Annotated in this window: 128 protein-coding genes and 4 tRNA genes (1 of these 132 only partly in view); 55 read left to right on the top strand and 77 right to left on the bottom strand. The window is 67.2% G+C overall.

The features are described from left to right. Positions 1–200 precede the first annotated feature (200 nt). From RTY13_RS10810 to RTY13_RS10820, 3 genes are all read right to left on the bottom strand, one after another. Positions 201–275 (bottom strand) — tRNA-Glu (locus RTY13_RS10810). Between the two features lie 108 nt (positions 276–383). Further along, positions 384–2,186: a single-stranded-DNA-specific exonuclease RecJ gene (recJ, locus tag RTY13_RS10815; RefSeq protein ID WP_312783360.1), complete on the bottom strand. Its 1,803-nt coding sequence runs from the start codon at positions 2,184–2,186 to the stop codon at positions 384–386. A 63-nt stretch (positions 2,187–2,249) separates the two neighbouring features. After that, positions 2,250–2,699, bottom strand: a complete 450-nt coding sequence (locus RTY13_RS10820) for a hypothetical protein (protein WP_312783362.1) — start codon at positions 2,697–2,699, stop codon at positions 2,250–2,252. 80 nt (positions 2,700–2,779) lie between these two features. Between RTY13_RS10820 and phaC the strand changes: the two genes are divergently transcribed. The 3 genes from phaC to RTY13_RS10835 are packed head-to-tail and all read left to right on the top strand — an operon-like array spanning position 2,780 to position 5,927. After that, complete coding sequence (gene phaC, locus RTY13_RS10825; RefSeq protein WP_312783364.1) at positions 2,780–4,747, top strand: class I poly(R)-hydroxyalkanoic acid synthase; 1,968 nt, start codon at positions 2,780–2,782, stop codon at positions 4,745–4,747. Then, positions 4,744–5,121 carry a hypothetical protein gene (locus tag RTY13_RS10830; RefSeq protein ID WP_312783366.1) on the top strand — a complete coding sequence of 126 codons (378 nt, stop codon included), beginning with the start codon at positions 4,744–4,746 and terminating at the stop codon, positions 5,119–5,121. The genes phaC and RTY13_RS10830 overlap by 4 nt, the downstream gene beginning before the upstream one ends. Further along, entirely contained in the window at positions 5,118–5,927 is an 810-nt protein-coding gene (locus tag RTY13_RS10835) for a rhamnogalacturonan acetylesterase (RefSeq protein WP_312783368.1), read from the top strand. Before RTY13_RS10830 ends, RTY13_RS10835 begins: the two co-directional genes overlap by 4 nt. 6 nt (positions 5,928–5,933) lie before the next feature. Here RTY13_RS10835 and msrB read toward each other — a convergent pair whose 3' ends face one another. From msrB to rplM, 5 genes are all read right to left on the bottom strand, one after another. Continuing rightward, on the bottom strand, positions 5,934–6,431 hold the full coding sequence (gene msrB, locus RTY13_RS10840; protein WP_312783370.1) for a peptide-methionine (R)-S-oxide reductase MsrB: 498 nt from the start codon (positions 6,429–6,431) through the stop codon (positions 5,934–5,936). Positions 6,432–6,462: 31 nt separating this feature from the next. Further along, positions 6,463–7,398, bottom strand: a complete 936-nt coding sequence (argC, locus tag RTY13_RS10845; RefSeq protein WP_312783372.1) for an N-acetyl-gamma-glutamyl-phosphate reductase — start codon at positions 7,396–7,398, stop codon at positions 6,463–6,465. Next, positions 7,395–7,640, bottom strand: a complete 246-nt coding sequence (locus RTY13_RS10850) for a hypothetical protein (RefSeq protein WP_312783374.1) — start codon at positions 7,638–7,640, stop codon at positions 7,395–7,397. Before RTY13_RS10850 ends, argC begins: the two co-directional genes overlap by 4 nt. Before the next feature lie 291 nt (positions 7,641–7,931). Continuing rightward, the gene (gene rpsI / locus RTY13_RS10855; protein WP_312783376.1) at positions 7,932–8,420 is read right to left on the bottom strand and encodes a 30S ribosomal protein S9; all 489 of its coding nucleotides are present in this window, start codon (positions 8,418–8,420) and stop codon (positions 7,932–7,934) included. A gap of 2 nt (positions 8,421–8,422) precedes the next feature. Next, positions 8,423–8,899 (bottom strand): 50S ribosomal protein L13, encoded by a 477-nt coding sequence (gene rplM / locus RTY13_RS10860; protein WP_312783378.1) that lies wholly within the window; start codon positions 8,897–8,899, stop codon positions 8,423–8,425. A gap of 311 nt (positions 8,900–9,210) precedes the next feature. Between rplM and RTY13_RS10865 the strand changes: the two genes are divergently transcribed. Both RTY13_RS10865 and RTY13_RS10870 read left to right on the top strand, forming a co-directional pair. Continuing rightward, positions 9,211–9,591, top strand: a complete 381-nt coding sequence (locus RTY13_RS10865) for a hypothetical protein (RefSeq protein ID WP_312783379.1) — start codon at positions 9,211–9,213, stop codon at positions 9,589–9,591. Positions 9,592–9,645: 54 nt separating this feature from the next. Beyond that, a complete protein-coding gene (locus RTY13_RS10870; protein ID WP_312783380.1) occupies positions 9,646–10,722 on the top strand; it encodes a PA0069 family radical SAM protein in 1,077 nt (358 codons plus the stop codon). On the opposite strand, the gene RTY13_RS10875 is transcribed toward RTY13_RS10870, so the two are convergent. Next, positions 10,719–11,963, bottom strand: coding sequence for a TRAM domain-containing protein (locus RTY13_RS10875; protein WP_312783381.1), 1,245 nt, complete (start codon positions 11,961–11,963; stop codon positions 10,719–10,721). The genes RTY13_RS10870 and RTY13_RS10875 overlap by 4 nt on opposite strands. Before the next feature lie 155 nt (positions 11,964–12,118). Between RTY13_RS10875 and RTY13_RS10880 the strand changes: the two genes are divergently transcribed. Next, positions 12,119–12,760 (top strand): glycine zipper 2TM domain-containing protein, encoded by a 642-nt coding sequence (locus RTY13_RS10880; RefSeq protein ID WP_312783383.1) that lies wholly within the window; start codon positions 12,119–12,121, stop codon positions 12,758–12,760. A gap of 73 nt (positions 12,761–12,833) precedes the next feature. Here RTY13_RS10880 and RTY13_RS10885 read toward each other — a convergent pair whose 3' ends face one another. From RTY13_RS10885 to RTY13_RS10905, 5 genes are all read right to left on the bottom strand, one after another. After that, positions 12,834–13,568, bottom strand: coding sequence for a TlyA family RNA methyltransferase (locus tag RTY13_RS10885; RefSeq protein WP_312783385.1), 735 nt, complete (start codon positions 13,566–13,568; stop codon positions 12,834–12,836). Continuing rightward, entirely contained in the window at positions 13,565–16,315 is a 2,751-nt protein-coding gene (locus RTY13_RS10890) for a valine--tRNA ligase (RefSeq protein ID WP_312783387.1), read from the bottom strand. Before RTY13_RS10890 ends, RTY13_RS10885 begins: the two co-directional genes overlap by 4 nt. A 130-nt stretch (positions 16,316–16,445) precedes the next feature. After that, positions 16,446–17,012, bottom strand: a complete 567-nt coding sequence (locus RTY13_RS10895) for a DUF2497 domain-containing protein (RefSeq protein WP_312783388.1) — start codon at positions 17,010–17,012, stop codon at positions 16,446–16,448. A 161-nt stretch (positions 17,013–17,173) separates the two neighbouring features. After that, on the bottom strand, positions 17,174–18,655 hold the full coding sequence (locus RTY13_RS10900; RefSeq protein WP_312783389.1) for a TolC family outer membrane protein: 1,482 nt from the start codon (positions 18,653–18,655) through the stop codon (positions 17,174–17,176). A gap of 137 nt (positions 18,656–18,792) precedes the next feature. Next, the gene (locus RTY13_RS10905) at positions 18,793–19,422 is read right to left on the bottom strand and encodes a protein-L-isoaspartate O-methyltransferase (protein WP_312783391.1); all 630 of its coding nucleotides are present in this window, start codon (positions 19,420–19,422) and stop codon (positions 18,793–18,795) included. 135 nt (positions 19,423–19,557) lie between these two features. On the opposite strand from RTY13_RS10905, the gene RTY13_RS10910 reads away from it, so the two are divergent. From RTY13_RS10910 to RTY13_RS10945, 8 genes are all read left to right on the top strand, one after another. After that, positions 19,558–19,631, top strand: a tRNA-Cys gene (locus RTY13_RS10910). Positions 19,632–20,001: 370 nt separating this feature from the next. Further along, entirely contained in the window at positions 20,002–20,958 is a 957-nt protein-coding gene (locus tag RTY13_RS10915) for a hypothetical protein (RefSeq protein ID WP_312783393.1), read from the top strand. A gap of 9 nt (positions 20,959–20,967) precedes the next feature. Continuing rightward, positions 20,968–21,789 carry a hypothetical protein gene (locus RTY13_RS10920; protein WP_312783394.1) on the top strand — a complete coding sequence of 274 codons (822 nt, stop codon included), beginning with the start codon at positions 20,968–20,970 and terminating at the stop codon, positions 21,787–21,789. A gap of 58 nt (positions 21,790–21,847) precedes the next feature. After that, complete coding sequence (locus RTY13_RS10925; protein WP_312783395.1) at positions 21,848–22,177, top strand: hypothetical protein; 330 nt, start codon at positions 21,848–21,850, stop codon at positions 22,175–22,177. Positions 22,178–22,239: 62 nt separating this feature from the next. Next, positions 22,240–22,647, top strand: a complete 408-nt coding sequence (locus tag RTY13_RS10930; protein ID WP_312783396.1) for a hypothetical protein — start codon at positions 22,240–22,242, stop codon at positions 22,645–22,647. Beyond that, positions 22,644–23,000: a DUF1353 domain-containing protein gene (locus RTY13_RS10935; RefSeq protein ID WP_312783397.1), complete on the top strand. Its 357-nt coding sequence runs from the start codon at positions 22,644–22,646 to the stop codon at positions 22,998–23,000. Before RTY13_RS10930 ends, RTY13_RS10935 begins: the two co-directional genes overlap by 4 nt. A gap of 57 nt (positions 23,001–23,057) precedes the next feature. Continuing rightward, positions 23,058–23,435: a hypothetical protein gene (locus tag RTY13_RS10940; RefSeq protein WP_312783399.1), complete on the top strand. Its 378-nt coding sequence runs from the start codon at positions 23,058–23,060 to the stop codon at positions 23,433–23,435. Continuing rightward, complete coding sequence (locus RTY13_RS10945) at positions 23,432–23,722, top strand: hypothetical protein (protein ID WP_312783401.1); 291 nt, start codon at positions 23,432–23,434, stop codon at positions 23,720–23,722. The genes RTY13_RS10940 and RTY13_RS10945 overlap by 4 nt, the downstream gene beginning before the upstream one ends. 179 nt (positions 23,723–23,901) lie before the next feature. On the opposite strand, the gene RTY13_RS10950 is transcribed toward RTY13_RS10945, so the two are convergent. From RTY13_RS10950 to RTY13_RS10960, 3 genes are read right to left on the bottom strand one after another with little or no spacing between them, the layout of a single operon-like run. Continuing rightward, positions 23,902–24,096 (bottom strand): hypothetical protein, encoded by a 195-nt coding sequence (locus tag RTY13_RS10950; protein ID WP_312783403.1) that lies wholly within the window; start codon positions 24,094–24,096, stop codon positions 23,902–23,904. Continuing rightward, positions 24,093–24,290, bottom strand: coding sequence for a hypothetical protein (locus RTY13_RS10955; RefSeq protein ID WP_312783405.1), 198 nt, complete (start codon positions 24,288–24,290; stop codon positions 24,093–24,095). The genes RTY13_RS10950 and RTY13_RS10955 overlap by 4 nt, the downstream gene beginning before the upstream one ends. A 34-nt stretch (positions 24,291–24,324) precedes the next feature. Continuing rightward, entirely contained in the window at positions 24,325–24,564 is a 240-nt protein-coding gene (locus RTY13_RS10960) for a hypothetical protein (protein ID WP_312783407.1), read from the bottom strand. A gap of 105 nt (positions 24,565–24,669) precedes the next feature. Between RTY13_RS10960 and RTY13_RS10965 the strand changes: the two genes are divergently transcribed. From RTY13_RS10965 to RTY13_RS10975, 3 genes are all read left to right on the top strand, one after another. Beyond that, positions 24,670–25,275 (top strand): hypothetical protein, encoded by a 606-nt coding sequence (locus tag RTY13_RS10965; RefSeq protein ID WP_312783408.1) that lies wholly within the window; start codon positions 24,670–24,672, stop codon positions 25,273–25,275. A gap of 243 nt (positions 25,276–25,518) precedes the next feature. Beyond that, a complete protein-coding gene (locus RTY13_RS10970; protein WP_312783410.1) occupies positions 25,519–25,821 on the top strand; it encodes a hypothetical protein in 303 nt (100 codons plus the stop codon). Between the two features lie 304 nt (positions 25,822–26,125). Then, complete coding sequence (locus tag RTY13_RS10975) at positions 26,126–26,416, top strand: hypothetical protein (RefSeq protein ID WP_312783412.1); 291 nt, start codon at positions 26,126–26,128, stop codon at positions 26,414–26,416. Positions 26,417–26,606: 190 nt separating this feature from the next. Here the strand turns inward: RTY13_RS10975 and RTY13_RS10980 are convergent, their stop codons facing one another. The 6 genes from RTY13_RS10980 to RTY13_RS11005 all read right to left on the bottom strand — a co-directional run bounded on the left by RTY13_RS10980 (position 26,607) and on the right by RTY13_RS11005 (position 28,882). Then, a complete protein-coding gene (locus RTY13_RS10980) occupies positions 26,607–26,879 on the bottom strand; it encodes a hypothetical protein (protein ID WP_312783414.1) in 273 nt (90 codons plus the stop codon). Beyond that, positions 26,876–27,097: a hypothetical protein gene (locus RTY13_RS10985; RefSeq protein WP_312783415.1), complete on the bottom strand. Its 222-nt coding sequence runs from the start codon at positions 27,095–27,097 to the stop codon at positions 26,876–26,878. The genes RTY13_RS10980 and RTY13_RS10985 overlap by 4 nt, the downstream gene beginning before the upstream one ends. 125 nt (positions 27,098–27,222) lie before the next feature. Beyond that, positions 27,223–27,408, bottom strand: coding sequence for a hypothetical protein (locus tag RTY13_RS10990; RefSeq protein ID WP_312783416.1), 186 nt, complete (start codon positions 27,406–27,408; stop codon positions 27,223–27,225). Beyond that, a complete protein-coding gene (locus RTY13_RS10995) occupies positions 27,405–27,569 on the bottom strand; it encodes a hypothetical protein (protein WP_312783418.1) in 165 nt (54 codons plus the stop codon). Before RTY13_RS10995 ends, RTY13_RS10990 begins: the two co-directional genes overlap by 4 nt. A gap of 253 nt (positions 27,570–27,822) precedes the next feature. After that, a complete protein-coding gene (locus RTY13_RS11000; RefSeq protein ID WP_312783421.1) occupies positions 27,823–28,008 on the bottom strand; it encodes a hypothetical protein in 186 nt (61 codons plus the stop codon). A gap of 64 nt (positions 28,009–28,072) precedes the next feature. Further along, complete coding sequence (locus RTY13_RS11005) at positions 28,073–28,882, bottom strand: RNA methyltransferase (RefSeq protein ID WP_312783423.1); 810 nt, start codon at positions 28,880–28,882, stop codon at positions 28,073–28,075. A gap of 111 nt (positions 28,883–28,993) precedes the next feature. Between RTY13_RS11005 and RTY13_RS11010 the strand changes: the two genes are divergently transcribed. From RTY13_RS11010 to RTY13_RS11035, 6 genes are all read left to right on the top strand, one after another. Then, positions 28,994–29,068: transfer RNA gene (locus RTY13_RS11010), tRNA-Asn, on the top strand. A 398-nt stretch (positions 29,069–29,466) separates the two neighbouring features. Further along, entirely contained in the window at positions 29,467–30,336 is an 870-nt protein-coding gene (locus tag RTY13_RS11015) for a pirin family protein (RefSeq protein ID WP_312783425.1), read from the top strand. A gap of 162 nt (positions 30,337–30,498) precedes the next feature. Next, positions 30,499–30,660: a hypothetical protein gene (locus RTY13_RS11020; RefSeq protein ID WP_312783427.1), complete on the top strand. Its 162-nt coding sequence runs from the start codon at positions 30,499–30,501 to the stop codon at positions 30,658–30,660. Positions 30,661–30,668: 8 nt separating this feature from the next. Then, on the top strand, positions 30,669–31,118 hold the full coding sequence (locus RTY13_RS11025; protein ID WP_312783808.1) for an isochorismatase family protein: 450 nt from the start codon (positions 30,669–30,671) through the stop codon (positions 31,116–31,118). Positions 31,119–31,208: 90 nt separating this feature from the next. Beyond that, positions 31,209–31,622 (top strand): isochorismatase family protein, encoded by a 414-nt coding sequence (locus RTY13_RS11030; protein ID WP_312783429.1) that lies wholly within the window; start codon positions 31,209–31,211, stop codon positions 31,620–31,622. A gap of 12 nt (positions 31,623–31,634) precedes the next feature. Further along, complete coding sequence (locus tag RTY13_RS11035; protein ID WP_312783431.1) at positions 31,635–31,847, top strand: hypothetical protein; 213 nt, start codon at positions 31,635–31,637, stop codon at positions 31,845–31,847. 196 nt (positions 31,848–32,043) lie between these two features. On the opposite strand, the gene RTY13_RS11040 is transcribed toward RTY13_RS11035, so the two are convergent. Then, entirely contained in the window at positions 32,044–32,781 is a 738-nt protein-coding gene (locus tag RTY13_RS11040) for a hypothetical protein (RefSeq protein ID WP_312783433.1), read from the bottom strand. 82 nt (positions 32,782–32,863) lie between these two features. Between RTY13_RS11040 and RTY13_RS11045 the strand changes: the two genes are divergently transcribed. Together RTY13_RS11045 and RTY13_RS11050 are read left to right on the top strand one after the other, a co-directional pair. After that, a complete protein-coding gene (locus RTY13_RS11045; protein WP_312783435.1) occupies positions 32,864–33,469 on the top strand; it encodes a TIGR00730 family Rossman fold protein in 606 nt (201 codons plus the stop codon). 119 nt (positions 33,470–33,588) lie between these two features. Then, positions 33,589–33,882: a CC_3452 family protein gene (locus tag RTY13_RS11050; RefSeq protein WP_312783436.1), complete on the top strand. Its 294-nt coding sequence runs from the start codon at positions 33,589–33,591 to the stop codon at positions 33,880–33,882. 77 nt (positions 33,883–33,959) lie between these two features. On the opposite strand, the gene gltX is transcribed toward RTY13_RS11050, so the two are convergent. The 3 genes from gltX to RTY13_RS11065 form a co-directional block, all read right to left on the bottom strand. Further along, positions 33,960–35,294 (bottom strand): glutamate--tRNA ligase, encoded by a 1,335-nt coding sequence (gene gltX, locus RTY13_RS11055; protein WP_312783437.1) that lies wholly within the window; start codon positions 35,292–35,294, stop codon positions 33,960–33,962. A gap of 94 nt (positions 35,295–35,388) precedes the next feature. Then, positions 35,389–35,784: an RNA polymerase-binding protein DksA gene (gene dksA, locus RTY13_RS11060; protein WP_207826901.1), complete on the bottom strand. Its 396-nt coding sequence runs from the start codon at positions 35,782–35,784 to the stop codon at positions 35,389–35,391. 224 nt (positions 35,785–36,008) lie between these two features. Then, positions 36,009–36,434, bottom strand: coding sequence for a flagellar assembly protein FliX (locus RTY13_RS11065; protein ID WP_312783438.1), 426 nt, complete (start codon positions 36,432–36,434; stop codon positions 36,009–36,011). Positions 36,435–36,615: 181 nt separating this feature from the next. Here RTY13_RS11065 and RTY13_RS11070 point away from each other — a divergent pair, with 181 nt between their 5' ends. From RTY13_RS11070 to RTY13_RS11085, 4 genes are all read left to right on the top strand, one after another. Next, a complete protein-coding gene (locus RTY13_RS11070; RefSeq protein ID WP_312783439.1) occupies positions 36,616–37,734 on the top strand; it encodes a flagellar basal body P-ring protein FlgI in 1,119 nt (372 codons plus the stop codon). Next, positions 37,734–38,036, top strand: a complete 303-nt coding sequence (locus tag RTY13_RS11075) for a rod-binding protein (RefSeq protein WP_312783441.1) — start codon at positions 37,734–37,736, stop codon at positions 38,034–38,036. Before RTY13_RS11070 ends, RTY13_RS11075 begins: the two co-directional genes overlap by 1 nt. Next, the gene (locus RTY13_RS11080; protein WP_312783443.1) at positions 38,033–38,473 is read left to right on the top strand and encodes a flagellar basal-body protein FlbY; all 441 of its coding nucleotides are present in this window, start codon (positions 38,033–38,035) and stop codon (positions 38,471–38,473) included. Before RTY13_RS11075 ends, RTY13_RS11080 begins: the two co-directional genes overlap by 4 nt. A gap of 62 nt (positions 38,474–38,535) precedes the next feature. Next, a complete protein-coding gene (locus RTY13_RS11085) occupies positions 38,536–40,122 on the top strand; it encodes an EAL domain-containing protein (RefSeq protein ID WP_312783445.1) in 1,587 nt (528 codons plus the stop codon). Between the two features lie 224 nt (positions 40,123–40,346). Here RTY13_RS11085 and RTY13_RS11090 read toward each other — a convergent pair whose 3' ends face one another. Continuing rightward, positions 40,347–41,927 carry an ABC-F family ATP-binding cassette domain-containing protein gene (locus RTY13_RS11090; protein ID WP_312783446.1) on the bottom strand — a complete coding sequence of 527 codons (1,581 nt, stop codon included), beginning with the start codon at positions 41,925–41,927 and terminating at the stop codon, positions 40,347–40,349. Then, positions 41,893–42,030: a hypothetical protein gene (locus RTY13_RS11095; RefSeq protein ID WP_312783447.1), complete on the bottom strand. Its 138-nt coding sequence runs from the start codon at positions 42,028–42,030 to the stop codon at positions 41,893–41,895. The genes RTY13_RS11090 and RTY13_RS11095 overlap by 35 nt, the downstream gene beginning before the upstream one ends. Positions 42,031–42,155: 125 nt before the next feature. Between RTY13_RS11095 and RTY13_RS11100 the strand changes: the two genes are divergently transcribed. Then, the gene (locus RTY13_RS11100; RefSeq protein WP_312783449.1) at positions 42,156–42,680 is read left to right on the top strand and encodes a group III truncated hemoglobin; all 525 of its coding nucleotides are present in this window, start codon (positions 42,156–42,158) and stop codon (positions 42,678–42,680) included. On the opposite strand, the gene RTY13_RS11105 is transcribed toward RTY13_RS11100, so the two are convergent. After that, on the bottom strand, positions 42,677–43,114 hold the full coding sequence (locus RTY13_RS11105) for a hypothetical protein (RefSeq protein WP_312783451.1): 438 nt from the start codon (positions 43,112–43,114) through the stop codon (positions 42,677–42,679). The two genes, RTY13_RS11100 and RTY13_RS11105, sit on opposite strands and share 4 nt — an antisense overlap. A 172-nt stretch (positions 43,115–43,286) precedes the next feature. Here RTY13_RS11105 and uvrA point away from each other — a divergent pair, with 172 nt between their 5' ends. Continuing rightward, complete coding sequence (gene uvrA, locus RTY13_RS11110) at positions 43,287–46,226, top strand: excinuclease ABC subunit UvrA (protein WP_312783453.1); 2,940 nt, start codon at positions 43,287–43,289, stop codon at positions 46,224–46,226. 30 nt (positions 46,227–46,256) lie between these two features. On the opposite strand, the gene RTY13_RS11115 is transcribed toward uvrA, so the two are convergent. Both RTY13_RS11115 and RTY13_RS11120 read right to left on the bottom strand, forming a co-directional pair. Continuing rightward, positions 46,257–47,144, bottom strand: coding sequence for a hypothetical protein (locus RTY13_RS11115; protein ID WP_312783454.1), 888 nt, complete (start codon positions 47,142–47,144; stop codon positions 46,257–46,259). A 21-nt stretch (positions 47,145–47,165) separates the two neighbouring features. Continuing rightward, positions 47,166–48,092, bottom strand: a complete 927-nt coding sequence (locus RTY13_RS11120) for a hypothetical protein (RefSeq protein ID WP_312783456.1) — start codon at positions 48,090–48,092, stop codon at positions 47,166–47,168. Positions 48,093–48,196: 104 nt separating this feature from the next. Between RTY13_RS11120 and trmFO the strand changes: the two genes are divergently transcribed. After that, positions 48,197–49,591 (top strand): methylenetetrahydrofolate--tRNA-(uracil(54)-C(5))-methyltransferase (FADH(2)-oxidizing) TrmFO, encoded by a 1,395-nt coding sequence (trmFO, locus tag RTY13_RS11125; protein ID WP_312783458.1) that lies wholly within the window; start codon positions 48,197–48,199, stop codon positions 49,589–49,591. A gap of 19 nt (positions 49,592–49,610) precedes the next feature. Here trmFO and RTY13_RS11130 read toward each other — a convergent pair whose 3' ends face one another. Then, positions 49,611–50,816 (bottom strand): MFS transporter, encoded by a 1,206-nt coding sequence (locus RTY13_RS11130; protein WP_312783459.1) that lies wholly within the window; start codon positions 50,814–50,816, stop codon positions 49,611–49,613. Positions 50,817–50,884: 68 nt separating this feature from the next. Between RTY13_RS11130 and RTY13_RS11135 the strand changes: the two genes are divergently transcribed. Beyond that, positions 50,885–51,376: a MarR family transcriptional regulator gene (locus RTY13_RS11135; protein WP_312783460.1), complete on the top strand. Its 492-nt coding sequence runs from the start codon at positions 50,885–50,887 to the stop codon at positions 51,374–51,376. Here RTY13_RS11135 and RTY13_RS11140 read toward each other — a convergent pair. Both RTY13_RS11140 and RTY13_RS11145 read right to left on the bottom strand, forming a co-directional pair. Beyond that, complete coding sequence (locus RTY13_RS11140) at positions 51,373–51,906, bottom strand: rhodanese family protein (protein WP_312783461.1); 534 nt, start codon at positions 51,904–51,906, stop codon at positions 51,373–51,375. The genes RTY13_RS11135 and RTY13_RS11140 overlap by 4 nt on opposite strands. A 29-nt stretch (positions 51,907–51,935) precedes the next feature. Then, complete coding sequence (locus RTY13_RS11145; protein ID WP_312783463.1) at positions 51,936–52,259, bottom strand: metalloregulator ArsR/SmtB family transcription factor; 324 nt, start codon at positions 52,257–52,259, stop codon at positions 51,936–51,938. A 41-nt stretch (positions 52,260–52,300) separates the two neighbouring features. Between RTY13_RS11145 and RTY13_RS11150 the strand changes: the two genes are divergently transcribed. Further along, positions 52,301–53,209 carry an MBL fold metallo-hydrolase gene (locus RTY13_RS11150; protein WP_312783465.1) on the top strand — a complete coding sequence of 303 codons (909 nt, stop codon included), beginning with the start codon at positions 52,301–52,303 and terminating at the stop codon, positions 53,207–53,209. On the opposite strand, the gene RTY13_RS11155 is transcribed toward RTY13_RS11150, so the two are convergent. The 12 genes from RTY13_RS11155 to RTY13_RS11210 form a co-directional block, all read right to left on the bottom strand. Further along, complete coding sequence (locus tag RTY13_RS11155) at positions 53,206–53,832, bottom strand: squalene/phytoene synthase family protein (protein WP_312783466.1); 627 nt, start codon at positions 53,830–53,832, stop codon at positions 53,206–53,208. The two genes, RTY13_RS11150 and RTY13_RS11155, sit on opposite strands and share 4 nt — an antisense overlap. A gap of 40 nt (positions 53,833–53,872) precedes the next feature. After that, positions 53,873–54,493: a hypothetical protein gene (locus RTY13_RS11160; protein WP_312783467.1), complete on the bottom strand. Its 621-nt coding sequence runs from the start codon at positions 54,491–54,493 to the stop codon at positions 53,873–53,875. A 93-nt stretch (positions 54,494–54,586) separates the two neighbouring features. After that, the gene (secF, locus tag RTY13_RS11165; RefSeq protein ID WP_312783468.1) at positions 54,587–55,558 is read right to left on the bottom strand and encodes a protein translocase subunit SecF; all 972 of its coding nucleotides are present in this window, start codon (positions 55,556–55,558) and stop codon (positions 54,587–54,589) included. Continuing rightward, on the bottom strand, positions 55,558–57,156 hold the full coding sequence (secD, locus tag RTY13_RS11170; protein ID WP_312783469.1) for a protein translocase subunit SecD: 1,599 nt from the start codon (positions 57,154–57,156) through the stop codon (positions 55,558–55,560). Before secD ends, secF begins: the two co-directional genes overlap by 1 nt. Before the next feature lie 43 nt (positions 57,157–57,199). Then, entirely contained in the window at positions 57,200–57,514 is a 315-nt protein-coding gene (gene yajC, locus RTY13_RS11175; protein WP_292082982.1) for a preprotein translocase subunit YajC, read from the bottom strand. Between the two features lie 148 nt (positions 57,515–57,662). Then, positions 57,663–58,757 (bottom strand): peptidoglycan DD-metalloendopeptidase family protein, encoded by a 1,095-nt coding sequence (locus tag RTY13_RS11180; protein ID WP_312783470.1) that lies wholly within the window; start codon positions 58,755–58,757, stop codon positions 57,663–57,665. A 152-nt stretch (positions 58,758–58,909) separates the two neighbouring features. After that, positions 58,910–59,239, bottom strand: a complete 330-nt coding sequence (locus RTY13_RS11185) for a GIY-YIG nuclease family protein (protein WP_312783472.1) — start codon at positions 59,237–59,239, stop codon at positions 58,910–58,912. A gap of 82 nt (positions 59,240–59,321) precedes the next feature. Further along, entirely contained in the window at positions 59,322–59,966 is a 645-nt protein-coding gene (locus tag RTY13_RS11190; protein WP_312783474.1) for a protein-L-isoaspartate(D-aspartate) O-methyltransferase, read from the bottom strand. After that, complete coding sequence (gene surE, locus RTY13_RS11195) at positions 59,963–60,754, bottom strand: 5'/3'-nucleotidase SurE (protein ID WP_312783476.1); 792 nt, start codon at positions 60,752–60,754, stop codon at positions 59,963–59,965. The genes RTY13_RS11190 and surE overlap by 4 nt, the downstream gene beginning before the upstream one ends. Continuing rightward, on the bottom strand, positions 60,754–62,049 hold the full coding sequence (gene serS / locus RTY13_RS11200) for a serine--tRNA ligase (RefSeq protein WP_312783477.1): 1,296 nt from the start codon (positions 62,047–62,049) through the stop codon (positions 60,754–60,756). The genes surE and serS overlap by 1 nt, the downstream gene beginning before the upstream one ends. 230 nt (positions 62,050–62,279) lie before the next feature. Continuing rightward, on the bottom strand, positions 62,280–63,575 hold the full coding sequence (locus RTY13_RS11205; RefSeq protein ID WP_312783478.1) for a YceI family protein: 1,296 nt from the start codon (positions 63,573–63,575) through the stop codon (positions 62,280–62,282). Positions 63,576–63,646: 71 nt separating this feature from the next. Further along, complete coding sequence (locus tag RTY13_RS11210; RefSeq protein ID WP_312783479.1) at positions 63,647–64,354, bottom strand: YceI family protein; 708 nt, start codon at positions 64,352–64,354, stop codon at positions 63,647–63,649. A gap of 180 nt (positions 64,355–64,534) precedes the next feature. Here RTY13_RS11210 and mutL point away from each other — a divergent pair, with 180 nt between their 5' ends. The 4 genes from mutL to RTY13_RS11230 all read left to right on the top strand — a co-directional run bounded on the left by mutL (position 64,535) and on the right by RTY13_RS11230 (position 67,896). After that, positions 64,535–66,448, top strand: a complete 1,914-nt coding sequence (gene mutL / locus RTY13_RS11215; protein ID WP_312783480.1) for a DNA mismatch repair endonuclease MutL — start codon at positions 64,535–64,537, stop codon at positions 66,446–66,448. Positions 66,449–66,451: 3 nt separating this feature from the next. Next, on the top strand, positions 66,452–66,889 hold the full coding sequence (locus RTY13_RS11220) for an Rrf2 family transcriptional regulator (protein ID WP_312783481.1): 438 nt from the start codon (positions 66,452–66,454) through the stop codon (positions 66,887–66,889). Between the two features lie 86 nt (positions 66,890–66,975). Beyond that, positions 66,976–67,362, top strand: coding sequence for a DUF1360 domain-containing protein (locus RTY13_RS11225; RefSeq protein WP_312783482.1), 387 nt, complete (start codon positions 66,976–66,978; stop codon positions 67,360–67,362). Positions 67,363–67,425: 63 nt separating this feature from the next. Further along, complete coding sequence (locus RTY13_RS11230) at positions 67,426–67,896, top strand: low molecular weight protein-tyrosine-phosphatase (RefSeq protein WP_312783483.1); 471 nt, start codon at positions 67,426–67,428, stop codon at positions 67,894–67,896. Here RTY13_RS11230 and RTY13_RS11235 read toward each other — a convergent pair. Beyond that, positions 67,886–68,803, bottom strand: a complete 918-nt coding sequence (locus RTY13_RS11235) for a kelch repeat-containing protein (protein WP_312783484.1) — start codon at positions 68,801–68,803, stop codon at positions 67,886–67,888. The two genes, RTY13_RS11230 and RTY13_RS11235, sit on opposite strands and share 11 nt — an antisense overlap. A gap of 282 nt (positions 68,804–69,085) precedes the next feature. Between RTY13_RS11235 and RTY13_RS11240 the strand changes: the two genes are divergently transcribed. Next, a complete protein-coding gene (locus RTY13_RS11240) occupies positions 69,086–69,361 on the top strand; it encodes a YjhX family toxin (RefSeq protein ID WP_312783485.1) in 276 nt (91 codons plus the stop codon). Here the strand turns inward: RTY13_RS11240 and rsmD are convergent. The 3 genes from rsmD to RTY13_RS11255 are packed head-to-tail and all read right to left on the bottom strand — an operon-like array spanning position 69,344 to position 71,889. Then, on the bottom strand, positions 69,344–69,919 hold the full coding sequence (rsmD, locus tag RTY13_RS11245; RefSeq protein WP_312783486.1) for a 16S rRNA (guanine(966)-N(2))-methyltransferase RsmD: 576 nt from the start codon (positions 69,917–69,919) through the stop codon (positions 69,344–69,346). The genes RTY13_RS11240 and rsmD overlap by 18 nt on opposite strands. 2 nt (positions 69,920–69,921) lie before the next feature. Further along, complete coding sequence (locus tag RTY13_RS11250) at positions 69,922–70,350, bottom strand: GFA family protein (RefSeq protein ID WP_312783487.1); 429 nt, start codon at positions 70,348–70,350, stop codon at positions 69,922–69,924. A 21-nt stretch (positions 70,351–70,371) separates the two neighbouring features. Further along, entirely contained in the window at positions 70,372–71,889 is a 1,518-nt protein-coding gene (locus RTY13_RS11255; RefSeq protein WP_312783488.1) for a pseudouridine synthase, read from the bottom strand. Here RTY13_RS11255 and tadA point away from each other — a divergent pair. Together tadA and RTY13_RS11265 are read left to right on the top strand one after the other, a co-directional pair. Next, positions 71,878–72,360 (top strand): tRNA adenosine(34) deaminase TadA, encoded by a 483-nt coding sequence (gene tadA / locus RTY13_RS11260; RefSeq protein WP_312783489.1) that lies wholly within the window; start codon positions 71,878–71,880, stop codon positions 72,358–72,360. The genes RTY13_RS11255 and tadA overlap by 12 nt on opposite strands. 30 nt (positions 72,361–72,390) lie before the next feature. Continuing rightward, the gene (locus tag RTY13_RS11265; RefSeq protein WP_312783490.1) at positions 72,391–72,807 is read left to right on the top strand and encodes an MliC family protein; all 417 of its coding nucleotides are present in this window, start codon (positions 72,391–72,393) and stop codon (positions 72,805–72,807) included. On the opposite strand, the gene RTY13_RS11270 is transcribed toward RTY13_RS11265, so the two are convergent. The 3 genes from RTY13_RS11270 to RTY13_RS11280 are packed head-to-tail and all read right to left on the bottom strand — an operon-like array spanning position 72,804 to position 75,075. Further along, entirely contained in the window at positions 72,804–73,391 is a 588-nt protein-coding gene (locus RTY13_RS11270) for a GNAT family protein (protein ID WP_312783491.1), read from the bottom strand. The two genes, RTY13_RS11265 and RTY13_RS11270, sit on opposite strands and share 4 nt — an antisense overlap. Then, positions 73,388–74,497 carry a 3-dehydroquinate synthase gene (aroB, locus tag RTY13_RS11275; RefSeq protein ID WP_312783492.1) on the bottom strand — a complete coding sequence of 370 codons (1,110 nt, stop codon included), beginning with the start codon at positions 74,495–74,497 and terminating at the stop codon, positions 73,388–73,390. The genes RTY13_RS11270 and aroB overlap by 4 nt, the downstream gene beginning before the upstream one ends. Beyond that, positions 74,494–75,075: a shikimate kinase gene (locus RTY13_RS11280; RefSeq protein WP_312783493.1), complete on the bottom strand. Its 582-nt coding sequence runs from the start codon at positions 75,073–75,075 to the stop codon at positions 74,494–74,496. Before RTY13_RS11280 ends, aroB begins: the two co-directional genes overlap by 4 nt. Before the next feature lie 60 nt (positions 75,076–75,135). Here RTY13_RS11280 and RTY13_RS11285 point away from each other — a divergent pair, with 60 nt between their 5' ends. From RTY13_RS11285 to RTY13_RS11300, 4 genes are all read left to right on the top strand, one after another. Then, positions 75,136–76,038, top strand: coding sequence for a tyrosine recombinase (locus tag RTY13_RS11285; RefSeq protein ID WP_312783494.1), 903 nt, complete (start codon positions 75,136–75,138; stop codon positions 76,036–76,038). 83 nt (positions 76,039–76,121) lie between these two features. After that, entirely contained in the window at positions 76,122–77,072 is a 951-nt protein-coding gene (locus RTY13_RS11290; protein WP_312783495.1) for an acetyl-CoA carboxylase carboxyltransferase subunit alpha, read from the top strand. An 86-nt stretch (positions 77,073–77,158) separates the two neighbouring features. Next, positions 77,159–77,734 carry a response regulator gene (locus tag RTY13_RS11295; RefSeq protein ID WP_312783496.1) on the top strand — a complete coding sequence of 192 codons (576 nt, stop codon included), beginning with the start codon at positions 77,159–77,161 and terminating at the stop codon, positions 77,732–77,734. Next, positions 77,731–78,213 carry a chemotaxis protein CheE gene (locus tag RTY13_RS11300; protein ID WP_312783497.1) on the top strand — a complete coding sequence of 161 codons (483 nt, stop codon included), beginning with the start codon at positions 77,731–77,733 and terminating at the stop codon, positions 78,211–78,213. The genes RTY13_RS11295 and RTY13_RS11300 overlap by 4 nt, the downstream gene beginning before the upstream one ends. Here RTY13_RS11300 and RTY13_RS11305 read toward each other — a convergent pair. From RTY13_RS11305 to RTY13_RS11325, 5 genes are all read right to left on the bottom strand, one after another. Then, on the bottom strand, positions 78,201–80,087 hold the full coding sequence (locus RTY13_RS11305; RefSeq protein ID WP_409450306.1) for an ABCB family ABC transporter ATP-binding protein/permease: 1,887 nt from the start codon (positions 80,085–80,087) through the stop codon (positions 78,201–78,203). The genes RTY13_RS11300 and RTY13_RS11305 overlap by 13 nt on opposite strands. A 49-nt stretch (positions 80,088–80,136) precedes the next feature. Then, on the bottom strand, positions 80,137–81,153 hold the full coding sequence (locus RTY13_RS11310) for a beta-eliminating lyase-related protein (RefSeq protein ID WP_312783498.1): 1,017 nt from the start codon (positions 81,151–81,153) through the stop codon (positions 80,137–80,139). Between the two features lie 3 nt (positions 81,154–81,156). Beyond that, complete coding sequence (locus RTY13_RS11315; RefSeq protein WP_312783499.1) at positions 81,157–82,083, bottom strand: mechanosensitive ion channel family protein; 927 nt, start codon at positions 82,081–82,083, stop codon at positions 81,157–81,159. A 123-nt stretch (positions 82,084–82,206) separates the two neighbouring features. After that, positions 82,207–84,021, bottom strand: coding sequence for an ATP-binding protein (locus RTY13_RS11320; protein WP_312783500.1), 1,815 nt, complete (start codon positions 84,019–84,021; stop codon positions 82,207–82,209). 105 nt (positions 84,022–84,126) lie between these two features. After that, entirely contained in the window at positions 84,127–84,423 is a 297-nt protein-coding gene (locus RTY13_RS11325) for a BolA family protein (protein ID WP_312783501.1), read from the bottom strand. A 45-nt stretch (positions 84,424–84,468) separates the two neighbouring features. Here RTY13_RS11325 and RTY13_RS11330 point away from each other — a divergent pair, with 45 nt between their 5' ends. The 5 genes from RTY13_RS11330 (at position 84,469) to RTY13_RS11350 (ending at position 89,588) form a co-directional block, all read left to right on the top strand. Beyond that, positions 84,469–85,137, top strand: a complete 669-nt coding sequence (locus tag RTY13_RS11330) for a J domain-containing protein (RefSeq protein WP_312783502.1) — start codon at positions 84,469–84,471, stop codon at positions 85,135–85,137. A 352-nt stretch (positions 85,138–85,489) separates the two neighbouring features. Further along, a complete protein-coding gene (locus RTY13_RS11335) occupies positions 85,490–85,918 on the top strand; it encodes an organic hydroperoxide resistance protein (RefSeq protein WP_312783503.1) in 429 nt (142 codons plus the stop codon). 10 nt (positions 85,919–85,928) lie between these two features. Beyond that, the gene (locus tag RTY13_RS11340) at positions 85,929–87,038 is read left to right on the top strand and encodes an FAD-dependent oxidoreductase (RefSeq protein ID WP_312783504.1); all 1,110 of its coding nucleotides are present in this window, start codon (positions 85,929–85,931) and stop codon (positions 87,036–87,038) included. Between the two features lie 10 nt (positions 87,039–87,048). Beyond that, entirely contained in the window at positions 87,049–88,053 is a 1,005-nt protein-coding gene (cobS, locus tag RTY13_RS11345) for a cobaltochelatase subunit CobS (protein WP_292083017.1), read from the top strand. A 113-nt stretch (positions 88,054–88,166) separates the two neighbouring features. After that, complete coding sequence (locus tag RTY13_RS11350; protein WP_312783505.1) at positions 88,167–89,588, top strand: alkaline phosphatase PhoX; 1,422 nt, start codon at positions 88,167–88,169, stop codon at positions 89,586–89,588. On the opposite strand, the gene RTY13_RS11355 is transcribed toward RTY13_RS11350, so the two are convergent. Further along, positions 89,557–90,624, bottom strand: a complete 1,068-nt coding sequence (locus RTY13_RS11355) for a COX15/CtaA family protein (RefSeq protein WP_312783506.1) — start codon at positions 90,622–90,624, stop codon at positions 89,557–89,559. The two genes, RTY13_RS11350 and RTY13_RS11355, sit on opposite strands and share 32 nt — an antisense overlap. A gap of 131 nt (positions 90,625–90,755) precedes the next feature. Between RTY13_RS11355 and RTY13_RS11360 the strand changes: the two genes are divergently transcribed. The 3 genes from RTY13_RS11360 (at position 90,756) to RTY13_RS11370 (ending at position 92,522) form a co-directional block, all read left to right on the top strand. Beyond that, positions 90,756–91,010 carry a transglycosylase gene (locus RTY13_RS11360; RefSeq protein WP_312783507.1) on the top strand — a complete coding sequence of 85 codons (255 nt, stop codon included), beginning with the start codon at positions 90,756–90,758 and terminating at the stop codon, positions 91,008–91,010. Further along, positions 91,010–91,210, top strand: coding sequence for a DUF2842 domain-containing protein (locus tag RTY13_RS11365; RefSeq protein ID WP_312783508.1), 201 nt, complete (start codon positions 91,010–91,012; stop codon positions 91,208–91,210). The genes RTY13_RS11360 and RTY13_RS11365 overlap by 1 nt, the downstream gene beginning before the upstream one ends. Before the next feature lie 106 nt (positions 91,211–91,316). Then, complete coding sequence (locus RTY13_RS11370) at positions 91,317–92,522, top strand: class I SAM-dependent methyltransferase (RefSeq protein WP_312783509.1); 1,206 nt, start codon at positions 91,317–91,319, stop codon at positions 92,520–92,522. Between the two features lie 100 nt (positions 92,523–92,622). Here RTY13_RS11370 and RTY13_RS11375 read toward each other — a convergent pair. From RTY13_RS11375 to RTY13_RS11405, 7 genes are all read right to left on the bottom strand, one after another. Continuing rightward, a tRNA-Pro gene (locus RTY13_RS11375) sits at positions 92,623–92,699 on the bottom strand. A 71-nt stretch (positions 92,700–92,770) separates the two neighbouring features. Continuing rightward, positions 92,771–93,184, bottom strand: coding sequence for a MerR family transcriptional regulator (locus RTY13_RS11380; RefSeq protein WP_312783510.1), 414 nt, complete (start codon positions 93,182–93,184; stop codon positions 92,771–92,773). Positions 93,185–93,190: 6 nt separating this feature from the next. Continuing rightward, the gene (locus RTY13_RS11385; protein ID WP_105562122.1) at positions 93,191–93,499 is read right to left on the bottom strand and encodes an integration host factor subunit alpha; all 309 of its coding nucleotides are present in this window, start codon (positions 93,497–93,499) and stop codon (positions 93,191–93,193) included. 72 nt (positions 93,500–93,571) lie between these two features. Further along, on the bottom strand, positions 93,572–94,549 hold the full coding sequence (locus tag RTY13_RS11390) for a beta-ketoacyl-ACP synthase III (RefSeq protein ID WP_312783511.1): 978 nt from the start codon (positions 94,547–94,549) through the stop codon (positions 93,572–93,574). Further along, on the bottom strand, positions 94,546–95,619 hold the full coding sequence (plsX, locus tag RTY13_RS11395; RefSeq protein WP_312783512.1) for a phosphate acyltransferase PlsX: 1,074 nt from the start codon (positions 95,617–95,619) through the stop codon (positions 94,546–94,548). Before plsX ends, RTY13_RS11390 begins: the two co-directional genes overlap by 4 nt. A 98-nt stretch (positions 95,620–95,717) precedes the next feature. After that, complete coding sequence (locus RTY13_RS11400) at positions 95,718–96,254, bottom strand: DUF177 domain-containing protein (RefSeq protein WP_312783513.1); 537 nt, start codon at positions 96,252–96,254, stop codon at positions 95,718–95,720. Beyond that, positions 96,251–96,778: a ubiquinol-cytochrome C chaperone family protein gene (locus tag RTY13_RS11405; RefSeq protein WP_312783514.1), complete on the bottom strand. Its 528-nt coding sequence runs from the start codon at positions 96,776–96,778 to the stop codon at positions 96,251–96,253. The genes RTY13_RS11400 and RTY13_RS11405 overlap by 4 nt, the downstream gene beginning before the upstream one ends. Before the next feature lie 87 nt (positions 96,779–96,865). Between RTY13_RS11405 and bamE the strand changes: the two genes are divergently transcribed. After that, on the top strand, positions 96,866–97,345 hold the full coding sequence (gene bamE, locus RTY13_RS11410) for an outer membrane protein assembly factor BamE (protein ID WP_312783515.1): 480 nt from the start codon (positions 96,866–96,868) through the stop codon (positions 97,343–97,345). Between the two features lie 110 nt (positions 97,346–97,455). On the opposite strand, the gene RTY13_RS11415 is transcribed toward bamE, so the two are convergent. From RTY13_RS11415 to glyA, 10 genes are all read right to left on the bottom strand, one after another. After that, positions 97,456–99,606: a sodium-translocating pyrophosphatase gene (locus RTY13_RS11415; protein ID WP_312783516.1), complete on the bottom strand. Its 2,151-nt coding sequence runs from the start codon at positions 99,604–99,606 to the stop codon at positions 97,456–97,458. Between the two features lie 181 nt (positions 99,607–99,787). Continuing rightward, entirely contained in the window at positions 99,788–100,213 is a 426-nt protein-coding gene (locus RTY13_RS11420) for a hypothetical protein (protein WP_312783517.1), read from the bottom strand. A 39-nt stretch (positions 100,214–100,252) separates the two neighbouring features. After that, positions 100,253–101,242 carry a thiamine-phosphate kinase gene (gene thiL, locus RTY13_RS11425; protein ID WP_312783518.1) on the bottom strand — a complete coding sequence of 330 codons (990 nt, stop codon included), beginning with the start codon at positions 101,240–101,242 and terminating at the stop codon, positions 100,253–100,255. Further along, complete coding sequence (gene nusB, locus RTY13_RS11430) at positions 101,229–101,723, bottom strand: transcription antitermination factor NusB (RefSeq protein WP_292083372.1); 495 nt, start codon at positions 101,721–101,723, stop codon at positions 101,229–101,231. Before nusB ends, thiL begins: the two co-directional genes overlap by 14 nt. 41 nt (positions 101,724–101,764) lie before the next feature. Beyond that, positions 101,765–102,229, bottom strand: coding sequence for a 6,7-dimethyl-8-ribityllumazine synthase (ribH, locus tag RTY13_RS11435; protein ID WP_390182980.1), 465 nt, complete (start codon positions 102,227–102,229; stop codon positions 101,765–101,767). Continuing rightward, entirely contained in the window at positions 102,223–103,356 is a 1,134-nt protein-coding gene (gene ribB, locus RTY13_RS11440) for a 3,4-dihydroxy-2-butanone-4-phosphate synthase (RefSeq protein WP_312783519.1), read from the bottom strand. Before ribB ends, ribH begins: the two co-directional genes overlap by 7 nt. Continuing rightward, a complete protein-coding gene (locus tag RTY13_RS11445) occupies positions 103,356–103,946 on the bottom strand; it encodes a riboflavin synthase (protein ID WP_312783520.1) in 591 nt (196 codons plus the stop codon). The genes ribB and RTY13_RS11445 overlap by 1 nt, the downstream gene beginning before the upstream one ends. A gap of 78 nt (positions 103,947–104,024) precedes the next feature. After that, positions 104,025–104,651 carry a RibD family protein gene (locus RTY13_RS11450; protein ID WP_312783521.1) on the bottom strand — a complete coding sequence of 209 codons (627 nt, stop codon included), beginning with the start codon at positions 104,649–104,651 and terminating at the stop codon, positions 104,025–104,027. Next, positions 104,651–105,124, bottom strand: coding sequence for a transcriptional regulator NrdR (gene nrdR / locus RTY13_RS11455; RefSeq protein WP_003164743.1), 474 nt, complete (start codon positions 105,122–105,124; stop codon positions 104,651–104,653). Before nrdR ends, RTY13_RS11450 begins: the two co-directional genes overlap by 1 nt. 12 nt (positions 105,125–105,136) lie before the next feature. Beyond that, a complete protein-coding gene (glyA, locus tag RTY13_RS11460) occupies positions 105,137–106,420 on the bottom strand; it encodes a serine hydroxymethyltransferase (RefSeq protein WP_312783522.1) in 1,284 nt (427 codons plus the stop codon). 178 nt (positions 106,421–106,598) lie between these two features. Between glyA and RTY13_RS11465 the strand changes: the two genes are divergently transcribed. Beyond that, on the top strand, positions 106,599–107,318 hold the 5' portion of the coding sequence (locus tag RTY13_RS11465) for an IPTL-CTERM sorting domain-containing protein (protein WP_312783523.1). It continues 12 nt past the right edge of the window; 720 of the gene's 732 nt are visible here — the first part of the coding sequence; it begins with the start codon at positions 106,599–106,601; its stop codon lies beyond the right edge, outside the window.

The raw sequence follows: 107,318 nt of genomic DNA on the forward strand, positions 1-107,318 counted from the left end.
CAGGTTGAAAACCTGACGTCCTAACCGATAGACGAAGGGACCGCTGCGCGGAGGAGTGGTCTGATAGCCGCCCTCTTCGGACGACGCAAGCCTGTTTTTCAACTTTCCGAACAAAGACTTCGCCGATGCGCCATGCGCGCGAAAACGCCCCTGCGGGACGATTGAGGCTGTCGATGTCGGGGGAGAAAGAAGGCTCCGCGTGGCAGTCCCTAGGGGAGTCGAACCCCTCTTTTCAGGTTGAAAACCTGACGTCCTAACCGATAGACGAAGGGACCGCTGCGCGGAGGACCGGGGTAATAGCCGTCGATTCCGTCGCTTGCAAGCGCCTGCTGCGCAGTTTGTGCGACTTTTTCAAAGACCTGCGCTCGGCCATGCTTGAAAACTCAGGCCATGCGCGGGTCGGCGACGTCCTCGATCTCGAACTGCACCCCGCGGCGGCCGTTCCAGTCGTCGGCCTTCAGCCGTCCGACCAGGTTCAGCCCGCCCTGCCCCGCCAGCAGCGCCTTGCCGCCGGGCAGGTCGGCGCATCGCCAGGCGATGGCCCGCACCGAGGCCCCGTCCGGCCCGACCAGACGGCATCGCACATGGCCGCCGTTCATGGCGACCGGCTCGCGCGCCTGCACGCCTTGCAGGGCGAACAGGGGCTCCGGGTTGGCTGGGCCGTAAGGCGCCAGCTGCTCGAAGGCCTCGAACAGGTCGCGGGTCGCCGCGCGCGGATCGATCAGGGCGTCCACCTCAACCCAGTCCTGGGCCACGGCCTCGGCCCGCTCGCCCGACAGACGCTCGTTGAGGAAGGCGCGCAGTTCGTCGATGCGGTCCGCCGCCACCGTCAGCCCCGCCGCCATGGCGTGGCCGCCCCCGGCGATCAGCACGCCCTCGTTCCAGCCCGCCTGCACGGCCCGCCCCAGGTTCATGCCCGGCTGCGACCGGCCCGAGCCCTTGCCCACGCCGTTGATCGCGTCGACGCCGATGACGATGACCGGCTTCCTCCAGCGTTCGCGCAGGCGCCCGGCGACGATGCCGACCACGCCGGGGTGCCAGTCCTCGCCCGAAACCACGACCAGCGCCGACTCGTCGGCGTGCGCGCCCGTCGCCTCGACCCGGCGCACGGCCTGTTCAGTTACCTGGGCCTCGACCTCGCGCCGGGCGATGTTCAGCCCGTCCAGTTCCTGCGCCAGCATCCTGGCCTCGTCGGGATCGTCGGTGGACAGCAGGCGCGCCCCCAGATCCGACTTGCCGATCCGCCCGCCCGCATTGATGCGCGGCCCCAGGATGAAGCCCGCATGGTTGGACTTGGCGGGTCCCGGCTCGGCCCCGGCGGCGGCCAGCAGAGCCTTAAGCCCCGGGTTCTTCCAGTCCGACATGACCTTCAGGCCCAGTCTGGTCAGGGCCCGGTTGAATCCCGTCAGGCCGGTCACGTCGCAGATGGCGCCCATGGCCGCCAGATCCAGCCACTGACGGATGTCAGGCTCAGACTTGCCCTCGAACAGGCCCCGCGCCCGCGCCTCGCGGTTCAGCGCCGCCAGCAAGACAAAGACCACCCCCGCCGCCGCCAGATTGCCCTGCCCCGAGTTGCAGCCCGGCCGGTTCGGGTTGACCACGGCCAGACAGGCCGGCGGCTCCTCGCGCATCATATGGTGGTCGATGACCACGACCTTCAGGCCGATGGCGGCCGCGTGGGCTACGGCCTCGTTGGCCGCCGCGCCGCAATCGACGGTGATGACCAGATCGGCGCCGCGCATCTTCAGCGTATCGAAGGCCCGCGCGCTGGGGCCGTACCCCTCGGTCAGGCGGTCGGGGACATAGATGGGCAGGTCCGCCCCGAAGGTGCGGAACCAGCGCACCAGCAGGGCCGCGCTGGAGGCGCCGTCCACGTCATAATCAGCGAAGACGTGAATACTGCTGCCCGCCTGCAAGGCGTCGACGATGGCGCTTGCCGCCGTGTCCATGTCCATGAAGCTGGAGGGGTCGGGAAACAGGGCCCGCAATGTCGGCGTCAGAAAGTTTCGCCCCTGATCCGCCGCCACGCCGCGCGCGGCCAGCGCCCGCGCCATCGGCTCGTCCAGATCCAGGGCCTGCATATGGGCGCGAATGGTCCCGGCATCGGCCGGACGCTGCCGCCAGGCGCGCCCCGACAGGGACCGCGAAACGCCGAGAAAGGCGGGAGCATTGCTGCCGTCAGCCATGGGGTATCCTTGTCAGCCCGGCCATCATTCCGGGATTCTGTCGTCCAGACGACAGGAGCGCCTTCAGGAGCGCGGGCGATCGATCGGCGGCGGCGCGGCGGCGCGACGACGCAGGGCCTCAGCGAAGGCCTCGACCTCCTCCGGCGTCTGGGCGCCGATCGGGGCCATCTTAGCCGGATCGAAGCGGCGCATGATCGATTCCGCATAGGCGGCCGGGTCGCTGTTCAGGGTCCAGTCGATGCCCGCCAACTGGCGCGCCAGGGCGCCGCTGTCGGCGTTCAGCGCCTGCACGTTCGCCGCCACCTGGGCTGGTTGCGGCAGGTCAGTCGGCGTGGCCGGAAAATCCGCCCAGCGCGGGTACTCGCGCTTCTCGTCCACCAGTTCCTGAATGCGCGGCGCCAGCGGCGAACTCGCGTCCGTCTGCGGGTCGAACGAGCCGACGCAGCCGCCCGTAAACAGCAGCAGGCCGGTCATCACCGGCGCCATGGTCTTTTTCGACAGGAACACGTTCATCTCACCCCCGGTCATATGCCATCATCGCCCCCGGAGGAAGGCTCGCGACCCGACGCGAGGCCGGTTCCGGAGGTTCGCCCATGGCCAAGCGCCCGACCAAGGCTCCCCCCGCCCCGCTGCCGGCCGCCGCCGCGCCGCGCAAATCCGGGCGTCCGACCTCGGCCAAGCCCCGCGCCAAGAAAGCGCCACCGCCGGACGCCGCGCCCGAATCGCCCGCTACGGCTGAAGCGCAGCCACAGACCCCGCCTCAGCCCGAGGCCCCCGCCGATCCCTTCGCCTTCGGCGCCGATCAGCGCCATCTGCTGGAAACCCTGTCGCTGAACCTGGCCAAGGCCGCCATGACGGCCCAGTCGGCCATCGCCGAAGCCGCCCTGTCACAGGCCGACCGCCCCGCCGCCCTGTCGCCTGATCCCTTCAACGTGGCCCCGGCCATGACCTCGGTCATGACCAGCCTGGCCGCCCGCCCCGAAAAGCTGTTCCAGGCCCAGGCCGACCTGTTCGGCCGCTACATGGATCTGTGGTCCACGACCGCTCGCCGCGCCATGGGCGAAGAGGTCGCCCCCGCCCCTTCGACCGACAAGCGATTCCGCGACCCGGCCTGGAGTGAAAACCCCGTCTTCGACGTCATGCGCCAGTCCTATCTGGTCACGTCGGACTGGATGAACGGCCTGGTGTCCAGCGTCGAGGACGTCGATCCGCGCGTGAAGCGCCGTGCCGAGTTCTTCACCCGCCTGCTGACCGACGCCTTCTCGCCCTCCAACTTCCTCGCCTCCAATCCGGCGGCGCTCAAGGCCCTGGCCGAGACGGGCGGCGAGTCGCTGGTGAAGGGGATGCAGAACTTCGCCGCCGATCTGGAGCGCGGAAACGGCAAGCTGAAGATCAGCCAGGCCGACTACGGCCAGTTCAAGGTCGGCGAAAACGTCGCCACCGCCCCCGGCCAGGTGGTCTGGCGCGACGAGCTGTTCGAACTGATCCAGTTCGACGCCGCCACCGAGACGCAGGCCGGCGTTCCCCTGCTGATCTTCCCGCCGTGGATCAACAAGTTCTACATCATGGACCTGCAGCCGGCGAACTCGCTGATCCGCTGGCTGTCGGCCCAGGGCTTCACCGTCTTCGTCTGTTCCTGGGTCAACCCGGATCAGGACAAGGCCGAGTTCGGCTTCGAGGAGTATCTGCACAAGGGCGTCTATCGCGCCGTTGAAAAGACGCTGGAGCAGACCGACCAGAAACAGCTGAACGCCGTCGGCTACTGCATCGGCGGCACCCTGCTGGGTTCCGCCCTGGCCCACATGGCGGCGCATCAGGACACCCGCGTCGCCTCGGCCACCTTCTTCGCCGCCCAGCACGACTTCGCCGAGGCTGGCGACCTGCTGCTGTTCACCGACGAGCACTGGCTGACCGAGATCGAGCAACAGATGGACGCCGCCGGCGGCGTCCTGCCGGGCGCGGCCATGGCCGACACCTTCAACGCCCTGCGCGCCAACGACCTGATCTGGTCCTTCTTCGTGTCCAACTATCTGATGGGCAAGGCGCCGCCCGCCTTCGACCTCTTGTTCTGGAACGCCGACCAGACGCGGATGCCCAAGCGCTTGCACCTCGACTACCTGCGCCGCATGTACGGCAGGAACGCCCTGGCCAAGGGCGAGTTCGAGATCGGCGGCCAGGCCATCGACCTATCGACGGTCAAGACGCCCCTCTACTTCCTGGCCAGCCGCGAGGACCACATCGCCCCGATGAACTCGGTCTATCGCTCGGCGCGGCTGTTCGGCGGTCCGGTGACCTACACCCTGGCCGGATCGGGTCACATCGCCGGGGTCATCAACCCGCCCGCCGCCAACAAATACCAGCACTGGACCAACCCCGCCCTTCCCGAGACGCTCGCAGAATGGCAAGCGGGCGCGGAGCAACATCCCGGCAGTTGGTGGACCCACTGGGCCGCCTGGCTGCGCGAGAAATCGGGCCAACAGATTCCCGCCCGCGACCCGAAGACCGGCCCGCTGAAGCCCATCGAGCCCGCGCCCGGCGCCTATGTGAAAGTGAAGTCTTGAAGCGTATCGAACCCAACCTGCTGCTGGCCCTGGCCACCGCCGTCCCGCTCGCCCTTCTGGTCGCCACCGCCAGCCTGTTCGGCGAGCCGGGCCATATGCTGAAGTACGTCCTTCTGGCTGTGGCCTGTTCGGCTGGCTTTGTCGTCTTCAACGGCATGATGTCCAGGCGCATGGGTCTGCAGCGCCCGCCGATGATCCACCCCGAGGCCGCCTCGACCGCCGTCTGGGCCAGCCTGTTTCCTCTGGCGCTGATCTTCGCCGCCGCCGTGCCGGTCTTCTTCCCCGGCCACGACTACGGCCTGCTGGTCATCATCGGCGCCGTCTGGTTCGGCGTGACCGTGCAGTCCGCGATCAAGGCCCGTCAGGCGGGATGAGGCGTCTGGCTGTCGGAGCGCTGGCGAGCGTCCTGCTGGCCGCCGGCGCGGCTTCCGCTCAGGACAGGCCGATCCAGGCCGACAAGATCATCCTCGTCGGCGATTCGACCACGGCGGTCGGCAGCGGCTGGGGCGGCGCCTTCTGCGACCGTCACGTCCTGTCGGCCCTGGCCTGCGTCAACCTGGGCCGACAGGGGCGCAGCACCTCGACCTATCGCGCCGAGGGCTCCTGGGATCTGGCGCTGAACGAGATGACGACGCCCGGCTATCAGTCGGTCTGGGTGCTGATCCAGTTCGGCCACAACGACCAGCCCGGCAAGCGCAGTTCCACCGACCTGACGACCCAGTTCCCGGCCAATCTGCGCGCCTATGTGGCCGAGGCCCGCGCCCGCGGCGCGCGGCCCGTCCTGCTGACGCCCCTGACCCGCCGCCACTTCAAGGACGGCCAGCTTCAGAACACCCTGGTTCCCTGGGCCGACGCCGTCCGCGCCGTCGCGGCCGAGACCGACACGCCCCTGATCGATCTGAACGCCAGCAGCGCCGAACTGGTCCAGCGCCTCGGCGCCCTCGAGGCCGCGCGCCTGTCGCCCGGTTCGCCGCCGCCGTCCTTCGAGGCGGATCTGCGCGCCGGAAACACTCCGCCCACGCCGCCGGCGGCAACGCCGCCTGCGATCGCGCACGGCCGTCACGTCGATGATTTCGACTACACCCACCTCGGCCCCGAAGGCGCCGCCGTCATCGCCGCCCTGGTCGCGCGCGACCTGATCGCCGCCGCGCCGGAACTGGCCCCTCGCCTCGTGCCCTGAGCCGCATCAGCCGGGCTGAAAGCTCAGCGCCACGCCGTTGTTGCAATAGCGCCGCCCGGTCGGGGGCGGCCCGTCCATGAACAGATGCCCCTGATGCCCCAGGCAGCGGGCGCAATGGTACTCGGTGCGGGCGATGCCGATCAGGCGGTCGGTCCTGGTCCCGATATTGGCCTCGGTCACGCGGAAGAAGCTGGGCCAGCCGGTGCCGCTGTCATACTTCCACCCCGACTGGAACAGCGGCAGGGCGCAGCCTTTGCAGACAAAGACGCCACGCCGATGTTCGTCGTTCAGAGGACTGGTGAACGGCTGCTCCGTCCCTTCATGACGCAACACCCGCCATGAGGCCTCGCCCAGCCGTCGCTTCCATTCCGCATCGCTGATCCGCCGAAACGGCGAGTTGGCCCAGGCATCCGGCGAGGCGTCCGCCGTTTCAGGCCCACAGCCGGACAGGGCCAGAGCGGTCCCGCCCAGAAGCACCGTCCGCCGCTGCAAAAAAGCGTCCATGCCCTGTAATCACGGCCGGACGCCTTTGGTTTCAGATCAGGCCGCTCGCCTCGTCCAGACCCAGCATGATGTTCAGGTTCTGCACCGCCGCGCCCGAGGCGCCCTTGCCCAGGTTGTCGAGCATGGCGACCAGACGCGCCTGCTCGCCGCCGCGATCGCCAAAGACGTGCAGACGCATCCGGTTGGTGCCGTTCAGGGCCTCCGGCTCGATACCGGTCATGGCCTCGGTCTCGTCCAGGTCGGCGACCTCGACGAAACGCTGGCCGTCATAGGCCTCCAGCAGCGCGCCGTGCAGCCGCTCGACCGAGGGCGTCTCCGGCAGGGCCGACAGGTGCAGCGGAACCTCGACCAGCATGCCCTGACGATAATTCCCAACAGCGGGCGCGAACAGGACGTTGCGCGACAGACCCGTATGCTTTGTCATCTCCGGCACATGCTTGTGCTTCAGCGTCAGGCCATAGGCGCGATACGCAGTCGATGCGCCCTCACCTTCAAACTCGGCGATCATGGCCTTGCCGCCGCCGGAATAGCCCGACACCGCATTGACCGTGACCGGATGGCTGCTCGGCACCAGCCCCGCCCGCACCAGCGGCCGCATCAGGCCGATGAAGCCGGTCGGATAGCAGCCGGGGTTCGACACCCGCGTCGAGGCGGCGATGGCCGCGCGCTGCCCGGCGTCCATCTCGGCGAAGCCATAGACCCAGGCCGGATCGACCCGGAACGCCGTCGAGGCGTCGATGACCCGCACGCTGGGGTTCTCGATCATCGACACGGCTTCCTTGGCCGCATCGTCGGGCAGGCACAGGATGACCGCATCGGCGCTGTTCAACGCCTCGCGCCGCGCCTCCACGTCGCGCCGACGGTCGCCCAGCAGGATCAGTTCCAGATCCTTGCGCGCCTCAAGACGCTCGCGGATCTCCAGCCCCGTGGTCCCGGCCTCGCCGTCGATGAAGATGGTGTGGGTCAACTGCTCAAATCCTTAGAGCCGGAAACGTCCGGGCGCGTCTCACTAATAGGGGTAGAGTTTGGGAACAATCGGGCAAGCCACGCAGCACCGCCCGCGATGGACGTTCCAGCCAGCACGACGATCAACAGGATCAGCGGAACGACAATGACGCCGCCCAGCCCCTTGCCGTCGATGCTCAGGCCAAACGCCTTGAACGACACCGAATGGGTCGCTGCCTGTTTCGTCGTCTTTTGCCTGAACACCGGGCACATCTCCGCATTAGCGAACTGATGTGCAATCCCTTCGGGTAGTAGGGTCCAGAAACGGATTGTCCGTCAAGGGCGCGTCTGCTGGACTTGTTAACCCGTTCACCTACGCCACCGCCTCCAGCACGGAATAGATGGGATTCCATGGGACACCGTGGGATTCCATGGGATTTCCCCGCATCGAATAGCTGCGGCTTCCAACTTCACCTTTTCGTGAACAAGATAACAAAGAAAAAGGGCGCTCCGGGTTTCCCCGAAGCGCCCCAAATCCAAATCGCCTGAAGGCGATTAGCGCTTCGAGAACTGGAAGCTGCGGCGTGCCTTGGCGCGGCCGTACTTCTTGCGCTCGACGACGCGGCTGTCGCGGGTCAGGAAGCCGTGCGGCTTCAGGACCTTGCGCAGCTCCGGCTCAAAGTGAGTCAGGGCGTGCGACAGGCCGTGGCGGATGGCGCCGGCTTGACCCGACAGGCCCGAACCTTCGACGGTGCAGATCACGTCGTATTGCGTGGCGCGGTCCGAAACGGTCAGCGGCTGGGCGATCATCATGCGCAGCACCGGACGAGCGAAGTAAACTTCCTGGTCGCGGCCGTTGATGGTGATCTTGCCGGTGCCCGGCTTGATCCAGACGCGAGCGATCGCGTTCTTGCGCTTGCCCGTGGCGTAGGCGCGGCCTTGGGCGTCCAGCTTTTGCTCATAGACCGGGGCGTCGTTCTCGGCCGAGGCGGTCAGGCCCTTCAGGGCGTCGAAGCCGGTGGCTTCAGCAGTCACGTCGGTCATGCTCAGACGCTCCGGGTGTTCTTGGCCGAGGCCGACTTGAAGTCGATGGTCTGCGGCTGTTGGGCTTCGTGGTCGTGCGCGGCTCCGGCGAACAGACGCAGGTGCGTCATCTGCTTGCGAGCCAGCGGGCTTTCCTTCGGCATCATGCGCTCGACGGCCTTCTCGAGCACGCGCTCGGGGAAGCGACCGCCCAGAACCTTCTCCGGGGTCGTCTGCTTGATGCCGCCCGGGTGACCGGTGTGGCGATAGTAGACCTTGTCGGTCGACTTCTTGCCGGTGAACACCACCTTGTCGACGTTGGTGACGACGACGTAGTCGCCCATATCAACGTGCGGGGTGTAGGTCGGCAGGTGCTTGCCGCGCAGACGGTTGGCGATGAAGGTCGCGAGGCGGCCCACCACGACGCCTTCGGCGTCGATGTGGATCCACTTCTTTTCGACCTCTGCCGGCTTCATCGAAGCCGTAGTGCTCTTCAGCATATTGAGGGTCCTAAAGACGAACGGTGCGGCCCACCCCAAGACAGGGATGAGCGGAAGGCGTGCTGATAGAGGGTCATCCACAGCAGGTCAACACCAGTTCGTGACGCGAATTTACGTCAAGATACTGATTTAAAACAACTTACCATAAACGGTATTAAAATACCCGACAATCGCAACACGAGCGCCGCCCTTCTCCCCTTGCGGGAGACGGAGGACTGACGCCCGCGCTTCTGCAGAACAAGGTTCCCTCGCCGTCTCAAACCATGACAGGCTCGCCTCCTTCCCGCCGCCGCGTCGCAAGGACCACACAGATGCGCCACCCCCCCGTCCTCCTGTCTGCCCTGGCCCTCGCCGGGTGCGCCACGAAGCCGCCCGCCGTCACGGCCGCCACTGTAAAAAGGAACCCATGCACGGACGGCATTCTCGCCCTGTACTTCAAGGACGAGGCCGCGACCTTGCAGCCGTCGTTGTCGCTGGAGTGGCCCGCGCGTGCAGTGACGGAATGTCCGGGCGCCAAGTTCAAGGTGATCGGCCTGCCGTCTCCGTCCGGCGACAGCCTGCAGGGCCAGAGAGCCGAAGCCCTTGCCCAGGCGCTGCGCAGCTTCGGCGTCCCTCAGCCGGACTTTGAGCTGGGCGACGCCGAAGACCAGGCGCGTCCGGTTCTGGAAATCCTCGTTCGCCCTGAACGCTAAGGGCGCTCGCATATTTGTTCTTGCTTTGTTCTAAAATTCTGCCATCCTCCCCTCATGAAGACGGCGATGAAAGGACGCGGCGCACGCTCCAATATCTCGGGCCGGTATGAAGCCGACCGGCGCGAGGAACTCGACGACGGCTGGACGGATCAGGACGAAGCGGCCGCGCCGCTACGCACCACCCTCTCTCCGGAACACGCGCGCACCATCATCGCCAAAAACACCAGTCCCGACGTCGGCTTCGATCGCTCCATCAACCCTTACAAAGGTTGCGAACATGGCTGCATCTACTGCTACGCCCGTCCGTCCCATGCCTGGATGGGCCTATCCCCGGGTCTGGATTTCGAGAGCCGGATCTTCTTCAAGCCCCACGCGGCGAGTCTGCTGGAACAGGAACTCGCCAGGCCCCGATACGTCTGCAAGCGCATCCACATAGGCGGCAACACCGACCCCTATCAGCCGGTCGAGCGCGAGACTCTGTCCACGCGCTCGATCCTGCAGGTCATGCAGCGGTTCAACCAGCCGTTCAGCATCATCACCAAGTCGGTGCTGATCGCCCGCGACGCCGACATTCTGGGGCCCATGGGACGCGACGGCCTGGCCTCGGCCTTCGTCTCCATCACCACCCTGGATCGCGGTCTGGCCCGGGCGATGGAGCCGCGCGCCTCCACCCCCGGCAAGCGGCTGGAGGCCATCAGCCGCCTCGCCGACGCGGGCTGTCCTGTCGGCGTCGGCTTCGCCCCGGTCATTCCCGGCCTGAACGACCACGAGATGGAAGCCATCCTCGAGGCTGCACAGAAGGCGGGCGCGACCTCGGCCATGTATGTGACCCTGCGTCTGCCGCTGGAGATCAAGGACCTGTTCCGCGAGTGGCTGGCCGACGCCCGACCCGAGCGCGCGGCCCGCGTCATGTCCCTGATCCGCCAGACGCGCGGGGGCAAGGACTACGACCCCGACTGGGCCCAGCGCATGAAAGGAACCGGCCCCGTCGCCGAACTGATCGCCACCCGCTTCAAGGCGGCGATCAAGCGCTACGGTCTGGACGCGCCCCGCACGCCACTGGACGTTACGCGCTTCCGCGTCCCCGCCGACATGCGCCCCCAGATGGACCTGTTCGACCTGGCCTCTTAGCGCCGGAAGATCCCGACCAGTTCGACATGGGTCGACCACAGGAACTGGTCGATCGGCGTCACCTTCTCCAGCCGGAATCCGCCGTTGATCAGAACCCGGGCGTCCCGCGCGAAGGTCTGCGGGTTACAGGACACGCCGACCACCAGACCGGCCTTGGTCCCCGGCAGTTGCTGGGTCTGCTCCAGCGCGCCTGCGCGCGGCGGGTCGATCACAATGGCCTCGCAGCCCTTCAGGTCGTAGGGCGACAGCGGGCGGCGGAACAGGTCGCGGGCCTGGGCCTCGATGGTCTTCAAGCCCTGCGCCGTGGAAATCCCCGCCTTCAGCGCCGCGATGGAAGCCGCCGACGAATCCGCCGCGATGACGCTGGCCACCTCCGCCAGAGGGAAGGTGAAGGTGCCTGCGCCGCAGAACAGGTCGGCGACCTTCTTCGCCCCCCTCACCGCCTCGACCGCACGGCTGACCATGGCCGCCTCGGCTGCAGGGGCCGCCTGCAGGAAGGCGCCCGGCGGCAGGGGCACGGTCGCCCGGCCGAAGGTGATGCGCGGCTGGCGCGCCATGACCAGGGTGTCGCCGTCCAGGCTGAGCCGCGCCAGGCCGGCTTCGGCCGCCGCCGCGATGGCCCGCGCCGTCACGTCCGCCGTCAGTCCGCCCGACTTCTTCTCGACGCCGGTCACGTCCACGTCCAGGCCGGTGTCGGTCAGGGTGACATGCAGGGTCGGCGCCGACTTGGGATGCCCCAGGAAGGGCGCCGCCACCTTGGCCAGAGCCGGCAGGGCCGCCGTCAGCGCCGGGTCCGACACCGGGCAGTCGGTCAGCTCGACCAGGCGCCACGACCGCCGCGCCTTGAAGCCCAGCAGGACGCGCCCCCCCGGTCCGCTGCGCGCATGCAGCGCCAGACGACGGCGGCTGGCCTGCGGCACGGCGACCGTCGCCTCGACTTCGGTCTCGACGCCCTCGCGCGCCAGGGTCTGGATCACCACCTCGCGCTTCCACGCCAGATAGGGCTCCTCCGCCCAGTGCTGCAGCGGCGCCACGCCGCATTCGGCATAGGTTTCGGAATGAATCGGGCGGCGATCCGGGCTGGCCTCGATCAGGTCGAACATCTCGACCCGCCCGTCCTTCACATCACCGGAAATCACCTCGCCCGGCAGGGCGCCCGGCACGAAGACAAAGCCGTTCGGCGTTTCGGCGATCCCGTCGCCCTGATGGCCCATGCGGGCGATGGTCAGCGTTTGCGTCATGGCGCGGCTTCTACCCGCTCCCGCGCCGAATCTGAAACCTGAACGAAGATGAACGAGCCGATCAAAAGCCGTTCAGCTTCGCCGCCCTATTTCTGGATGCAACAGACAGGGACCGGAGCCGTTCAGCTCGGGCATCTGTCACAGGGACAAGAACGATGTTTGATCATCTTTCCAAGAAGGTTTCCGCTGTCGCCGCCCTCGCGGTCGCCGGCTCGTTGATGGTCCCGGGCGTCGTCAGCGCCCAGACCTATGGCTACGGCTATCCCCCGGCCTACAACAGCTACGGCGCGCAGGGCCGCTACTATGATCCCTGCGTCGGCGATCAGCGGAGCCGCGCCACGACCGGCGGCGTGCTCGGCGCCACCATCGGCGCCGTGGCTGGCTCGCAGCTGGCGGCGCGCGGCCGTCGCACCGAAGGCAGCGTCCTGGGCGGCGTCCTCGGCGCAGCCATCGGCGCCGGCGTCGGCAACAGCTCGGCCAACTGCGACAGCCGCTATCGCTCCAACTCCAGCTACGGCTACAACCAGCCCTATGGCGGAACCTATGTCCCGCCGGCCTACGGCTACGACAATCGCGGCTACGACCGTCGTTACGACGACGGCTACGGCCGGGACTATCGCGAGTACAGCGACGGATACGATCGCGGCTACCCCCAGCCCGCGCAGGACTATCGCTATCAGAACACCGACGAATGCCGCCTCGCCGAGAGCTTCATCCGTCTGCCCGATGGTCGCAGCGAAACGCGCTATGTACGCACCTGCCCCGACCAGAACGGCCGCTATCGCGTCGTCGATTAAGTTTCAGCCCCCCTGTCGATCGACGACGTGAAGAGGGCCGCCGGATCACCGGCGGCCCTCTATATTTTTGGCGCTACGCCCGACGCGCCCACATCAGGAACTCGAGGTTGCCGTCGCCCCCGGTGATGGGACTTTCGGCGACCTCCCGCACCTTCCAGCCGACGCTTTCCAGCCAGGCGCGGACGCCCTCGACCGCCGCCGCATGGGCCTCGGGGTCCTTGACCACGCCCTTCTTGCCCGCGTCCTTGGGACCCGAGCCCTCAAACTGCGGCTTGACCAGGGTGATCAGGTCCGCGTCCGGCGCCGCCAGTTCGAGCGCCGCCGGCAGCACCTTGGACAGGCCAATGAAGCTGGCGTCGCAGACGATCAGCGACGGCGCATCGGGGATAATATCGGGCGTCAGTTCGCGTGCGTCCGTCCGTTCCAGATTGACCACGCGCGGATCGGCCGCGACCTTGGGGTGCATCTGGCCGTAGCCGACGTCCACTGCAAAGACCCTGGCCGCGCCGCGATCCAGACAGACCTCGGTGAAGCCCCCCGTGGAAGCGCCCACGTCCAGCACCACCCTGCCCTCGACCGCGACCGGCCACAGGTCCAGCGCCCGTTCCAGCTTCAGCGCGCCGCGCCCGACCCAGCGGTGGGCGGCGGCATAGCCGATCTCGGCGTCCTCACTGACCGCCTGCGAGGCCGCCTTGGCGGAGGCGCCGTTCACGGTGACACCGCCCGCCTCGATGGCCGCCTTGGCCTTGGCCCGGCTTTCGGCCAGGCCGCGCCTAACCAGAAGCTGATCCAGACGGACCGTCCTCACGCCCCGGCCATCGCGTCCAGACGGGCCAGGGCGGCCTGCAGCTTGGCCTTGCCCTCTTCGGCCTCGGCCAGCTTGGCGCGCTGTTCGTCGACGACTTCCGGCGCCGCGCGCGACACGAAGTTGGGGTTGCCCAGCTTCTTGTTCACGTGGCCGATGTCGCTCTCGAAGACCGCGATCTCCTTCTCCAGACGCGCGCGTTCAGCGGTCAGGTCGATGATCCCGGCCAGCGACAGCGCCGCCGTGGTTCCGCCGGAGACAAAGGTCACGGCCCCGGCGGGCGCGGCCTCGGCCGTTGCGATCTCGGACACGCGGCCCAGGGTCAGCAGCAGGTCACGGTGGCGCGCGATGCGCTCGGCGGTCACGGCGTCCGGCGCAACGAAGGCCAGCGGCGGCTTGGCCGACGGCGGCACGTTCATCTCGGCTCGCAGGGCGCGGATTTCACCGACCAGATCGACCAGCCAGCCGATCTCGGCCTCAGCCGAGACGTCGACGAAGCTGTCCGGCAGGACCGGCCATTCGGCGCCGATCAGCAGGCTTTCACGCGCCGGACCTTCCTTGCCCAGCTCGGCCCACAGCTCCTCGGTGATATAGGGCATGACCGGGTGCAGCAGCTTCAGCGTCTGGTCGATGGTCCAGGCGGTCATGGCCCGCGTCTCGGCCTTGGCGGCTTCGTCCGCGCCATTGAAGACCGGCTTGGCCAGTTCCAGATACCAGTCGCAGAAGACGTTCCAGACGAAGCGGTACAGAGCGCCCGCCGCGTCGTCGAAACGACCGCCCTCGATGGCGTCGGACACCTGGCGCTCGGCCTTGGTCAGCTCGCCACGGATCCAGCGGTTGATGGTCTGTTCGACCGTTGCCGGATCAAAGCCCTCGACCCGCTTGGCCTCGTTCATCTGGCTGAAGCGTGCGGCGTTCCACAGCTTGGTGCCGAAATTGCGATACCCTTCAATGCGCTGCTTCGACAACTTGATGTCGCGCGTGCCCGACAGGATGGCCATGGTGAAGCGCAGCGGGTCGGCGCCCAGCTCGTCGATGATGCCCAGAGGGTCGATGACGTTGCCCTTGGACTTCGACATCTTCTGGCCCTTCTCGTCGCGGACCAGACCATTGATGATGACGCGCTTGAACGGGACTTCGCCGTCCATGAAGTGCAGGCCCATCATCATCATCCGGGCGACCCAGAAGAAGATGATGTCCGCCGCCGTGACCAGATCACTGGTCGGATAGAAGCGCTCCAGGTCCTCGGTCTTCTCCGGCCAGCCCATGGTCGAGAAGGGCCACAGGGCCGAGCTGAACCAGGTGTCCAGAACGTCCTCGTCCTGCGTCAAAACGACCTCGGAATCATAGTCGGCGAGCGCCTGTTCGCGGGCGTCTTCTTCCGTCTCGGCGACATAGATCTCGCCGTTAGGGCCATACCAGGCCGGGATGCGGTGACCCCACCACAGCTGGCGGCTGATGCACCAGGGCTCGATGTTGCGCAGCCACTCGAAATAGATCTTCTCGTAGCTCTTGGGCTCGAAGACGGTCGCGCCGTCCTCGACCGCCTTCAGCGCCGGCTGGGCCAGGGTGTGGGCGTCAACGTACCACTGGTCCGTCAGCCACGGCTCGATGACCACGCCGGAACGGTCGCCGTGCGGGACGACGTGCTTGGTCTTCTCGATCTCACGCAGCCAGTTCTCTTCCTCGGCGCGGGCGACGATGGCCTTGCGCGCGGCGAAGCGGTCCAGACCGACCAGATCGGCGGGGATTTCCGGCACATCCTCATTGGTGATGCGCGCAAAGGCGTCCATCACGTTCAGCGCGGCCAGACCGGCGCGCTTGCCGACGCCGAAGTCGTTGAAGTCGTGCGCCGGGGTGATCTTGACCGCGCCCGAACCCTTGGTCGGGTCAGCGTAGTCGTCAGCGACGATGGGGATGCGACGGCCGGTGATGGGCAGGATCACGGCCTTGCCGACCAGACCCTTGTAACGCTCATCCTCCGGGTGAACCGCCACGCCGGTGTCGCCCAGCATGGTCTCGGGGCGCGTCGTGGCCACGACGATGAAGCCTCGCGTCTCGAATTCGGTCGCCTTGCCGTCCTCGTCGAAGGCGACCGGATGCTCATAGGTGACACCGTCAGCCAGCGGATAGGCGAAGTGCCAGTAGTGGCCGTCCTGATCGCGCTGCTCGACTTCCAGGTCCGAAATGGCGGTCTGGAAATGCGGGTCCCAGTTCACCAGACGCTTGTCGCGATAGATCAGGCCGTCCTGATGCAGCTTGACGAAGACCTTGCGGACAGCGGCGTTCAGGCCCTCGTCCAGGGTAAAGCGTTCGCGCGACCAGTCGCACGACGAGCCGAGACGGCGCAGTTGGCGCACGATGGTGCCGCCGGACTCGGCCTTCCACTCCCAGACCTTCTCGATGAAGGCGTCGCGGCCCATGTCGCGGCGGCTGATGTTGCCGGCGGCGGCCAGCTGACGCTCGACCACCATCTGGGTGGCGATGCCCGCGTGGTCGGTGCCGGGCAGCCACAGCACGGCCTTGCCCTTCATCCGGTGATAGCGGGCCAGGATGTCTTGAAGCGTATTGTTCAGCGCGTGGCCGATATGCAGCGAGCCCGTCACGTTCGGCGGCGGGATGACGATCGAATAGGCGTCGGCGGCCCCGTCCGTGGGCTTGGCGGCGCGCGGCGCGAACAGGCCGCTCTCTTCCCACTGGGCGTAGAGGCGCGGTTCGGCGGCCTGGGGTTCGAAAGTCTTCTCGAGCATTTGATTCTCTTTAGGTCCCGACCGCTCCGCACGCGGTGCGTCGCTGCATGAGGGGCGGGTTTCTGAAAAAGCGAAAGGGCGGCCCCGCCGGAGCCGCCCTCAGTGACTTAATGTCTGGTGAAGCGAAGGGCTAGCCGGCGTTGCGGGCGATGCGTTCTACTTCCTTGCGTACCTGGGCCTCGACGATGCCCGGCAGGTTGGCGTCCAGCCAGTCCTTCAGCATCGGACGCAGCATGGATTGAACCATGGCCTCGACGGTATTGCCGCTGACGAAGGGCATGTCCTGGGCGGCGGCGGCGGGCGCTTCCGGCTTCTGGAAGGTGGCGGCCAGGCCGGCGAAGGCCGAGGCGGCGCTGGCTGCGGCGCTTTCGCCGACCAGGGCGTCCCCCGGCGCAACGACCGGCTCGGGTGCAGCGACAGGGGCCGGGAAAGGCGCCACGTCGGCGACGTCCAGATCACCGATCGACTCGGCGGCAGGCGCCTCATAGCGCTCGGTCAGCTCCAACACTTCTTCTTCGACGGGCGCAGGCGCCTCGGCGGCGGCCTCGAACACGGGCCCGGGTTCAGGTTCGAGCTCAGCAACCGGTTCCGGCGACGCTGCGGCGGTTTCGGCCGGCGCATCGTCTTCAGAGATGATCCGGCGAATCGACGCCAGGATCTCTTCCATCGTCGGTTCTTGGGCGGTCTGGTCGGTCATGGCAGAACCTTGAGGGCTGAACCTGTAGGGACCGCCGACAGGCGCCGGACGGCGCGCGACGATCAGGGCCGAACAAGCTGACTCGTCCTGCCCCTAACCTGTCGTCGCACCAACGCCCGCCGGAATCAACGGACGTTTCGCCTGTCAGGCTAATCCCGCAGTCAATTGCCGGGAGCGGTGCGGACGATTTCGCTCTTCAGTTGGGTGTCGATCGGCGCGTCTTCGGCGTCGTCAGCGGGCGCGATGCTCGGCGATGCGACACGATCCAGCGCCTCGACTGCGCCGTCCCACGGCAGGCCGCCACGGTTGCGCACCGCATCATAGTTGGCCTCGGCGTCATAGACATCGATCGCCGGGTCCAGGTTCGGTCCGCTCAGACGGCCCATGGCCGCCAACAGTTGAGCCTGGGCCACGTACTGATTGCGATGGGCGCTGGCCAGGGTCACCTGGGCCGAGCGCAGTTCAAGCTCCTGGTTCAGAACGTCCAGGGTGGTGCGCAGACCGACCTGAGCCTCCTGACGCACGCCCTCGGCGGCGACCGAGGCGGCGCGGACGGCTTGCTCACCCGCCTGCAGGGTCGACTTGGCCGCGACGGTCTGGGCGTAGGCCGAGCTGACGCTCTGCAGCACGCCGCGACGCTCGCCCTCTACGCTGATCTGGGCCGCGTTGGCGCGTTCCAGCGCCTGGGCCACACGCGATCGGTTCAGCCCCCCGGTGAACAGGGGCACCGAAACAGAAGCGCCGGCGGTGAAACTGGTGCGATCGGTAAGGTCGAAAGCCGACAGGTCGTTGGCTGTGCCGCCGTAGGAGGCCTGCAGACGCGCCGACGGCCGATACTCGGCGCGGGCGGCCGCCACATTGGCCTCTGCAGCTTGCAGAGCGTAGGTCGCGGCGCGAACACCGGGGTTCTCAACCAGCGCTACATCCAATGCGCCGTCGAAATCGGTCGGTAGACCCGGCAAGACCGGCAGGGTTTCCATATTGGTCGGCGCCTGGCCGACGACGGCGGCATAGGCCGCGCGCGAGACCGACAGCTGGGCCTGGGCGTTGGCCAGATCGGCGTCCGACTGGGCCAGACGGGCTTCCGATTGAGCCACGTCGGTGCGGGTGATCTCGCCGACCTCGAATCGGGCGTTGGATTCGTCCAGCTGACGACGCAGGACGGCGATGTTCTCCTGGCGAATGCGCAGGATCTCCATGTCCCGCACCACGTCGGCATAGGCCTGGATGACCGAGGTCATCACCTGCTGCTCGACTTCGCGCAGATTCTCACGGCCCGCGCGGACATTGGCCTCCGCGGCGTCAATGCCGCGCGCGGTGCGGCCGGCGGTCCAGATATTTTGAGACAGGCTGACGCTGGCGCTGGCGCTGTCGCCTTCCACCACGCCCAGGGCGTCGGCGTCCACGCGGCTGTAATCGACGCCAGCCGAGGCGCTGATGGTCGGCCTCAACCCCGAACGCGCCTGCACGATTGTCTCGTCCAGCGCCCGTTGATTGGCGCGCTGAGCCAGCAGCGTGGGATTGGTGCGATAGGCCAGGCCGATCGCTTCTTGCAGGGTCTCGGCCCCGGCCGGAGCCGCGCCGGCTCCCATGGCGAGGGTGATCAGAGCGACCGAAGCCAGCGCGCGCGAGCGTTTCAACATGAACCTATTCCTGCCTGACGCCCCCGACGGCGCGCCCCGTAATGCCTGAATGGCGTAGTTGGAGGCTCTGCCCGCCCTGCGCCAGTTAAGTTTTTTTCACGCAGCCGGCGCGCGTCTCCGTCGCGCCGCCCTCACGCTTAAAGCGCGAAGGCCGGAGCGGGAATCAGCTCCGTCAGAACGGGCGGGGCGCAGTCGAAAAGTTCGCGACGCGACACGCCTTCACGACCGCGGACATAGAGGACGGCCTTGCCGATCGGACCGGCGCGCTCGACCACGGCCAGACGGCCGCCGGGGCGCAGGGCCGCGATCCACGATTCGGGGCGCACCGGCACGGCGGCCTCGCTGACGATCAGGTCATAGCCCTCGCCTTGCGGCTGGCCCAGCGGCGCGACCACAGTGGCGACGCCTTCTTCGGCCAGGGCCGCGCCCGTCACCTCGAACACGGCGGCTTCCGTTTCCTGCGCCGTGACCGTCAAACCCATGCGCGCCAGGACAGCGGCGGCGTAGGGACCGGCCAGAACCAGAGCCTTTTCACCGGCGCGGGCGTCCAGGGCCTGCATCAGCTTGCCCAGATCGCGCGGCAGCATCAGACGACGCTCGCCCGCGATTTCGGGCTCAATGTCGGCATAGGCCGAGAAGGCGCGGTCGGCGGCGCAGAATCGCTCGCGTTCGACAGCGCCGAAAGCAGCCTGCAGGTCGCGGTCCGTGACGTCGTTCACCCGGACTTGCGAGTCCAGCATGACCTTGCGTGCAGCGGCGAAATCCATGGTTCCGAGGTCCTTCAGGTCGGCGTAAGCAAATAAATCTGCGGCGCTTATAGGTCCGCGCGTTGCAGCCGACAATCCGATCTGATAGCTGACGCCCCTCGCGATGGTTCGGGTCACCGATTTGGGTGACCAAACGGCCTGATGGCGGAGTGGTGACGCAGAGGACTGCAAATCCTTGCACCCGGGTTCGATTCCCGGTCAGGCCTCCATCGCGATTACAAACAGTTAGCCGCCCTTCGGGGCGGCTTTCTTGTTTCTGGTTTGCAGGTCAGTTTGCAGCGCCTGTTCCCCATCCGGTCCGAAATAGCGCGCCCACAGGCGTTCAGCGTTGGCTATCGCGACCGTCTGGCGGTCCACATATGACGACTGAGCGCCCTGCTCGCCGGCCACCTTATGGCCCGTCGTCAGGGCCGTTTCTTCGGCCGTCCAGCCCAGGGATCGGCGCCGCGTGACGTAGGTCCCGCGCTGGTCATGAAAGGTCAGGCCGGTGATATTCGCCAGAGCGCAGGCTTCGCGAAATGCCGACCTGATTCCGTTTCCCTTGGCGTCCCAGGGCTTTCCGTCCGGCTTGTTCAGGACGTGACCCGCGAAGTCGAAGCCGCGACCGGCCGGCGCATCACCACCCTGACCATTGTGGCGGCGCAGGGGGCGCAGGCCTATGCGGGCCTCAAGCGCGGACAGCCGGCCTGGACCGCCATGCTGGAAGCCCTGGACCAGGCGGTGCGCCTGTGCCGAGCACAAGGTCTGATCCCCATCGTGACGGCGGGGGCTTGGCTGGGGTCCGAGGGCGACGCCGACACGGCCATGACCACGGCCACGACTGTCGAGCGCCAGATGCAGCAGTTGGCCCGGCAGTTCGCCGCCGACGTGCAAATCCGCACCGGCCAATCCGAGCCGGCCGTCATGCTGGTCTGCCAAGCCGCCTACACGCCAGCCGCCGATGTCTGGATGCGGCCGGTTCAGGAGGGCGCTGTGCGCGCCGACGGCCGTGACGGCATTCGTCTGGTGGGGCCGCACTACCAGCACCCCTACAGCGATGCGATCCACATGGACTGCCGGGGCTACAACCGGATGGGTCAGGATCTGGCCCGCGCTGAGCTGGCCGAATGGTTCGGCACCGGCGCCCGGGCCATCCGCCCGGAAAACGCCTATTGGGCCAGCGCGACGGAGATCATCGTCCACTTCGACGCTCCGACCTATCCCATGGTGATCGATACCTCCGGCGACCAAGTGGACACGACGGGCCTGACCGCCTCGGCGGGTTTCGTATTTGACGATCGATCTGGCGCGGCGCCGGCCATTGCTGCGGTTGCGGTGGACACCGACCGTAGCCTCAAGATCACCCTGGCCTCGGCTCCGACCGGGGCGTCCGCCCGCCTGGGCTACGCCATCCAGCGCACCAGCGGCACGTCGGATGGCCCCGTCACCGGGGCGCGCGGCCTGGTCCGCGACAGCACGTCTCTGGCCTCGCTCTATGACGCGGTTCCGGCCCGCAATTGGTGCCCGGCCTTCATCCTCGAAATCGGCAAACCCTAAGGAACCGACATGATCGTTTTGAAAGGCAAATCCCAATTCACGCAGCAGGACGGGCCGGTCCTGCCGGCGCCGTCGCCCGTCGAGCAGGCGGCGATGGATCTTCGGCCGTCACTGTGGATCCAGCCTTCGCCCGCTCGCGTGCAGCAGGCATCAGGCGATGTGACCGAGACCCTGTGCCGGGCTGCGGGGCGGGGCTATCGCCCGGCCTTCAGCGGCGCACCGCGACTGGTGACCAGCGGATCGGCCCACGCCCTGCGTTTCGGCATGGAGGGGGCTGGTTCGGCGCCGGGCGGCCTGGCCGTGCCGGGCGGTCAGGCGGTCATGCCGACCTCGGGCAGCTATACGGCGGCCTATGTGGTGCGCATGCCCCCGTCGGGGACCGAAGGCACGGGCACCTGGCCGCCGGAACTGTGGGCCTCGGGCGGCGCGGTTCTCGAGTGCGCCAGCGAGAGCTGGTATCACGTGCTGAACAAGACCAATGGCGACCTGATCGTGCAGCAGGCCGGCGTCACCGTCGCTGGCTGGGCCGCCGCCCTGCGGACCGGGGCCTGGCTGTCCATCGTGGTGTCGGTCAAGGCCGGCGCCAGCGGCGTGTCGCACACGGATTACTGGAAGAACGGGGTCCATGCGGACACCGGACCGGCCATGGCGGTCGGCCCAATCGCTGAAGGCGACCGGTCCGTGCTGGTCGGCGGCGGGACGGTCAATCCCTTCTACGGGGACATGGCGCTGATGGCCATTTTCCCGGACGTGGACGCCAAGACCAATGATGCCGCCCGCGCGGCCATCCTGGACCTGTGCGCCAGCGTCCGGTCGGCCGTGACGGCCTGATGGCCGGGTGGGCGTTTGACCTGACGCCGCGGCGCGCCCTGAAGAGAAAGTAGAAGACATGTCCTTTCAGACCACGTTCACGCGCGGCGAATCCTTCTCGCTCGCGCTTGAAGCCACAGATGGCGACATCGCCGGCGCCACATGTCGGGCTGACCTCAAGCTGACCATCAATGGCGAGTTCCCCCCGGAATCGGCTGCGCCGTTGATGGCCTTCTCGGTGACTGCAGTCGATGAGGTGACCCCGGGCGGCAATCCCGGCTGGCTCCTGTCTCTGTCTCCAGATCAGACCGGGACCCTGCCAACCGGCAATTACGTGACCGACGCCAAGATCATCATGGCGAACGGATGGGTTGAGCAGACCGATCCGGTCACCCGCGCGCCGCCCTGACGATCTGGGGCGACGATGAAAGGGCAGCGTTCGGCATCGTCAGGACCGAGGTTCCGGCGCCAGTGGCGATGGTCGAGGAACTGTGCGCCCTGATCGACGCCGAACGCGACCGGCGCACGGCCGAGGACTTCGCCTATGACTTCGGCGAGACCCTGGCCCTGGATGACACCGGCGCCGAGATCGCGGCGGGCGTGCGTCTGTTGCAGATGCGGGCCGAGGATCAGCGCAACTGGCAGGCCCTGCAAGGCGCGGCCCTGACGGCTGTGGTTTCGGGCGCGCCGAACACGATCCTGCCGATGCGGGCCGAGGATAACTGGAACATCCAGACCACGGCCCTGCAGGTCCTGGCGGTGTTGTCGGCCATGACCGCCAAGGGGGCCGAGCTACTGTTCCATGGCGGGGCGTTGAAGTCGCAGCAACGAGCCGCCTATCCCGTCATCATCGACCGAACGGCGGGCTGGCCATCGTGATCCAGTTCGGACCCGTCCACGTCCGCGTCATCGATCGGAAGTGGCAGGAGGTGGTCGAGCCCTGCCCCGTCACCCTGAACGGATACCCACTTTGCATCATCGAGGCGGGATATCGCAGCGATGGTCTTTCGCGCCGCTGGTGGATGCCGGCCAAGTGGGGCCGCTTCGTTGAGCGCTACCGCGCCGCCGCCCTGCTGCATGACCGTCTCCTGGATGCGGCCGAGCATCCGAAGTGGGTGATCGACTGGCTGTTCATGGGCGCGCTGCGTGCGTCCGGCGTGTCCGCCCTGGAGGCGGGCATGTTTTGGCTGGCCGTTCGCACCCGCCGACCGGGCAAGGCCTTCGGGGCCTGACCTGACGAACCCGGTTCGCGCCGGGACACCATCACAATCCCTCGCGTAGGAGCCCGCATGTCCGCAGGCGACGAGATCATGACTCCGGTCACCAAGCCGGAAGCCGTCAGCATGGCGGAAATCCACGCCATGCGCGGGCTGACCGACGCCGTGTCAGCCCTAGGCCGTCAGGTCGAGCGGATGAACGCCAAGGTCGATGACGTGCGAGAGCGTGTGATCAAACTGGAGGCGCGGGAGTACGAGCGCCAGATCGAAGGGTTGAACGACCGACTGGCGGCCGCCCTGAAGCGGATCGACGACCTTGAGGGCACTCGCGACCAGCAGCGAGGCGCCAAGGGCTTGGTCGACTGGATGCGCCAGACCGCGCCTTGGCTGGTCGCTCTGGGCATGGCCGCGCTGGCTGGCCTCGGCCTCAAGACTGGATCACCGACATGACCGACACCCCGATCCAGCCTCCAGCTACCCGGCTTGAGCGCGTGAAGTCCTTCATCGGCGATCTGGCCAGGCCCTTCGCGATCATCTGGACGGCGGCATGTGCGGGCGTCTCCATGTTGATCCTGGCTTTGAAGATCGACGACCCCGTCCAAGCGGGCGTTTTCATCGGCGTGGTCTACACTACCGGCGTTTCCACGCTGTACCTCGGCAAGGCTTGGGAGGTCGCCAAGACCGGCAAGCAATCGGCCGAAGTCGAGATCGCCAAGGCCAAGTCGGAAACAGGATAACAAAGTCCCGTCTTTGCCCTATTGATGGCTTCAGGAACCCTCATTCCTAACTGACAGCTTCTGCGAGCTGGCGTTTTGCCAAGGTCCCGTCAGCTCAAATCCATGCCAGTGGATAGGCCCTCGTCGCGCACGCGGCGAGGGTTTCCATGACGCTGAGCTTGGACCGCGTCTCGCTGAAGCTAACTGCCTGGGCTCTGAATCCAGCGCACCCCGCCAACGATCAGAAGGGCGGCGCTGAAGATCGCCAGTCCGATGGTCGATGGCACAAGGTCCGGGTGCCACGGAGCGCGGGTTCGCAGCTTTCCCCAGGTGTCCAGGCACCAGATCAGACCGCAGCCGCCTAGAACGATGTCCACCCACGCAGGCCAGATCATTCTGCGTTCCCCGGCGCGGGCTGGCGCGGCCCAGGCTCTATCGGGTTCGGCATGAAGTTCTCGCACTTCCAGTCGTCGTCACCCGCCGTGGCCATGCAGACGTCATAGCCGCGGTCGTAGATCCAGCCGTGCGGGCTGTGACCAAGGTTCAGGCCCACGATCAGCGCGAAGAAGAACAGCCCCGGTCTCTTCATGGCCTGAGGCTGCCACAGGTGAACTGCGTGCGCATTAGCCTTTGTAAGGCTGCTCCCACGCTCGGAAATGGCTGGCGGATGGCTGGACGATAATGTGCTTCCGTTCGAAGGCCTCGAAGCCGACCGTATCATCCTCAGCAAGGCCGGCCTGCCGCGCTTCGATGGACAGCTTCTCGAAAAGCGCGGCCCATTTCTCAGGATCATCGCGCTCACGGCGGCCATAGGCCATGGTCAGGTCATGCATTCGGCGGCGGATGTCAGACAGATCGGTCACGGCATTTCTCCTACGGGCAAAAGCGCCTGACCGGGAGAATAGACCACGGTCCTCACAGTAACGCGCACGCCCACCATTCCCACAATCTGAACTGGAGACCTCGCCATGAGCATCATGAGCGACGACGACTTCGTGCGCCTGTTCCAGCGCACCTTTGGCCTGACCGAAGACGGCTGGGCCGGGCGAGACACCGAGGCCAAGGTTCGCGAACTGGCAGCCCTCGCAGGCGTCGTGGTCCCGACCGTCCCGGCCAGCGATATCCCTGCCGACTACTGGCCTATGCTGTCGCGCATCGAGAGTGGCGACAGGCCCTATGTCCAGGCGGAATCGTCCAGCGCCTCGGGCCTGTACCAGTTCATCCGCTCGACGTGGATTGGTGAGGGCGGGACCTGGGGGCCGACCCTGCGTCCGGCCTTCGGCGGCCTGAAGCCCTCGCCCGAAGAGCAACTGGCCCGCGCCAAGACTTTCACCGCCAAGAACGCTGCCGTCCTGAAGGCCAAGGGCATCCCGATCAATCGAGCCTCGCTCTATGCCGCGCACTTCTTCGGAGCCGGCATGGCCGCCAAGGTCATCGGCGCCGACGTGAATGTTCGCGCAGATCTGATCGCTGGTCCCGAGGCGACCAAGGCCAATCCGGCGATCCTGAAAGGGAAGACGGTCGGCCAGTTCCTGACCTGGCTGCACAAGAAGACCGGGGAGTGGGCGCGATGATCGCCTTCGCCCTCAGGATCGGGCGCGCCCTCACCCCGACGGCCTGGCTAGCGCTGGCCGTCCTCGCCGCCTTCCTGATCTTCGGCGCCTACTGCTCCCACAAAGGCGCTGAGAGTGTTCGCGATCGCCACGCTGCCGAGCAAGCCAAGACCGAGGCGAAGGCCTCCAGCGCGCGGCAAACGGCCGCTGGCGAGCGCCTTAGCGACACCACCACCATCACCAACCGGAAAATGGAGAGAGACCATGCCGCTGAAGCGCTTCCTGACAGCCTGCCTGATGATCGTGAGCTGCGGCGCCGCTGTCGCCAGTTGCGGGACGCTGGGCGCATCCCTCCCGCCTGTCGAGGACTTGAAGGTCCAGCCTAAGCCGGTCCCGTCGGACGACGTGCTGACCAGCCGCATCGCGGGCGAGTTGCACGACAACGCCGTCGAGGCATGGGGCGAGGCTGGATGGGCTCAGGTCGGGCGGCTGTGCCGGTTCTTCGACCAGATGGGGATGAAAGGGCTGAACTGTCCGCCGCCGGAAACCCGACCTCGGCCGGGCTAGGCAACTATTCCGAACCATCGCCGTTACATCGGCTGGTGATCAGTGTCCGGTCTTGCGCTAGCCCAGAGCTGATCTTGCGTTGAGCCCCGTGGCTCCGCTCGGCCCGCCATCCTTTACGGGGTGGCGGGCTTCCCCCATTTCCTGCCACTGCCGTCCTGACCGTGTGCTCGAAGACGCTCATCTCGTCGGTAAGCTTAACCCCTTTGCCATGCCGGGAGCCGAGACCACCCGTGAGCCGCAGCTTAGCCATAAGGAACTCACCTCGCGGTGCGTCGCTTGAACTGCTTCAAGGAGGAAAAATCGCATGCCTACTGAACGCACAGTTGAACGAGCGGATGGTACCGTCGAGCGCACCACGACGACGGATGGACCTGTTGTCCAAGAACGTCGCAGCGGCGGCATGGGCGGCATCGTCGCTCTCGTCGTCGGACTGCTTCTGGTGGGCGTCGTGGCCTACTTCCTGATGAATATGAGCCGTAGCGAACAAGTAGAGTCCAACGCGATTGCTGGCGCAGCGGAAAGCGTCGGCGCGGCAGCAGAGAACGTCGGAGAAGCCGCTCAGAACGCAGTGCCCGAGGTTCCGGCGGCCAACTGACGCCCTTGGCGCTCAGCATTCAGGCCCGCTCCGGTTCGCCGGGGCGGGCTTTCTTGCATTTGGAACCGAACCGGCGCCGCGTTGTTGAACCCTTGCAGACAGGCAGGGCTGGCCGCTTTGCTGTCTGTGTAGTCCCTGGGAGGGGACTAAGCGCCCCCGTCGTCCCTAAGCCGGCGGGGGCGTCTCGATTTTAGATCCTGGGCGTCAGATCGCGATACGGCGCGCCGCGCTCGCCCGCCTCAGCGCGGGTCAGCACCTTCGTCTCCTGCGCCGCCCCAACGTGGATCACGATGTTGCGGTGGCGCAGTCCGTCGTCCAGCCGCGCGCAAGTCGGGCCGACGGCGGACAGAACCTGCACCCAGTGGTTGCTCTCTACTGTGATCAGGCCGGGAAGCTTGTCGGCGTCAGCGCCAGCGGCCTTCGCCATGGCGTCCAGGGTGTCGTTCAGTTCTTCGGGGGTCATGCTCGACCGTCTATCTGAGTCGGCGTCGACCTGCGCTGTTTCAGGGCAGCTCTCCGTATTTCGATGGTCTTGGTCTGGAACAGCCAGTCGCTGTGGTTCTGAAACTTCGCCTGGCCTTCCGGGGTCATCAGCCATTCGGCCCGCATGCCCCGGTGAGCCTGAAAGCGGATCATCCCCTTGCAGTCGCCGTTGGTGCAGAGCGGCAGGTGGTCGAGCATGGGGTAGTCCGCGCCCTTCTCACGCGCGATGCGCTGAAGGTCCACCTCTCCGAAGTCTTTGCACCATTGGCATGATCGGGTGACGCGGACGCCGCCCTCAATCAGAGCGCCGACAGTCTTAGGGGTCATTGCAGTTGGACGCCGCGCCGTCGCTCCAGCCCGGCCTGCATCCTGGCGATCGATCCCGGCGCCAGGGTCTCGATCTCGCGCAGGATGGCCCCCGCGCCGGCCCTGCCGTCGGCGCTGGTCAGGTCGAGGCCGACCAGTCGCAACATCAGGTCCGCCAGATAGGCGTCGTTAGCGGCGGTCATCGCGCCGGCCGCCCGACATGGGTCATGCCCGCGATCAGGCCCGCTAGAAGGCTGACGGTCTTCTCAGGCATCTGGGGTTCAGTTCGGGCTTCAAGCTCCCGGTCCAGTTCGACCAGGTCGCGGGCAAACGCTTCGTCTGGGCCGCTGGGTTGCGTGTCCATGTCATTCTCCGAGGTTGCCGACCCGGGGCGGACTCCTACGGCGCCATGAACGAAAAGAGAACAAACAGTTTGCAGCCGCCTCTTCAATCCTGTGTGTGCGTGGGGATAACTCGACCCGGTTTGCGGCCCTCGCTTTGAAATTCCGCGACAAGTCACGGCCTGCAAATCCTTGCACCCGGGTTCGATTCCCGGTCAGGCCTCCATCGCGACAAACAGTCAGCCGCCCTTCGGGGCGGCTTTCTTGTTTCTGGGCCTAGCGATCCGAACCGCTCGACCATCCATCGTCTTCACGCGTCTTTTCGATTTCCGACAGCGTCGCGTCCGGCTCGCCATCTGCATCCCGGTCGGTAAATCGCCGAGGCTGCACCAAGGCGAAGCCGGCGCCAGCCACCACAAAGGCCAGCGCGCCGATCAGAATCAACGCCGTCACTGGGTTCACGCTGCTCTCCTCCGCCCTTGGAAAGCCAACGCCTTCGCGCGCCTTCCGCTCCGCGCCGAGGAGCTCATGCCCCTTCGGACGTCGTCAGATGGTGCAGCGCCACCGCGCTGGTCGCCGCCACGTTCAGGGAATCAAAGCCGCCGGACATCCGAATGCCCAGCGGCCGACAACGCCCAATGACGTCTGCCGGAAGCCCCGGCCCTTCCGAGCCCAACAGAATCGCCGTGCGCGGTGCGGGTTTCAGCTCCGACAGCGCCTCAGCCGCAGACGGGGTCAGGGCCAGCACCTCGAAACCGCGCGCCTGCAGCGCCGCCACCATGTCTGACGCCTTCGGGCCTTCGACAAAGGGCGTTCGCAGCACTGCCCCGACTGAAACCCTGATCGCCTTGCGGTAGAAGGGATCGCAGCAGTTGGTGTCCAGCAGCAGGCCGGCGGCCCCGAACGCCGCCGCATTGCGAAACAGGCCGCCCATGTTGTCATGGTTGCCCACGCCGCAGGCCCCGACCACCACGGCGCGGTCTGGCAGACTGTCCAGAAACCCCTCCAGGTCCAGCGCCTCCGGCTTGCGTCCCAGCGCCAGAATCCCCCGGTGCAGGTGAAAGCCTGCCACACCGTCCAGCACGTCCTGCGGCGCCGTATGGATCGGCACGTCGTCCGGCAGACGCTCCAGAATCTCGCCCAAGGCCTCCAGCCGCTTCTCGGCGATCAAGACGGCGACCGGAGCGCAACGCGACGCTGGCGAAGCCAGCACACGCAGCACCACCTCCCCTTCCGCCACGAACAGACCCTGACGCCCCGTCAGGTCCCGCTCCTTCACATCGCGAAAGGCGGAAACACGAAGATCTTCGATATCGGACACGGGGATCAAATTCATGTCTCGGCTTCTAGCGCACCCCACCTGAAATATTTCCGCGTTTTTCTGCACTTTGCCCGTTGCATGAATCAAAAAGGCGTTGCTATACAGCGGCCTCCCCCGAGGGGACGTTCCGCGGTAGCTCAGTGGTAGAGCAGCCGACTGTTAATCGGCTGGTCGTAGGTTCGAATCCTACCCGCGGAGCCACTCGGGGGCATTAAGCCCAAAGCATCGCCAGTCACCTCGCCGGCCAGGGCTTCAACCCAACCACTTCCACTATTTTAGCACTACGGTCGCCCCCGCACGGTCCTGCAAGGATCAGCATTGCGTACGGGCGCGTGCGCCTCGCGCCTGATCCCGCCACACGTCGGGGGATGCAGACCTGCAGCGATGGCTGTCGAGGGTGCAGCGCCCTCAAACGTCTTGGAACAGGCCAAGCCTCCCCTGCGGCCACCGTCATTCAACACCATCGGCGTTTGGCCTAGGGCAATCGTCCTATTCATAGAACGCAGCGAGGCGATTTCGCATTCTTCTGCAGTCAGCGTTCCACAGTCATAAAGCCTCCAACGCGATCGGCGAGGCCCGGTCGCCACAGGAGACACGCCATGAAGAAGGTTCTCGGACGTTACGGCAATGATCGCGGCCACTGGGTCGGCGACGGCTTCCCGGTTCGCTCGCTGTTTTCCTATGACAGCGTCGGCAAGCAGGTCAGCCCCTTCCTGCGGCTCGACTACGCCGGTCCTCATAACTTCGAGCCGACCGACAAACGTCGCGGCGTCGGCCAGCACCCGCACCGCGGCTTCGAGACCGTAACCATCGTCTATGACGGCGAGGTCGAGCACCGCGACTCGACCGGCCAGGGCGGCGTCATCGGCCCCGGCGACGTCCAGTGGATGACGGCGGGCGGCGGCATCCTGCACGAAGAGTTCCACTCGCCCGCCTTTGCGCGGACCGGCGGCCCCTTCCGCATGGTGCAGCTGTGGGTCAACCTGCCGGCCAGGGACAAGATGACCCGTCCTGGCTATCAGTCGATCCTCAACGCCGACATTCCGACCGTCGCCCTGCCTGACAATGCAGGCATGGCCCGGATCATCGCCGGCGCGATGGACGGCTCGAAAGGCCCGGCCAACACCTTCACCCCCATCAACGTGTGGGACGTGCGGCTGAACCGGGACGCCGAGACGACGCTGGATCTGCCGGAAGGCCACACCGCCATCGTGGTCGTGCTGTCGGGCTACGTCACCGTCAACGGCGATCAGCCCGCCGGGTCCGCCGAGGCCCTGCTGCTGGATCGTCAGGGCGCCAGCGTCACCCTGAGCGCCGATGCGGATTCGACCATCCTGCTCCTGACCGGCGAGCCCATCGACGAGCCCATCGTCGGCTACGGCCCGTTCGTGATGAACAGCGAGGACGAGATCCGCGCCGCCATCACGGACTTCAACAGCGGCCGCTTCGGCGACATCCCGGCCACCTGATCCCTCTCACGCCCGGTCTTCGGACCGGGCCGCAACCCCCACCCCGAACGGACACTTGTCCGAGCGCGGCCCCCGCCTGAAAGGAAGACACTCATTTCCGCTTCCACCCTGCCCGCCAACTTCAACGGCCAACGTCCGGTCATCGATCCGAACGACGCCGCCATGCTGCTGATCGACCACCAGAGCGGCCTGTTCCAGACCGTGGCCGACATGCCGATGACCACCCTGCGCCGCCACGCCGCCGCCCTGGCCTCGATAGCCACCCTGGCCAAGCTGCCGGTCATCACCACCGCCTCGGTGCCGCAGGGCCCGAACGGTCGCTGATCCCGGAAATCCACGCCAACGCTCCTCACGCCCAGTATGTGGCACGCAAGGGCGAGATCAACGCCTGGGACAACCCCGACTTCGTCGCCGCCGTGAAGGCGACGGGCCGCAAGACCCTGATCATCGCCGGCACCATCACCAGCGTCTGCATGGCCTTCCCCGCCATCAGCGCCGCCTATGAGGGCTACAAGGTCTTCGTAGTGGTCGACGCCTCGGGTACCTATTCCAAGATGGCCCAGGAAATCACCCTGGCCCGCGTGGTCCAGGCCGGCGTCGTGCCGATGGACATGGCCGCCGTCGCTTCTGAACTGCAGAAGACCTGGCACCGCGACGACGCCCAGCAATGGGCCGAGGTCTACACCCAGATCTTCCCGCCCTATCAGCTGCTGATCGAAAGCTACGGCAAGGCCCAGCAGGTCGCCACCGACCACGAAATGCTGGACTCGCAGCGCAGCTGACCCCCTCCCGCCGGCCTCGCCGCTTCTGGCGGGACCGGTCCCTCAAGCGCGTGCAGCGCCTTCAGCACACCCCACCATGGAGCCCCCGACATGACCAGCGAACCGATCCGCGATCCCGTCGCCGACGACCTTCTGACGCCTCAGAATTCCGCCTTCGTCATCATCGACTACCAGCCGGTTCAGGTGAACTCGATCGCCTCGATGGACCGCCAGCTGCTGGTCAACAATATCGTCGGCACGGCCAAGGCCGCCGTGGCCTATGGCCTGCCGATCGTCCACTCGACGGTCAATGTGAAGACCGGCCTGAACAAGCCGCCGATCGGCCAGCTGCGCAAGGTCCTGGCCGACTATCCCACCTATGACCGGACCACGATCAACTCCTGGGAAGACGTCGAATTCCGCAAGGCGGTCGAGGCCACCGGTCGCAAGAAACTGATCATGACGGCCCTGTGGACCGAGGCCTGCTTGACCTTCCCGGCGCTGGACGCCCTGCGCGAAGGCTAAGAAGCCTATGTCGTGGCCGACGCCGTCGGCGGCACCTCGACCACGGCCCACGAGATGGCCCTGCGCCGCATCGAACAGGCCGGCGGCAAGATGATCTCCGTGCCGCAACTGTTCTGCGAACTGCAGCGCGACTGGAACCGCTCGGAAACCGTGCCCGCCTTCATGAACCTGTTTATCGAAACCGGCGGCACGGCCGGGATTCAGTTCTCCTACGACAAGGACTGAGTCTGGAAATGATGGCGGGTGAGCCGAAGCAAGGGCTTCTGCTTGCCCGCCCGTCTTCAGGCGAGAAAAAAGCCCGACGCAAAAACACGTCGGGCTGAAAGTCGTTCGGTGATGGTGGGTGTCCTCGGAGTATGAAGACCCCCTGTTGATCAACCGGTTTGGTTAATGGGTGGTTAACTGTATCAAATCGAGACGGTCAATCAGGAAACCAACTGGTCTGCCTGGCCGAAGCGGACAGACTCCGATTGACGCGCCACCCCTCGCCGGCCCGTTCGATCAAACCCAGACCACTGACGGCCGCTGGGCCAGGATAGACGAAAGATGCGCTATCGACCGCGATGCGCACCGCCCCGTCGCCTACATTGGGCAGCACTGCACTCCAACGACCGCCCCGATCAACCTCGACCTCCATCGCGGCATGTCCGTCGGCAGCCACCTTGATTCGCGCGCCCGGCCGGCCGTGGCCGCTCGCCACCAAGCCGCGTCCGTCGCCATCGACGGCGCCCAGCACCGGTCCGGCGGATAACCTTCGACTCGGCCCGCCCTCGACCAGCAAGGCGGCCAACAACTCTCCGTCGCTGACAAGAAGCAGGCGCTCAGGTCCAGGAGCCGACGTCTGGCCGATCTGAACCTCAGGGGTCATCAGGATCGGCGAGATCAGCCCGTTCACCCTCAGTTCGAATCGACCCGCCTGATCCGCGCCAGCAGCAAAAGCGACGTCCTGATCGCCGCGCAACACCACGCGCGCGCCCGGCGGCGCATCGCCGCGGATGACGACGCCCTGTCCTTGCGCTTCCACCGCCAGAACGCGGGGCGCCGCTGTCCAGCCGCCATCCAGAAGGGTTTCCTCGCTTTGCGGGCGCTCCACGGGCGCGCCGCAGCCCGCCACAGCCAATGCAACGCCGATCCCAGCGGCGACAATCCGACGTTTCATCCTGACCCGCGTAGCGATATGCCTGTTTCCCTCAGATAGCGCGGCCGACGCCGCCCTGTCTCCCTTCCTGTATCGAGGCCCCATGTCTTTGCCGCCCGCCACCATCGCCCCCTTCGACGGCCGTTCGGTCTGCCTGTTCTGCGGTTCGTCCGACGGGGCTGATCCGCAGTACGTCCAGGCCGCCAGCGCCTTCGGCAAGGCGACGGCCGAGGCCGGCTGGCGTCTGGTCTATGGCGGCGGCGGCGTGGGCCTGATGGGCGCCTCGGCCCGTGCAGCGCACGAGGCGGGTGGTCGCGTGGTCGGCATCATGCCCGCCTTCCTGCGCAGCCGCGAACGCCTGTTCGACGACGTCGAGACCGTGGTCGTCACCTCCATGCACGAGCGCAAGCAGCTGATGTACGATCAATCCGACGTCTTCGTCGTGGCTCCGGGCGGCATCGGCACCCTGGAAGAAGCCATCGAACTGCTGTCGTGGAAACGTCTGGACCTGCACGCCAAGCCGGTCATCTTCCTGAACCTGAACGGCTTCTGGGAAAACTACTTCGCCCTGATCCGCCACAGCGTGCGCGAAGGCATGACGCCCGCCAGCTTCCTGGACGCCTACATCAGCGTCGACACGGTCGAAGAGGCCGTCGCCGCCATGAAAAAGGCTGAGGACACGCCGCACTTGAAACATGATCGTCGGTAAGTAAACGTGGGTCACTAAACGTCGATCCGTTATATCAAAACTGCATTGACAGTTTTTTAAAAAAACGGACTATGGCGTCACAAGGGGCGTGCGCCCTGCCCACACCGGAGACCTGTTCCATGCGTGCTCTTCTCGCCGCCGCCCTTCTGTTCGCGGCCACCCCTGCCTTCGCCAACGCCCCGGCCACCAGCCTGACCCTGGCGGACGCCGCCAAGGCCCCGGCCGGCCGCGTCATCGTCGACGGCGCCGCCTGGCGCTGCGAAGGCGCCTCCTGCACCGCCTCGGGCGGAACCAGCCAGCCCGCCGCCCGCGCCTGCCGCCGCGTGGTCGCCAAGCTCGGCCCGGTCACGGCCTTCAGCTACAAGGGCGAAGCTCTGGACGAGCAGGCCCTGGCGATCTGCAACGCCGGCTGATCCAGCCGCATCGCTGAAACGAAAAAGGCCGCCTTCGCGAGAAGGCGGCCTTTCTTGTATCCGGCTGGGACTGAGGCTCAGCCTGCCTCGCCCTTCAGGCGACGCACGATGGCTTCGCGACCGATCAGCGGCGCCATGGCGGCCATGTCCGGGCCGTGCGCCTGTCCGGTCAGGGCCAGACGCAGTGGCATGAACAGGCCCTTGCCCTTGGCGCCGGTCTTTTCCTTCACCGCCGCTGTCCACGCCGACCAGGCGCCCGCGTCGATCACGTCCGGCAGGACTTCCAGCGCCGCGGCGGCGAAGGCGGTGTCCTCGATCACCGGCGTGACCGGGCCGGTGACGATCTTCGCCATCTCGGCCGCGTCGGCGAACTTGTTGAGATTCGGCTTCACGGCCTCCCAGAAGCCCTCGCCCAGATCGACGCCTAGCTCCACTAGACGCGGCTGCGCCTCGGCATAGGTCAGGCCATGCAGGGCCTGTGCATTGAGACGATCCAGATCGGCGGTGTCGTAACGCGCCGGCGAACGGCCCATCTTGGAGAAGGCGAAGGACTGGCCCAGGGCCTCGACCGAGGCCGCGATCTCCAGATTGTCCGAGGTGCCGATCTTGCCCAGATGGCTTGTGATGGCGATAGGCTCATAGCCCTGATCGCGCATGTCACTGATCGACAGCGAACCCAGACGCTTGGACAGGGCCGTACCGTCGGCGCCGACCAGCAACGGCATATGGGCGAAGCCCGGAACCTTGGCGTCCAGCGCCTCAAAGATCTCGATCTGCGCGCCGGTGTTGGTGACGTGGTCCTCGCCCCGGATGATGTGGGTGATGTCCATATCGATGTCGTCGACGACCGACGGCAGGGTATAGAGAAACAGGCCGTCCTCGCGGATCAGCACCGGGTCCGACATCGAGGCGGTGTCCACCTCGGCGTGACCGCGCGCCAGATCTTCCCAGGCGACGCGCTTGCCTTCCAGCTTGAAGCGCCAGTGCGGACGGCGCCCCTCGGCCTCATAGGCGGCCTTCTCGGCGTCGGTCAGGTCCAGCGCGGCGCGGTCATAGATCGGCGGCAGGCCGCGCGACAGCTGCACCTTGCGGCGGCGATCCAGCTCTTCGGCGGTTTCATAGCAGGCGTAGAGACGGCCCGAGGCCTTCAGCCGCTCGGCGGCCTCCTCATAGCGGTCGAACCGCTTGGACTGGTTGTAGCGCTCGTCCCAAACCAGACCCAGCCAGGTCAGGTCGGTCTCGATGCCGTCCTCGAACTCCTGGGTCGAGCGGGCCAGGTCGGTGTCGTCGATACGCAGAACGAACGAGCCGCCCTGCCCCTTGGCGAACAGCCAGTTCACCAGAGCGGTGCGGACATTGCCGACGTGCAGCCTACCCGTGGGAGACGGAGCGAAACGAACCTTGACGGACATGGGGGATCAACGACCTCGATAGGAAGGCGGCTTGGTCGCGCCGCCGTCCACTCAAGTCAAGTCGATCCGCCCAATCAGTCGCCGAACCTGACGATCAATCGTCGCGGTGAACCCGCTCGCGACGCTCGTGCCGCTCCTGGGCCTCGACCGACAGGGTCGCCGTCGGGCGGGCTTCCAGTCGGCCCAGGCCGATCGGTTCGCCGGTGTCCTCGCAATAACCGTAGGAACCGTCCTCGATCCGCCGCAGCGCGTCGTCGATCTTGGAGATCAGCTTGCGTTGCCGGTCACGGGTCCGAAGTTCCAGCGCCCGGTCGGATTCCGACGAAGCCCGGTCCACCAGATCCGGGTGATTCTCGGTTTCAGCTTTCAGATTAACAACAGTGCCCTTGGACTCGCGGAGGATGTCATCCTTCCACGCCAGAAGCTTGGCCTTGAAATAGGCCAACTGCCGCTCGTTCATAAACGGCTCGTCGTCGGTGGGTCGGTACATGACCGATTCCCCTTCGATCACAGACGCTAATGCGTTCATCGCACTCACGCTCATCTTGTCTGCGCCCCCCTGCGGCGCATGGGCCGTATAGGCAAGCACGAGAGTCGCGGCAATGGCGTTCGCGTCTCCGTGATATCGTTAAGCTTCATTAACGCCGAGCCAGTGTGGCAAATTGTCCGCACATGCCCCTCGAAACCGGGATTTCGATTAGGTTCCAGGGCCTTTTAGGCGCGAGCTCGTGCCGCTTCCGCCTTGGCCATTTCGACAGCCGCGCGCAGGTCGATCTGGTCGAGGACGCCCTTCAAGCCGGGGTCGGCGTCGTCGGGCCGTTCTTCGCGCAGGGTCCGCGCCAGGCGTTCCAGGGCCGGCGCACCGTCCTGGCCGTTCAGCATGGCCAGCTTCAGCTCGTCCAGCCGGTCCAGAAGACCGCCGCCGCGCCGAATCGCCCGCCGCCGACGCTCGGTCGCATCCTCGACCCCCTGCAGAGCCATCAGCGCCGACACCCCCGCCACGCTCGATGCAGACGCGGTCGCGGCGGCCGAAGCCGGCCCCGAGGCCGCCCCGTTGGCCGGCAGGCTGAAACCGCCCGCCGCCTTCGCGGGACGGGAGGCTTGCGATGATGTAGCGCCCGAGGGGCCGGTGACCTTCATGATCCATGCTCCCGATCAGCCTGGACCATCGACCACGACCGTCACCGCTTGGTTAACGTCCCGGCAAATTCTGCCGCCACACCAAAGCCTTCATCGCCACAGACGTTGAATTCATAAGTCTTTTTTGGCGGCACAAACTTCGCATGGTTAATCGCGAACGCCTCAACAGGACGTCTGTCGTATGCAGAAGTTGCTCACCGCCCTCCTCGCCTCCGCTTCCGCCGCCCTGATTCTGGCTGCGGCGCCGAACGCGGCCGAGGCCCAGTCGCGGATCAAGGACATCGTCTCGGTCGAGGGCGTCCGCACTAACCAGTTGGTCGGCTACGGCCTGGTGGTCGGCCTGAACGGCACCGGCGACAGCCTGCGCAACTCCCCCTTCACCCGCCAGTCGCTGGAAGGGATGATGGAGCGTCAGGGCGTCAACATCCGCGGCGCCAACCTGAACACCAAGAACGTCGCGGCGGTCATGATCACCGCCGACCTGCCGCCCTTCGCCACGCCGGGTTCGCGGCTGGACGTCGCCGTCTCGGCCATGGGCGACGCCAAGAGCCTGCTGGGCGGCACGCTTCTGGTCACGGCCCTGCAGGGCGCCGACGGCGAAATCTATGCGGTGGCGCAGGGCTCCGTTCAGACCGGCGCCGTCTCGGCCTCGGGCGGTTCCGGTTCCTCGGTGACGCGCGGCGTGCCGACCGCCGGCCGCATCGCCTCGGGCGGCGTGGTCGAACGTGAGACCGGCTTCGACCTCTCGGCCATGCCGATCGTGCGCCTGACCCTGCGCAACCCCGACTTCACCACGGCCCAGCGCGTCGCCGCCGCCATCAACCAGTCCTATCCCAACAGCGCCTTCGCCGAGAACGGCACCGTGGTCGCGATCCGCGCGCCCCAGACCATGGGCATGGCCGGCTTCGTCAGTCAGGTCGAAAACCTGCCGGTCCGCGTCGACGCCCCGGCCAAGGTCATCATCGACGAGGTCAACGGCGTCATCGTCATGGGCGACGCCGTGCGTATCTCCACCGTCGCCATCGCCCAGGGCAACCTGACCGTCTCGGTTCAGGAAAACCCCATGGTCAGCCAGCCCGAGCCCTTCAGCCGCGGCGGCCAGACAGTGGTCGTGCCGCAGTCCAACGTCTCGATCGAGGAAGAAACCGGCCGCCAGATGCGGATCGTCAACGGCGGTGCCTCGCTCTCGACCCTAGTCAACGGCCTGAACGCCCTCGGCGTCAGCCCGCGCGACATGATCAGCATCCTGCAGGCCATCAAGGCCGCGGGCGCCCTGCAAGCCGACATCGAGGTGATGTGATGATCTTCGCCGCCCCTGCCTCGTCCCTGCCCCTCGCCGACGCCCTCGGTCGCCGCGACCAGTCCGCCGACCAGATGCGCAAGACCGCCCAGGATTTCGAGGCCAGCTTCCTGTCGCAGATGTTCAAGCCGATGTTCGAGGGCCTGGAGACCGACGGCCCCTTCGGCGGCGGCAGCGCCGAGGAGACCTGGCGCAGCTTCCTTCTGGACGCCATGGCCAAGCAGACGGTCAAGGCGGGCGGCATCGGCCTAGCCGACACCGTCATGTCCGAAATGCTCAAGATGCAGGAACAGCCCGCGTGACCGCCGACGTCGAAACCTCCACCCTGCGCGCTCACCAGCTCATCAACCTGACCCAGGCCCTGACCGAGCGCCTCGGCGCCGAACGCGACGCCTTCCGCGCCCATCGCGCCCAGGATGTCGCCGCCGGCATGGCCGAGACCCAGGAACTGGCCAACCTCTATCGCCGCGAGTCGGCCCAGGCCAAGGCCGCGCCCGCCTTCCTGACGGTCATTCCCGCCGATCTCCGCGACGCCCTGATTTCCGCGACGCAAGCGTTTGAGGCCGTTCTGGCCGAACATGCCTCGACCGTGGACGCCGCCCGTCAGGTGTCCGAGGGCCTGGTCCGGACCATCGCCGCAGAGGTCGCGGGCGCCCGCGCCCAGGGCGTCGGCTACGGCGCCTCGGGCCGCGCCACCGAAGGCGACGGCCGCGCCGTCGCCTTGAACCGCAAGGCCTGATTCAACCGAGAAACCGGTTTCGATCCGCGTTTTCTTAACAGGCTGAACCGCAAGGTCGGCCCATGAACCTGAAATCCCGCCTTCTTGGTCTCGCCTTCGCCGCCGCCGACGCTCTGGTCGAGGTGAACGACAAGGGCGTGGTCAGCTTCGCCCTCGGGGTCGGGCCGACGGCGGGACAATCGACAGCCGCCTGGATCGGCCGCCCCTTTGCCGATCTGTTGTCGTTTTCCAGCCGTGAGCCGGTTCAGGAGACTCTGGGGGGCATGACAGGCGGGGCGCGCAGCCAGCCGCTGGAAATTCTTGCCGACTGCGGCGACGGCCGCGTGCGTCGCGCCCTTTTTCGCGCCTTTCTCCTGCCCGATCTGGCGCCCGCGGTATCCTGCGCCCTGACCTGGCAAGGGGAGCCCTTCGTGCTCGAAGAAATCCCAGAGCAGCCCCTGGCCGACTCCGAGGGCTTTCTGGCTCTGGCCCGCGAAGGCCTCAACGGCAAGTCCGGCGCAGCCCTGCAGCGTCTAGCCATGGCCTTCATCGAGGTTCAGGGCCTCAGCGCCGCCAACGACGCCGCCCATGAACGCTTCGCCGCCCGAATCGGCGCAAGGCTGCAGGCGGCCTCGCACGACGGCGTCAGCGCCGGCCGGCTCACGCCAAACCGCTACGCCCTGATCAAGGAGGCCGACGACGGCCGCGATCTGGAGGCCGATGTCCGCGAGGCCGGCCTCGCCGAAGGCCTGACCCTGACCTCGCGCGCCAGCGAAACCCCCGTCGGCTCCGACGCCTTGTGCGCCCTGCGCGCCATGCGTTTCGCCATCGAGGGCTGCCTGAAGGACAACAAGGCCCAGCCCGAGCTCAGCTTCGCCGACTCCCTGTCCCGCACCCTGAAGGACGCCGATCGCTTCCGCAGCATCGTTCGTGAAAAGGAATTCGCCCTCTTCTATCAGCCCATCGTCGACCTCAAGACGCGGGCCGTGCACCACTTCGAGGCCCTGGCCCGCTTCGGCCAGGCAGGCGGCCCCGCGCCCGCCATCCGCATGGCCGAGGAACTGGCCCTGATCGAGAGCTTCGACCTGGCCGTGGCGGAAAAGATCGTCCACCGCCTGCGCCAGCCCGGCTCGGGCCTGCTCAAGATCGCCATCAATGTCTCGGGCGCCTCACTGGCCAACGACGCCTATGTCGCGGCCCTGCTGAAGATGACGGCCTCCGAGCCCGACAACCGCAAGCGCCTGATCGTCGAGGTGACGGAAACGGCCGCCCTGGCCGACATCGCCGCCGCCAACCGCCGCCTCGGCGCCCTGCGCGACGCGGGGGTCAAGGTCTGCATCGACGACTTCGGCGCGGGCTCCGCCGCCTTTGACTACCTGCGCGGCCTGTCGGTCGACGCCGTCAAGATCGACGGCGCCTTCGTGCGCGACATCGACGGCGACGCCCGCACCCGCACCCTGATCGGCCATCTGGTCGAGCTGTGCGGCTCGCTGGGCATGACCACCATCGCCGAAATGATCGAGACCGAGGACGTCGCCCAGGCCCTTCAGGATCTCGGCGTCAACTACGGCCAGGGCTGGCTTTTCGGCCGCGCCGAGGCCGAGCCCGTCACGACCGGCCCCGTCTCCCCCCGCGTCCGCCGTCAGGGCGTGATCGAAGCCTGGGGCTGACCCGGAGATCACAAGTCGAAACCACAAGCCCTGAAATTTTCAGGGATCGAAAACCCTTGAAGCGACGTCACACGCCCTGATCCCACCCTCTGCTAGGCTAGGAACGGTCTTTGACACTTCCCCCGCCCCTTACCCCCCGCTCATCCCGGCGGACGCCGGGATCCAGTGCTTCGGCTCCCATGCGCCATGGCTCAACGGAAGCGGCTGCGGCCCGACGAGTGGGATCAATCCACCCGCGTCAGCCGCACCTCCCGGCCGACCCCCACATTGTCCATGAAGTCCCGATCATGGGTGACGATCACCAGCGCCCCGTCATAGGCCGCCAGCGCCGCCTCGATCGCGGCGATCGAGTCCAGATCCAGATGGTTGGTCGGCTCGTCCAGGATCAGCAGTTGCGGCGGTCGCGCTCCGGTCATCACGCAGGCCAGCGCCGCCCTCAGCCGCTCGCCGCCCGACAGGGTTCCGACCGTCCGGTGCGCCGCCGTATTGCGGAACAGGAAACGGGCCAGCGCCGCATGGGCGTCGTTCGGCGTCCCCTCCGGGTTCAACCGCCGCCAGGCCTCGATCAGGGTCTCCTCCGGTTTCAGGATCGCCGCAGCCTGATCCAGCAGCGCCGCCGTGACAGGCCGCTCGATCCGCCCCGCCATCGGCTCCAGCGCGCCCGAAATCAGCTTCAGCAAGGTCGTCTTACCCGCCCCGTTCGGCCCGGTGATCGCCACCCGCTCCGGCCCCGTCAGGCGTAGCGACACTGGCCCCACAATCCGCCGCCCTTCAGGGCTGCGCCATTCGACCCCGTCCAGCGCCAGCACCACCTTGCCCGCCGCCAGCCCCGTCGACGGCATCGGCACGGACAGCAGCCGCGCCCGCTCGACCCGCTCACGCGCCTCGACCAGTCGCGCCTCGACCTCGGCCCGGCGACGCTCGGCCAGCCGCCCCTCGCGCGCGCCGCTTTCCTCGGCCCGCTGCGCCTTGGCGTCGAGCAGGATCTTGGGATCGGACGTTCCCGCCCGATGCGCCCGCCCCGCCTTGTCGCGCTTCGCCTTCTTCTCCAGCGCCGACTGCGCCTCGCGCGCAGCGCGGCCGACCTCGCGCTCGGCGCTCTCCAGATCGCGCTCCGCCGCCGCCCGTTCCGCCTCCCGCCGCTCGATGTACAGGTCCCAACCGCCCCCATAGGTCCGCGCCCCAAGGCTCGACAACTCGACGATCCGGTCCATCCGCCGCAGCAGGCCGCGGTCGTGGCTGACCGTCAGCACCCCGCCGGGCCAGCGCCCGACGACCTCGGCCACCAGAGCCCGCGCCTCGGCGTCCAGATGGTTGGTCGGCTCATCCAGCACGATCAGATCGGGCGCCGCCAGCATCAGACCCGCCAGCCGCAGCCGCGTTTGCTCGCCGCCGCTCAGGCTGTTCGTCAGCCGATCCTGCGCCAGCCCGCTCAGCCCGACCTGAGCCAGCGCCTCGTCCAGTCGCGCCTCCAGCGTCCAGTCGGCCTCAGCCATGTCCTCGACCGAGCCCTCGCCCGCCAGCACTCGCACCAGTAGGGCCAGAGGCTTCGCAGCCCCCAGGGTGTCAGCCACGGTCTCGCCGGGCGCAGGCTCATAGGTCTGAGCCAGCCAGCCGACCGTTCCGGCGCGCGCGACCGTCCCCTCGGCGGGTTCAGCCAGACCGGCGACAAGGCGCAGCAGCGTGGTCTTGCCCACGCCGTTGCGGCCCACGACGGCCGTGCGCTCGCGCCCGAAGGCGAGGCTCAGATTATCGAATAGGGCGTGACCGTCAGGCGTGCGGGCCGCGACGCTGGTGAGCGTCACGAGTGCGGATGCGGACGAGCTTGGGCTTGGGTTGAGCGAGGACATAGGCGAGCACGAAGAGCGGAGCGGAAAGGGCGAAACCGATTTCCAGAGCGCTGATCATGATCGTCGTGCCTCCTCGTCAAATACGTTGGCTGACTAGAAGGATGGGTGCTGATCTTTCGCAGCGCAACCCCAATTCTCCTGCGACGCTTTTGCGATGCGGCGCCGAGCCCCTATCTTCAGACCATGACCGCGCCCGACCGAACCGTCGCCTTCCGTATCGACCGCCCCGCCCCTGACCGCGCCGAGGCCGCCGCCCGCCGGGCCGAGGCCGTCCAGCGAATCCAGGACGAGACGGGCATCGACGAGGCCCTGATCGACGCCCTGGTCGAGGGCTTCTACGCCCGCGTCCGCGAGGACGATTTCATCGGCCCCGTCTTCGCCGAACGCATCGAGGACTGGGGGCCGCACCTGGAACAGATGAAGCTCTTCTGGTCCTCGGTCGCCCTGTCCACCGGCGTCTATCAGGGCCGGCCCATGCCGAAACACCTGCCCCTGCCCATCGACGCCCGCCACTTCGACCGCTGGCTGCAGATCTTCGAGGCGACCGCGCGCGACCTGTGCCCGCCCGTCGCCGCCGACCACTTCATCGTCCGCGCCCGCCGCATCGCCGAGAGTCTGGAGCTGGGCGTCGCCAACGCCAATGGCGTCCTGGTCGGTCCGGGCGAACGCTACCGCCGTCCCGAACCCGCCTGGACGCCAACCGATTAGGTGGACGGCTCGGCGCTCAACGGCTTCATCTGCGCATTGACGTTGAAGCCCTGAACCTTCCAGGCTCCGCCTTCCTTGACCAAGGTCGTGTAGGCGTGAACCACGCGATCAGGATAGGCGTAGTCCTGCTGCACCTCATAGACCTCGCCGCTCGTGCCGCTTGTCTTTCGCGTCCCAGCCACAGTGGGTTCAGGCGGAGTGGCCTCGCCGACCATGTTACGAAGCATCGGCAACTGAGCCCGGATTTCCTCCGCCTTGTTGGCCGACGACATACGGGCGATCAGCGCATCGTCACGGCCGAGCACGAGATCTTCGAACAGGGCGTCCGCCTCGGCGTTCAGCGCGGGATCGGATGTCGGCATGGTCGTGTGGAAGTTGCAGCCGCCCAGCGTGACGACGCCGACGATCACCGCCCCCCATTTCAGAATACGCATGGCCTACCTCCCTGGCTGACGGAACCTTACGGCCGCGCAGGTTCCACACAAGCCTCGCGAGAAAAGTTCTCATATTGTTCTTGCTGTTTCGGGCGAATTGATCCCCATATAGCGTCGTCGCCCCGGACCGTTTTCGGGGTCTCCCGCGTTCCCGCTTACCGTTTCCGGGCCCATGACCGAAAAGCACAACTTCATCCGCGTTCGCGGCGCCCGCGAGCACAACCTCAAGGGCGTGGACGTCGATATCCCGCGCGAGAAGCTGGTCGTGATGACCGGGCTGTCGGGATCGGGCAAGTCCTCTCTGGCGTTCGACACCATCTACGCCGAGGGCCAGCGCCGCTACGTCGAGTCGCTCAGCGCCTATGCGCGTCAGTTCCTGGAGCTGATGGGCAAGCCGGACGTGGACCTGATCGAGGGCCTGTCGCCGGCCATCTCCATCGAACAGAAGACGACGTCGAAAAACCCGCGCTCGACGGTCGGCACGGTCACCGAGATTCACGACTACATGCGCCTGCTGTGGGCGCGCGTCGGCGTCCCCTATTCGCCCGCCACGGGTCTGCCGATCGAGAGCCAGACCGTCAGCCAGATGGTCGACAAGCTGACCGCCCTGCCCGACGGCGAGCGCATCCTGTTGCTGGCCCCGGTCGTTCGCGGCCGCAAGGGCGAATACAAGAAGGAAATGGCCGAGTGGCAGCGTCAGGGCTTCCAGCGGCTCAAGATCGACGGCGAATTCTACGCCATCGAGGACGCCCCGGCGCTCGACAAGAAGTTCAAGCACGACATCGATATCGTCGTCGATCGCATTGTAACCAAAGCAGGTCTCGAGCCACGCTACGCCGACAGCATCCAGACCGCCCTGGGGCTGGCCGACGGCATCGCCACCGCTGAATGGGCCAGTGCCCCCGAGGGCGAAGAGCCGCGCCGCATCGTCTTTTCCGAGAAGTTCGCCTGTCCTGTGTCGGGCTTCACGATCTCAGAGATCGAGCCGAGGCTGTTCTCGTTCAACAACCCCTTCGGCGCCTGTCCGGCCTGCGACGGCCTGGGGGTCAAACTGGCCTTTGACGCCGATCTGGTGATCCCGGATCGCGACAAGACCCTGCACAAGGGGGCTGTGGCCCCGTGGGCGCGCGGTCCCTCGCCGCTTTACACCCAGACCCTGCAGTCGCTGGCCCAGCACTACGGCTTCTCGATGGACAAGGCCTGGCGCGACCTGCCCGAACAGGCCCAGAAGGTCATCCTGCAGGGCTCGGGCGGCGAGAAGATCAAGTTCGTCTATGACGACAACGCCCGCAAATACGAGGTCGCCAAGGCCTTTGAAGGCGTCCTGCCCAACCTTGAGCGCCGCTGGCGCGAGACCGACAGCGCCTGGGTCCGCGAAGAGCTGGGCCGCTATCAGTCCGAGACCCCCTGCGAGGTCTGCGGCGGCAAGCGCCTGAAGCCCGAGGCCCTGGCGGTCAAGGTCGGCGGCGCCGACATCGCCGAGATCAGCTGGCTGTCCATCTCCAAGGCCTATCTGTGGTTCACCACCCTGGACGACCACCTGACGGACAAGCAGCGCGAGATCGGCCGCCGCATCCTCAAGGAGATCACCGACCGGCTGCGCTTCCTGAACAACGTCGGCCTGGACTACCTCAGCCTGTCGCGCAGTTCCGGCACCCTGTCGGGCGGCGAGAGCCAGCGCATCCGTCTGGCCTCGCAGATCGGCTCGGGCCTGACCGGCGTCCTCTATGTGCTGGACGAACCCTCCATCGGCCTGCACCAGCGTGACAACACCCGCCTGCTGGAAAGCCTGATGGGCCTGCGCGACCTCGGCAACTCGGTCCTGGTGGTCGAGCATGACGAGGAGGCCATCCTGACCGCCGACTACGTCATCGACATGGGCCCGGCCGCCGGCGTCCACGGCGGCGAAATCTGCGCCCAGGGCACGCCCGCCGAGGTCATGGCCAACCCGAAGTCGCTGACGGGCCAGTATCTGACCGGAGCGCGCGAGATCGAACTGCCACCCGAAGGCCGCCGCCCGGTCGACCGCAAGCGGATGCTGAAGATCAGCGGCGCCACCGGCAACAACCTGAAGAACGTCACCGGCGAGATCCCCGTCGGCCTGTTCACCTGCGTCACCGGCGTGTCCGGCGGCGGCAAGTCCACCTTCACCATCGAGACCCTGTACAAGGCCGCCGCGCGCCGTCTGCACAACGCCTCGGACGCCCCGGCCAACTTCGACCGGATCGAGGGGCTGGAGCAGTTCGACAAGGTCATCGACATCGATCAGTCGCCCATCGGCCGCACTCCGCGCTCGAACCCGGCGACCTATACCGGCGCCTTCAACCCGATCCGCGACTGGTACGCGGGTCTGCCGGAGTCCAAGGCGCGCGGCTACGGCCCCGGCCGCTTCAGCTTCAACGTCAAGGGCGGCCGCTGCGAGGCCTGCCAGGGCGACGGCGTCATCAAGATCGAGATGCACTTCCTGCCCGACGTCTACGTCACCTGCGACGTCTGCAAGGGCAAGCGCTACAACCGCGAAACCCTGGAAATTGTTTTCAAGGGCAAGAGCATATCCGACGTTCTGGACATGACGGTTGAAGAGGCCGCGCGCTTCTTCAACGCCGTGCCCTCGATCCGCGACAAGATGCTGACGCTCGAGCGCGTGGGTCTGGGCTACGTCAAGGTCGGCCAGCCCGCCACCACCCTGTCCGGCGGCGAGGCCCAGCGGGTCAAGCTGTCCAAGGAGTTGGCCCGGCGCGCCACCGGCAAGACCCTCTACATCCTCGACGAGCCGACGACCGGTCTGCATTTCGAGGACACGCGCAAGCTGCTGGAGGTGCTTCAGGAACTGGTCGACAACGGCAACACCATCGTCGTCATCGAGCACAATCTGGATGTCATCAAGGTCGCCGACTACCTGCTGGACTTCGGTCCCGAGGGCGGCGACGGCGGTGGCGAGATCGTGGCCTTCGGCACGCCCGAACAGGTGGCCGACAACCCCGCCAGCTGGACCGGCAAGTACCTCAAGGAGGTGCTGGACCGCCACGAGGAACGCCGCAAGGCCCGCGTGGCCGCCCTGCCCGAAGTCCAGAAAGCTGAAAAGAAGACCCGCGCCCGCAAGAGCGCCTGACCGAACCGGTCAGGCGTCTTCGACTTCCACTCAGGGGCGCGGCGCGCCCTTGAGCTGCAGATAGGCGGCCGAGAACGGCGCGTACATGATGACGATCTGCGCCGCCGTCATGACAGCGTTGACGACCAGCGACACGGCCAGCATCGGCCCCAGGGCGCTGAGCAGGCTGGGGACGCTGGCGCCCTCCATGCCGACCATGCGCTCGGCCCCGCCGACCATCAGGCTGAGCGGCGCAGCCACGGCCGAGCCCAGCAGGCCGACCAGCATAGCCATGACCCAGGCGATGATCGCCATGCCCAGCAGCGGCCAGAAAACCATCTTGCCCGTCATGGCGAAGGTCGGCTTCACCGCGATCCGTCCCTCGGCGAAGGTCGCCGGAACGACCAGGCTGAGCCGCACCGACAGCCAGATCACGACCGCCAGCACCGCCAGCGACAGCAGGACCACGGCCAGCCACAGCGCCGGTGCGGCCACCGCCAGGGCGGCGACCAGGCTGACAAGCATGAAGCCGACGAAGCTGACGGCGAACATGATCAGGGCGACGATCAGGCTGGCGCCCAGCACCCGCAGTTCGTCCTTGCCGAGGCGCATGTAGCCGAACTTGCGATCCTCGGGCCGGATGACCGATCGGGCGATGGCGGTGCTGATCACGGCGCTGAAGAAAAGGCCCAGAGGCACGGCCCAGGCGACGATGACGCCATAGGCCTGAATCAGCGGCTGCATGTCCTCGATCGACGGCTCGGTCTGTCCCTCCAGTTGGGAAATCAACGACATGATGGTGACGAAATGCGACCCCACCAGCAGGAACAGCAGGCCGAAGAACACAGCGTAGGCCACGGCCCACAACAAGACGGCGACGGGCGCGCGCCGCGTCAGGCGAAAGCCCTCAAAGGCGCAGTCGGTGGCGGAAAAGATCATGCGGTCGTCCTCGATTCCCGATCAGCCTAGCGCAACCGGACGGGCTGCGTCCTGCGGCGCTTGCGCCAGCAGCGATCGGCAGGCCTCGGCATAGGGCGCCATCATCACCGTGTTCAGGAAGCCCTGCAGCCACGACAGGGGCACGAAGGCCGCCAGCGCCCAGGGGATCAGCACGCCCCAATCCACCGTCGGCGGCGCCCCCTGTTCCAGCATGGCCGCCAGGCTGAAGACATTGAGTCCCGCGACCAGGAACAGCACCACAGCGACGATCGCCAGCAGGGCCAGCTCGATCGCCAAGACGACCGCGATGATGGCCAGACTCAAGCCCAGCAGCCGCAGCACCTGCCCCCTCGACAGCCTCCAGCCCTGCACGAAGGCGAAGTCGCCCAAGGCCACGCTGGCCGGCATGATCAGACAGGCCCGCAGGATGACGCCCCAGACCGCCAGTCCGGCCGCAACCGCAACCAGCAGCCCCACGGCGACCGCCGCCGCCTCCGACACGAACCACAGTCCTGCCCCGACGGCGAAGGCGATCAGGGCGATCACGATGGCGGCGGCGTAGAAGCCGACGATCATGGCCAGGCCGACCACGGCGACCCGCACCTCGTCCATGCCGACCTTGAGGCCGGCGAAACGATCCGCGCGCTCGGGGAACAGCACCGTCCGGAAGATGGCGGCGGTCACCACCACCCAGATCAGCATCTGCAGAATGTTCGCCAGCCCCGACAGGGCCTGAAACTGGACCATCTGCCCGACCAGAACGGCGGAGGCCTCTTCCGACCCCATGTCCGTCAGGGCCATGGCCCCGAACAGGCGCAGCATCAGCGCGCCCATCAGCAATGAAGGCGCGACGGACGCCACGCCCCACATCCAGACCCGCAAGGGGCGCCGCCGCGTCAGCCTGAAACCGGAGGCCAGGGCCTCGCCGATGGAAAACGCCGTGGTCATGATGGGCTCCTCTTAAGCTTCGTCATACGCCAGACAGCGGCCGCTTCGCCACCCCGCCGCAATGACAGGCTGACGGAAGCCTCCGGGACGGCTAGAAGGCCGCCATGTCGAACGCAGCGCCCTCTCCCAAACCCATTCACGTCATCGGCGGCGGCCTCGCCGGTTCCGAAGCCGCCTGGCAGATCGCCCAGGCGGGCGTGCCCGTCATCCTGCATGAAATGCGCGGCGTGCCGGGCATCAAGACCGACGCGCACCAGACGGACGGTCTGGCCGAGCTGGTCTGCTCCAACTCCTTCCGCTCGGACGACTGGGAGTACAACGCCGTCGGCCTGCTGCACGCCGAGATGCGGGCGCTCGGCTCCATCATCATGGAATGCGGCGACGCCCATCAGGTCCCGGCGGGCGGCGCCCTGGCCGTCGACCGCGACGGCTTCTCGCAAGCCGTGACGGCCAAGCTGGAAGCCCACCCCCTCGTGACCATCGTGCGCGAGGAAATCGCCGGCCTGCCGCCCGAAGAGTGGGACAATGTCATCGTCGCCACCGGCCCGCTGACCTCGCCCGCCCTGGCCGACGCCATCCTGAAGATGACCGGCGAGGAAAGCCTCAGCTTCTTCGACGCCATCGCCCCGATCATTCACGCCGACAGCATCGACTTCGACATCGCCTGGCGTCAGTCGCGCTATGACAAGGAAGGCCCCGGCGGCGACGCCGCCGCCTACGTCAACTGCCCGATGGACAAGGAACAGTACGACGCCTTCATCGACGCCTTGCTGGGCGGCCCCAAGGCCGAGTTCAAGGACTGGGAGAACGTCCCCTACTTCGACGGCTGCCTGCCCATCGAGGTCATGGCCGAACGCGGCCGCGAGACCCTGCGCCACGGCCCGATGAAGCCCGTCGGCCTGACCAATCCGCGCAACCCGACGGTCAAGGCCCACGCCATCGTCCAGCTGCGCCAGGACAACGCCCTGGGCACCCTGTTCAACATGGTCGGCTTCCAGACCAAGCTGAAACACGGGGCGCAGGCCGAAACCTTCCGCATGATCCCCGGCCTGCAGAACGCCCAGTTCGCGCGCCTCGGCGGCCTGCACCGCAACACCTACCTGAACAGCCCGCAGTTGCTGGACAAGCAGCTGCGCATGAAGGCCATGCCGCGCCTGCGCTTCGCCGGTCAGGTGACGGGCGTCGAGGGCTATGTCGAAAGCGCCGCCATGGGCCTGCTGACCGGCCGCCTGGCCGCCGCCCAGGCCCTGGGCCGCGACCTGTCGGCTCCGCCGCCGGAAACCGCCATGGGCGCCCTGGTCGAGCACATCACCGGCGGCCACCTGGAAGGCTCCAAGTTCCAGCCGATGAACATCAACTACGGCCTGCTGCCGCCGCTGGAGGCCCCCAAGGTCGACGAGGACGGCAAGCGCATCCATCCCAAGGAACGCGGCCGCGCCAAGAAGCGCCTGCAGAGCATCCGGGCGATGGCCGCTCTGAAAGCCTGGCGCGACGCCTAAGCGATAAGGCCGGGTCGCCTCAGCGCAGCTTGGGCAGGCCCGGCCGGAACTGTAGCGTCATCACGCCCAGACCCACGACGCCGACGCCCATCAGGACCCAGGCGCCGGTCAGGTCGGCCATATGGTCGCGCAACAGGCCGGCGGCCAGCGGCGACAGGCTGGCGATGATGTAGCCGCCGCCCTGGACGAAGGCGAGCAGATCGCCGGAGCGGGCCGGGTCGTCGATCTGGTCCATGGCCAGGATCAGGGTCAGCGGGAAAATGGCCCCGATGCCGAGCCCCATGACCACCACGACCGGAACCGCCAGCGTGACCGGCGCGAGCACCAGACCCGCCAGTCCGATCAGGGCCAGCACCAGCGCCGTCAGGATCGGCCCACGCCGATCAGAAAAGCGCGCGATGACCATCGAGACGATGACCCCCGCAGCCACCTCGGCCCCGGTCATGCCACTTAGCAGATAGCCCGCCGTCGCCCTCGCCTGCCCCAGATCGACGTAAAAGGGCGGCAGCCAGGCCAGCACCAGCGTGTAGGCCGATGTCCCAAGCCCCATGATCAGGATCAGGCTCCACGCCCGGCCCTGCTTCCAGAAGGGGATTTCGGGGTGAACCACTTCGACCACAGCCGCACGGTCGGGTTCCTCCGCCGCCGGATCGCGCGCGGCCAACAGCCAGACGACCGCCGCGACAAAAGCCGGCGCAGACCACAGCGCCAGCGTCCAGGCCCAGCCCACCGCCTCGGCCAAACCCGCCGCCGTGGCCGCTGCAATGGCCGCCCCGCCCATGATCCCGGTCGTATAGACGGCCATCACTGTGCCGAACCGTGTCGGAAAGGCCCGCTTGATCACAACCGGCGCCAGGGCCTGAATCAGGGCTACACCGACGCCGACGACCGCCGCGCTGGCGATCAGGCCCGCCGTGTCGCTCAGCGCCGCCCTTGCCAGACAAGCCCCGCCGATCAGCAGCGCCCCCAGCAGGATGCCGCGTCGCTCGCCCAGCCGCCGCCGCAGTGGACGGATCGACAGGGCGCCGAGGCCGATCATCGCCACCGGCAGGGTTGTCAGCAGGCTGGCGGCGGTGGAATCCATCCCCGTCGCGCCCTCGATCAGGTCCAGCAAGGGCCCGACCGCCGCCATCGCCGGGCGCAGGTTCAGCGCCAGGGCGAAGATGGCCGCCAGCAGCAGCAAGGACGCGCCGCGCGCCGCTTCGGCATCGGACCGTACGGTCATGACAGGGGACTCCACTGAGAATTCGCGCTAGTCTCTCGACCTCAAGTATCTCGATGTCAAGATAACTCATGCCTGACAGAGCCTCACGCGCCGCCGCCCAATGGGCCGTTCAACGCCCCGACATGGAGATGTTGCCGATGGAGGCGCTGGGCCGCCTACACGAGGCCTCCATCCTGGTCTCGCGCGAACGCCAGGCGCCGCTCTACGCCCGATACGGCCTGCAACAGGGCGAGTTCGACGCCCTGGCGACCCTGCGCCGCTCAGGCGCGCCCGAAGGCCTGACCCCGACCGCCCTGTTCGAGGCGGCGATGATGTCGTCCGGCGGCATGACGGCCCGCATCGACCGGCTGGAGAAGGCCGGACTGGTCGAGCGCCGCCCTCACCCGACCGACCGCCGCGCCACGCTGGTGCGCCTGACCGACAAGGGCTTCGACCTGATCGAAACCATCATGCCCCGCCACGAAGAAGCGGCGCGAGACATCCTCGCGCCGCTGTCGCTCGACGAGCAGAAGACGCTGAACGCCCTCCTGGCGCGCCTGATCAGCGGCCTCTGCGACTAATTGGGCCGCATCCTTCGGTTCCAGGGCATGACCGCCAGCAGGCGCGCCATGCCGCAGAAGCCTGTCGCCCCGGCTACGAACAAGCCTGCACCGACAAAGGCGCTGAGACTCCAGAATGCGGGGTGAACCATGGCTCCCAACAGACCGCCGACCAGGATCAGGCCGCCCGCCGCCATCTGCACCTGACGCATCAGCTCCAGGGGCTGCTTCGTGTCTGTTCTGACCGGAAGCCCCGCCTTCTTCCAAGCGTCGAGACCGCCCGCCAGCACATGGGCCGGGCCGGCGATGCGCGCGGCCAGACGGTCAAAGTGCGCGCCGGTCCGGTTGCCGCTGCGGCACATGAAGATGACGTCCTTTCCCGGCGTAAGCCCCAGGGTCGCCCCCTCGAAGGCCGACAGCGGGGCCGTGACGGCGCCTGAAATGTGTTCACGCGCGTGTTCATCGGGTTCGCGCACGTCCACCAGCACGGCGGTTTTCGCCTTCAGGCGGGCGGCGACCTCGGCGGGTGTCAGGGAGACAAGCGGATTCATGGTCATGGTCCTTGGATTTGGGGAAGGCCTCAGACCGAAGTCGGAGGACAGAAGATCTCGGCTAAAACCCCGATCACCTGCAGGGCTGCCGGGTCCGCGATACGATAGAAGACGGCGGTGCCGCTCTTTCGCGCGCTGACCAATCCGTCCTCGCGCAGGCGCGCCAGGTGCTGGGACAGGGCCGATTGCGACAGGCCCACCAGCGGAAGCAGGTCCGCAACCTGACGCTCGCCGTCGCCGATCTGGCACAGGATCATCAGCCGGCTTTCGTTGGACAAGGATTTCAGCAGCCGGGCGGCGTTGCCCGCATTGGCTCGAAAGCGTCCCAGTCTGATAGCGTCCAAGTCGATCATGGACGCCAATATATTAGCACTTGTTAAATTAGCAATATCTAATGTATAAGATCACGACCCAGGAGGCTGACATCGTGACCCCCTTCCCCGCTGGCCGGCCTGATGTTGTCGGCTTCTTCGACCCCGCGACTCACACCGTGACCTATCTGGTCTCCGATCCCGCGACAGGCGCCGCCGCCATCATCGACCCGGTTCTGGACTATGACCCCGTGGCGGTCCGAACCTCGACCGGTTCAATCGAGCGGGTGCTGGACGCTGTGCGCACATGCGGCCTGAAGCTGGAACGGGTGCTGGAAACCCATGCCCACGCCGACCACCTGACCGGCGCCGACGTGATTCGTACCCGCACCGGCGCCCCCATCGGCATCGGCGAAAAGATCACACGCGTGCAAAAGACCTTCGGGGACCTGTTCGAGGCTGGCGACGTGAGTGCCGGCGCCGTGGTGTTCGATGAAACCTACGCCGATGGCGACACCTTCAGTTTGGGCTCAATCCCGGTCGAGGTCCTGCATACGCCCGGCCACACGCCTGCCTGCGTCAGTTACCGCATCGGCGACGCCGTTTTCGTCGGCGACACCATGTTCATGCCCGACTACGGCACGGCCCGCTGCGACTTCCCCGGCGGCGACGCCCGGACCCTCTATCGCTCGATCCAGAAGATCCTGGCCCTGCCCGACGCCACGCGTGTCTTCGTCGGCCACGACTATCTACCCAAGGACGGCCGGAGCGAGTTCCGCTGGGAAACCAGCGTGGGCGAGGAGAAGGCCAACGTCCACCTGACCGGACGCAGCGAGGACGACTACGTCGCCATGCGCGAGGCGCGCGACGCCACGCTTGCGCCGCCGCAACTGATCCTGCCGGCGCTGCTGGTCAACATCCGCGCCGGCGCCCTGCCCCCGGCCGAAGCCTCGGGCAAACGTTTCCTGAAACTGCCGCTGAACGCGATCTAGACCCGGCCGCGCAGCACGCTCCAGAACAGCCGCAGTCGTTTCACCGGCTCAGGCTCGTCCGAGCGGATCAGCGCCGCATGGGCCACGGCGGGAAAGGCGGCCGGCGGTAGCCCCTTCAACGCGGCGTTGGCGGCGCCGGCCCGAGCCCTCGCCTCATCGACCCGTCCCGTCTGCGACAGGGCCCACAGGCGTCCGACCTCGGCGACGGCCGCCTGATGCCCCTCGCCCGCCAGCATCCGCACGGCGACCTGCATCGGGCCGACGTAGAAGGCGTCCAGGTCGTGCGGCTCGCCATGCACACGGCCGATGTGGGCCTCGATCAGGGCGTCGAAGGGCGCGCGGTCCAGCCCGTGATGGGCGACGGCGGCGGTGAGGCCTTCCAGCACCGGATGGCCGACGCGCGGGGTGTTGTCGAAGACGCCCTCCATCTGCTCGGCCCACCACGTATAGCGCATCTCGGCCAGCATGGGCTGGGTGACGCGGGTGGGAATGGCCAGAAGCTCCGCCTCGAAGGCGTAGAGGGCGATCAGGTCCGCGCGCGCCTGAACATCAGCCACGAACCGGCTGGACAGCCAGCGGTCGGGATCGGCGGCGCGGACCTGGGCATCAAGATCAACAGTCATTGCGCAAGGCCATCGGCCATTGCACGCAATGGCGCAAGTCTCAGCCGAACAGGGTCTGATACATGGCCATCGCCGTCAGCATCGGCAGCGACAGCAAGAGGTTGGTGCGGCTGCCCAGCATGGCGATCCGCGCGGCCTTGGCCTTCTTGTCGTCGTCCACGGCGATGATGCCCAGGGCGCGCTTCTGGTTCGGCCAGATCACGCCCCAGACGTTCAGGAACATGACGATGGCCAGCCAGACGCCGATCCCCATCAGGGTGAACTGCTGGTCGCCCGCGTTCAGGCCGCCGGCCAGGCCGAAGGTCAGGACTTCATGGGCATAGACGTGGCCGCGCGTGAACAGGACCGCGATCCCCGCCAGCACCGTCACCAGCGCCGACCAGCGGAACCAGAACAGGGCCTCAGGCGCGATGTGCTTGCTGACGGCGGGCTTCAGCTCAGCCGGGATCGCGGGCATGACCCGGATCTGCACGAAGTTGAAGTAGTAGAGCAGGCCGATCCACAGGATGCCGGCCACGACGTGCACCCAGCGGAAGGCCGCCTGGGCGAAACCGAGATCGAATCCGCCCGGCGCGATGCGGCCGAAAGCGAAGATCATGACGCCCGCCAGCAGGATGCTGAGCAGGAAGGTCGTTCTGAAGTTGGAAAGCAGTTTGGCCATGCGCCCCTCCCCGGGTCGGAATCAGGAAGCGTGACCTTACTCCTCCCTCCCCGCCCGGGGGAAGGAGGAGCCTTTTTCAGGTCTGAGCCGGCCCTAGGGGCGGCTGGCCATGCCGAACTTGATCGGCTTGGCGTCCTCATCGACGGAACCGCCGCGCTTGACGCCCCACAGCAGGATGATCGGCGCGCCGACATAGATCGACGAATAGGTGCCGATGACGATACCGACCATCAGCACGATGGAGAAGCCGAACAGGGCCTCGCCGCCGAACAGGGCCAGGACCGCCAGCACGCCGACGGCGGTGACGCCGGTGATGATGGTCCGCGACAGGGTTTCGTTCAGCGACAGGTCGATGACCTCGCGCAGAGGCATGGTCTTGTATTTGCGCAGGTTCTCGCGAAGGCGGTCGAACACGACGACCGTGTCGTTCATCGAATAACCGATGACGGTCAGGATGGCCGCCACGGTGTTCAGGCTGAACTCGAAGCGGAACAGAACGATCAGGCCGAAGGTCAGGATCAGGTCGTGCACCAGACCCGCCACGGCGCCGAAGCCGAACTGCGGCTCGAACCGGAACCAGATGTAGATGAACATCAGCACGATGGCCGCGCCCAGGGCCAGAAGGCCGCTGGTGAACAGCTCGCCCGAGACCTTGGAGCCGACGACACTGATGCCCGAGTATTTCACCTCACCGACCGCTTCGTCGATCGCCTTCTCGACCCGGGCGACGACGGCGCTCTGGCCTTCGTCCTCAGGAATCTGGAAGCGGACGATGGCGCTGGCCGAGCTGTCGATGCCTTGAACCTGGACATCACCCAGACCCAGCTCGCTGACGGCGCCGCGAACCTTGTCCAGTTCAAGCACCTGGCCGGCGGGCTTGGACACTTCCATAGAGGCGCCGCCTCGGAAGTCGATGCCGAGGTTCAGACCCGGATAGAAGCAGCCGACGATCGCGGCCACGCACAGGATCACTGAGATCACGCCCGCGATGGGCGCGTATTTGACGAACCGGAAGTTCGTCTTCTGCGGAAGCAGTTTGATGAGGGGCCATCCACGCATCGCCATCACTCCGCGATCGGCAGTTTTTTCGGCTTGGCGACTTTGAGCCAATACCCGAGCAGCACCTGGGCGACCATCACCGAGGAGAACATGGAGGTGAAGACGCCGATGGTCAGCGTCCAGGCGAAGCCGCGCACGGGCCCCGCGCCGAACATGAACATGATCAGCGCCGCCACCAGGGTGGTCAGGTTGGCGTCGACGATCGTACCCATGGCCTTGTTGAAGCCGGCGTCCATCGAGGCGATGACCGAACGACCGGCCCGCGCTTCATCGCGCATCCGCTCGAAGATCAGCACGTTGGCGTCGACGGCCACCGCGAAGGTCAGCACCAGACCGGCGATGCCGGGCAGGGTCAGGGTCGCGCCGAACAGCGACATGGCGGCGATGATCAGGATGCCGTTCAGGATCAGACCCAGCACCGACACGCCGCCGAACAGGAAGCCGTAGGCGCCGATCATGAAGACGCAGATCAGGATGAAGCCGATGATGGTCGAAACCATGCCGGCCTGCACGGCGTCAGCGCCCAGCTCGGCAGTGACGACGCGGCGTTCCTCAACCTTCAGCGGCGCCGGCAGGGCGCCCCCGTTCAGCAGGTTCACCAGTTCCGAAGCGGACTGGATCGAGAAGTTGCCGGTGATCTGGCCCGTACCGCCAGCGATGGCGCTCTGAATTGTCGGGGCCGAAATCACCTTGCCGTCCAGGATGATAGCGAATGGCTTGCCGATGTTCTGGGCGGTGGCTTCGCCGAAGCGACGCGCGCCTTGACCGTCAAAGCGGAAGTCGATGGCCGGGCGGCCGTTCTGATCCGAGCCGACGCCGGCGCGGGTCAGGTTCTCACCCGAGACCAGGATGCGTTTCTTGACCAGATAGGGCGTGCCCTGGTCGTCCGTCAGCAGTTCGGCGTCCGGCGGCACGCGGCCCGCCATGGCGTCCTGCAGGCCATTGGTCGAGGTGTCGACCATCTGGAACGTCAGCTGGGCCGTGCGGCCGACCAGACGCTCCAGCTCGGCCGGATCGCTCTGGCCCGGCGCCTGGACCACGATGCGGTCCGCGCCCTGACGGGTGATGGAGATTTCCTTGGTGCCCGAGCTGTCCAGACGACGACGCACGACCTCGATGGACTGATCCACCGCCGTCGCGCCCATGCTGTTCAGCGTGGCGTCGGTGAAGGCGAAGCGAATGCGATTGCCGCTCAGACGCGTGGCCGTGCGATCCGGCTGGCCGGTTGCGGCCGCGCCCGTCTGGGCCAGGGTGCGAAGCTCGGTCAAAGCCGTGTCGAACTGACCGGGGTCGGTGATCGTAACCACCACGCCGCCCGCTTCGCGCTGCATGGCGCCGATGTTGATCTGCTGTTCGCGCAGGGCGACCCGCACGTCTTCCATCAGATTGGTGACGCGCTTGTTGCGCATCTCCGGCACATCGACCTCGAGCAGGAGGTAGGAGCCCCCCTGCAGGTCGAGGCCCAGGTTCAGGCCGTTCTTGGGCAGCCAGCCGGGCAGCGCGTCGCGCTGCGCCGGGCTGAGCACGCTCGGGAAGGCCAGCAGCAGCCCGACAACGAGCGACAGCACGACCAGGGTGACTTTCCAGCGCGCGAGCTGAATCATGTCAGGGCTCTATTTCGGGCGGGCGTCAGCGGCGAGAAGCCGCTCAGCCCTTGTCGTTGGCGGCGATGGCGGTGCGATTGCGCACCTCGGCGATCATCGCCTTGACCACACGGACGTTCACGCCCTGCGAGATCTCGACCATGGCCTCGGCGTCTTCCACGCGCGTCACCTTGCCGACCATGCCGTTCGACAGGACGACTTCGTCGCCGCGCTTCACGCCGGCGATCAGGGCCTGGTGCGCCTTCATCCGCTTCTGCTGCGGGCGGATCATCAGGAAGTAGAACAGGATGAAGATCGCGACGATCGGCGCGATCTGCACCACGATGGCCATCAGGCCGCCTTCGGAACCAGTAGGCATGGAAACTCCCCGAACCGGGCCGACCTTGAACGGGGGCCCCATAAGAAATTGAGGCGCGGAACCTAGGGTGCGCCGTGCCGATTTGCAACGCGGCCTGACGCCTCTAGATCACAGGCGATGCCGCCGGGACACGCCCGGCCGCCGCTCATCAGCGCGGCAGCACGCTGATCGGATCGACCGCGACTGGATCATCGCCGCGCATCTGGCGCGTTTCGAAGTGGATCGAGGGCCGCCCGTCGCCTGCCGTCAATCCCACCGTGCCGACAACCTGCCCCGCACGAACCTCTGCCCCGTCGCGCACCGTGGCCGAACCCAGATGACCATAAACCGTACGCCAGCCGTCGCGGTGGATGATCAGAATCGTCAACCCCTGCCCAGGCAGGTCGTCGCCGACATAGGCCACCCGCCCGGCGGCCGCGGCCTTGACCTCGGTCCCGGCCGAGGCGCCGATGTTGACGCCGTTGTTGCGCTCTCCCATGCCGACCGGGCCGAAGCGACGCAGGATGTCCCCGCGCACCGGCCATTGCATCACCAGGGCCTGCCCCACGGCCGCGCCCTGCACCGGCGAGGCCGGGGTCGAGGAGGTAGCCGCCGGCGCGCGCGAGGGCGGCAGGGCCGCATTGCCGCTGGGCGGCGGCGGGGGCGGCGGAGCGACGCCGTTGTTGGGGGTCCGCACGCCCACGGGCGAAGCGCCCGTCGCATAGGGGTCTGAGCCAGTGTCCACGGCGCTGTCCGGCAGGACGATGCGCTGGCCCGAAGTAATGGCGCCGCGCGGCCCCAGGCCGTTCAGGTCGATCAGGGTCTGGACCGGGGTCTGGAAGCGGCGCCCCACGCCCGAAATGGTGTCGCCCGGCTGGATGACATAGGTCGCCCCCGGCATGCTGGTCGAGCCTGCGGGCGATGGAGGCGTGACCGTGATCGGCGCCCCTGTCGAGGGATAGGCCGGACCGCCGGCGGGCGGCAGGCCGCCGCCCTCGATGCTGCCCGACGGGGCGCGTGGCCCCTGCTCCTCATAGGGGCGCGCGGGCGGCGGGGTCTGCGGCTGCGACGGCTGGGCGTAGTAGGGGTTGTTGTTCGGATAGGCGCCTGGCTGCTGCGGCTGGGCGGGATAGCCCCCCTGCCCGCCGACCGGCATGGGACGCGTCGAATAGCGCGGCTCATTCGGATAGGTCGAACACGCGGTGACCGTCAGCGCTCCGCCGACGACGACCGCCGCCCTGATCCAGCCCGTGAAGCCGCCCATGCGCCCCTCCTTCTTAACCTTGAATTGCCTCTGCCCCCGGTGTGCCCCGGAAGCGTCGCCAAGCCAACCCGCCAAACAGCGCCAAAGTGGGGCGGAAAGGTTAACCGCGCGCCGATCTCGCCTTCACCGTCATCCCGGAAAACGCGTAGCGTTTATCCGGGACCGCCCAATACGCCGCCATCGGACCTGAAAGCCGCTTCCCACAGATCATTCCATTCGGGATTCATTCGTTCAATCAGGTCGAACTTCCAATCACGTCGCCAGCGCTTCAATCGCTTCTCGAAATTGATCGCGAATTCAGCGTCGTCGAAGACCTGGTACCAGACCAGCCGCCGCAGACCCCATTGGCTGCTGAAGCCCGGATAGGTCCGATCTCGATGCTGCTGGACCCGACCAAGCAGGTCGGACGTCACGCCGACGTAAAGGACGCCGCGCGTGGTGTTGGTCACGATATAGACGGTGAAGAGCCTGTCTTCGCGCATGAAGTGAACGGTAGCGCTTCCTGCGGTCCCGGATAAGCCCTTCGGGCTTTCAGGGATGACCGAGATAGAGCGACTGACGCCCCTACCCCTCCTTGGCCGTGCCTTCGACCAGGGGCACGAAGCGCACTTCGCACAGGCTTTCGCGGCGGAAGCTGCCGTCTTCCTGACCGGTATAGCGGTTCAGCATCTGCACCGAACTGCGGCCCACCGGCGCCACCAGAATCCCGCCAGGCTTCAGCTGTTTCAACAGTTCCGTCGGTTCATGCGGCGAGGCCGCCGTCACCATGATCCGGTCAAAGGGGGCCTGTTCCGGCCAGCCCTGCCCGCCGTCGCCGTGGCGGGTGAAGACGTTGTCGACGCCCAGCAGCTTCAGCTTGGCCTCGGCCTCGGTCAGCAGGCTCTTGTAGCGCTCCACCGAATAAACGAACCGCGCCAGCCGGCTCAGCACCGCGCACTGATAGCCGCTGCCGGTGCCGATCTCGAGCACGCGGTGACGCGGCTGGACGTCCAGCGCCTGGGTCATCAGGCCGACGATATAGGGCTGGCTGATCGTCTGGGCGCAGTCGATCGGCAGGGCCTGGTCTTCCCAGGCCTGATCCAGGAACTTCTCGTGGACGAACAGCGACCGGTCGATGGATTCCATCGCCTTCAGCACCCGCGCGTCGGTCACCCCCTGCCGCCGCAGCGACAGGATCAACCGGCCCGCACGGTCGTCCGACAGGCTCATTTTTCCAGCGGTCCCTTGGGGGGCGCGCCGCCCAGCACCTTCTTCAGGTCGTTGACGCTGCGCATGTGCGTCAGGTCGATATGCAACGGCGTGACCGAGATGCGCCCCTCGTCCATGGCGCGCAGGTCGGTTCCCTCGACGTGCTCCTGGGGCGCGCCGCGGAAGGCCATCCAGTAGTAGTCGCGGCCGCGCAGGTCGGTGCGGCGGATCGCGTGCATCTCGCCGATGTCGCGGAAGCCCTGCTTGGTCACCTCGACCGACTTGACCAGTTCCGGCGGCAGCTTGGGGAAGTTGACGTTCATGACCACGCCGTCCTCCCACTTCTGCTCCAGCAGCTTGGCGATGATGCCGGGGGCGAAGGCCTCGGCCGTCTCCCAGTGCGCCGTCACGTCGTCGTGGAAGCGCTCCAGCGACTGCGACAGGGCGATGGAGCGGATGCCGAAGGCCATGCCCTGCAGGGCGCCGGCCACGGTGCCGGAATAGCTGACGTCCTCGCCGACGTTGTGGCCGCGATTGACGCCCGACAGCACGAGATCGGGCTTCTCGGGCATCAGGTCGTTGACCGCCAGGATGACGCAGTCGGTCGGGGTGCCGGTCACGGCGAAGCGCTTGTCGCCCAACTGGTTGACCCGCAAAGGCTCGGTCAGGGTGATCCCGCGCCCCTTGGCCGACTGCTCGGTCTGCGGCGCGACGATCCAGACGTCGTCCGACAGGGTGCGGGCAATCTTTTCAAGACATTCAAGGCCTTCCGCCTCGATGCCGTCGTCGTTGGTCAGAAGGATACGCATTACTTGGAAACCGAACCCACCGTGGTCAGGCCGCCCATATAGGGCAGCAGCGCAGCCGGCACGGCGACCGAGCCGTCCTCCTGCTGATAGTTCTCCATCACCGCGACCAGGGTGCGGCCGACCGCCAGGCCCGAGCCGTTCAAGGTGTGCAGGAACTCGGTCTTCTTCTCGCCCGCGCGCTTGAACCGGGCGTCCATGCGCCGGGCCTGGAAGTCACCGCAGTTCGAGCAGGAGCTGATCTCCCGATAGGTGTTCTGGCTCGGCAGCCAGACCTCGAGGTCATAGGTCTTCTGCGCCGAGAAGCCCATGTCGCCCTTGCACAGCAGCACCTTGCGATAGGGCAGCTCCAGCGCCTGCAGCACCGCCTCGGCGCAACCGGTCATGCGCTCATGCTCGGCTTCAGAATCCTCGGGACGGCAGATGGAGACCATCTCGACCTTGGAAAACTGATGCTGGCGGATCAGGCCGCGGGTATCGCGCCCCGCCGACCCGGCCTCGGCCCGGAAGCACGGCGTCAGCGCCGTCAGACGCATGGGCTCGGCCACCTCGTCTTCGCCCAGGATTTGTTCGCGCACGAGGTTGGTCAGGGAAACTTCGGCGGTGGGGATCAGCAGGTGCTCGCCCGCGCGGAACAGATCTTCTTCGAACTTCGGCAGCTGGCCGGTGCCGAACATGGCGTCGTCCTTAACCATGTAAGGCGGCGCGACTTCCAGATAACCGTGCGTACCGGTCTGCAGGTCCAGCATGAACTGGCCGATGGCGCGTTCCAGCCGCGCCAGCTGGCCCTTCAGCACGGCGAAGCGCGAGCCGGACATCTTGGCCGCAGCCTCGAAGTCCAGCAGGCCCAGGGCCTCGCCCAGGTCAGCGTGATCCTTGGCCGGGCCGGTCGTGCGCGGCTCGCCCCACGTCAGGACCTCGACGTTGTCGTTCTCGTCCTCGCCGTCCGGCACGTTGTCCGCCGCCAGGTTCTTCAGGCCCGCCAGCAGGTCGCGCAGTTCGGCGCCCTTGGCGGCTTCGGCCTCGCCCGCGTCGGCGATATCGGCTTTCAGGGTCTCGACCTCGGCCTTCAGGCGGTCGGCCTCGGCCATGTCCTTCTTGCCCATGGCGGCGCCGATGGCCTTGGAGGCGGCGTTGCGTTTGGCCAGGGCTTCCTGCCCCGTCGTCTGGGCGGCGCGAAGGTCCACGTCCAGCGCCAGAATGCGATCAACGACGGACTGGGCGTCATCCACCCCGCGCGACGACCAGCCGGCGACGTAGGCTTCGGGATTGTCGCGGATGGCTCGGATATCGTGCATGGCGTCGCTCTTCGGGCGCTCGTTAAGGAGAAGCCGAAGGCTGTAACGCCCGAAGCGGAGTCGGGCAAACCCCTAAGCGCCTTCTCGCTCCCTCAGATCGTCATCCCGGAAAGCGCGCAGCGCTTATCCGGGACCGCCGGAAGCGCCTCCGGTCAGATTCCCAAACCCACGACGCAGCGCCTTGGGCGGTCCCGGATCGCCTCTAGAGGCGTCCGGGATGACGGCGAAGGTCAGCGCTTCGCCTTGACCTTGATCTCCACGCCAATCGCCTTGGACACCCAGTCCCCGCCCGCGTCAGACATCATGCCGAGATCCAGCGCCGTGCGATCCAGCTCCAGCTTTCCGGCCACAGTCGCCACGCCGTTAGCCTCGTCAAAGGTGAAGGGCAGAACCACCGGCAAGGTCGTCGCCTTGATCCGCAGCGTCCCCGCCGCCTCATAACGGTTGCCGCCCAGAGCCTTGAACGAAGCCGCCTCGAACCGCGCGGTCGGATAGGCGCTGGGGTCGAACCACTCGGCGCCGGTCAGGCTGCCTTCCTGGGTCGCATCGCCCGTCCTGGCCGTACCGGTCTTGACCAGAACCACGGCCTTGGAGCCCGCCAGATCGGCCGGATCGAACCAGACCTGCCCCTCCCACTGCTCGAACCGACCCTTGAAGGCCTTGCCCGCGTGGGTTCCGGTGAATTCGATGGTCGAGGCCGCCTGATCGATGGTCCAGGCCAACGCCGTCCCCGGCGTGACCGCAGCCTCGGCCTGAGCGGGCGCCGCCGCGGCATGGGCTTCGGCCCCTGCCCCTTCAGCCAGAGGCGCGGGCTTGGCCGCGATGCCGCCCGCCACGGCTAGCGCGGCGATGAAGCCGAGGCCCGCCAGACGTTCGGTCCGGCGCAGCAGCGGTTTGGGCTCGGGCGCGGTGCGGCCGTCGCCGTGCTTCAGCACCGGGATCATGTGGGCCAGAACCCCGTCGCGATTGATGAACTGGTGCTTCAGCGCCGCCCCGACGTGCAGCACGATAAGCACCACCGCGCCCCAGGCCATCAGACTGTGCGCCCCCATGGCCTGATAGGCCACGACCCGGCGCAGGCCTGCCGCCGCCTCGCCGATGAAGGGCAGGTGCGGCACGGTGAACAGGCCGAACCAGCTGGTCGCGACCGCCAGCGGCGTGTCCGTCGCCACCGCCCAGCCGGTCGAGACGTAGAGCCACCCCGTCAGCGGCAAGGCCAGCATCAGCCCATAGAAGGCCGCATGGGTCGCCCGCGCCGCAAACGTCTCCCAGGTCTTCATCTCAGCCGGCATCCCCGGCGTCCGGTGCGTCAGCCGCCAGGCCAGCCGCAGCGCTGTCAGCGCCAGGATCAGGAAACCGACCGACTTGTGAATCTGGAAAACGCGATAGGCCAGCGCCTGACTGCCCGGCTCGTTGATCGCCTCGCTCATCCACCAGCCCATCGGGATCATGGCGATGATGGCGATCGCGATGGCCCAGTGCAGGGCGATGGCGACAGGGGTGTAGCGGCTGGCGGACGCGGTCATGGCGAAACTCGCAGAATACTCATTGAAAAACGGGCGGGACCGTTCGGCCCCGCCCGCTCATTCGTCCCGGCTTAGGCCGCCGGGGCTGCGGCGGCCGGAGCGACCTGCTGCAGGAACTCGGCGTCGAAGCGGATGGTGACCTCGTCGCCCACCGGGCCCAGCGCCATGCCGAAGTCCGTGCGCTTGAACTTGCCTTCAGCCGCGAAGCCGAGGGTCGGGACCTGCATGAAGGGGTGCTTCTCGATCTCGCCGTTGAACGTCGCGTCCAGGGTCACCGGCTTGGTCACGCCCAGGAAGGTCAGGTCGCCCGTCACCTTGGCGGTGCGCGGACCCGTCAGCTCGACCTTGGTCGACTTGAAAGTGATCTGCGGGAAGGTGCCGGCGTTCAGGAAGTTCTTGTTCTTGGCGATGTCCTCGCTCCAGGTCTTGAAGCCCGAACCCGCGTGGGTGCCGGTGTAGTCGCCCGGATAGTTGGCGTCGACCGAAGCCGGGTCGATGCTGACCTCGACCGCGCTGTTGGCAAGGTTGGCCGGGTCCAGCGTGATCTTGGCGTCGAACTTGTTGAAGCGGGCCGTGTAGTTCGAGATCGTGTTGTGCGGCAGCGACCACTGCAGCGAGGCGTGGGTCGGGTCCATGACATAGACGCCGGCCGGGGCCTTCAGCTCGACCGGGGCGGTCGCGGCGGCGTCGGCGGCGGGAGCTTTGTCAGCGGCAGGTTGACCGCAGGCGGCCAGCAGGGCGGCGGCCGAAACGGCCAGGATGGCGGCTTTGATCTTCATGGGAGGACCTCGTTGGATGTTCAGGACTGGACACGAGGCCCAGAAACGGTTGCTCTGCCCGTCGGCGCGCCGCTCGGACTGCAACAGTATAAGTTGCGATTGCTGACCTTCAAGCCCCGTTCGCGCAAAAATGCGGATAGAGGTGCGCCCTGCGCGTCGCCCGCCTATCTTGCGACTCACATGCCCATTCGTCGCCTCCCCCCCGAAACCGTCAACCGCATCGCCGCCGGCGAGGTGGTCGAACGCCCCGCCAGCGCCATCAAGGAACTGGTCGAGAACGCGCTGGATGCAGGCGCGACGCGCGTCGAGATCCAGGCGGACGGCGGCGGTCTGACCCGCATCCTGATCGCCGACGACGGCAAGGGCATTCCGAAAGACGAGCTGCCCCTGGCGGTCGAGCGCCACGCCACGTCCAAGCTGGAGCCCGACGACGCCGGCGACGTGGACCTGCTGCGCATCCACACCCTCGGCTTTCGCGGCGAGGCCCTGCCCTCCATCGGCTCGGTCGCCCGCCTGACCATCACGACCCGCGCCCGCGACGAAGCCGACGCATGGGCTGTCACCGTGGATGGCGGCGATCAGCGCCCTGTGGCCCCCGCCGGCTTCCCCGGCCCGCACGGCGCCCGGGTCGAGGTCCGCGACCTCTTCTACGCCACCCCCGCGCGCCTCAAATTCATGAAGTCCGAGCGGTCCGAGGCCATGGCCATCTCGGAAGAGATCAAACGTCAGGCCATGGCCCACGAAGCCGTCGCCTTCACCCTGTCGCTGGACGGCAAGGTCACCCTGCGTCTGCCCGCCGAACATCCGGGCTTCGAGGGCCGCCTGAAACGCCTCGGCGCGCTGCTGGGCCGCGACTTCGAGGCCAACGCCCTGCTGATCGATCAGGAGCGCGACGGCGTACGCCTGTCCGGCTATGCGGGCCTGCCCACCTATTCGCGCGGCAATGCGGCGCACCAGTTTCTGTTCGTCAACGGCCGCCCGGTGCGCGACCGCCTGCTGCAAGGCGCATTACGCGGCGCCTACGCCGACTTCCTGGCCCGCGACCGGCACCCGGCGGCGGCCCTCTTCCTCGACATCGACCCGCTCTATGTCGATGTGAACGTCCACCCGGCGAAAGCCGAGGTCCGCTTCCGCGATCCGGCCCTGGTGCGCGGCCTGATCGTCGGCGCCCTGCGCCACGCCCTGCACGCAGCGGGCCACCGCGCCTCGACCACGGTCGCCGCCGACGCCCTGTCCGGCTTCCGCGCCCACACCGGCGAGGCGCTCCACACCCCCTCCTCGCCCTCGGCCCAGTCGTTCGGCAACGCGGCGCCCGGCTGGAGCGGCTGGCAGGGCTGGTCGCAACCGGCCGCCGCCGCCCAGAATCTGCCGGGGCTGAACGAGCGCTCGGCCCGCGTCGAGCACACCTGGAGCGGCGAAGCCGCCGCCCCCAGCTTCCGCACCCTCGGAGAAATTCAGGCCGAACACGCCGACCAGATCGCGCCCGGCGCCCAGACCCCGCCCGACCTGATCGACTATCCGCTCGGCGCTGCGCGCGCCCAGTTGCATGGCACCTATATCGTCGCCCAGACCCGCGACGGCCTGGTCGTGGTCGATCAGCACGCCGCCCACGAACGCCTCGTCTATGAACGGATGAAGACCCAGATGGCCAACGGCGCCGTCACCCGTCAGGCCCTGCTGACGCCCGAGGTGGTCGAGCTGGACCCCGCCGAGGCCGAGCGCGTCGCCGCCAAGGCCGAGGAACTGGCCGAGATGGGCCTGATCGTCGAGGCGTTTGGATCTGGCGCCGTCTTGGTGCGCGAAACCCCCGCCCTGCTCGGCGACACCGATGTTCAGGGCCTGATCCGCGACATCGCCGACGACCTGTCCGAACACGGCGCCGCCCTGTCGTTGAAGGAGCGGATGGCCGAGGTCTGCGGCACCATGGCCTGCCACGGCAGCGTCCGCGCCGGCCGCGTCCTTTCCGCCCCCGAAATGAACGCCCTGCTCCGCCAGATGGAGGCCACGCCCCACTCCGGCCAGTGCAACCACGGCCGCCCGACCTATGTGGAGCTGAAGCTCAACGACCTCGAGAAGCTATTCGGAAGGCGATAAAACATGCGCACAGACAGCCGCTTGTCGAGAATGCTTCATGTTTTGCTTCATATGGTGAGCAGCGAAACGCCCATGACCTCGGAGCAGGTCGCCGACATGCTGGGCACCAATTCCGCCGTCGTGCGACGCACCATGGCGGGTCTGCGCGAGGCCGGCTACGTCCGCTCGGAAAAGGGGCATGGCGGCGGCTGGCGGCTGGACTGCGATCTGGAAAAGATCACCCTCCTCGACGTCCTTCGGGCGGTCGGCACGGAGCGTCTCTTCACCATCGGTTTTGATAACGACGCCCCGGACTGCGCCGTAGAGCGCGCCGTCAACGCTTCGGTCGCTTCGGCCATGCACCGCGCCGAACAGGTTCTGATCGAAGGGTTCCGGGCCATCACCTTGGCCGATCTCGCCGGGCGCTTCCGCGCCGAAGCCGGCATGCCCGCCCACAGCTAACCCATTTAGCCAATGCGCTCCGCCGCATTGACCCTTCGCGGCACATTACGTATCTTTTAAAGATACATGATTTACCTGGAGCCCCAATGACCGAGATTCTGACCTCCCCCGCCGCCCATGGCCTTTGGATCTGCCTGGTCCTGGCCATCGCATCCGCCAGCGTGTCGATCACCCTGACCCAGACCGAACTGTTCGCGCCGCTGCGGGCCGCCGCCAACAAGGTCGGCCATATGATCGGCCACCTATTCCACTGCTTCTACTGCATCAGCCACTGGGTCGTGATCGCCGGCATCGCCGTCTATCGCCCCGTCATCATCTCCAGCGGCGTTCCGGTCATCGACTGGACCGTCTCGGCCTTCTTCACCATCGCCCTGACCGCCCTCTTCTGCGGCATGATCTTCAAGGTCTTCCTCGCCGCCATGAGCAAGAAGGCGACAGAACACGAGCTCAAGAAGACCCTGGCCCAGAGCTGATCCGCCGCTAGGCGACGAAGGGATCGGGTGGCGCGGCGAGCCTCGCCTTGATAGGCAGGATGCATGACCCCGTCCGTCCTCTTCGTCTGCCTCGGCAACATCTGTCGCTCGCCCTTGGCAGAGGCCGCTTTCCGCGAAGAGGCCCGCCGCCTGAAGCTGGACGTGGTGGTCGATTCCGCCGGCACCGGCGGCTGGCATGTCGGCGAACCGCCCGATCCGCGTGCCCAGGCCGTGGCCCGCAGGAACGGCGTCGATATCTCCAGCCTGCGGGGTCGACAGGTAAAACCCGCCGACTTCCGCCGCTTCTCCCACGTGGTGGCGCTGGACAAGGACAACCTCGCCAACCTTCGCCGCCTCGCCCCTACCGACGCCACTGCGGATCTCAGCCTGCTGCTCGATCACGTCGAGGGCCGCGAGGGACAGCCGGTGGCTGATCCCTATTTCGGCGACGATGACGGTTTCGACGTCACCTGGGCGGACGTGACGGCCGGGGCGCGGGGCCTGGCCGCCGCGTTGCGGCGCCTCAGAGACTGAGCGCCTCGACGATCCCGCTGGCCCTGCCGCCCGACGCCACCTCGCCGCCGCCGATGGCGTAAACCGTTCCGTTAACGCTGGCAGCCGCCAGGCCGTGACGCGGCGTGCGCATCGGCGGTCCCGCCGTCCAGGCGTCGCGCGTCGGGTCATAGATCCAGGTCTCGGCGAAGACCCCGCCCCCGCGCCCTTCGAACCATTCGCCGCCAAAGGCGACCAGCCTGCCGCCCACTTCCGCCATAGCCAGCCCGCCGCCGACCTGCCGCCCTGTCGCTGGCGAGACCGGAATGGGCGCCAGCTTGTCCCACCGGTCCGCAGCTGGATCGTAACGGTCCAGTCGCCCCGTGCCTCCGCCCTCGACCGTACGCCCCCCGGCCACGAACAGCTTGCCGTCCAGCACAGCGCCCGCCGCGCTGTTGCGGGCCACGGGCGCCGGTCGAGCCCTGTCCCAGCGGTTGGCGGCGGCGTCGAACACCAGATGGGTCGCCACGTCGCCCTGATCGTTCCACTGACCGTTGACCTCGCCCTTGGGCGAACGACCGGTGACCAGATGCACCCGGTCGCCCAGCGACAGCCCCACCGTCTCGCACAGCCGTTCCGGCATCTGCCCGACCTGGGCCCACACGCCCCGATCGATGGCCCAGACATCCGTCATGGCGGTCCATTCTCCGCCGTCGCGGCGGTCATAGCCGCCGAAGGCCCAGACCCGACCGGCCGCCGCCGCCAGCATCGGATGATGGCGCGGCTGCGGCAGACGCGGCCCCTCGCTCCAACGGTCAGCGGCGGCGTCGTAGATCGCCGTCCGGTCGTTGATGTGCAGCCCGCCTGTCGCGGCGCGCACCAGTCCGCCCGCGACGGTGATGTGTCCATCGTGCGCCGCACAATAGATCTCCTGCGTCGGCCAGGGCATCGCGGATCGGGACGCCCAGCCCGTCCCGGCTCGACCGACAGATGGGGCGACCGTCGCAGCTGCGGTCGTGGCGAGAAAGGCGCGGCGATCAAGCTGAGTCATGGCCCGGAGCCTAGCCGCGGACCGCCGTTTCGACTAGAAGGCGGTCATTCCCCCAATGGGACCGAACCATGCGTGAGATTGTAGCCACGGCATAGGTCCGGACGCTGCACGTCCGAGGCCTTTTTGAGCCCGCCCGCCGAACCGGCGAAGGCGCGTGTTTTCTCATGCCTTGGAAATCCCATGAACATCTCCCGTGCGGAACAACGCACGCTCCACGCCCTGGCCCAGGGCGGCTGTATTCTGCTGGAACGCGACGATCAGGGCCGCATCATCGCCGCCCGCTGCTTCACCCGCGAAGGCTGGGTGCTGGACGGCTGCAATCTCGAGCAATGGCGCAGCCTGAAGCGCAAGGGCGTCATCAAGTCGCGAAACGGCGGCCCCTATGTCGTCAATCGCGACGGCCTGAGCCGCCTGCGCAGCCAGTTGGACAACCGCGTCTCAGGACGCGGCTTCTGACACCCTGAGGAAAAGGACGCGCGCGGCGCCATAGTCGCGCGCGTCCAGACGCTCATAGCCCGGCGTGTCGATGTCCGGTTCATCCGAGCCGCGCTCGAACACGACGATGGCGCCGGGTTTCAGCCACTGGCCTTCACGCAGCCGCTGCAAGGTTTGTTCACCCAGGCCCTTGGCGTAGGGCGGATCGAGGAAGGCCAGGTCGAAGGCCTCGCCCACCGAGCCGGGACGCTCCCCCAGGTCAATGGCGCTGCGGCGATGCACGCGCGCCCGGCCGAACAGGCCATAGGCGTCCATGTTCTCGCGGATCACGCCGCGTGCGCCGTCGTCGATCTCGACGAACAGGGCGAAGGCCGCCCCGCGCGACAGGGCCTCGAAGCCCAGGGCGCCCGACCCGGCGTAGATGTCCATGACCCGCGCCTCGTGCAGGCCATCAGCCCAGGAGGCGTGTTCCAGCACGTTGAAGATGGCCTGACGCGCCCGGTCCGAAGTCGGGCGCGTGTTCTGGCCCTCGGGCGCGATGATGGCGCGCCCCTTCAGGCTGCCTGCAACGATCCGCATGTTCAGCCTTCTTCCGACGCGTACAGAGCCTCGACCTCCGCGCCGGTCAGGCGCGGGCGGTCGCCGGCGAAGTCATAGTTTGCGGGCTTGGAGTCGATGTAGATCTCGTCCTCGAAGGCGAAGACCGAGGGATCGTCGAAGGCCTGGACCGAGACCATGGTCATGCCCCCTGCCTTCAGACGCCAGAACAGGCCCGTCCCGCAGGTCGGGCAGAACTGGCGTTCCGCCCATTCCGACGAGTCGTAGGTGGCGACGGAACCAGCAACCTCGAGGCTGTCGCCGCAGTTGACGCTCAGCGAAACCCCGCCCGAAATCCGGCGACAGCTCTCGCAGTGACAGGCATGCATCCCGCCCTGCGGCGCGGCGGTGAAGGTCACCGCCCCGCACAGGCAACGGCCCGCCAGACGCGCGCCGTCCTTGCCCTCGACCATGGTCAGCCCTCCGTCCAGCCCTTAGCCGCGGTCGCGCGGACCGCCGCGACCGCCCGAAGGCTTGCCGCCGAAGGGTTTGCCGCCGCCGGGGCGCGAGCCGCCGCCCGGCTTGCCGCCGAAGCCGCCGGGCTTGCCGCCCGAACGCGGTTTGAAGTCCCGCTGGGGCCGATCGCCGAAACCGCCTTCACGCGGCTTGAACCCGCCCTTGGCGCCGTCACGCGGCGCGCGGCGGTCGTCGATGAACTGATCGCTGCGGGGCTCGCGGTTGAAGGGCTTGCGCGGACGATCCGCCCATTCGCCGCCCTCGGCGGCTTGCGGCCGGGCGCGCGGCTTGAAGGTCTTGGTGTGCTCGAACTTCGGCGTCGCCTTGGCCCAGCCTTCCTTCTTGGCGGGGCGCTCGCGGCGGTCGACCGCGTCGGCCTGCGCCTCCGTGGCGGCGCGGACACGGCTGGGCTTACGCGACGGATCAGACATGGCCGAGCCCGACTTGCCCGTCACGATCGGCGACGAGGTGCGGCGACCGGGGATCGGCGCGGGGGTCGAAACCGTGTTGCCGGTCGGCAGGTTCTCGGGCCGGATGTAGTCGGCCAGCATCTCGCGGATGACGCGCGGGCCGACTTCCTCAACCGCCCCGACCGGCAAGGTGCCGAGCTGGAACGGGCCATAGGCCAGACGGATCAGGCGGTTCACCGTCAGCCCCACCGACTCCAGCACCTTGCGGACCTCGCGGTTCTTGCCTTCGGTGATCGAGACGCTAATCCACAGGTTGGCCGACGACTTTTCGCCCTCGCCCTTTTCCTTGGCCTTATCGATGGTCGCTTCCATCGGGCCGTAGTGGACGCCGTCGATGGTGCAGCCGGTCTTCAGCTTGTCCAGCTGCTCCTGGGTGATGCGGCCGCGGGCGCGGGCGCGATAGTGGCGCACCAGGGCCGTGTCGGGCATTTCCAGCGCCCGGCTCAGCTCGCCGTCATTGGTCAGCAGCAGCAAGCCTTCGGTGTTCAGATCGAGACGTCCGACCGAGATCACGCGCGGCAGACCGCTGGGCAGGGCGTCGAACACGGTCGGGCGGCCCGCCGGATCGTTGTGGCTGGTGATCAGACCTGCCGGCTTGTGATAGCGCCAGACGCGCGTCGCCTGAGCCGAGCCCATGGGCTTGCCGTTCACGGTGATGACGTCGTCGCGCGTCACCAGGGTCGCCGGCGTGTCCAGGATGCGGCCGTTGACCGCCACCTTGCCCAGACCGATCAGGCGCTCGACCTCGCGGCGCGAGGCGATGCCGGCGCGGGCCATGGCCTTGGCGATTCGCTCGCTGCGCAGCGGAGCGACGGGTTCCTTGGCCGCTTTCGGCCCGCCCTTGCCGGCGCCCTTCACAAAAGGCTTGTCGCCGCGATCATCCTTGCGATCGCCGCGCGGCGGGCCTTTCCGGTCTCCGAAGCCGCCCTTGTCCGGGCGCGCGTCGGCGAATTTGCGGGGGCCGCGCGGGCCGTCGTCTTGACGGGAGCGGGGCTTCTTGTCGTTGTCTTTGGGATGGCGATCCATGATGAGCGGTTCATGAGCATGGCGCTCGACTTGGCGCAAGCGGCGGCGCAAGCGGGCGAAGTGCCCGTGGGCGCGATAATTGTCGACGAAATGACCGGCGAAGTGCTTGGTCGCGGGCAAAACGGCCCCATAACCGCCCATGATCCGACAGCTCATGCCGAAATCGTCGCCCTGCGAGATGCGGCGGCGAAGTTGCAGAATTATCGCCTTACGGACCTCACCCTCTACGTCACGCTGGAACCTTGCGCCATGTGCGCCGGCGCGATCAGCCACGCCCGCATCGGCCGCGTGGTCTGGGGGGCGGACGATCCCAAGGGCGGCGCGGTGATCCACGGCGGGCGCTTCTTCGATCAGCCGACCTGCCACTGGCGACCGACGACCGAGGGCGGTGTTCTGGCCGAGCCCGCCGCCGACGCCCTGCGCGCCTTCTTCCGGGCGAGACGCGGAACACGCGCCGCTGCGGGACGTTGACGCGATAAGCTTGACCTTGGAGGCCTCCGCTTGTCGCACCCGCTCCTTCGCGCCGCTCCGGCCTTCATCCTGACCGCCCTGGTCGCCGCCTGCGGGCCGGAACCTCGCGAAGCCCCAACCGACGGCGACGCCGTGCGCGAACGCGCCGTCGAGGCCCAGACCGCCCGCAAACGCACCGGCGCCGAGCTTCAGGACCGCGCCCTGAACCGCGTCATCCGCACCGTCTATCTGTGCAACAACAGCGAGCGCCTGTCGGTGGACTTCGACAATCCGCGCCGGATGGCGACGGTGCGCAACTCGTCGGGCGAAGCGGTCGATTTGTTCCAGGAACGCGCCGCTGACGGCATCTGGTATCGCGCCAGCGGCTACGAGCTGCGCGGCAAGGGCGTTCAGTCGACCTGGACCGCCGACGGTCGCGAACCGACCGAATGCCGGGCCGTGGACTAGGCGAACTTCGCCAGCCGCTCATCCAGCCTGCCCCGCACCTCGGGCCAGTCCTCGTCCAGAACCGCGAACTGGGCCGTGTCGCGCACGCGGCCGGTCCATGTGATCTTGTGCTTCCTCAGCACGCCCTCGTCGCGCGCGCCCAGCTTGCGGATGGCGGCGGCGCTGGCGGCGTTCTGGGCGTCGGTGATGATCTCGACCCGCACCGCGCCGCTGGAAAAGGCGTAGTCGAGCAACAACCGCTTGCACGCCGGATTGACCGCCCCGCCGCGCGCATCGGGCCGATAGAAGGTCGAGCCGATCTCGCAACGCCGATGCTCCGGCTTGATCTCATAGAGGCTGGTCGTGCCGACCACCGCGCCGTCGCTGAGCCGCCGCACGGCGAAGGCGATGCGCGAGCCGCTGGCCATCGCCTGCAGCGCCGCCGCCCACCAGCCGTCGAAATGCTCGCCGTATGCCGCGCCGACCATGCCGTTCCAGGCCTCGGCATCACAGTCCAGGGCCGCCCTCACCTCGCCCTCCAGCCCCGCCGTGAACGGCTCCAGCCGAACAAAGCGATTTTCAAGAACGACGGGGCTCAACTTCACGCGGCCGCGCCTTCCTCGATCAGGAAGGCCCGCACCGCCTCGGCGTCCACGTCCTTGTCGGTGAAGGCGTCGCCGATGGCCCGCGCCAGAATCAGCGTCAGCCGTCCGCCCTCGGCCTTCTTGTCCCCGGCCATCCGCCCGATCAGGGCGTCAGCGTCAAAGACCTGACCCACATCGGCCAGCCGCGTCGGCAGACCCGCCGCCTTGATCCCGACCTCGGCCTTCTCGGCGTCCGCCGCCGAACACAGCCCCTGACGCGCCGAATACCGGAACGCCATGGCGCAGCCCAGGGCCACCGCCTCGCCGTGGGTCAGGGCGTCGCCAAAACCCAGCTCGGCCTCCAGTGCGTGCCCAAAGGTATGCCCCAGGTTCAGCAAGGCGCGCCGCCCCGCCTCCTTCTCGTCCTCGCCGACGATCTGCGCCTTGATCTCGACCGAGCGGATCACCGCCCGCTCCAGGGCGTCTGGGTCGCCCTCGGCGCCCGAAGCCCCCTCTCCGCCCAGCCAGTCGAAGAAGGCCGCGTCGCAGATCAGCCCGTGCTTCAGCACCTCGGCCCAGCCCGAGCGCACCTGCCGCACCGGCAGGGTGGCCAGGGCCTCGATGTCGGCCAGCACCAGACGCGGCTGGTGGAAGGCGCCGATCAGATTCTTGCCGCGCGGCGTGTCGATGGCCGTCTTGCCGCCGACCGAGGAATCCACCTGGGCCAGCAGGGTCGTCGGAACCTGCACGAAGTCGATGCCGCGCATGAACAGGGCCGCCGCCAGCCCGGCCAGATCGCCCACGACCCCGCCGCCCAGGGCCACGACCAGGCTCTTGCGATCCAGCCCCTCGGCCAGCAGCCGATCCAGCACTGCTTCCAGTTGCTCGAACGACTTGGACGCCTCGCCCGCCGGAACCGTCACGATCCCAGTCGCCAGCCCCGCGCCTTCCAGCGCCGCCCTAACAGTCTCGCCGCGGATCGCCGCCACCGTCTCGTCGCTGACGATAAAGGCCCGCGTCGGCTTCAACGCCGCGACCCGCGCCCCGGCCTCTTTCAGCAGCCCGCGCCCGACCACGACCTCATAGGCGGCGAAGCCCTCGCCCCCGACCGGGATCGTCGTCGTCATCGCTTGCTCTCCTCGCGGGCGTGGCGCCGCAGTTCTCGAATGATGGCCTCGACCGCCTGGCCGTGCGAGCCGCCGCCGACGTCCACCGTCAGGTCGGCCTCGGCGTAAATGGGGTAGCGGGCCTCGGCCAGCTGGCTCAGGGCCTCCAGCGGATCGCGTCCGCGCAGCAGGGGCCGGGTGTCGCGCCGCTGCACGCGTTCGGCAATCACCTTCAGGTCAGCCCGCATCCAGACGCTGACCGAATGCTTCTTCATCAATGCCCGCGTCTCGGGGTTCATCATGGCCCCGCCGCCGGTCGCCAGGACAATGGGCGGGCCTTCCAGCAGGCGGCGCATGATTCGCGCCTCGCCCGCCCGGAACTCGGCCTCGCCCCGGCTGGCGAAGATTTCGCTGACGCTCATGCCGGCGGCGGCCTCGATCTCGTGGTCGCCGTCGTGGAAGGGCAGACCCAGCCGCTGCGCCAGTCTGCGTCCCACCGTCGATTTTCCCACGCCCATCAGCCCCACCAGGCTTATGGTGCGGTCAGGCGTCAAGGACGGCGACAGGGGCGAGGAATCGGGCGAGGCGTCGGCAGGCATGGTTCCACTATTCTCTACACGACCCGGCCGTTCGCTCCACACCTGTGTTGAGCGCGCCGCATGACGCCCCAGGTCGAGGCCTTTCTGGAAATGATGGCGGTCGAGCGCGACGCCTCGCCCCACACCCTGTCCGCCTATGGCCGCGACCTGGCCGACGCCGAGGTCTGGCTGTCGGATGCTGGCGGCCTGATGGACGCGTCTCAGGAAGCGGTCGAGGCCTGGTTCGCTGACCTGTCCCGGCGCGGCCTGTCGGCGGCCACGGCGGCGCGCAGGCGATCTTCCGTGCGTCAGTTCTACCGCTTCGCCCTGGGCGAAGGCTGGCGCAGCGACGACCCCTCCCGCCGCATCGACGCCCCCAAACAGGGCCGCAGCCTGCCAAAAACCCTCAGCCGCGACGAGATTGAGGCCCTGCTGGCCGCCGCCGGCGCCGCCGACAGCGCGGCGGGCCTGCGTCTCGTCGCCTTGGTGGAAATGGCCTACGCCTCAGGCCTGCGCGTGTCCGAGCTGCTGGCGCTCAAGGTCGAGGCCGTGCGCCGCGATCCGGCCTATCTGATCGTGCGCGGCAAGGGCGGCAAGGAGCGGCTGGCCCCGCTGAACGCCGCGGCCCGCCACTCCATCAAGGCCTGGCTGGACGCCCGCGACGCCGCGCGCAAGCCGAACACACCCGACACCGTCTGGCTCTTCCCCTCGCACGGCAAGACCGGCTGCCTGACGCCTCGCCGCTTCGCCCAACTGCTGGATCAGGCGGCGCTGGCGGCCAATATCGACCCGGCCCGCGTCAGCCCCCACGTCCTGCGCCACGCCTTCGCCACCCACCTGCTGGAAGGCGGCGCCGACCTGCGCGTGGTCCAGACCCTGCTGGGCCACGCCGACATCTCAACCACCCAGATCTACACCCACGTGGCGACCGACCGCCTCGCCCAGGTCGTGCATTCCAAACATCCCCTGGCGAAGGACGACTGAACCCGGCTTGCCCCGCGGCGTTCACCGCTCTAGTTTCCGCCGCTTTCCGTAGCGCCAACCGCGCTTCTCCTCACGGACGCCTTATGGCCACGCACTATCTCGAATTCGAAAAGCCCATCGCCGAGCTGGAAGCCAAGATCGCGGAGCTGTCGCATCTGGCCCCGACCAGCGGCTCGTTCGAGACCGAGATCGCCGCCCTGCGCAAGAAGGCCGACGCCCTGCGGGTGAAGACCTACGCCAACCTCGACCCCTGGATGCGCACCCAGGTCGCGCGCCACCCGCAGCGTCCGCACTTCGTCGACTATATCGAAGGCCTGTTCACCGACTTCGTGGAACTGCACGGCGACCGTCAGTTCGGCGACGACCAGGCCATCCTCGGCGGTCTGGCCCGCTTCCGCGGTCAATCCGTCGTGGTCATGGGCCACGAAAAGGGTCACGACACCCAGACCCGCATCACCCACAACTTCGGCATGGCCCGCCCCGAGGGCTATCGCAAGGCCGTCCGTCTGATGGACATGGCCGAGCAGTTCGGCCTGCCGGTCCTGACCTTCGTCGACACCGCCGGCGCCTATCCGGGCCTCGGCGCCGAGGAGCGCGGCCAGGCCGAGGCCATCGCCCGCTCGACCGAGCGCGGTCTGACCCTGGGCGTCCCCTCCATCGCCACGGTGACGGGCGAAGGCGGTTCGGGCGGCGCCATCGCCATCGCCGCCGCCAGCCGCGTCCTGATGCTGGAGCACTCCATCTATTCGGTCATCTCGCCCGAGGGCGCGGCCGGCATCCTGTGGCGCGACGGCACACGGGCCAAGGACGCCGCCATGGCCATGAAGATCACCGCTCCCGATCTGATGGCGATGAAGATCGTCGACCGCGTCATCCCCGAGCCCATGGGCGGCGCCCACACCGCGCGCGATCAGGCCATCAAGTCCGTCGGCGACGTGCTGGAAGACGAACTGAAGTCCCTGTCGTCGCTGTCGGCGGACCAGATCCGCAAGGCCCGCGCCGACCGCTTCTACGCCATCGGCCGTCTGGGCTGATCGCGCATTGCGCGGCGGCGTCGCGCCGCCGAAGCTGACGCCATGCGATTCGGTTCCTCCTCATCCCTGAACCTCGGGGCCTCGTCATGCGCGGCATGAACGGAGTCGGCGAATCGCTGCGCGAAAGCGCGGTGTTCAACTTCGCAGGCGCGGTGACCATGGTCATCGACGATTCGCCCTTCGCGCTGGAGCTGACGGCCCAGGCCATTCTCGGCTTCGGCATCAAGGTGCGCCACGCCTGCGCCAGCGCGGCCGAGGCCATCGCCGTCCTGCGCGACCATCCGGTCGATCTGATCCTGGTCGACTGCGAAATGCCGGGCATGAGCGGCTATGAGTTCGTGCGCTGGCTGCGCCGCTCCGGACTGGAGCCCAACGCCTTCGCCCCGGTCATCATGACCGCCGCCCACGTGCGGCGTTCCAAGGTGGCCGAGGCCCGCGACTGCGGCGCCAACTTCCTGATCACCAAGCCGTTCAGCGCCGGCGTTCTGCTGGAACGCATCGTCTGGGTCGCCCGCGACGCTCGCCCCTTCCTTGAAGTCGGCGACTATTTCGGGCCTGATCGTCGCTTCCATGCGGTTCCCTGGGACGGCCCCGAGCGCCGCGTCGAGGAAATCCGCAAGGCGGAATTCGAAACTCAACGCAGAGCGTCGATCGAACTATGACCGTCATCACGCACAACCGCCGTCGCTCGCGCCTCTCTACCCTGATCGACCAGCCCGGCGGCGTCAGCGCCGGCGTCGCCCTGGCCCAGGCCAAGGCCAACCTGGCCGAGATGGAAACGCGCAGCCGGGCGGTGATCGAGGAACAGGTCGCGGCCTTGGCCGCGTTGCAACCGGCCGCCGCGCTCGAGGAAGCCTCACGCGTCCTCGATCAGGCCTATGACCATTCCAGCGCCGTGATCGACGCCGCCGGCCCGTTCGAGCTGAAAGACTTGTGCGCCGCCGCCGCCAACCTGTGCGACCTGATCGACGCGGCGCCCGAGGACAGGCCCTTCGACTGGCGCATCGTCACCGTCCACGCCCAGGCCCTGCGCCTGTTGCTGACCTTGCCCACCGACGCCGCCGAGGCCCGCACCCAGGTCCTGGCCAGCCTCAAGGACGTGCTGAAGGCCAAGGTTCCGGGCGTGGCTCAGTCCGACTGAACCTGGCTTTTCGCGCCGCGCGTCTGCTTGCGCCACAGGCTGGCGTATTCCCCGCCCTGACGCGCCACCAGTTCGTGATGGGCCCCGCGCTCGACGATCCGCCCGGCCTTCAGCACTAGAATCTGCTCGGCGTCGGCCACGGTCGACAGGCGGTGCGCCACCACCAGGGTCGTGCGCCCCGCCCGCGCCTTGCGCAGCGTCTTCTGGATCGCCGCCTCGGTGCGGCTGTCCAGGGCGCTGGTGGCCTCGTCCAGGATCAGGATGCAGGGATCGGCCAGCAGGGCGCGGGCGATGCCGACGCGCTGACGCTCGCCGCCTGACAGCTTCAAACCGCGCTCGCCCACCCGCGTCTCCATGCCTTCGGGCAGGTTGCGGATGAAGTCGGCCAGTTCCGCCGCCTCGGCCGCCGCCCAGATAGCCGCCTCGTCGGCGTCCGGCCGGGCGAAGGCGATGTTGGCGCGGATGCTGTCGTTAAACAGGGCCACATCCTGCGGCACCAGGGCCACGGCGGCTCTCAGAGAGGCCTGCGTCACCGACCGGGCATCCCGCCCGTCGATCAGCACGCGCCCTTCCTGCGGATCCAGAAGGCGCAGGGCCAGCTTGACGATAGTGGACTTGCCCGCTCCCGACGGCCCTACCAGGGCCGTGGTCGTGCCGGCCGGGGTGACGAAGCTGACGTCGTCGAGCCCCGCAGCCCGCGCGTCGTGGCGGAAGCCGACATGGTCGAACACGACCTCGGCCCCGCAGCCGCTGGCGGGACGCGGCAGGGCGACTGCGTCGGGCGCATCGGCCACCTGGGGCGCCTGACGCGTCACCTTCAGCATCTCCTCCATGTCGATGAAGGACTGGCGGATTTCCCGATAGGCGAAGCCCAGGATGTTGAGCGGCGCATACAGGGAAATCATGATCAGCACCGCCGCCGTCACGTCGCCCGGCCCCATCCGCCCGGCCGCCGCCTCGAACCCGGCCATGACGGCCATGATCCCGAGGCCGACGTTCATGATCAGGCCCTGGACCAGGTTCAGCGTCGCCAGCGAGGTATTGGCCTTCAGCGCCGCGTCCACATAGGTCGACAGCGACCGGTCATAGGCCTCGGCGGCCCGTCCCTCGGCCCCGAACGACTTGACCGTCTCATAGTTCAGCAGGGCGTCGACGCTCAGACCCGCCGCCTCGCTGTCGGCGGCGTTCATGGCGCGTCGGTGCTCCAGTCGCCAGTTGGCCATGGCGAAGGTCGCGACCGCATAGACCGCCACCACCCCGATCGCCACCGCGCCGAACCGCCAGTCGTACTTGCCGCTCAGCACCGCCGCCGCCAGCACCAGTTCGACCACGGTCGGCCCCAGGTTGAACACCAGAATCCGCAGCAGGAAGTCCACGGCCCGCGAGCCGCGATCCATGACCCGCGACAGGGCGCCCGAACGCTTGGTCTGGTGAAAGTCCAGCGACAGGCTCAGCGCGTGAGCGAAGGTCTCCGCCGCCGTCCGGCGCTGCGCCGCCGCCCGAACCGGTGCGAACACCACGTCCGACAGTTGCGGCGTCGCGGCCGACAGGAACCGCACCACGGCCCAACCCACGGCGAAGGCGGCGAAGCCCCAGCCCACGGCCGCCGCCGCGCCCTGCCCCGCCGCCAGATGATTGACTGCCGCGCCCAGAATCAGCGGAGCCGCCACGCCCAGCGCCTTGCCCGCCAGCGTCAGTCCGATCGCGCCGCTCACGCGCCACGGCAGTTGCGGCGCGCCCGAGCGCGCGACCACGCGCAGCAGATCGGCCAGCGCCTGATGGGTCGGCGGCGCCTCCTGCTTCACCTCGGCCTGTCCGGCGGCCATCGCCTTGACCGTGGAGTCGCCCCGTCGGCCCGATCGTTCACCGCGCATCTTCATGCTCCAGCATATGGGCTGCGCCTGGCCGGAGAGAAAGCAACATTCAGTTCAGGCTCGCGATGGCTTCGAGCAGTTCGTCCACCGCTCCCTCGGTCGTGGCCCAGGAACAGACGAACCGCACCGATCCGTCGTCGAATTGGTAACAGGCCCAGCCCATGGCGTTCAGGCGTTGATGCGCCTCGTCCGGCATCCGCACGAAGACGGCGTTGGACTCGACCGGATGGGCCAGGACGAAGGACGAGCGCTCCTCGATCCCCTCGGCCAGACGCTGGGCCATCAGATTGGCGTGCGCCGCGCCGGTCTCCCACGCCCCCGATTCCAGCAGGCCCAGGATCGGCGCCGACAGGAACCGCCCCTTGGAGGCCGTCTGCCCGGCCTGCTTCAGCCGGTTGTCGATCCGTCGCGTCAGGCTCTTGTTGAAGATGACCAGGGCCTCGGCGCAGTTCGCGCCCGCCTTGGCCCCGCCGAACACCAGAACATCGACGCCCAGACGCGGAATGTCCTTCAGGTCGAAGCCTGCCGCGACAGCGTTGGCAAGTCGCGCCCCATCCATGTGCACGCCCAGCCCGGCCTGTTTCGCCGGCTCGATCAGGTGGCGCAGCTCTTCTTCGGAATAGACCGCGCCGTATTCCGTCGCCTGGGTGACGCTCAGCGCCGCCGCCGGCTGACGATGTCCGACGACCGGCTCCTCAAGCGCGGCGCGCAGCGCAAGCCCGTCGATCTTGCCCGAATAGCCCGGCAGGCCGATCAAGCCGACGCCCTGACCGAAGAAGCCGGGCGCCCCCGTCTCGTCTGTGCAGATATGGGCCGCATGATGGGTCACCACCGCCTCATAGGGCCGGGCCAGCATGGAGACCGCAATGGCGTTGGCCGCCGTGCCGCTGAAGACGAAGCGCACCTCGGCGTCGGCGTCCAGCCGTTGGCGGATCTGATCAGCCGCCCGCGCCGAGGTCTTGTCGGCGCCATAGGCCCGCGCGAAACCGCAGTTGGCCGCCGCCAGGGCTTCCAGCGCAGCCGGAGCCATCCCGGCCGTATTGTCCGATCCGAAGTCGTAACGCACGCGTCAGTCTTCCTGTTGTTCTGCCGGCGCCATGACGATGCGGGCGAATTTGGCGTCCTTGGCCGGCACCTCGACCTGGTGCGGGAAGGGTATCTCGATTCCGGCGGCGTCCAGCGCCTCCTTGCCGCCTTGCATCAGGTCTGCCTGGCTCTGCCACCAGTCGGCGACATTGACCCAGGCGTGCAGGGTGATCTCGACCGAACTGTCCAGCAGGGCTGTCACACCCGTCCAGGGCGCGGGGTCTTTCAGAACCTTGCCGTGCGCCCTGGCGACGCCGGCGATCACCTCGCAGGCGTCCTTTAGGTTCTCGCCGTATCCAACGGTGAACTTGATCTCGATACGGCGCGTGCGCTGGCCCGTCAGATTGATGATGACGTCGCTCAGGACCTTGGAGTTGGGAATGACGATCTTGTGGTTGTTGGCGTTCGACAACTGGGTGGTGAACAGGTCCAGCTTCTGCACCGTGCCGGAGGCGCCGCCGACATCGATCACCTCGCCCACGCGATAGGGCCGCAACACCAGCAGCATGACCCCGGCGGCCACGTTCGACAACGTACCCTGCAGCGCCAGACCGACCGCCAGGGAGGCCGCGCCCAGCACCGCGATGATTGAGGTCGTTTGCACGCCCAGCCGCTGCAACACGGCGATCAAACCGATAATGATGACCACCACCCGCACGACCTGGGCGGCGAAGCTCAGCACCGTCTGGTCGTGGCGGAAGGCCCGCATCCGTCCCAGCACCCGCCGTGTCACCCCCGACGCCCAGCGTGCGATGAACAGGGTGGCGGTGAAGATCAGCGCCGCGATCGTCAGATTGATCGCAAAGTCGCCGGCCATGTCGGCCAGCTTGGCCAGAATGGCGGCATCGACCGTCAGCCGTTTTTCACCGGCGGCGACCGTCTGCGTCAGGGTTTCATGCAGGAAAGACATGCCCTTGGGTCTAGCGCCTGCCCCCGCGAATGGAAGCCCCGGCGGTCAGGCTTTTCTCGCCCAACGCCTAAATCCGGCTGAAATCATCGAACGCCCTAGACCGTGCGAGGCATTGCTCCGGGTTCAGGCCGCGGCCACCGCATCTTCAACCGCTGCAACCGCCTGGCTCAGGGCGGCGCGCCCACCGGGGACCTGACTCATCAACCCGGCCAGACTGCGGAAATCGATCGGCTTGTTCAGATAGGCGTCCGCTCCAGCCGCCAGCCCGGCTTCATGATCCTCGTTCCGGGCCGATGCTGACAGGACCACGATCGGGGTCTCCCTGTTCACGCCCCTTCCTTCCCGGATCAGACGCGTCGCCGTCAGCCCGTCCATGACCGGCATGTTCACGTCCATGATGATCAGGTCGAACCTCTGGCTCTTGGCCAGATCGACCGCCAACTGACCATTCTCGGCGGTGCTGGTGCGATGTCCGGCAGAGCCCATCCAGGCCTCGAGGATCATACGGTTCACGGGGTGGTCTTCGACAACCAGAACATCCATGCAGTCCCCGCCCTCAACGTCCGCGTCGATGGGAGCTGCGGCCTCGGCTTGGGCCCACTCAACCACCTCCCCCTCGATCGACAAGGTGAAGGTCGATCCTTGGCCCAGACGCGAAGTGACGGTGATATCGCCACCCATGATGTGAGCCATGCGCCGGGCGATGGTCAGGCCCAGCCCCGTGCCGCCGAACTTGCGCGTGGAGGAGTTGTCGACCTGAGTGAAAGGCTGGAACAGGCGGTCCAGATCATCGCGCGAGATCCCTGTCCCGCTGTCAGTGACCGAAAATTCGAACCCGACCCTACGGTCGGAAATTCGACGCCCGCGTACCGCGTATCGGATCTCGCCCTGGTCGGTGAACTTGACGGCGTTCGACAGGAGATTCTGCACCACCTGGCATACCCGCAGCGGATCGCCCCGCACCACCGCCGGCAGTTCGCCCTCGAAGGTCGAAACCAGGGTCAGGCCCTTGGCCTCGGCCTGGGCCTCGAACGGGCCGGTGATGCGACGGTGCAGTTCGTCGACCTGAACATCCACCACGTCGAAGCTCATCTTGCCGGCTTCGATCTTGGTCATGTCGAGAATGTCGTTCAGCAGGCTCAGCAAATTGTCGCCCGAGTTGCGGATGATCGACAGATACTCGCGCTGCGTCCCCTCCAGCCGGGTAGCGCTCAGCAGTTGGGCGGCGCCCAGCACCCCGTTCATCGGCGTGCGCAGTTCGTGCGAGATGACGCCCAGGAAGCTGGACTTGGCTTCATTCGCCGCATCCGCCTTGTCGCGCGCCGCCTCCAACTCCTCGATCAGATGGGCCTGATGCTCCTGGAAGGCGCGGATGCGCTCCTCGCGCAGCATGGTCATGGTGACCAGAACAAACAGGCTGGCTGCAGTAAACGGCACCAAGGCCAGGAAGGGCCAGAACAGGGGCCCGCCCGCGAGGCTGACTGCGATGATCGCCGCCGCGAGGCCATACGGCGATGAAATCATGATGGCCTGACGCGGCGAGCTGCGGAGCTGGGCGAAAACCAGGACGTAGCCGGAAACCAACAAGGCGATCGCCAACTCATGACCGAACGGCGCAGGCGAGAACCAGGCCAACAACGGAGCCACGGCCCAGACCGCCGTAGTGACCGTCGCTACGGCGGGGAAAACCATGCCCCAACCGGCGCCGACCCTTTGGCTGACGCGCTTCTCGACCTCGCCGCGCAAGGCTCCGGCGGCCAATGTGGCCACGAACCAGGTCAGACCCTGAACCAGACCTACGGTGGCGACGACGCCCACGGCCCAGCTGACGATGATCATATAGCGTAGGTAATGCGTCTGCAGGATCGCCGTCAGCGCCTGAGCGGCTTCACCGGGTGCCTGCCCGTCCAACCCCTTGATCCCGTCAGAACCTACCATTCGCTAGCCCCCGCCTTTGCAAATCAGTCCGCGGCGAACGCTAGGGTGAAGGTTCTAAGACGAAGTGAATACGGTTCTCTACGTATCAGATCGGGACAAGCGCCCCTAGCCGACCTCCGCGGGCGTCATGGCGCGCACGGCCAGAGCATGAACCGGCCCCGCCAATTCATCTCTCAGGACGTTGTTGATGGCGCGCTGGCGGGCGACACGACCCTGCCCCTCAAAGGCCGATGAAACAATGGTCAGCTGAAAATGGCTTTCGCCGCCGTCCTTGGCGTCCATGCCGCCTTCGTGATGATGGCCTGCGTGTTTCCAGCTGTCATCCTCCAGCTCAATCCGTTGCGGCGCGAAGGCGGTCGTCAGTTTTTCGCGGATAAGTGCCGCCACGGGGCCGTCAGACATCGGTCGTTCCTTGAAGCTGTCCAATTCGAGCTTACACTTGGGTCGATGTCCGCGTCATTTGAATACAAGCCTCGCTTCACCGACATTCGCGTGAAGCCGCCCAAGCCTGAGGACGAGCAGGCCGATGCCGACGTCCTGCGCCTGAAGCCGGGTGAAAAGCCCTGCCAATGGCCGGACTGCAGCCGTCCCGCGACCGCAAAGGCGCCGAAATCGCGCGAGCAACTGGCCGACTTCTATGACTTCTGTCAGGCGCATGCGGGCCAGTACAACAAGGGCTGGAACTTCTATGCGGGCATGAGCGAAGGCCAAATCCGCGCGGCGCAGGAAAACGAAGCCATGACCGGCGGCCGCCCGACCTGGGAGATGAAGGCCGGAAAGAATACGCGTGAAACCGCCGCCTTCGCCGCCAAGATGGGGACAGCCAACAGCGAGGGCGCCGGGTCATGGCGCGACAGTTTCGGCCTGTTCGGGCGCCGCACGCGTGAAGCAGGCCCTGCCATGGCCGAGGAACACCGCATCGGCAAGATCGAACTGGCGGCCCTGACCGACCTCGATCTGAAGCCCGGCGCGGACAAGGCCGCGATCAAGGCCCGCTATCATGAACTGCTGAAACGGTTCCACCCCGACACCAACGGCGGCGACCGGGGTGCTGAGGCCAAGCTTCAACGGGTGATCAAGGCCTGGAAAACCTTGAAGAAGGCCGGCCACGCCTAAGGCTCTTCAACAAACCCGACGGACGGGGCAGATCGACGCGCGTCATGCTCTCGCCGGCTCCGTCCCAAATCTCAGCAAAGGCGCTACCCGCGTCCTCAAGCATCATGCGCCGCGTCTCACTGACCGCCTCAAGCCAGTTGTCCGCATCCAGCGCAAACATGTTGGGCGTGCCCTCAGGCGCGTCATAGACATAGCAGAAGTACTGCGCGTTCGTATGCATGGCCCTCTTCCCCGACGGAAGTGATGTCCAATTTGTTAACACCCGCTTGTGGATTACACGAATCACAGAACCGTTGTTTCTGAACCACCGAGACCCATATTCGATTCCTTCGATCCACAAAGGAGTCGCCTCATGGAAGTCTTGTATCGCGCCCACGCCACGGCATCGGGAGGCGGCCGCGACGAGGGCCGCTCCGCCACCGACGACGGCAAGATCGACGTGCGCCTGTCCGTCCCGACCGAAATGGGCGGCAAGGGCGGCGACGGCACCAACCCCGAGCAGCTTTTCGCCACTGGCTACGCCGCCTGCTACCTCGGCGCCCTGCGGCTGGTCGCGGGCAAGGCGGGCACGCCGGTCGGCCCTGACACCAAGGTCGCCGCCGGCGTCGGCTTCGGCAAGAACACCCGCGGCGAGGGCTTCAACCTGGATGTGACCCTGCACGTCACCGACCACGGCCTGGATCAGGCGGTGATCGACGACCTTATCCACAAGGCGCATCAGGTCTGCCCCTATTCCAACGCCACGCGCGGCAACGTCGACGTGGCCCTGAGCGCCGGCTGAGCCGGCGGCCATGAGCGCCGCGCCCCAGGTCCTGATCGTCGGCGCCGGTCCCACGGGACTGGCGGCGGCGCTCTTCCTGTCGCGGCGCGGCGTGCCTGTTCGTCTGATCGACGCCGCTGAGACGCCTACCGCCACCTCCAAGGCCTTGGGCGTCAATCCGCGCACCCTCGACCTTCTGGAACCGACCGGCGTCACCGCCCGCATTCTGGCCGAGGCCGGAACCGTCGCCCGCCTGCATATCCACCGGCACGGCCAGACCCTGGCCGAGGTGCATCTGGACGACCTCGACGTCGGCGCGCGTTTCCCCCTCGCCATCCTGCCGCAGGCCCGCACCGAGGCCCTGCTGACCGAGGCCCTGGCCGCGCGCGGCGTCGCGGTCGAGCGCGGCCTGGCCCTGACCGCCGTAACGCAGGACGCCGACGCCGTCACCGCTGTCCTGTCGTCGGGCGAGCGCGTGCGGACGCCCCTGCTGTTCGCCGCCGACGGCGCCCACTCCACCGTGCGCAAGGCGCTTCACCTCGGCTTCCCCGGCGACGCCTGGACCGAGCCGTGGCAACTGATCGACGTCGATCTGGACGGCCCGCCGTCGGACGAGGCCTGGATCGATTTCCGCGACGACGCCGTTTTCGTCTGCCTGCCCTATTCCGGCGCGCGGTTTCGCCTGATCGGCTTCGGCCCGCCGCTGCTGGACAACCTGCCCGAGGGCTGGCGCGCCGGCGCCGTGCTGTGGCGCTCGGACTTCCACATCTCGCACCGCATGGCCTCGGCCATGAGCCTGGGCCGCATCGCCCTGGGCGGAGACGCCGCCCATATCCATTCGCCCATCGGCGCCCGCGGCATGAACCTGGGCATAGAGGACGCCTTCGTCTTCGCGGACTGCGCCGCCGACTTCCTCAGCGGCCAGTCTGACCGAATCGAGGACTACGACCGCCTGCGCCGTCCGGTGGACAAGGCCGTGGTGCGCCGCGTTCGCGCCCTGACCGGCTTCGTCCGCAACACCGGCGCCGGGGCCGATCTGGCTCGCCGCGCCGCCATTCCCGTCGTCGCCCGCCTGCCCTTCCTGATCGAACGCGTCGCCCGCATCGGTCTGGGTCTCGACCACCCGGTCGTGCTGCGCTAATCGACCTGTCATGACCTCCCCCCTCGACGCCTCGCCCGATCCCCTGGTCACGCTGGAGCCGCACCGCAAGGTGACGGTCAGGGAGGCGTTCGGCGTCGACTCCGACATGGTCGTGCCCGCCTTCGACACGCGCGACAGCCATGTGCCCGAGATCGACGAGAGCTATCGCTTTGATCCGCAGACGACCCTGGCCATCTGCGCCGGTTTCGCCTTCGACCGCCGCGTCATGGTTCAGGGCTATCACGGCACCGGCAAGTCGACCCACATCGAGCAAGTCGCCGCCCGCCTGAACTGGCCGCTAGTCCGCGTGAACCTGGACAGCCACATCAGCCGCATCGATCTGGTCGGCAAGGACGCCATCGTCCTGAAGGACGGCAAGCAGATCACCGAGTTCCGCGAGGGCATCCTGCCCTGGTCGCTGCAGCGCCCGGTCGCCCTGGTCTTCGACGAATACGACGCCGGCCGTCCCGACGTCATGTTCGTGATCCAGCGCGTGCTGGAGGCCCAAGGCCGCCTGACCCTGCTGGATCAGAACCGCGTCATCCGTCCAAACCGCTGGTTCCGCCTGTTCTCGACCACCAACACCATCGGTCTGGGCGACACCTCGGGCCTGTATCACGGCACCCAGCAGATCAACCAAGGTCAGATGGACCGCTGGAACATCGTCACGACGCTGAACTACCTCGACCACGACGTCGAAGCCGAGATCGTCGCCGCCAAGATCCCCGAGTGGAACGACGCCGAGGGCAAGCGCCGCATCGCCGCCATGGTCCGCGTCGCCGACATGACCCGCAACGCCTTCATGAACGGCGACATCTCGACCGTCATGTCGCCCCGCACGGTCATCACCTGGGCCCAGAACGCCATCATCTTCGGCGGCGACCTGGCCCTCAGCTTCCGCCTGACCTTCCTGAACAAGTGCGACGAGCTGGAACGCCCCACCATCGCCGAGTTCTACCAGCGCGCCTTCGGCGAAGACCTGCCGGAAGCCGCAACGCGGGTGAAGATCGGCTGATCAACCGTTTGATCCGGCGACGGAACGCCACAGCCGCGTAACCGTCACATTAGCTTGACGGCGCTGTCGTCTGCGCCCGCTCTAAGCGGCTTCGAACCTATCGGAGTCGTCTTATGCGTCTGCAGCGCCGCCAACTGATCTCGACCGGGGCTGCGGCCTTCGCCTTCGCCGGCTTCGCCCGCAACGTCCACGCGCAGGGACGCGATCTGGGCGCGAGCGAAGAGACCTACGTCAATCAGGTCGAGGGCTATGGCCCGCTAAAGGCCGATCCCAACGGCCTGCTCGATCTGCCCGAGGGCTTCACCTATCAGGTCATCTCCCAGAGCGGCGAGACGATGGACGACGGCCTGCTGGTCCCCGGCCAGCCCGACGGCATGGGCTGTTTCGCCCTGACGCCGACCACAGTGGCCCTGGTCCGCAACCACGAGCTGAAGGGGTCCAAGGCGCTTCACCGCAATATGGGCCCCGGCGGCTTCCATCATGAGCGCCTCGGCCTGCTGGACGCCTCGAAGGCCTATGATACCTACAAGGACGGTCGCCCCCTGCCCGGCGGCACGACCACCCTGGTCTATGATCTCGAAACCCGCCGGACTGTGCGTCAACACCTGTCGCTGGCCGGCACCTCGACCAACTGCTGCGGCGGCCACACGCCCTGGGGCAGTTGGTTGACCTGCGAGGAAACGGTCGAGACCCCCGCCGACGCCGACGTGAGCAAGGCCCACGGCTGGGTGTTCGAGGTGCCTGCCGACGCGACCGTCCTGGTCGATCCCGTGCCGCTGAAGGCCATGGGCCGCTTCGATCACGAGGCCGTCTGCATCGACCCGCGCACCGGCATCGCCTACCTGACCGAAGACCAGGGCGACGGCCTCTTCTATCGCTTCATCCCGACCGTTCCGGGTCAGCTGGCGCGCGGCGGGCGACTGCAGGCGATGGCCTTCAAGGGGCAAGCAAGCGCCGACAGCTCCAACCACGACGCCCGCACCTGGTCCGTCAACGACTGGCGCGAGGTCGAATGGATCGACATGGAGGACGTCGAGGACCCCGCCGGCGACCTGCGCAAACGCGGTCATGCGGCGGGCGCTGTGAAGGTGGCGCGCGGCGAAGGCATCTTCTGGGGCGAGAATGAGCTCTATCTGACCGCCACCTCCGGCGGTCCGCTGCGCCGCGGCCAGATCATGCGCTACATTCCCTCGCCCGATGAGGGCAGCGCCGAGGAGGACCGCAACCCCGGCCGCATCCAGCTGTTCGTCGAAAGCACGGACCTGCGCACCATGAACATGGGCGACAACCTGTGCATCGCGCCCTGGGGCCATCTGATCGTCTGCGAGGACAACTATTCCGACGAGGTGCGCAACCACATCAAGGGCGTGACGCCCGACGGCCGCCTCTACACCATCGCCCGCAACGTCTTCACCGGGAACTCGGAGTTCGCCGGGGCCGTGTTCTCGCCGGACGGCAGCGTCCTGTTCGTGAACATCATGTACCCCGGCCTGACCTTCGCGATCAGAGGACCGTGGAACGCGGTCCGCTCATGAACAGGCGCGGGCGCGAGCGGCGAACCAGCCACAGGTTGACCGTCGCCGCGCCCAGCACCAGCGCCGCCACCGCCTGGTGCAGCGCGCCCAGGACGATCGGCACGGCGTGCATCAGGGTGACGACGCCCAGCCCCGCCTGAACCCAGAGCAAGCCCGCCAGCACGAAGGCCGAGACGCCCAGCCCCTCGGCCAGCCGCCAGCGCCAGGCGTGAATCGCATAGGCCGTGCCTGCCGCCAGCAGCAGATAGGCCCCGAGACGGTGATTGAACTGCACCAGACCATGATCGTGCAGGAAGGCCAGCCCGCCCATGCCCCACTCGACCGGCGGGAAGACCGCGCCGTTCATCATCGGCCAGTCGGTGAAGACAAAGCCCGCCTTGGCCCCGGCCACCAGCCCGCCCAGCAGGCACTGAAGGAAGACGGCGCCCAGCAGAAGCCCGGCGCCCCAGGTCCAGCCGCGCGGCGAGCGCGAATGATCCGATCCGCTCCAGGCTTCCAGCCCGGTCCAGATCAGGCCCGCAAAGATCAGGAAGGCCAGGCCCAGGTGAGTCGCCAGCCGTTCGGGCGCGACATCAACCCGTTCCGACAGGCCGCTGGACACCATCCACCAGCCGATCAGGCCCTGAAGCCCGCCCAGCGCCAGAAGGATCAGGCAGCGCCCGATCAGCCGCTTGGGCATCCGCCCGATCACGAGGAAGATGACAAAGGGGACCGCGAAGACCACTCCGATCAGCCGTCCGAACAGGCGGTGCAGCCACTCCCACCAGAAGATGCCCTGGAACTCGCCCAGGCTCATGCCGGCGTTGACCTGGGCGTACTGCGGGATGGCCTTGTACTTGTCGAAGACCTCGGCCCATTGGGCGTCGTTCAGCGGCGGGATGGCGCCCATGATGGGCTTCCACTCGGTGATCGACAGGCCCGAGCCCGTCAGGCGCGTCACGCCGCCGATGACCACCATGGCGAAGACCATGGCCGCGCTGAAGAACAGCCACAACGCCACCGCGCGGCTGCGATCCTGATTTACAAAACGGTTCATTCGACGCCTGCCGTTCGCCCCGATACACTGTCGCCAAACCCACCGGGCGACCGGGGCGGTATGCCCCTCAAGCGCGGCAAGATCGAGTCGCTTTCGACGCCAGAGCGTCGCACCATTCTGAAGGAGCGCCCGTGGCGCCATATGCGGATATCGCCATCGCCGTCGTCGGCGCTCTGGTTCTGGCCTGGATCGCCGACCTGCTGACAGGCCGTCGAGGCCTCGGGGGGACCATTCTGGTCGCCGCGGTCGGCGCCGGCTGCGGGGCCTTCCTGGCCATCCGCGTCTTTGCCGTGGCGACGCTGGGTGACTGGCTCTGGACGGTCTGGTCGATGGTCGCCGCCGTGATCTGCCTGGTCGCCTTCTTCCTGTTCAGGAGCAAGCGCTAATGCCGCCCCGCGCGCGCCGCTTCATCGCCGCCATCGGCGTCCTGCTGTTCCTGGCCTTCTGGGTCTGGGGCGCGGTGACCCTCAACGACCTGCTGCCCGACATCTGGTGGCTGGACCTGATCTTCTTCACGGTCGCCGGCATCGGCTGGGGCGTGCCCCTGATCCCGATGCTGCGCTGGGCCGAGCGCGAGCCCCGTTGACGCACGACAAGATCGAACAAGCCAAAAACCAAAACAGCGCTATCCTAACTACGTTAACCCTGCTTTCCTCAAGTCCCGTTCAGCGTGCCAGTCCCCTGGAGGCTTCATGGTCGACACTGCGTTGGAAGATCGCTCCCACCTCTATGTCGACGGGCATGGGCGGGTTGATGTTGTCAAACTGATCGCAGCCTACTCGCATGACGATCATGCCCTCCGCGCCGATCGCTATTTTTCCAGCGTGGCCGACCCCTGGTCGCACTTCCTGCGCAAGCCCTTCTCCAACCTGCACGAAACACCCGCTATTCTTTCTGGCTACAGCGTGGTTTTGCGAATGCTGGAGCCTAGGCCGGATCAGATCGTGGTTGATTTCGGCTGTGGCACTGGATGGCTGTCGCAAGCCCTCGGCCTGATGGGTTGCCAGGCGATCGGCTTGGACATTTCCGAGGCGGCCCTGAACGTCGCGCGGAAGGCGGTTTCCGAGCACCCCTACCTCCGAAGCCGCCCGGTATCCTTCAAGAGAATCGGTGACGGCGTGATCCCGCTCGAAGACCAGAGCGTTGACCGTCTGGTCTGCTTCGACAGCTTCCACCACGTTGCCGATCAAGCGGCCTGGCTGTCCGAATTCTATCGCGTGCTCAAACCTGGAGGCCGCGCCGCCTTCCACGAACCGGGCCCCGAACATTCCACCAGCGCCGGATCTCAATACGAGATGCGCCAGTACGGCGTGATCGAGAACGATATCGTAGCGGAGCGGATTCAGGAGACCGCCTACGCCATCGGCTTCACCGACATGAAGCTGGCGATGTACCTCGACACGCCTGTCATGATGACGCTGGAGGAACACAACCGCACCATCGCCGACCTATCGGTCGACAGGCTGACGGAACTAGGTCGCCAGGTCGTGCAAACCGCGCCTCCGCGACGCGTTTTCGTCATGACCAAGCCTGGAGAGGAAGCGTTGGACAGCCGCTACCAACATGCCTTCCGCGCTGCAGTCGAAGGCACGATCACCCCAAACGCCCAAGGCAGCCTGGTCTCCGCTCGTTTGAACAACGTCGGCCTGGGAACCTGGCTGCCATCGGGGGCGTCCGCGGGCAGCGTCAATGTCGGGGCCTCAACCTATCTCGCCGGACGTCCGCTGGTCGGCGAGCCCATACGCTATCAGATCATCCAGTCTCCGGTCCCCCCCGGCGATTTCCTTGACGTCGCTTTCGAGGTCCCGCATCCGCCCGGCGCCAGCGTGAAGATTGATGTTGTTGCTGAGCATGTCGCCTGGTCGTCCCAGAATGGCGGCACGCCCCTCATGTCATGAGGGACCGCCGACCAAGAGGCCGCGCAAAAGCTCCAGGCTGGAATTGCAAAAGGGGCCGCCCGAAAGCGACCCCTTTAACCAACCGATTTCCCTGAGGAAATGGTCGGAGCGACAGGATTCGAACCTGCGACCCCTTGACCCCCAGTCAAGTGCGCTACCAGGCTGCGCCACGCTCCGAAGGCGCTCCGTATAGACGGCGATTCCGCAGTCCGCAAACGCTAAAACGCTCTTTGAACAACAAGTTCGCCTCAGCGGCGCAGAACGGCTTCCAGACGCGCCTTCGCCGACTCCAGGTCGGCCAGAATCGCGCCCAGACGGGCGGCCTCAAACGGCGCTGCGCCTGAAACAACGGGTTCGCGCTCCACGTCGGCGTCGATCTCCAGCAGCGTCGTCGGATCGCCATAGGCCGCCAGGCGTGCCAGCCCCTGCTCCTTGTGCAGACGTTGGACGCCGCGGATGGTCAGCCCCTCATCGTGCAGCAGGCGACGCACGCCCTTCAGGACCGTGACGTCCTCGGGGCGATAGAAGCGCCGACCGCCCGCGCGTTTGACCGGAGCGATGAAGTCGAACTTCGTCTCCCAAAAACGCAGGACGTGCTGCGGAGCACCGACTTCGTCAGCAGCCTCGGAAATGGTGCGAAAGGCGTTCGGGCTTTTGGCCACAGTCGCTTAGTCCTCGACGACCGCGTCGTGGACCCGGCTTTTCATGATCTGTGAAGCGCGGAAGCTGATGACCCGGCGCGGGTTGATCGCCGCCGGTTCGCCCGTCTTGGGGTTGCGCCCCATCCGGGCGCGCTTCTCGCGCACCTGGAAGACGCCGAAGCCAGACAGCTTCACCGTCTCGCCGCGTTCCAGCGATTCGACCACCAGTTCGAGCGTGCGCTCGACCAGGCCGGAGCATTCCTGGCGGGAAAGCCCCACCTCTTCATGCACCGCCTCGCACAAATCCGCCCGGGTCAGGGTGTCTTGTCCCGTCACTGCGTCTCTCCGCTGTCAATCCGCACGCATAGAAGGGCAAAGTCGCCCCGAATCAAAGCCCTGAATGCAATTCTAGAGACGGAAGGCGCATGCCCCCCAGGTCAGACCGCCGCCCATGGCCTCGATCACCACCAGATCGCCACGCTTGATGCGCCCGTCCTTGATGGCCGCATCCATGGCCAGAGGGATCGACGCCGCCGAGGTGTTGGCGTGCAGGGCCACGGTGGAGACGACCTTGTTCTCGTCCAGGCCCAGACGCTCGCCGACCCCGCGAATGATGCGCTGGTTGGCCTGGTGCGGCACGAACCAGTCGATTTCGGGGATCGCGACGCCCGCCGCCTCGGTCGCGCCGACGATGGCCTCGGAGATGTTCACCACGGCATGGCGGAAGACCTGGTTGCCGAGCATCTTCAGGTGGCCGACCGTGCCGGTCGTGGCCGGACCGCCGTCGACATAGAGCATGTCCGACTTGGAGCCGTCGCAGCGCAGGGCGAAGCCCAGCACGCCCTGGTCCGCCTTGGTGCCCTGCCCTTCGCGCGGTTCCAGCACGAAGGCGCCGGCGCCGTCGCCGAACAGGACGCAGGTTGTCCGGTCGGACCAGTCCATCAGCTTGGTCATTTCCTCGGCGCCGATGACCAGGGCGCACTTGGCCATGCCGCGCGCGACGAAGCCGTCGGCCACGCTCATGGCGTAGACGAAGCCCGAGCAGACCGCCTGAACGTCGAAGGCGACGCCCACCGGCGCACCCAGCTTGGCCTGCACGATGGCGGCGGTGGCGGGGAAGGTCTTGTCCGGGGTCGTGGTGGCGACGATGATCAGATCGACGTCAGCCGCCGTCTTGCCCGCGTCGGCCAGGGCGCGGCGCGCGGCCTCGACCGCCAGATCGCTGGTCGGCTCGTCGTCGCGGGCCTGATGGCGCTGATGGATGCCGGTGCGCTCGATGATCCACTCATCGGAGGTGTCGACGAACTTGGCCAGGTCGGCGTTGGTGACGACCTTCTCCGGCAGGAAGGAGCCGACGCCGGTCACGGCGCTGCGGATGACGCTCACTGGTGGGTCTCCCCGAGGGTTTCGGCGGCGGACGCGGGTTGATCCAGGGCGGCGAGCCGTCCCAGGTTGGCCCCGACCTTGGCCATATAATCGCTGCGCGCCAGATCGACGGCGATGCGGATGGCGTTTCCATAGCCTTGGGGCGTGGCGCCGCCATGGCTTTTCACGACGATGCCGTTCAGGCCCAGCAGAGGCCCGCCGTTGATGGCGTTGGGGTCGATCTTGGCCGCCATGCGCTTCAAGGCCGGCATGGCGATCAGAGCGCCCAGCTTGGCGATCGGACCTGAGGTCAGCGCCTCTTTCAGCAGACCCGAGATAAAGCGCGCGGTGCCTTCGGCGGTCTTAAGCGCGATGTTGCCGGTGAAGCCGTCGGTGACGATCACGTCCACCGTGCCCTTTGCGATGTCATCACCCTCGACGAAGCCGTGATAGTTCAGCGGAATGCCGCCCTCGCGCAGGATGGCGTGGGCCTCGCGCACCTCGTCGTGGCCCTTCATGTCCTCGGAGCCGACGTTGAGCAGGCCAACGCTGGGCTTGGCCACGCCGTGCACGGCCGCCTGGAAGGCCTCGCCCATGATGGCGAATTCGATCAACTGCTTGGCGTCGCTGCCGATATTGGCGCCGACGTCCAGAACGGCGGTGTAGCCGCGCGTCGTCGGCCAGCTGGCGACGATGGCGGGGCGTTCCAGACCCGGCGCCGCCATGCGCAGGATCAGTTTGGAGATGGCCATCAGGGCGCCGGTGTTGCCCGCGGACACGGCAGCGCCAGCCTCGCCCGTCTTCACCGCCTCGATGGCGTTCCACAGGCTGGACCCCTTGCCCCGGCGCATGGCCTGGGCCGGCTTTTCGTCCATGGCCACAACCTTGTCGGTGTGTCGCACGTCGCAAACGGCGTCGGTCAGACCGCAGCGCGTCATCTCGGCGCGAATCGCGGCCTCGTCGCCGTGCAGCAGGAAACGCACGCCCTCGCCGTCATGTCGCGAGAGATAGTCTTTCACGCCGCCGACCACGACCGAGGGACCGTGGTCTCCCCCCATGGCGTCAAGCGAGATCAGTGTTGGGGATGCCAAGTGGAAATGGACTCCGTCGCCGTCTTGTCGCGGCGCTTCATATAGGGATGCAGGACGCAAATGTCGCACCCTTGGGATGCTACCACCCCGACGTAAGGTCAACCTTCGCCGGAATCGTCCTTGGATTGCAGGGACTTCAGCACCGCGAAGGGCGAGATTTCGCCGGGTTCCTTGGGCTGTTCGAACACGGCCCCCGGCTTGCGCGGGAAGGGATCAAGGCTCAGCGCCAGTTGTTCCACGACGTATTGCCCCAGATCCAGGCTGCCGCCTTCGATCTGATCGGGCGAATCATCGTCCAGCTCCAGATCGATTTCGCCCTCGTCGTCGGCGTCATCGCGCTCGGTCGCCTCGACCATCTGCACCGAGAACTTGCGATCGACGTGAACCGGCAAGGGTTCCAGGGTCAGGCCGCAAGTCTGGACGGCGTCAGCGGTCACCCGCCCATCCAGACGCCAGCCCGACACCGTCGGGACCAGGTTGATGTCGGCTTCGAAGGCGTCCAGCGCCTGGAGATCCAGCGCGCGGGCGATGCGCTTCATGGCTTCGGCGTCCGGCGCCAGGCGACGCTGCACGCCCGCCCCGATCTGGTGCAGCCTCAGCGGCTCGCTGTAGGGCAGAGGGGGAAGGTCGTTCATGCGGTGATCTCCGCCCAGGCCGGAGCCTTGGACACGGCTTCGAACGACTGGGTCGTCAGGTTTTGTCGCGACGTCACGGCGTAACGCGCCAGGGCGTCACCGGTCGCCGCGTCGGCGCTTTCATAGACGTTCTTGGCCAGCGACGCCGCCAGGGCGTCGACATCCTCGGCGCGCAGCGAGCCTTCGTAGGCGCTCATGCGACCGTACAGAGACTCGCCCAGCTTGCGCATCTTCTTGCCGACGGAGACGTCGCCGACGCCCAGTTCGCGCAGCGTATGGTCCAGCGACGAGATGTAGGTGTCGAACAGCTTCTGCGCCGCGACCTCGCCGCGCTCGCCGTCCTGCTTGAGGCGCAGGAACAGAATCAGCACGTGCAGAGTGTAGAGTTCGAATCGGGCGTCGATCCGATCGGCGACGCCCAGCGACGTGTAAAAGGCCGGCTGGCGCGCCTGTTCGACCGCCAAGGCGTACAGGGCGTCGCCCTGACGCTCGTCGGGCCGTTGTCGGAAGAGATTTCTAAGCATGAGCAACAGCCCCTTTTTCGCCGCGCCGTTGCACTAGGACGCAGCGCCGGTTAGGTCAAAGACCTTGTTATGCTGAGGCGGACGCTGATGCCCCGATTTACACCGATCTTCGCCGCCGTCGCGCTGGCCACAGCCGCGAGCGCCTGCGCGCCCGTCGTGGCCACCCAAGGCTTTCAGGCGATTGACGCCAAGCCTCAGGATGTCGTGGCCGGCACCGACACCAAGGAAACGGTCCTGGCGCGCCTCGGCTCGCCCTCGACGACCTCGACCTTCGAGTCCGACACCGTCTGGTACTACATGACCCAGATGACCGAGCGGTACACCTACAACCGTCCTAAGGTGTCACAGCGCTCGGTGACCGAGATCACCTTCAACAAGGCTGACGACAAGGTCGCCTCCGTCCGCGTCCTGAGTCTGGATGACGGCCGCCAGATCGCGATGGAACGCCGCGAGACGCCGACCCGCGGCCGTCAGCTGACCATCCTCGAGCAACTTCTGGGCAACGTCGGCCGCGGCCAGCTGCCGCGCACCGAAGAAGACGTCCCCGGCCAGCGCCGCCCGGACTAAGGGCCTCGCCCCAAATCGCGAGCGCCGCGGCCGCGAGTATGGGCCGCCAAGAATGACAAACGCCCCGGAGATCACTCTCCGGGGCGTTCTTCGTTCAGAGGGCGCGTTTCCTAGACGATCTTGCCGCTGGCCAGCACCGCCAGCAGCAACAGGGCCACGATATTGGTGATCTTGATCATCGGGTTCACAGCTGGACCGGAGGTGTCCTTGTAGGGATCGCCCACGGTGTCGCCGGTGACGGCGGCCTTGTGCGCTTCCGAGCCCTTGCCGTGGACCACGCCGTTCTTGTCGGTGAAGCCTTCCTCGATCAGCTTCTTGGCGTTGTCCCAGGCGCCGCCGCCCGAGGTCATCGAGATGGCCACGAACAGGCCGGTCACGATCACCCCCATCAGCATGGCTCCCAGGGCGGCGAAGGCGTTAGCCTTGTCCGGCTGGATCAGCATGATCACGACGAACAGGACGATCGGCGACAGCACCGGCAAGAGGCTGGGCACGATCATCTCGCGGATGGCCGCACCGGTCAGGATGTCGACCGCCCGGCCGTATTCCGGCTTGGTCTGGAAGGTCATGATGCCGGGGTTCTCGCGGAACTGACGGCGCACCTCGGCCACGACGGCCTCGGCGGCGCGCCCCACCGCCGTCATCGACATCCCGCCGAACAGGAAGGGCAGCAGTCCCCCGAACAGCAGGCCTACGACGACGTAGGGGTTGGACAGGTCAAAGGCGACCGCTCCCATCCCGTGGAAGAAGCTGCCCGGCGCCGCTTCGGCCGAGAAGTGCTTCAGGTCCTCCACATAGGCGGCGAACAGGACCAGAGCGCCCAGGCCCGCCGAGCCGATGGCGTAGCCCTTGGTCACGGCCTTGGTGGTGTTGCCCACCGCATCCAGGGCGTCGGTCGAGACGCGAACTTCGGAAGGAAGACCGGCCATCTCGGCGATGCCGCCCGCGTTGTCGGTGACCGGGCCAAAGGCGTCCAGGGCCACGATCATCCCGGCCACGCCCAGCATGGTCGTGGTGGCGATGGCGATGCCGAACAGGCCCGCCAACTGGAAGGCCGCGACGATGCCGACGATGATGGTCAGAGCCGGCAGGGCCGTGGATTCCAGCGAGACGGCCAGACCCTGGATGACGTTGGTGCCGTGACCCGAGACCGAGGCGTTGGCCACCGACTTGACCGGACGGAAGCCCGTCCCGGTGTAGAACTCGGTGATGACCACGATGGCCGCCGTGACCAGAAGGCCGACGACGCCGGCCCAGAACAGGTTCATCGGCTGGATCAACAGTCCGCCAGAGGTCTCGACTGCGCCGGGCAGCAGGGAGGTGATCACCCACCAGACCGCCCCCACAGACAGGACGCCCGTCACGATCAGCCCCTGATACAGGGCCCCCATGATGTTGCCGCTCTTGCCCAGGCGGACGAAGAAGGAGCCGATGATCGAGGTCACGATGCAGATGCCGCAGATCGCCAGCGGCAGCAGCATCATCACTTCGACATAGGGCTGGTTGCGGAAGAAGATGGCCGCCAGCACCATGGTCGCCACGGTCGTGACCGCATAGGTCTCGAACAGGTCGGCGGCCATGCCGGCACAGTCGCCGACGTTGTCGCCCACGTTGTCGGCGATGGTGGCGGCGTTGCGGGGATCATCCTCTGGGATGCCGGCCTCGACCTTGCCCACCATGTCGCCGCCCACGTCGGCGCCCTTGGTGAAGATGCCGCCGCCCAGTCGCGCGAAGATGGAGATGAGCGAGGCGCCGAAGCCCAGCGCCACCAGGCCGTCGACGACCGTGCGGCTGGTGGGCTCGAAGCCCATGCCCTGGGTCATGAATGCGTAGTAGCCCGACACGCCCAGAAGCGCGCCGCCCGCCACGAACATGCCGGTGATGGCCCCCGAACGGAAGGCCAGGTCCAGCCCCTTCGACAGGCTTTCAGAGGCCGCCTGCGCCGTGCGCACATTGGCCCGCACCGAGATCAACATCCCGGCGAACCCGGCCGCGCCCGACAGCACCGCCCCGATCAGGAACCCGAGCGCAGCCCAGGGCCCGATAAGCAAAAAGGCCGCGACCAAGATCACGACCCCCACCATACCAATCGTTGTGTACTGACGCTTCAGATAGGCCGAGGCCCCTTCCTGAATCGCCGCCGCGATTTCTCGCATCCTGTCGTTACCAGTGCCGGCCTTCATCAGGGCGGCGGTCTGGACGGCGCCGTAAAGCACCCCCAGCGCGCCGGCCGCGATGACCAGCCATAGATAGTTCGTCATGGCGTTTCCAAGCCCTTGTGCAACAAGCACACGGATCCTTGGCGCGGGCGGGCTTTGCGCCTCTCACCGCCTTCCGGTCCCCCCGTGCGCCTACGGACGCAACCTCACGTCCCCCGGGAATTGCGGCTTAACAGTGGCAAATGCGAAGCCGTGAAGCAACAGCGGTTTCTCAAGCTGGACTTCAGACCCCCTGCATGCCGGTGCGGCGGCGCGGGGTCTGGCTGACGACCTCGACGCGGGTCACGGCGCCGCGTCCGATCAGGGTCGAGGCCGCGCGGATCAGGGCGGCGCTGAGGGCCGCCGTGTCCAGGGCCAGCCAGGTGTCGGGCAGGACAAAGGGCGTCCGGTGCCCGGCCTTGACCAGGGCGTCACGCAGATACGCTTCCTTGGCGCGAACCGCCTCGACCGTATGGCCCGCCCCCAGGTGCAGCTTCAGCACGATGAAGACGTAGTTGCGCACTCGCCCATCGGTGATGATCGGCAGCCCCATCCCCGGCAGGTTCAGGACGGCGGCGGCGGGCGCGGCCTTCTCGCTGGCCTGTACGGTTCCAGCGACCGTAGAGGCGGTCAGGAGGGCTCCAGCCTGGATCAGGGCGCGTCTTTGCATGCCCCTACCCTGCCCGATCCTCCGTTAGGATTCTGTTGCCTAGTCGTGGGTCCAGCCGACGCGGGTCGGCGTAACCGGCTGGCCCAGGTGGCGGACGATCACGCCCTTGCCTTCGACCACCCGACCGATGCGGGTCAGGCGCAGGTGGCGGCGCTCGGCCTCGCGACGCAGGGCGTTCTCGGCGCCGGCGGGGATGGTCAGGACGATCTCGTAGTCGTCGCCGCCGGTCGCCAGCAACTCCAGCGCGCCCTGCGGATCGACCCGGCTGTCCAGCCAGGCCTGGGCCGCCGCCGACAGGGGCAGGACCTCCAGATCCAGCTCGATGCCCACCCTGCTGGCCTCGGCGATATGGCCGGCGTCGGCCAGCAGGCCGTCGGAGACGTCGGCGCTGGCGGTGGCCAGACCGCGCACCACCGTCGCGAACTCCACGCGCGGCATGGGGGTGCGGTAGGCCGCTTCCAGCGCATCCATGCGTTCAGGTTCCAGCGACAGCGTCCCCTGGGCGGCCTGCAGCCCCAGCCAGCCGTCGCCGATCGTGCCGGTGACGAAGACCAGATCGCCCGGACGCGCCCCGCCCCGGCTGACCGTCGAGGACGACGGCGCCCAGCCCATCAGGGTGGCCGAGAAGCTGGCCGGACCCGGTGTCTTGACCGTATCGCCGCCCAGCAGGGAAATATCGAAAATGGCCTGATCCCGCCGCAGTCCGGCGACAAAGGCCTCGCGCTCAGGCCAGCCGCAGCGCTCGGACCAGTGACAGGCCAGCAGATAGCCGAAGGGCTCAGCCCCCTTGGCCGCCAGGTCGGACAGGTTCACGCGCAGCAGCTTCTGCGCCACCGTGTCCAGAGGGTCGTCGGGCAGGAAGTGGACGCCTTCGACGATGGCGTCCTTGGTCAGGATCAGATCATGCCCCGGACGCGAGGGCAGCACGGCCACATCGTCGGCCAGCCCCCTCGCCCATTCCGGGTGCGCCAGCGGCTTCAGAAGCCGCTGGATGGTCTCGAATTCGCCAGCGACATCAATCGCGGGCATCGCGCGCCACGCCGTCCAGCGCCGCGTTCACGAACTTGGCCTCGGCGTCGTCGAAGAAGGCCTTGGCCAGCTCGACGTATTCGTCGATCACGATTTCACGCGGCACGTCGGGCTTGGACTTCAGTTCCCAGGCGCCGCAGCGCAGCAGGGCGCGCAGGGTGGCGTCCAGACGCTCCAGACGCCAGTTCGAAGCCAGACGCGCCTTGACGGCTTCGTCGATGCCGCGCTGATCCTCGACCACGCCGTGGACGATGTCCGAGAACCAGTCTTCGTCGGCCTCGGCCAGGGGCGCGCCGTCGATGTCGGCGTCGAAGCGGTGATTGCGGAATTCCTTGACGACGACTTCGACGCCCTCGCCCGCCAGTTCCATCTGATACAGGGCCTGGACGGCGGCCAGACGGGCGACCGTACGAGCGCGACGCTGGCGGCTGGTCAGCTGCGGCTCGGCGCGGGCTTTATCGGCCTCGGCCAGTTGGGCCATGACTTCGGCGACGGTGGCCGGGGTGGTGTTGGTCGGCTCGGTCACGAGGCCAGTCCTCCGCGCAGGCGCTTGCGCAGCGCGATCAGGTCCAGACAGGCGCGAGCGGCGCCGCCGCCCTTGTCGCCTTCGCTCATCCGGGCGCGCGCCCAGGTCTGGTCTTCGTCTTCGGTCGTCAGGATGCCGTTGCCGATGGCCAGACCCTTGAGGCCCAGGTGCATGATGCCGGCGGCCGACTGATCCGAGACGATCTCGAAATGATAGGTCTCGCCACGGATGACGCAGCCCAGGGCGACATAGCCGTCGTAGCGCGGCGCGGTCGGGAAGCGGCCGGCTTCCTCAGCCATGGCGATGGCCGTCGGAACCTCCAGGGCGCCGGGCACGGTGACGACGTCGAACTGGGCGCCTTGCGCGCGCAGGGCGTCCTTGGCCCCTTCCAGAAGGGCGTCGGCCAGATCGTCGTAGTAGCGCGCCTCGACGATCAGGACGCGGGTGGGGTCGTTCAGGATTGGTCTTCTCCGTCCATATCGCGCCAGCCCACGATGCGCAGGCCGTAGCCTTCAAGCGCCGTCGGATTGGGCCGCGTCGAGCTCATCACGATCATGTCTTTGACGCCGAGGTCGAGCAGAATCTGGGCGCCGACGCCATAGGCTTTCAGCGAACGATCCACGGCGGCGGGCTTGCTTGAGCCCCCAAGGCGCTCGGCCAGGCCGTGCAGGCCGGGGTCGCGCAGGAAGACGACGACGCCGGGACCGTCATTGGCGGTCAGGGCCTTCATCGCCTTCGGAATATAGTCCTGACGCGCCTCGACGTGGCCCAGCAGGTCGGCGGCGAAGTCGATCTGGTGCATCCGCACCACGGTCGGCTTGGTCGGGTCGATGTCACCGCGCACCAGGGCGATATGTTCGGCGCCCTCGATGGTGTTGCGATAGAGGATCAGCTTGAACGGCCCGCCGTGGACGCTCTCGAACGGCGTTTCCAGCACGCGCTCGACAAAGCGCTCGGTGCGGCGGCGATAGGCGATCAGGTCGGCGATGGTGCCGATCTTCAGGCCGTGCAGCTGGGCGAAGGCGATCAGGTCAGGCATCCGCGCCATCGTCCCATCGTCCTTGATGATCTCACAGATCACCCCGGCCGGGGTCAGGCCGGCCATGCGGCTGATGTCGACGGCGGCTTCGGTGTGGCCGGTGCGGACCAGGACCCCGCCGTCGCGCGCGACCAGGGGGAAGATGTGGCCGGGCGAGACGATGTCATCGGCGCCCTTGGTCGGGTCGGCGGCGATCTGGACTGTGCGGGCGCGGTCGGCGGCGGAAATGCCGGTCGTGACGCCTTCCTTGGCCTCGATCGAGACGGTGAAGGCCGTGCCCATGCTCTCGCGGTTTTCGGCGGCCATGGGCGGCAGGCGCAGGGCCTTGGCGCGATCCGCCGTCATGGCCAGGCAGACCAGGCCGCGCGCGTGCTTGATCATGAAGTTGATCTGATCCGGCGTCGCGAACTGGGCCGGAATGATGATGTCGCCCTCGTTTTCCCGATCCTCGGCGTCCACCAGGATGTAGGGACGGCCGTTGCGGGCGTCCTCGATGATGTCCTCGATCGGACTGATCGGGCTGTCGTTCATGTTCGCTGCCAGTTGCATCACGCCGTCTCCTGCCAGCGCGCGAGGTAGCGCGCCAGCATGTCGATCTCCAGATTGACCTTGTCGCCGACCTTGAGGCCGCCGAGCGTGGTCGCATCCCACGTGTGCGGAATGATGTTCAAGTCGAAGCGGCGCTCATGCACCCCATTGACGGTCAGGGAAACCCCATCGACGGTGATTGAGCCTTTCGAGGCGATAAATCGGTGCAGCGGGGCCGGCGCCTCGATCACGATGCGGTGCGATCCGCCCTCGGGCGTGATGGAGATCACCTCGCCCAGACCATCGACGTGGCCCGAGACGATATGGCCGCCCAGTTCGTCGCCGAGTTTCGCCGCGCGCTCCAGATTGACGCGGGTGTCCTCGGCCCAGTCGCCCAGCTTGGTCTTGGACAGGGTCTCGCCCGAGACCTCGACCGCGAACCAGCCCTCGCCTTTCTCGGTAACGGTCAGGCAGCAGCCCGCGTGGCTGATGGAGGCGCCCAGGTCGATGCCCGCCGTGTCCCACACGGTTTCGATCTCATAGCGACGGTCGCGGTCGGTTTGGCGGACGCTGCGGACGCGGCCGATGTCGGTGACGATGCCGGTGAACATGAAAGCTCCGGTCCCTTCGGACCCAAAAAAACAGAGTCTAATTAGTCTAATTCGTCTGAAATCGCGCCCGAGGAGGCGTCACGCTCGCGCGTAGCGTTCCCACAGGTCGTCTCCGACGGGCTCGACGCCCAGACGACGGAACTTGGGGGCGTCGGCCAGCTTTGCAAGCGCCAGAGAGGCGACGCAGGGCCTGCCCTCCCCGCCCAGCAGGATGGGGGCGCGGAACCACTCGATGGCGTCCACCACGCCCGCCTGCAGGAAGGAGGCGGCGACGCGGCCCCCGCCCTCGATCAGCAGCGATGTGACGCCGTGCGCGGTCAGGGCCTCCAGCACGGCGGCGATAGCGGGGCGGCTGTCCTCGGCGGCGACGGCGACGACCTCGGCCTGACCGATCGCGTGAGGCTCGGAGGTCGTCAGGATCAGGGTGTGGCCGGATGCGACCCTGGCTGTCGCGGGGGTGCGCAGGCGGCTGTCGAGAACCACGCGCAACGGATGCGACCCGGCATGGTCGGGCAGACGCACGATCAGTTCGGGATCGTCGGCCAGCACGGTCTCGACGCCGACCAGAATGGCGTCGTGGGTCGCGCGCAGGCGATGGCCCTGCTGACGGGCTTCCGGTCCGGTGATCCACTGGCTTTCGCCCGTGGCTGTGGCGATGCGACCGTCCAGAGACGTCGCCAGCTTCAGGGTGACGCGCGGGCGCATCAGTCCTGGCCGGACTTGGTCTCGTCGAAGCCCTCGTCTCCGAGGAATTTGGCGAAGTCCGAGGTGTGGCGGAAGTCCTTGTAGACCGAGGCGTAGCGGACGTAGGCGACCTCATCGACCGACTTCAACGCCTTCATGATGAAGTCGCCGACGATGTGCGAGGGGATCTCGGTCTCGCCCAGGCTTTCCAGCTGGCGCACAATGCGGCTGACCAGCAGCTCGACCTGATCGGGCTGGACCGGGCGCTTCCTCAGGGCGATGCCCAGCGAGCGTTCCAGCTTGTCGCGGTCGAAGGGGGTGCGGCGGCCGTTCCGTTTCAGGATGACCAGTTCGCGCAGCTGCACCCGCTCGAAGGTGGTGAAGCGCCCGTTGCACTGCGGACAGGACCGACGGCGGCGGATGGCCGCGCCGTCGTCAGACGGGCGGCTGTCCTTGACCTGGGTGTCGGCGTTTCCGCAGAAGGGGCACTTCATCCAGTCGACCTCTTAGCGATAGATCGGGAAGCGCGCGGTCAGTTCGCGCACCTGGGCGGCGACGCCCGCGACGACGGCCGGATCGGCTTCGTCGCCGCCGTTCATCGACGAGACGACGTCGGCGATCCAGTGGCCGATCTGCTTGAACTCTTCCTCGCCGAAGCCGCGCGTGGTGCCGGCCGGGGTGCCCAGGCGGACGCCCGAGGTGACGGTGAAGGGCGCCGTGTCGAACGGCACGCCGTTCTTGTTGCAGGTCATCAGGGCCTTCTCGAGCTCATGCTCGGTGGCCTTGCCGGTCACGCCCTTGGGACGCAGATCGACCAGCATCAGGTGGCTGTCCGTGCCGCCCGAGACGATGGCCAGGCCGCGCTCGACCAGGACGCCGGCCAGGGCCTGGGCGTTCTTCACGACCTGTTGGGCGTAGCCCTTGAACTCGGGCTTCAGCGCTTCGCCGAAGGCCACGGCCTTGGCGGCGATGACGTGCTCCAGCGGGCCACCCTGCAGGCCGGGGAAGACGGCCGAGTTGATCTTCTTGCCCAGGTCCGCGTCGTTGGACAGGATCATGCCGCCGCGCGGACCGCGCAGGGTCTTGTGCGTCGTGGTGGTGACGACGTGGGCGTGCGGGATGGGGTCGGGATAGACGCCGCCGGCGATCAAACCGGCGTAGTGGGCCATATCGACCATCAGATAGGCGCCGACCGAATCCGCGATCTCGCGGAAGCGCTTGAAGTCGATGTGGCGCGAATAGGCCGAGGCGCCGGCCAGGATCAGCTTGGGCTTCTCCTTCTGGGCCATTTCGGCGACGTGGTCATAGTCGATCAGATGGGTGTCTTCGCTGACCTTGTAGGTCACGGGGCGGAACCACTTGCCCGACTGGTTGGCGGGCGAACCGTGCGTCAGGTGACCGCCGCAGGCCAGGTCCATGCCCAGGAAGGTGTCGCCGGGCTGCAGCAGGGTGAAGAAGACCGCCTGGTTGGCCTGAGCGCCCGAGTGGGGCTGGACGTTGGCGAAGGCGGCGCCGAACAGCTCCTTGGCGCGCTCGCGGGCCAGGTCCTCGGTCACGTCCACGAACTCGCAGCCGCCGTAGTAGCGACGGCCCGGATAGCCCTCGGCGTACTTGTTGGTCAGGACCGAGCCCTGCGCGTCCAGCACCGCCTGCGAGACGATGTTTTCCGAAGCGATCAGCTCGATCTGCTCCTTCTGGCGGCCAAGCTCGCCCTGGATGCCCTTGAAGATCGCCGGATCGGCGTCGGCGAGGCTCTTGGAGAAGTATGCGTCGTGGGTGAAGGCGGTCACTGGCGGGCATCCCGAAGGCTGGAGCGAAAACGGCGCCCCTATCTAGGCCGCGTCGTCCGAAGCCACAACATCTAGTGGGGCCGCGACCGATCCGCCCACACGCACAACAAGGTTCGGATATTGCCGTACTGATGCTAGTGCAAAGCCAAGTTTTGTAAATTCTTCGGGGACGAAACCCATGAAATCCTTGCTTGGCGGGCTCGTCGCGGCAGCCTGCCTGACGCTGGCGTCACAAGCCGCCGCGCAAACAGTGACCTACTACGTCCAGAGTGCGCCCTATGACAGCGTCAGCAACTATACGGGCTGCCCTCTGGGCGGCTGCACGGCGACCTACACCACGTCGCAGCGCGTGAGCGGCTCGTTCACGATCTTCGGCGCCCTCACCCCGAACATGGTCGACGAGATCGTCGATGTTCGCCTGGGCGACCTGAATCTCAGCGACGGTCAGAACACCTTCCAGACGGATTTCTTGAACTGGAGCATCGTTTCGCAGACTGCTCAGATCTCGACCGACGCCAGCGGCAACCTGACCTATTTCGAATTCAAGTTCGACAAGATGCACGGATCACCCGCGACCTTTGGAAACGCAGCTGATCCCAAGTCCTATGTGACCTCCATCTATCTGGGCAATACTGCTGGCGGCAGCTACGCCTACGTGCAGAGCAACAGCCTGTGCACGTCGCGCGGAGACAATACGGGCGGCAACACCTACGGGCTGGGATGCGCGACCCAGACATCGATCCCCGCTCAGGGCGCATCCCAGGCCTCCGCCTCGGCGGTGACGATCTCGCTGACCCCGCCCCCGCCGCCCACGGTGCCGACGATGTCGGAATGGGCGATGATCCTGCTGGGCGCGCTGCTGGCCGGCGGGGCGGCGCTGCACCTGCAACGGCGTCGC

Source organism: Brevundimonas sp. (genome assembly GCF_032055285.1).
In the GTDB taxonomy this organism is placed as follows: domain Bacteria; phylum Pseudomonadota; class Alphaproteobacteria; order Caulobacterales; family Caulobacteraceae; genus Brevundimonas.

Bases quoted from the DNA above. Each gene is read 5' to 3' on its own strand.
- recJ (WP_312783360.1), bottom strand. From the start codon at position 2,186: ATGGCTGACGGCAGCAATGCTCCCGCCTTTCTCGGCGTTTCGCGGTCC.
- RTY13_RS10820 (WP_312783362.1), bottom strand. From the start codon at position 2,699: ATGAACGTGTTCCTGTCGAAAAAGACCATGGCGCCGGTGATGACCGGC.
- phaC (WP_312783364.1), top strand. From the start codon at position 2,780: ATGGCCAAGCGCCCGACCAAGGCTCCCCCCGCCCCGCTGCCGGCCGCC.
- RTY13_RS10835 (WP_312783368.1), top strand. From the start codon at position 5,118: ATGAGGCGTCTGGCTGTCGGAGCGCTGGCGAGCGTCCTGCTGGCCGCC.
- msrB (WP_312783370.1), bottom strand. From the start codon at position 6,431: ATGGACGCTTTTTTGCAGCGGCGGACGGTGCTTCTGGGCGGGACCGCT.
- rpsI (WP_312783376.1), bottom strand. From the start codon at position 8,420: ATGACCGACGTGACTGCTGAAGCCACCGGCTTCGACGCCCTGAAGGGC.
- rplM (WP_312783378.1), bottom strand. From the start codon at position 8,899: ATGCTGAAGAGCACTACGGCTTCGATGAAGCCGGCAGAGGTCGAAAAG.
- RTY13_RS10865 (WP_312783379.1), top strand. From the start codon at position 9,211: ATGCGCCACCCCCCCGTCCTCCTGTCTGCCCTGGCCCTCGCCGGGTGC.
- RTY13_RS10870 (WP_312783380.1), top strand. From the start codon at position 9,646: ATGAAGACGGCGATGAAAGGACGCGGCGCACGCTCCAATATCTCGGGC.
- RTY13_RS10875 (WP_312783381.1), bottom strand. From the start codon at position 11,963: ATGACGCAAACGCTGACCATCGCCCGCATGGGCCATCAGGGCGACGGG.
- RTY13_RS10880 (WP_312783383.1), top strand. From the start codon at position 12,119: ATGTTTGATCATCTTTCCAAGAAGGTTTCCGCTGTCGCCGCCCTCGCG.
- RTY13_RS10890 (WP_312783387.1), bottom strand. From the start codon at position 16,315: ATGCTCGAGAAGACTTTCGAACCCCAGGCCGCCGAACCGCGCCTCTAC.
- RTY13_RS10895 (WP_312783388.1), bottom strand. From the start codon at position 17,012: ATGACCGACCAGACCGCCCAAGAACCGACGATGGAAGAGATCCTGGCG.
- RTY13_RS10900 (WP_312783389.1), bottom strand. From the start codon at position 18,655: ATGTTGAAACGCTCGCGCGCGCTGGCTTCGGTCGCTCTGATCACCCTC.
- RTY13_RS10905 (WP_312783391.1), bottom strand. From the start codon at position 19,422: ATGGATTTCGCCGCTGCACGCAAGGTCATGCTGGACTCGCAAGTCCGG.
- RTY13_RS10920 (WP_312783394.1), top strand. From the start codon at position 20,968: ATGATCGTTTTGAAAGGCAAATCCCAATTCACGCAGCAGGACGGGCCG.
- RTY13_RS10925 (WP_312783395.1), top strand. From the start codon at position 21,848: ATGTCCTTTCAGACCACGTTCACGCGCGGCGAATCCTTCTCGCTCGCG.
- RTY13_RS10940 (WP_312783399.1), top strand. From the start codon at position 23,058: ATGTCCGCAGGCGACGAGATCATGACTCCGGTCACCAAGCCGGAAGCC.
- RTY13_RS10945 (WP_312783401.1), top strand. From the start codon at position 23,432: ATGACCGACACCCCGATCCAGCCTCCAGCTACCCGGCTTGAGCGCGTG.
- RTY13_RS10950 (WP_312783403.1), bottom strand. From the start codon at position 24,096: ATGATCTGGCCTGCGTGGGTGGACATCGTTCTAGGCGGCTGCGGTCTG.
- RTY13_RS10955 (WP_312783405.1), bottom strand. From the start codon at position 24,290: ATGAAGAGACCGGGGCTGTTCTTCTTCGCGCTGATCGTGGGCCTGAAC.
- RTY13_RS10965 (WP_312783408.1), top strand. From the start codon at position 24,670: ATGAGCATCATGAGCGACGACGACTTCGTGCGCCTGTTCCAGCGCACC.
- RTY13_RS10970 (WP_312783410.1), top strand. From the start codon at position 25,519: ATGCCGCTGAAGCGCTTCCTGACAGCCTGCCTGATGATCGTGAGCTGC.
- RTY13_RS10975 (WP_312783412.1), top strand. From the start codon at position 26,126: ATGCCTACTGAACGCACAGTTGAACGAGCGGATGGTACCGTCGAGCGC.
- RTY13_RS10980 (WP_312783414.1), bottom strand. From the start codon at position 26,879: ATGACCCCCGAAGAACTGAACGACACCCTGGACGCCATGGCGAAGGCC.
- RTY13_RS10985 (WP_312783415.1), bottom strand. From the start codon at position 27,097: ATGCTCGACCACCTGCCGCTCTGCACCAACGGCGACTGCAAGGGGATG.
- RTY13_RS10990 (WP_312783416.1), bottom strand. From the start codon at position 27,408: ATGACCGCCGCTAACGACGCCTATCTGGCGGACCTGATGTTGCGACTG.
- RTY13_RS10995 (WP_312783418.1), bottom strand. From the start codon at position 27,569: ATGGACACGCAACCCAGCGGCCCAGACGAAGCGTTTGCCCGCGACCTG.
- RTY13_RS11005 (WP_312783423.1), bottom strand. From the start codon at position 28,882: ATGAATTTGATCCCCGTGTCCGATATCGAAGATCTTCGTGTTTCCGCC.
- RTY13_RS11015 (WP_312783425.1), top strand. From the start codon at position 29,467: ATGAAGAAGGTTCTCGGACGTTACGGCAATGATCGCGGCCACTGGGTC.
- RTY13_RS11020 (WP_312783427.1), top strand. From the start codon at position 30,499: ATGCTGCTGATCGACCACCAGAGCGGCCTGTTCCAGACCGTGGCCGAC.
- RTY13_RS11030 (WP_312783429.1), top strand. From the start codon at position 31,209: ATGACCAGCGAACCGATCCGCGATCCCGTCGCCGACGACCTTCTGACG.
- RTY13_RS11040 (WP_312783433.1), bottom strand. From the start codon at position 32,781: ATGAAACGTCGGATTGTCGCCGCTGGGATCGGCGTTGCATTGGCTGTG.
- RTY13_RS11045 (WP_312783435.1), top strand. From the start codon at position 32,864: ATGTCTTTGCCGCCCGCCACCATCGCCCCCTTCGACGGCCGTTCGGTC.
- RTY13_RS11050 (WP_312783436.1), top strand. From the start codon at position 33,589: ATGCGTGCTCTTCTCGCCGCCGCCCTTCTGTTCGCGGCCACCCCTGCC.
- gltX (WP_312783437.1), bottom strand. From the start codon at position 35,294: ATGTCCGTCAAGGTTCGTTTCGCTCCGTCTCCCACGGGTAGGCTGCAC.
- dksA (WP_207826901.1), bottom strand. From the start codon at position 35,784: ATGTACCGACCCACCGACGACGAGCCGTTTATGAACGAGCGGCAGTTG.
- RTY13_RS11065 (WP_312783438.1), bottom strand. From the start codon at position 36,434: ATGAAGGTCACCGGCCCCTCGGGCGCTACATCATCGCAAGCCTCCCGT.
- RTY13_RS11070 (WP_312783439.1), top strand. From the start codon at position 36,616: ATGCAGAAGTTGCTCACCGCCCTCCTCGCCTCCGCTTCCGCCGCCCTG.
- RTY13_RS11075 (WP_312783441.1), top strand. From the start codon at position 37,734: ATGATCTTCGCCGCCCCTGCCTCGTCCCTGCCCCTCGCCGACGCCCTC.
- RTY13_RS11085 (WP_312783445.1), top strand. From the start codon at position 38,536: ATGAACCTGAAATCCCGCCTTCTTGGTCTCGCCTTCGCCGCCGCCGAC.
- RTY13_RS11095 (WP_312783447.1), bottom strand. From the start codon at position 42,030: ATGATCAGCGCTCTGGAAATCGGTTTCGCCCTTTCCGCTCCGCTCTTC.
- RTY13_RS11100 (WP_312783449.1), top strand. From the start codon at position 42,156: ATGACCGCGCCCGACCGAACCGTCGCCTTCCGTATCGACCGCCCCGCC.
- RTY13_RS11105 (WP_312783451.1), bottom strand. From the start codon at position 43,114: ATGCGTATTCTGAAATGGGGGGCGGTGATCGTCGGCGTCGTCACGCTG.
- uvrA (WP_312783453.1), top strand. From the start codon at position 43,287: ATGACCGAAAAGCACAACTTCATCCGCGTTCGCGGCGCCCGCGAGCAC.
- RTY13_RS11115 (WP_312783454.1), bottom strand. From the start codon at position 47,144: ATGATCTTTTCCGCCACCGACTGCGCCTTTGAGGGCTTTCGCCTGACG.
- RTY13_RS11120 (WP_312783456.1), bottom strand. From the start codon at position 48,092: ATGACCACGGCGTTTTCCATCGGCGAGGCCCTGGCCTCCGGTTTCAGG.
- trmFO (WP_312783458.1), top strand. From the start codon at position 48,197: ATGTCGAACGCAGCGCCCTCTCCCAAACCCATTCACGTCATCGGCGGC.
- RTY13_RS11130 (WP_312783459.1), bottom strand. From the start codon at position 50,816: ATGACCGTACGGTCCGATGCCGAAGCGGCGCGCGGCGCGTCCTTGCTG.
- RTY13_RS11135 (WP_312783460.1), top strand. From the start codon at position 50,885: ATGCCTGACAGAGCCTCACGCGCCGCCGCCCAATGGGCCGTTCAACGC.
- RTY13_RS11140 (WP_312783461.1), bottom strand. From the start codon at position 51,906: ATGAATCCGCTTGTCTCCCTGACACCCGCCGAGGTCGCCGCCCGCCTG.
- RTY13_RS11145 (WP_312783463.1), bottom strand. From the start codon at position 52,259: ATGATCGACTTGGACGCTATCAGACTGGGACGCTTTCGAGCCAATGCG.
- RTY13_RS11150 (WP_312783465.1), top strand. From the start codon at position 52,301: ATGTATAAGATCACGACCCAGGAGGCTGACATCGTGACCCCCTTCCCC.
- RTY13_RS11155 (WP_312783466.1), bottom strand. From the start codon at position 53,832: ATGACTGTTGATCTTGATGCCCAGGTCCGCGCCGCCGATCCCGACCGC.
- RTY13_RS11160 (WP_312783467.1), bottom strand. From the start codon at position 54,493: ATGGCCAAACTGCTTTCCAACTTCAGAACGACCTTCCTGCTCAGCATC.
- secF (WP_312783468.1), bottom strand. From the start codon at position 55,558: ATGGCGATGCGTGGATGGCCCCTCATCAAACTGCTTCCGCAGAAGACG.
- secD (WP_312783469.1), bottom strand. From the start codon at position 57,156: ATGATTCAGCTCGCGCGCTGGAAAGTCACCCTGGTCGTGCTGTCGCTC.
- yajC (WP_292082982.1), bottom strand. From the start codon at position 57,514: ATGCCTACTGGTTCCGAAGGCGGCCTGATGGCCATCGTGGTGCAGATC.
- RTY13_RS11180 (WP_312783470.1), bottom strand. From the start codon at position 58,757: ATGGGCGGCTTCACGGGCTGGATCAGGGCGGCGGTCGTCGTCGGCGGA.
- RTY13_RS11185 (WP_312783472.1), bottom strand. From the start codon at position 59,239: ATGCGCGAAGACAGGCTCTTCACCGTCTATATCGTGACCAACACCACG.
- RTY13_RS11190 (WP_312783474.1), bottom strand. From the start codon at position 59,966: ATGAGCCTGTCGGACGACCGTGCGGGCCGGTTGATCCTGTCGCTGCGG.
- surE (WP_312783476.1), bottom strand. From the start codon at position 60,754: ATGCGTATCCTTCTGACCAACGACGACGGCATCGAGGCGGAAGGCCTT.
- serS (WP_312783477.1), bottom strand. From the start codon at position 62,049: ATGCACGATATCCGAGCCATCCGCGACAATCCCGAAGCCTACGTCGCC.
- RTY13_RS11205 (WP_312783478.1), bottom strand. From the start codon at position 63,575: ATGACCGCGTCCGCCAGCCGCTACACCCCTGTCGCCATCGCCCTGCAC.
- RTY13_RS11210 (WP_312783479.1), bottom strand. From the start codon at position 64,354: ATGAAGATCAAAGCCGCCATCCTGGCCGTTTCGGCCGCCGCCCTGCTG.
- mutL (WP_312783480.1), top strand. From the start codon at position 64,535: ATGCCCATTCGTCGCCTCCCCCCCGAAACCGTCAACCGCATCGCCGCC.
- RTY13_RS11220 (WP_312783481.1), top strand. From the start codon at position 66,452: ATGCGCACAGACAGCCGCTTGTCGAGAATGCTTCATGTTTTGCTTCAT.
- RTY13_RS11225 (WP_312783482.1), top strand. From the start codon at position 66,976: ATGACCGAGATTCTGACCTCCCCCGCCGCCCATGGCCTTTGGATCTGC.
- RTY13_RS11230 (WP_312783483.1), top strand. From the start codon at position 67,426: ATGACCCCGTCCGTCCTCTTCGTCTGCCTCGGCAACATCTGTCGCTCG.
- RTY13_RS11235 (WP_312783484.1), bottom strand. From the start codon at position 68,803: ATGCCCTGGCCGACGCAGGAGATCTATTGTGCGGCGCACGATGGACAC.
- RTY13_RS11240 (WP_312783485.1), top strand. From the start codon at position 69,086: ATGAACATCTCCCGTGCGGAACAACGCACGCTCCACGCCCTGGCCCAG.
- rsmD (WP_312783486.1), bottom strand. From the start codon at position 69,919: ATGCGGATCGTTGCAGGCAGCCTGAAGGGGCGCGCCATCATCGCGCCC.
- RTY13_RS11250 (WP_312783487.1), bottom strand. From the start codon at position 70,350: ATGGTCGAGGGCAAGGACGGCGCGCGTCTGGCGGGCCGTTGCCTGTGC.
- tadA (WP_312783489.1), top strand. From the start codon at position 71,878: ATGGCGATCCATGATGAGCGGTTCATGAGCATGGCGCTCGACTTGGCG.
- RTY13_RS11255 (WP_312783488.1), bottom strand. From the start codon at position 71,889: ATGGATCGCCATCCCAAAGACAACGACAAGAAGCCCCGCTCCCGTCAA.
- aroB (WP_312783492.1), bottom strand. From the start codon at position 74,497: ATGACGACGACGATCCCGGTCGGGGGCGAGGGCTTCGCCGCCTATGAG.
- RTY13_RS11280 (WP_312783493.1), bottom strand. From the start codon at position 75,075: ATGCCTGCCGACGCCTCGCCCGATTCCTCGCCCCTGTCGCCGTCCTTG.
- RTY13_RS11285 (WP_312783494.1), top strand. From the start codon at position 75,136: ATGACGCCCCAGGTCGAGGCCTTTCTGGAAATGATGGCGGTCGAGCGC.
- RTY13_RS11290 (WP_312783495.1), top strand. From the start codon at position 76,122: ATGGCCACGCACTATCTCGAATTCGAAAAGCCCATCGCCGAGCTGGAA.
- RTY13_RS11295 (WP_312783496.1), top strand. From the start codon at position 77,159: ATGCGCGGCATGAACGGAGTCGGCGAATCGCTGCGCGAAAGCGCGGTG.
- RTY13_RS11300 (WP_312783497.1), top strand. From the start codon at position 77,731: ATGACCGTCATCACGCACAACCGCCGTCGCTCGCGCCTCTCTACCCTG.
- RTY13_RS11305 (WP_409450306.1), bottom strand. From the start codon at position 80,087: ATGCGCGGTGAACGATCGGGCCGACGGGGCGACTCCACGGTCAAGGCG.
- RTY13_RS11315 (WP_312783499.1), bottom strand. From the start codon at position 82,083: ATGTCTTTCCTGCATGAAACCCTGACGCAGACGGTCGCCGCCGGTGAA.
- RTY13_RS11320 (WP_312783500.1), bottom strand. From the start codon at position 84,021: ATGGTAGGTTCTGACGGGATCAAGGGGTTGGACGGGCAGGCACCCGGT.
- RTY13_RS11325 (WP_312783501.1), bottom strand. From the start codon at position 84,423: ATGTCTGACGGCCCCGTGGCGGCACTTATCCGCGAAAAACTGACGACC.
- RTY13_RS11330 (WP_312783502.1), top strand. From the start codon at position 84,469: ATGTCCGCGTCATTTGAATACAAGCCTCGCTTCACCGACATTCGCGTG.
- RTY13_RS11335 (WP_312783503.1), top strand. From the start codon at position 85,490: ATGGAAGTCTTGTATCGCGCCCACGCCACGGCATCGGGAGGCGGCCGC.
- RTY13_RS11340 (WP_312783504.1), top strand. From the start codon at position 85,929: ATGAGCGCCGCGCCCCAGGTCCTGATCGTCGGCGCCGGTCCCACGGGA.
- cobS (WP_292083017.1), top strand. From the start codon at position 87,049: ATGACCTCCCCCCTCGACGCCTCGCCCGATCCCCTGGTCACGCTGGAG.
- RTY13_RS11350 (WP_312783505.1), top strand. From the start codon at position 88,167: ATGCGTCTGCAGCGCCGCCAACTGATCTCGACCGGGGCTGCGGCCTTC.
- RTY13_RS11355 (WP_312783506.1), bottom strand. From the start codon at position 90,624: ATGAACCGTTTTGTAAATCAGGATCGCAGCCGCGCGGTGGCGTTGTGG.
- RTY13_RS11365 (WP_312783508.1), top strand. From the start codon at position 91,010: ATGCCGCCCCGCGCGCGCCGCTTCATCGCCGCCATCGGCGTCCTGCTG.
- RTY13_RS11370 (WP_312783509.1), top strand. From the start codon at position 91,317: ATGGTCGACACTGCGTTGGAAGATCGCTCCCACCTCTATGTCGACGGG.
- RTY13_RS11400 (WP_312783513.1), bottom strand. From the start codon at position 96,254: ATGAACGACCTTCCCCCTCTGCCCTACAGCGAGCCGCTGAGGCTGCAC.
- RTY13_RS11405 (WP_312783514.1), bottom strand. From the start codon at position 96,778: ATGCTTAGAAATCTCTTCCGACAACGGCCCGACGAGCGTCAGGGCGAC.
- bamE (WP_312783515.1), top strand. From the start codon at position 96,866: ATGCCCCGATTTACACCGATCTTCGCCGCCGTCGCGCTGGCCACAGCC.
- RTY13_RS11415 (WP_312783516.1), bottom strand. From the start codon at position 99,606: ATGACGAACTATCTATGGCTGGTCATCGCGGCCGGCGCGCTGGGGGTG.
- RTY13_RS11420 (WP_312783517.1), bottom strand. From the start codon at position 100,213: ATGCAAAGACGCGCCCTGATCCAGGCTGGAGCCCTCCTGACCGCCTCT.
- thiL (WP_312783518.1), bottom strand. From the start codon at position 101,242: ATGCCCGCGATTGATGTCGCTGGCGAATTCGAGACCATCCAGCGGCTT.
- nusB (WP_292083372.1), bottom strand. From the start codon at position 101,723: ATGGCCCAACTGGCCGAGGCCGATAAAGCCCGCGCCGAGCCGCAGCTG.
- ribB (WP_312783519.1), bottom strand. From the start codon at position 103,356: ATGCAACTGGCAGCGAACATGAACGACAGCCCGATCAGTCCGATCGAG.
- RTY13_RS11445 (WP_312783520.1), bottom strand. From the start codon at position 103,946: ATGTTCACCGGCATCGTCACCGACATCGGCCGCGTCCGCAGCGTCCGC.
- RTY13_RS11450 (WP_312783521.1), bottom strand. From the start codon at position 104,651: ATGCGCCCGCGCGTCACCCTGAAGCTGGCGACGTCTCTGGACGGTCGC.
- nrdR (WP_003164743.1), bottom strand. From the start codon at position 105,124: ATGAAGTGCCCCTTCTGCGGAAACGCCGACACCCAGGTCAAGGACAGC.